95 protein-coding genes and 1 riboswitch (1 of these 96 running past the window's edge) are annotated in these 115,343 nt (G+C 66.3%); of the genes, 85 read left to right on the top strand and 10 right to left on the bottom strand.

Going from position 1 to position 115,343, the window contains the following annotated elements; genetic code table 11:
- The first annotated feature begins 152 nt into the window (after nucleotides 1–152).
- From GE073_RS14920 to GE073_RS14910, 3 genes are all read left to right on the top strand, one after another.
- Nucleotides 153–1,463: a sugar ABC transporter substrate-binding protein gene (locus GE073_RS14920; protein WP_101809277.1), complete on the top strand. Its 1,311-nt coding sequence runs from the start codon at nucleotides 153–155 to the stop codon at nucleotides 1,461–1,463.
- Between the two features lie 110 nt (nucleotides 1,464–1,573).
- Nucleotides 1,574–2,884, top strand: a complete 1,311-nt coding sequence (locus GE073_RS14915; RefSeq protein ID WP_028596873.1) for a carbohydrate ABC transporter permease — start codon at nucleotides 1,574–1,576, stop codon at nucleotides 2,882–2,884.
- Nucleotides 2,881–3,714: a sugar ABC transporter permease gene (locus GE073_RS14910; RefSeq protein ID WP_028596872.1), complete on the top strand. Its 834-nt coding sequence runs from the start codon at nucleotides 2,881–2,883 to the stop codon at nucleotides 3,712–3,714. The genes GE073_RS14915 and GE073_RS14910 overlap by 4 nt, the downstream gene beginning before the upstream one ends.
- 210 nt (nucleotides 3,715–3,924) lie before the next feature.
- Here GE073_RS14910 and GE073_RS14905 read toward each other — a convergent pair whose 3' ends face one another.
- Nucleotides 3,925–5,316 carry a MocR-like pyridoxine biosynthesis transcription factor PdxR gene (locus GE073_RS14905; RefSeq protein ID WP_153783764.1) on the bottom strand — a complete coding sequence of 464 codons (1,392 nt, stop codon included), beginning with the start codon at nucleotides 5,314–5,316 and terminating at the stop codon, nucleotides 3,925–3,927.
- 116 nt (nucleotides 5,317–5,432) lie between these two features.
- On the opposite strand from GE073_RS14905, the gene GE073_RS14900 reads away from it, so the two are divergent.
- The 17 genes from GE073_RS14900 to GE073_RS14820 all read left to right on the top strand — a co-directional run bounded on the left by GE073_RS14900 (nucleotide 5,433) and on the right by GE073_RS14820 (nucleotide 29,215).
- Nucleotides 5,433–6,818, top strand: a complete 1,386-nt coding sequence (locus tag GE073_RS14900) for a DMT family transporter (RefSeq protein WP_194843372.1) — start codon at nucleotides 5,433–5,435, stop codon at nucleotides 6,816–6,818.
- Nucleotides 6,819–6,853: 35 nt separating this feature from the next.
- Nucleotides 6,854–7,321, top strand: coding sequence for an SRPBCC family protein (locus GE073_RS14895; protein WP_101809274.1), 468 nt, complete (start codon nucleotides 6,854–6,856; stop codon nucleotides 7,319–7,321).
- 52 nt (nucleotides 7,322–7,373) lie between these two features.
- On the top strand, nucleotides 7,374–8,183 hold the full coding sequence (locus tag GE073_RS25965) for a GNAT family N-acetyltransferase (protein ID WP_101809273.1): 810 nt from the start codon (nucleotides 7,374–7,376) through the stop codon (nucleotides 8,181–8,183).
- Nucleotides 8,176–8,304: a hypothetical protein gene (locus tag GE073_RS14885; protein ID WP_101809272.1), complete on the top strand. Its 129-nt coding sequence runs from the start codon at nucleotides 8,176–8,178 to the stop codon at nucleotides 8,302–8,304. The genes GE073_RS25965 and GE073_RS14885 overlap by 8 nt, the downstream gene beginning before the upstream one ends.
- Nucleotides 8,305–8,916: 612 nt before the next feature.
- Entirely contained in the window at nucleotides 8,917–10,170 is a 1,254-nt protein-coding gene (locus GE073_RS14880; protein WP_028596868.1) for a DNA polymerase IV, read from the top strand.
- A complete protein-coding gene (locus GE073_RS14875; RefSeq protein ID WP_028596867.1) occupies nucleotides 10,167–10,667 on the top strand; it encodes a YhjD family protein in 501 nt (166 codons plus the stop codon). Before GE073_RS14880 ends, GE073_RS14875 begins: the two co-directional genes overlap by 4 nt.
- Nucleotides 10,668–10,774: 107 nt before the next feature.
- A complete protein-coding gene (locus tag GE073_RS14870; protein ID WP_028596866.1) occupies nucleotides 10,775–11,794 on the top strand; it encodes a LacI family DNA-binding transcriptional regulator in 1,020 nt (339 codons plus the stop codon).
- Between the two features lie 148 nt (nucleotides 11,795–11,942).
- Nucleotides 11,943–14,090 (top strand): amylo-alpha-1,6-glucosidase, encoded by a 2,148-nt coding sequence (locus GE073_RS14865; RefSeq protein ID WP_028596865.1) that lies wholly within the window; start codon nucleotides 11,943–11,945, stop codon nucleotides 14,088–14,090.
- A 105-nt stretch (nucleotides 14,091–14,195) separates the two neighbouring features.
- Nucleotides 14,196–15,548, top strand: coding sequence for an ABC transporter substrate-binding protein (locus tag GE073_RS14860; RefSeq protein WP_028596864.1), 1,353 nt, complete (start codon nucleotides 14,196–14,198; stop codon nucleotides 15,546–15,548).
- Nucleotides 15,549–15,653: 105 nt separating this feature from the next.
- Nucleotides 15,654–16,601 (top strand): carbohydrate ABC transporter permease, encoded by a 948-nt coding sequence (locus GE073_RS14855; RefSeq protein ID WP_052332832.1) that lies wholly within the window; start codon nucleotides 15,654–15,656, stop codon nucleotides 16,599–16,601.
- Nucleotides 16,602–16,607: 6 nt separating this feature from the next.
- Entirely contained in the window at nucleotides 16,608–17,450 is an 843-nt protein-coding gene (locus GE073_RS14850; protein WP_052332831.1) for a carbohydrate ABC transporter permease, read from the top strand.
- Nucleotides 17,451–17,458: 8 nt separating this feature from the next.
- Entirely contained in the window at nucleotides 17,459–19,780 is a 2,322-nt protein-coding gene (locus GE073_RS14845) for a class I SAM-dependent methyltransferase (protein ID WP_028596861.1), read from the top strand.
- Nucleotides 19,767–22,184: an alpha-L-rhamnosidase-related protein gene (locus GE073_RS14840; protein WP_052332830.1), complete on the top strand. Its 2,418-nt coding sequence runs from the start codon at nucleotides 19,767–19,769 to the stop codon at nucleotides 22,182–22,184. Before GE073_RS14845 ends, GE073_RS14840 begins: the two co-directional genes overlap by 14 nt.
- Before the next feature lie 146 nt (nucleotides 22,185–22,330).
- Nucleotides 22,331–24,379, top strand: coding sequence for an alpha-galactosidase (locus GE073_RS14835; protein WP_052332829.1), 2,049 nt, complete (start codon nucleotides 22,331–22,333; stop codon nucleotides 24,377–24,379).
- A gap of 702 nt (nucleotides 24,380–25,081) precedes the next feature.
- On the top strand, nucleotides 25,082–26,773 hold the full coding sequence (locus tag GE073_RS14830; protein ID WP_228551547.1) for a spore germination protein: 1,692 nt from the start codon (nucleotides 25,082–25,084) through the stop codon (nucleotides 26,771–26,773).
- Nucleotides 26,770–27,999: a Ger(x)C family spore germination protein gene (locus GE073_RS14825; RefSeq protein ID WP_052332828.1), complete on the top strand. Its 1,230-nt coding sequence runs from the start codon at nucleotides 26,770–26,772 to the stop codon at nucleotides 27,997–27,999. Before GE073_RS14830 ends, GE073_RS14825 begins: the two co-directional genes overlap by 4 nt.
- Before the next feature lie 7 nt (nucleotides 28,000–28,006).
- Complete coding sequence (locus GE073_RS14820; RefSeq protein WP_052332827.1) at nucleotides 28,007–29,215, top strand: GerAB/ArcD/ProY family transporter; 1,209 nt, start codon at nucleotides 28,007–28,009, stop codon at nucleotides 29,213–29,215.
- A gap of 175 nt (nucleotides 29,216–29,390) precedes the next feature.
- Here the strand turns inward: GE073_RS14820 and GE073_RS14815 are convergent, their stop codons facing one another.
- Entirely contained in the window at nucleotides 29,391–31,466 is a 2,076-nt protein-coding gene (locus GE073_RS14815) for a GxGYxYP domain-containing protein (RefSeq protein ID WP_028596860.1), read from the bottom strand.
- Nucleotides 31,467–31,799: 333 nt separating this feature from the next.
- On the opposite strand from GE073_RS14815, the gene GE073_RS14810 reads away from it, so the two are divergent.
- The 11 genes from GE073_RS14810 (at nucleotide 31,800) to GE073_RS14760 (ending at nucleotide 46,784) form a co-directional block, all read left to right on the top strand.
- Nucleotides 31,800–32,972: a GntR family transcriptional regulator gene (locus GE073_RS14810; protein WP_028596859.1), complete on the top strand. Its 1,173-nt coding sequence runs from the start codon at nucleotides 31,800–31,802 to the stop codon at nucleotides 32,970–32,972.
- Nucleotides 32,973–33,126: 154 nt separating this feature from the next.
- Nucleotides 33,127–36,144, top strand: coding sequence for an alpha-mannosidase (locus tag GE073_RS14805; RefSeq protein ID WP_101809263.1), 3,018 nt, complete (start codon nucleotides 33,127–33,129; stop codon nucleotides 36,142–36,144).
- A gap of 106 nt (nucleotides 36,145–36,250) precedes the next feature.
- Nucleotides 36,251–37,168, top strand: coding sequence for an ABC transporter permease (locus GE073_RS14800; protein ID WP_028596857.1), 918 nt, complete (start codon nucleotides 36,251–36,253; stop codon nucleotides 37,166–37,168).
- Nucleotides 37,169–37,186: 18 nt separating this feature from the next.
- Entirely contained in the window at nucleotides 37,187–38,083 is an 897-nt protein-coding gene (locus GE073_RS14795; RefSeq protein WP_153783762.1) for a carbohydrate ABC transporter permease, read from the top strand.
- Nucleotides 38,084–38,174: 91 nt separating this feature from the next.
- A complete protein-coding gene (locus GE073_RS14790) occupies nucleotides 38,175–39,818 on the top strand; it encodes an extracellular solute-binding protein (RefSeq protein ID WP_153783761.1) in 1,644 nt (547 codons plus the stop codon).
- A 31-nt stretch (nucleotides 39,819–39,849) separates the two neighbouring features.
- Nucleotides 39,850–42,282 (top strand): hypothetical protein, encoded by a 2,433-nt coding sequence (locus tag GE073_RS14785; protein WP_153783760.1) that lies wholly within the window; start codon nucleotides 39,850–39,852, stop codon nucleotides 42,280–42,282.
- A 78-nt stretch (nucleotides 42,283–42,360) separates the two neighbouring features.
- Nucleotides 42,361–42,468: riboswitch (TPP riboswitch) on the top strand.
- Nucleotides 42,469–42,644: 176 nt separating this feature from the next.
- On the top strand, nucleotides 42,645–43,673 hold the full coding sequence (locus GE073_RS14780) for an ABC transporter substrate-binding protein (RefSeq protein ID WP_028596853.1): 1,029 nt from the start codon (nucleotides 42,645–42,647) through the stop codon (nucleotides 43,671–43,673).
- A 31-nt stretch (nucleotides 43,674–43,704) separates the two neighbouring features.
- Nucleotides 43,705–44,007, top strand: coding sequence for a thiamine-binding protein (locus GE073_RS14775; RefSeq protein ID WP_028596852.1), 303 nt, complete (start codon nucleotides 43,705–43,707; stop codon nucleotides 44,005–44,007).
- A complete protein-coding gene (locus tag GE073_RS14770; RefSeq protein ID WP_153783759.1) occupies nucleotides 43,997–44,989 on the top strand; it encodes an ABC transporter permease in 993 nt (330 codons plus the stop codon). Before GE073_RS14775 ends, GE073_RS14770 begins: the two co-directional genes overlap by 11 nt.
- Nucleotides 44,986–45,807 (top strand): ABC transporter ATP-binding protein, encoded by an 822-nt coding sequence (locus GE073_RS14765; protein ID WP_153783758.1) that lies wholly within the window; start codon nucleotides 44,986–44,988, stop codon nucleotides 45,805–45,807. The genes GE073_RS14770 and GE073_RS14765 overlap by 4 nt, the downstream gene beginning before the upstream one ends.
- Before the next feature lie 95 nt (nucleotides 45,808–45,902).
- Complete coding sequence (locus GE073_RS14760) at nucleotides 45,903–46,784, top strand: TatD family hydrolase (RefSeq protein WP_153783757.1); 882 nt, start codon at nucleotides 45,903–45,905, stop codon at nucleotides 46,782–46,784.
- Between the two features lie 227 nt (nucleotides 46,785–47,011).
- Here GE073_RS14760 and GE073_RS14755 read toward each other — a convergent pair whose 3' ends face one another.
- Nucleotides 47,012–47,578, bottom strand: a complete 567-nt coding sequence (locus GE073_RS14755; protein ID WP_153783756.1) for a TetR-like C-terminal domain-containing protein — start codon at nucleotides 47,576–47,578, stop codon at nucleotides 47,012–47,014.
- A complete protein-coding gene (locus GE073_RS14750) occupies nucleotides 47,559–48,296 on the bottom strand; it encodes an MBL fold metallo-hydrolase (protein ID WP_153783755.1) in 738 nt (245 codons plus the stop codon). The genes GE073_RS14755 and GE073_RS14750 overlap by 20 nt, the downstream gene beginning before the upstream one ends.
- Nucleotides 48,297–48,444: 148 nt before the next feature.
- Here GE073_RS14750 and GE073_RS14745 point away from each other — a divergent pair, with 148 nt between their 5' ends.
- The 5 genes from GE073_RS14745 (at nucleotide 48,445) to GE073_RS14725 (ending at nucleotide 55,888) form a co-directional block, all read left to right on the top strand.
- Entirely contained in the window at nucleotides 48,445–49,545 is a 1,101-nt protein-coding gene (locus GE073_RS14745) for a metallophosphoesterase (RefSeq protein ID WP_153783754.1), read from the top strand.
- A 61-nt stretch (nucleotides 49,546–49,606) separates the two neighbouring features.
- The gene (gene miaB, locus GE073_RS14740; RefSeq protein ID WP_153783753.1) at nucleotides 49,607–51,190 is read left to right on the top strand and encodes a tRNA (N6-isopentenyl adenosine(37)-C2)-methylthiotransferase MiaB; all 1,584 of its coding nucleotides are present in this window, start codon (nucleotides 49,607–49,609) and stop codon (nucleotides 51,188–51,190) included.
- Nucleotides 51,191–51,844: 654 nt separating this feature from the next.
- Entirely contained in the window at nucleotides 51,845–53,179 is a 1,335-nt protein-coding gene (locus GE073_RS14735; protein WP_228551545.1) for a phosphodiester glycosidase family protein, read from the top strand.
- Nucleotides 53,180–53,715: 536 nt separating this feature from the next.
- Entirely contained in the window at nucleotides 53,716–55,167 is a 1,452-nt protein-coding gene (locus tag GE073_RS14730) for an amino acid ABC transporter substrate-binding protein/permease (protein WP_028596843.1), read from the top strand.
- Nucleotides 55,160–55,888, top strand: a complete 729-nt coding sequence (locus GE073_RS14725; protein ID WP_028596842.1) for an amino acid ABC transporter ATP-binding protein — start codon at nucleotides 55,160–55,162, stop codon at nucleotides 55,886–55,888. Before GE073_RS14730 ends, GE073_RS14725 begins: the two co-directional genes overlap by 8 nt.
- Nucleotides 55,889–56,042: 154 nt before the next feature.
- Here GE073_RS14725 and GE073_RS14720 read toward each other — a convergent pair whose 3' ends face one another.
- Nucleotides 56,043–56,495: a NucA/NucB deoxyribonuclease domain-containing protein gene (locus GE073_RS14720; RefSeq protein ID WP_043110721.1), complete on the bottom strand. Its 453-nt coding sequence runs from the start codon at nucleotides 56,493–56,495 to the stop codon at nucleotides 56,043–56,045.
- Nucleotides 56,496–56,667: 172 nt separating this feature from the next.
- Between GE073_RS14720 and GE073_RS14715 the strand changes: the two genes are divergently transcribed.
- A complete protein-coding gene (locus GE073_RS14715; protein ID WP_028596840.1) occupies nucleotides 56,668–57,471 on the top strand; it encodes a hypothetical protein in 804 nt (267 codons plus the stop codon).
- Nucleotides 57,472–57,560: 89 nt separating this feature from the next.
- Here GE073_RS14715 and GE073_RS14710 read toward each other — a convergent pair whose 3' ends face one another.
- Nucleotides 57,561–58,622, bottom strand: a complete 1,062-nt coding sequence (locus GE073_RS14710; RefSeq protein ID WP_153784746.1) for a permease — start codon at nucleotides 58,620–58,622, stop codon at nucleotides 57,561–57,563.
- A gap of 189 nt (nucleotides 58,623–58,811) precedes the next feature.
- Here GE073_RS14710 and selD point away from each other — a divergent pair, with 189 nt between their 5' ends.
- The 13 genes from selD (at nucleotide 58,812) to GE073_RS14645 (ending at nucleotide 74,370) form a co-directional block, all read left to right on the top strand.
- A complete protein-coding gene (selD, locus tag GE073_RS14705) occupies nucleotides 58,812–59,861 on the top strand; it encodes a selenide, water dikinase SelD (RefSeq protein WP_153783752.1) in 1,050 nt (349 codons plus the stop codon).
- A gap of 18 nt (nucleotides 59,862–59,879) precedes the next feature.
- Entirely contained in the window at nucleotides 59,880–60,917 is a 1,038-nt protein-coding gene (gene mnmH, locus GE073_RS14700; protein WP_153784745.1) for a tRNA 2-selenouridine(34) synthase MnmH, read from the top strand.
- Nucleotides 60,918–61,165: 248 nt separating this feature from the next.
- Nucleotides 61,166–62,125, top strand: coding sequence for a carbohydrate ABC transporter permease (locus GE073_RS14695; protein WP_028596836.1), 960 nt, complete (start codon nucleotides 61,166–61,168; stop codon nucleotides 62,123–62,125).
- Nucleotides 62,122–62,958 (top strand): carbohydrate ABC transporter permease, encoded by an 837-nt coding sequence (locus GE073_RS14690; protein WP_153783751.1) that lies wholly within the window; start codon nucleotides 62,122–62,124, stop codon nucleotides 62,956–62,958. Before GE073_RS14695 ends, GE073_RS14690 begins: the two co-directional genes overlap by 4 nt.
- A 109-nt stretch (nucleotides 62,959–63,067) precedes the next feature.
- Complete coding sequence (locus GE073_RS14685) at nucleotides 63,068–64,852, top strand: cache domain-containing sensor histidine kinase (protein WP_153783750.1); 1,785 nt, start codon at nucleotides 63,068–63,070, stop codon at nucleotides 64,850–64,852.
- Nucleotides 64,827–66,449, top strand: a complete 1,623-nt coding sequence (locus GE073_RS14680) for a response regulator transcription factor (protein WP_153783749.1) — start codon at nucleotides 64,827–64,829, stop codon at nucleotides 66,447–66,449. The genes GE073_RS14685 and GE073_RS14680 overlap by 26 nt, the downstream gene beginning before the upstream one ends.
- Nucleotides 66,450–66,568: 119 nt before the next feature.
- Entirely contained in the window at nucleotides 66,569–67,846 is a 1,278-nt protein-coding gene (locus GE073_RS14675) for an ABC transporter substrate-binding protein (RefSeq protein WP_228551543.1), read from the top strand.
- A gap of 261 nt (nucleotides 67,847–68,107) precedes the next feature.
- The gene (gene nikR, locus GE073_RS14670) at nucleotides 68,108–68,524 is read left to right on the top strand and encodes a nickel-responsive transcriptional regulator NikR (RefSeq protein ID WP_028596831.1); all 417 of its coding nucleotides are present in this window, start codon (nucleotides 68,108–68,110) and stop codon (nucleotides 68,522–68,524) included.
- Between the two features lie 274 nt (nucleotides 68,525–68,798).
- Nucleotides 68,799–70,514, top strand: a complete 1,716-nt coding sequence (locus GE073_RS14665) for an ABC transporter substrate-binding protein (protein ID WP_153783748.1) — start codon at nucleotides 68,799–68,801, stop codon at nucleotides 70,512–70,514.
- Nucleotides 70,515–70,588: 74 nt separating this feature from the next.
- Nucleotides 70,589–71,581 carry an ABC transporter permease gene (locus GE073_RS14660; protein ID WP_416362105.1) on the top strand — a complete coding sequence of 331 codons (993 nt, stop codon included), beginning with the start codon at nucleotides 70,589–70,591 and terminating at the stop codon, nucleotides 71,579–71,581.
- Complete coding sequence (locus tag GE073_RS14655; protein ID WP_228551541.1) at nucleotides 71,578–72,459, top strand: ABC transporter permease; 882 nt, start codon at nucleotides 71,578–71,580, stop codon at nucleotides 72,457–72,459. Before GE073_RS14660 ends, GE073_RS14655 begins: the two co-directional genes overlap by 4 nt.
- A gap of 53 nt (nucleotides 72,460–72,512) precedes the next feature.
- Nucleotides 72,513–73,520, top strand: a complete 1,008-nt coding sequence (locus GE073_RS14650) for an oligopeptide/dipeptide ABC transporter ATP-binding protein (protein ID WP_153783746.1) — start codon at nucleotides 72,513–72,515, stop codon at nucleotides 73,518–73,520.
- Between the two features lie 223 nt (nucleotides 73,521–73,743).
- Nucleotides 73,744–74,370 carry an ABC transporter ATP-binding protein gene (locus tag GE073_RS14645; protein WP_153783745.1) on the top strand — a complete coding sequence of 209 codons (627 nt, stop codon included), beginning with the start codon at nucleotides 73,744–73,746 and terminating at the stop codon, nucleotides 74,368–74,370.
- 1,023 nt (nucleotides 74,371–75,393) lie between these two features.
- Here GE073_RS14645 and GE073_RS14640 read toward each other — a convergent pair.
- Nucleotides 75,394–77,232, bottom strand: coding sequence for a fibronectin type III domain-containing protein (locus tag GE073_RS14640; RefSeq protein ID WP_228551539.1), 1,839 nt, complete (start codon nucleotides 77,230–77,232; stop codon nucleotides 75,394–75,396).
- Nucleotides 77,233–77,512: 280 nt separating this feature from the next.
- Here GE073_RS14640 and rsmD point away from each other — a divergent pair, with 280 nt between their 5' ends.
- On the top strand, nucleotides 77,513–78,103 hold the full coding sequence (rsmD, locus tag GE073_RS14635; protein ID WP_101809250.1) for a 16S rRNA (guanine(966)-N(2))-methyltransferase RsmD: 591 nt from the start codon (nucleotides 77,513–77,515) through the stop codon (nucleotides 78,101–78,103).
- Nucleotides 78,087–78,650 (top strand): pantetheine-phosphate adenylyltransferase, encoded by a 564-nt coding sequence (gene coaD, locus GE073_RS14630; protein ID WP_153783743.1) that lies wholly within the window; start codon nucleotides 78,087–78,089, stop codon nucleotides 78,648–78,650. Before rsmD ends, coaD begins: the two co-directional genes overlap by 17 nt.
- Before the next feature lie 109 nt (nucleotides 78,651–78,759).
- Here the strand turns inward: coaD and GE073_RS14625 are convergent, their stop codons facing one another.
- Nucleotides 78,760–80,121, bottom strand: coding sequence for a nucleoside recognition domain-containing protein (locus GE073_RS14625; protein ID WP_153783742.1), 1,362 nt, complete (start codon nucleotides 80,119–80,121; stop codon nucleotides 78,760–78,762).
- Between the two features lie 98 nt (nucleotides 80,122–80,219).
- Between GE073_RS14625 and GE073_RS14620 the strand changes: the two genes are divergently transcribed.
- A complete protein-coding gene (locus tag GE073_RS14620) occupies nucleotides 80,220–81,074 on the top strand; it encodes a S16 family serine protease (protein WP_153783741.1) in 855 nt (284 codons plus the stop codon).
- Nucleotides 81,075–81,341: 267 nt separating this feature from the next.
- Here GE073_RS14620 and GE073_RS14615 read toward each other — a convergent pair whose 3' ends face one another.
- Nucleotides 81,342–82,586, bottom strand: a complete 1,245-nt coding sequence (locus GE073_RS14615) for a nucleotidyltransferase (RefSeq protein WP_153783740.1) — start codon at nucleotides 82,584–82,586, stop codon at nucleotides 81,342–81,344.
- A gap of 137 nt (nucleotides 82,587–82,723) precedes the next feature.
- On the opposite strand from GE073_RS14615, the gene GE073_RS14610 reads away from it, so the two are divergent.
- From GE073_RS14610 to GE073_RS14490, 25 genes are all read left to right on the top strand, one after another.
- Nucleotides 82,724–83,227: a YceD family protein gene (locus GE073_RS14610; protein WP_153783739.1), complete on the top strand. Its 504-nt coding sequence runs from the start codon at nucleotides 82,724–82,726 to the stop codon at nucleotides 83,225–83,227.
- Between the two features lie 50 nt (nucleotides 83,228–83,277).
- Nucleotides 83,278–83,451 (top strand): 50S ribosomal protein L32, encoded by a 174-nt coding sequence (gene rpmF, locus GE073_RS14605; protein WP_028597468.1) that lies wholly within the window; start codon nucleotides 83,278–83,280, stop codon nucleotides 83,449–83,451.
- 144 nt (nucleotides 83,452–83,595) lie between these two features.
- Nucleotides 83,596–84,201 carry a transcription factor FapR gene (fapR, locus tag GE073_RS14600; RefSeq protein ID WP_028597467.1) on the top strand — a complete coding sequence of 202 codons (606 nt, stop codon included), beginning with the start codon at nucleotides 83,596–83,598 and terminating at the stop codon, nucleotides 84,199–84,201.
- On the top strand, nucleotides 84,198–85,199 hold the full coding sequence (plsX, locus tag GE073_RS14595) for a phosphate acyltransferase PlsX (protein ID WP_028597466.1): 1,002 nt from the start codon (nucleotides 84,198–84,200) through the stop codon (nucleotides 85,197–85,199). The genes fapR and plsX overlap by 4 nt, the downstream gene beginning before the upstream one ends.
- Nucleotides 85,196–86,182 carry a beta-ketoacyl-ACP synthase III gene (locus GE073_RS14590; RefSeq protein ID WP_028597465.1) on the top strand — a complete coding sequence of 329 codons (987 nt, stop codon included), beginning with the start codon at nucleotides 85,196–85,198 and terminating at the stop codon, nucleotides 86,180–86,182. Before plsX ends, GE073_RS14590 begins: the two co-directional genes overlap by 4 nt.
- 82 nt (nucleotides 86,183–86,264) lie before the next feature.
- The gene (gene fabD / locus GE073_RS14585) at nucleotides 86,265–87,209 is read left to right on the top strand and encodes an ACP S-malonyltransferase (protein ID WP_028597464.1); all 945 of its coding nucleotides are present in this window, start codon (nucleotides 86,265–86,267) and stop codon (nucleotides 87,207–87,209) included.
- A gap of 13 nt (nucleotides 87,210–87,222) precedes the next feature.
- Nucleotides 87,223–87,972 carry a 3-oxoacyl-[acyl-carrier-protein] reductase gene (gene fabG / locus GE073_RS14580; RefSeq protein ID WP_028597463.1) on the top strand — a complete coding sequence of 250 codons (750 nt, stop codon included), beginning with the start codon at nucleotides 87,223–87,225 and terminating at the stop codon, nucleotides 87,970–87,972.
- Between the two features lie 118 nt (nucleotides 87,973–88,090).
- Entirely contained in the window at nucleotides 88,091–88,324 is a 234-nt protein-coding gene (acpP, locus tag GE073_RS14575; protein WP_021880976.1) for an acyl carrier protein, read from the top strand.
- Between the two features lie 245 nt (nucleotides 88,325–88,569).
- Nucleotides 88,570–89,811 carry a beta-ketoacyl-ACP synthase II gene (fabF, locus tag GE073_RS14570; RefSeq protein WP_028597462.1) on the top strand — a complete coding sequence of 414 codons (1,242 nt, stop codon included), beginning with the start codon at nucleotides 88,570–88,572 and terminating at the stop codon, nucleotides 89,809–89,811.
- Nucleotides 89,801–90,499, top strand: coding sequence for a ribonuclease III (rnc, locus tag GE073_RS14565; protein WP_028597461.1), 699 nt, complete (start codon nucleotides 89,801–89,803; stop codon nucleotides 90,497–90,499). The genes fabF and rnc overlap by 11 nt, the downstream gene beginning before the upstream one ends.
- A 118-nt stretch (nucleotides 90,500–90,617) precedes the next feature.
- On the top strand, nucleotides 90,618–94,202 hold the full coding sequence (gene smc, locus GE073_RS14560; protein WP_153783738.1) for a chromosome segregation protein SMC: 3,585 nt from the start codon (nucleotides 90,618–90,620) through the stop codon (nucleotides 94,200–94,202).
- Between the two features lie 40 nt (nucleotides 94,203–94,242).
- On the top strand, nucleotides 94,243–95,250 hold the full coding sequence (gene ftsY / locus GE073_RS14555) for a signal recognition particle-docking protein FtsY (protein ID WP_028597459.1): 1,008 nt from the start codon (nucleotides 94,243–94,245) through the stop codon (nucleotides 95,248–95,250).
- Between the two features lie 84 nt (nucleotides 95,251–95,334).
- The gene (gene ylxM / locus GE073_RS14550; RefSeq protein ID WP_028597458.1) at nucleotides 95,335–95,715 is read left to right on the top strand and encodes a YlxM family DNA-binding protein; all 381 of its coding nucleotides are present in this window, start codon (nucleotides 95,335–95,337) and stop codon (nucleotides 95,713–95,715) included.
- Between the two features lie 25 nt (nucleotides 95,716–95,740).
- Nucleotides 95,741–97,153: a signal recognition particle protein gene (gene ffh / locus GE073_RS14545; RefSeq protein ID WP_028597457.1), complete on the top strand. Its 1,413-nt coding sequence runs from the start codon at nucleotides 95,741–95,743 to the stop codon at nucleotides 97,151–97,153.
- Between the two features lie 44 nt (nucleotides 97,154–97,197).
- A complete protein-coding gene (rpsP, locus tag GE073_RS14540; protein ID WP_028597456.1) occupies nucleotides 97,198–97,470 on the top strand; it encodes a 30S ribosomal protein S16 in 273 nt (90 codons plus the stop codon).
- Nucleotides 97,471–97,563: 93 nt separating this feature from the next.
- Nucleotides 97,564–98,082, top strand: coding sequence for a ribosome maturation factor RimM (rimM, locus tag GE073_RS14535; RefSeq protein ID WP_153783737.1), 519 nt, complete (start codon nucleotides 97,564–97,566; stop codon nucleotides 98,080–98,082).
- 4 nt (nucleotides 98,083–98,086) lie between these two features.
- The gene (trmD, locus tag GE073_RS14530) at nucleotides 98,087–98,857 is read left to right on the top strand and encodes a tRNA (guanosine(37)-N1)-methyltransferase TrmD (RefSeq protein ID WP_153783736.1); all 771 of its coding nucleotides are present in this window, start codon (nucleotides 98,087–98,089) and stop codon (nucleotides 98,855–98,857) included.
- A 157-nt stretch (nucleotides 98,858–99,014) separates the two neighbouring features.
- On the top strand, nucleotides 99,015–99,359 hold the full coding sequence (rplS, locus tag GE073_RS14525) for a 50S ribosomal protein L19 (protein WP_028597453.1): 345 nt from the start codon (nucleotides 99,015–99,017) through the stop codon (nucleotides 99,357–99,359).
- Between the two features lie 148 nt (nucleotides 99,360–99,507).
- Nucleotides 99,508–100,122, top strand: a complete 615-nt coding sequence (gene lepB, locus GE073_RS14520) for a signal peptidase I (RefSeq protein ID WP_043110854.1) — start codon at nucleotides 99,508–99,510, stop codon at nucleotides 100,120–100,122.
- Nucleotides 100,123–100,163: 41 nt separating this feature from the next.
- On the top strand, nucleotides 100,164–101,042 hold the full coding sequence (gene ylqF / locus GE073_RS14515; RefSeq protein WP_153783735.1) for a ribosome biogenesis GTPase YlqF: 879 nt from the start codon (nucleotides 100,164–100,166) through the stop codon (nucleotides 101,040–101,042).
- Nucleotides 101,039–101,794, top strand: a complete 756-nt coding sequence (locus GE073_RS14510; RefSeq protein WP_228551537.1) for a ribonuclease HII — start codon at nucleotides 101,039–101,041, stop codon at nucleotides 101,792–101,794. Before ylqF ends, GE073_RS14510 begins: the two co-directional genes overlap by 4 nt.
- Nucleotides 101,795–101,973: 179 nt before the next feature.
- Entirely contained in the window at nucleotides 101,974–103,374 is a 1,401-nt protein-coding gene (locus GE073_RS14505; RefSeq protein ID WP_153783734.1) for a hypothetical protein, read from the top strand.
- Nucleotides 103,371–104,108, top strand: coding sequence for a flagellar hook-length control protein FliK (locus GE073_RS14500; RefSeq protein WP_194843370.1), 738 nt, complete (start codon nucleotides 103,371–103,373; stop codon nucleotides 104,106–104,108). The genes GE073_RS14505 and GE073_RS14500 overlap by 4 nt, the downstream gene beginning before the upstream one ends.
- Nucleotides 104,109–104,155: 47 nt before the next feature.
- Complete coding sequence (locus tag GE073_RS14495) at nucleotides 104,156–104,509, top strand: EscU/YscU/HrcU family type III secretion system export apparatus switch protein (RefSeq protein ID WP_052332926.1); 354 nt, start codon at nucleotides 104,156–104,158, stop codon at nucleotides 104,507–104,509.
- Nucleotides 104,506–104,958, top strand: coding sequence for a YraN family protein (locus GE073_RS14490; protein ID WP_228551535.1), 453 nt, complete (start codon nucleotides 104,506–104,508; stop codon nucleotides 104,956–104,958). The genes GE073_RS14495 and GE073_RS14490 overlap by 4 nt, the downstream gene beginning before the upstream one ends.
- A 52-nt stretch (nucleotides 104,959–105,010) precedes the next feature.
- Here GE073_RS14490 and GE073_RS14485 read toward each other — a convergent pair whose 3' ends face one another.
- Entirely contained in the window at nucleotides 105,011–106,567 is a 1,557-nt protein-coding gene (locus tag GE073_RS14485; protein WP_153783732.1) for a YifB family Mg chelatase-like AAA ATPase, read from the bottom strand.
- A gap of 266 nt (nucleotides 106,568–106,833) precedes the next feature.
- Between GE073_RS14485 and sucC the strand changes: the two genes are divergently transcribed.
- The 7 genes from sucC to hslU form a co-directional block, all read left to right on the top strand.
- The gene (gene sucC, locus GE073_RS14480) at nucleotides 106,834–107,994 is read left to right on the top strand and encodes an ADP-forming succinate--CoA ligase subunit beta (RefSeq protein WP_028597447.1); all 1,161 of its coding nucleotides are present in this window, start codon (nucleotides 106,834–106,836) and stop codon (nucleotides 107,992–107,994) included.
- A 49-nt stretch (nucleotides 107,995–108,043) separates the two neighbouring features.
- Nucleotides 108,044–108,973: a succinate--CoA ligase subunit alpha gene (gene sucD / locus GE073_RS14475; protein WP_153783731.1), complete on the top strand. Its 930-nt coding sequence runs from the start codon at nucleotides 108,044–108,046 to the stop codon at nucleotides 108,971–108,973.
- Nucleotides 108,974–109,170: 197 nt separating this feature from the next.
- Nucleotides 109,171–110,298: a DNA-processing protein DprA gene (dprA, locus tag GE073_RS14470; protein WP_228551533.1), complete on the top strand. Its 1,128-nt coding sequence runs from the start codon at nucleotides 109,171–109,173 to the stop codon at nucleotides 110,296–110,298.
- A 26-nt stretch (nucleotides 110,299–110,324) separates the two neighbouring features.
- Complete coding sequence (gene topA / locus GE073_RS14465) at nucleotides 110,325–112,421, top strand: type I DNA topoisomerase (RefSeq protein ID WP_028597444.1); 2,097 nt, start codon at nucleotides 110,325–110,327, stop codon at nucleotides 112,419–112,421.
- A gap of 93 nt (nucleotides 112,422–112,514) precedes the next feature.
- The gene (trmFO, locus tag GE073_RS14460; protein WP_028597443.1) at nucleotides 112,515–113,843 is read left to right on the top strand and encodes an FADH(2)-oxidizing methylenetetrahydrofolate--tRNA-(uracil(54)-C(5))-methyltransferase TrmFO; all 1,329 of its coding nucleotides are present in this window, start codon (nucleotides 112,515–112,517) and stop codon (nucleotides 113,841–113,843) included.
- Nucleotides 113,844–113,869: 26 nt separating this feature from the next.
- Nucleotides 113,870–114,412 (top strand): ATP-dependent protease subunit HslV, encoded by a 543-nt coding sequence (gene hslV, locus GE073_RS14455; protein WP_028597442.1) that lies wholly within the window; start codon nucleotides 113,870–113,872, stop codon nucleotides 114,410–114,412.
- A gap of 67 nt (nucleotides 114,413–114,479) precedes the next feature.
- Nucleotides 114,480–115,343, top strand: partial view of an ATP-dependent protease ATPase subunit HslU gene (gene hslU, locus GE073_RS14450; protein ID WP_153784741.1) — the 5' portion only. It continues 516 nt past the right edge of the window; only the first 864 of its 1,380 coding nucleotides appear in the window; it begins with the start codon at nucleotides 114,480–114,482; its stop codon lies beyond the right edge, outside the window.

Genomic DNA, 115,343 nt, shown 5'->3' with positions numbered 1-115,343 from the left:
TTTCATGAAAGCGGGCAAAACGCAAGTCAGGGGAAAGAAAGATCCGTTCGACAAGTTTCGCAAATTTGGCAAACGTTTGCGCGTTTTGGCGGATTTCGGTCTTTCTTTCCCTGATCGTTAAGCTGGAACATACGAAAGGGGTCAGTACGAACATGAAAAAGGCTTATGTATGGACGATGGTCGCGGCGATGGCGCTCGTATCGGCATGCGGCAACAACGGCGGCAACGGAGGAAACTCGGCAGAGCCTGCGGCCAGCACCGCTCCGAGCCCGGCCGCGAACGCGGACGCCGGAGGCGCGGCAGCCGAGGAGCTCCAGCCGGAGGAAGGCGCTTCCCTGCTCGTCTGGGAGAGCAAGGAGGAGCGTCCGTTCGTCGAGGCGATCGCCAAGGAGTTCACCGAGAAGTACGGCGTTCAAGTGAAGTTCGAGGAGCTGGGCGCGGGCGACCAGGTCAACAAGCTGATCAACGACGGTCCGGCCGGCCTCGGCGCCGACGTCGTGCTGTTCCCGCATGACAACCTCGGCAAGGCGGTATCCGCCGGCCTCGTGCTGCCGAACGACTACTACGAGGAAGAGACCAAAGCGGCCAGCTCCGAAATCGCGCTGAACGCCGTCACGTATGACGGCACGCTGTACGGCTACCCGCGCTCGGTCGAGACGTACGCGCTGTTCTACAACAAGAAGCTCGTGCCGACGCCTCCGAAGACGTTCGAGGAAGTCGAAGCCTTCGCCAAAACCTACAATGATCCGAAAGCGAACAAATTCGCCATCATGTGGGAAGTCGGCAACCTGTACTTCAACTATCCGTTCCTGTCCACCGGCGGCTACATCTACGGCGACAACGGCCAGAACAAGGAAGACATCGGCCTGAACAACGAAGGCGCGATCCAAGGCATGACGTACTACGGCTCTCTGAAAAACAAGCTGCTGCCGCTGAACTCCGGCGACATCACCTACGACATCAAGAAGGGCCTGTTCATGAACGGCACGCTGGCGATGGACATCAACGGTCCTTGGACGACGGCCGAGTACCGCAATGCCGGCCTCGACTTCGGCGTCGCTCCGCTGCCGTCGATCAACGGCCAGCCGGCATCTTCCTTCTCCGGCGTCAAGGCTTGGTACGTCAACTCCTTCTCCAAGTACCCGAACGCGGCTCGCCTGTTCGCGCACTTCACGTCGACGAAGGAAGCCCAGCTCAAGAACTTCGAGATGACGGGCGCGCTGCCGGCCAACAAGGAAGCGGCGAACGATCCTTCCGTGCAGAGCAACGAGATCGTCAAAGGCTTCCTCGAGCAGTTCAACCAATCGACTCCGATGCCTTCCATCCCGGAAATGGGCAACGTATGGAGCCCGGTCGGCGCCGCTCTGTCCGACGTATGGAACGAGGGCAAGGACGCCAAGACGGCGCTCGACAACGCCGTGCAGCAAATCAAAGACGCCAACAACGGAGCCGCTCCGAAGTAAGCTGGCGGAACGGAACAATCGACTGAGCAAGCCCGCCGGCCAGCGCAAGCTGCCGGCGGGCCCTGTTCATTCACATGGAGCCTAGATAGACAAGGGAGGGAGCCGGCAGGATGCGCCATCGTAGCCTCGCAGCTGTGCTGTCCACGCTCTTCATGGGCCTCGGACAGCTGTACAACCGCCAATACCTCAAGGGCCTGCTGCTAGCAGCCGTTGAAGCGCTGGCTATTTTCACGTTCTTGCCGAGCCTCGGCAAGGCGATCTGGGGCGTGTACACGCTCGGAGAGAAGACGCAAGGATTCGAAAAGGTCGGCAGGGTCACGGTCCGCGTCGAAGGGGACCACTCGATCTATCTGCTGATCAGCGGACTGATCACGCTGTTCCTGTTCGCGATTTTCCTCATCATCTATATCATGAATATCCGCGACGCCTACCGGACGGGAGCTGCCCGCGAAGCGGGAGCGAAGCCGGCCTCGTTCAAGCAGACGTTCGCTTATGTGACGGATAAGAAGTTCCCGCATCTCATGCTGGCGCTGCCGGCGGCCGGGGTGCTGTTCCTGACGATCATGCCGATCGTGTTCATGATCATGCTGGCGTTCACCAACTACGCCTCGCCGAACCATATCCCGCCGAAGTCGCTCGTCGACTGGGTCGGCTTCGGCACGTTCGCCAACCTGCTCACGCTCAAGACCTGGAGCGGCACGTTCGTCGGCGTCTTCACCTGGACGATCGTCTGGGCCGTCGTCGCGACGGTCACGACGTATTTCGGCGGCATCCTCGTCGCGCTGCTCATCGAGTCCAAGGGCGTGCGCTTCAAGAAGCTGTGGCGCACGATCTTCATCCTGCCGTATGCGATCCCGCAGCTCATCTCGCTGCTCGCCATGCGCAACCTGTTCAACGGCCAGTTCGGTCCGATCAACCAGTATCTCGGCTACTTCGGCCTCGGCAAGCTGCCGTGGCTGACCGATCCGCTCTGGGCCAAGGCGACGGTCATCCTCGTCAACATGTGGATCGGCATCCCGGTGACGATGGTGCTCATCCTCGGCATCCTGACGGCGATTCCGAAGGACATGTACGAGGCGGCGGACGTGGACGGAGCGACCGGCTTCCAGAAATTCCGCATCATCACGATGCCGTTCATCCTGTTCTCGACCGCGCCGATCCTCATCACGCAGTTCGCGGGCAACATCAACAACTTCAACGTCATCTTCCTGCTCACGAACGGCGATCCGGTCAACGGCAGCTACCAGTACGCCGGCAGCACCGACCTGCTCGTCACCTGGCTGTATAAGCTGACGCTCAACAACAGCCAGTTCAACATGGCCTCGGCCATCGGCATCATCATATTCCTGATCGTGGCGTCGTTCTCCATCTGGAACTACAGACGCACGCGGTCGTTCAAAGAGGAGGACATGATCCAATGAAAACGCGCTCGACGATCTTTCTCGTGCTTAAATACTTGCTGCTGATCGCGATCGCGGTCATTGCGATCTATCCGGCGCTCTGGATCCTGCTCTCCTCGTTCCGTCCCGGCACGTCGCTGTACAGCGAGACCTTGATTCCGGAAACGTTCACGATCGCGCACTACAAGGAGCTGTTCAACAACCCGAGCTTCCAGTACGGCCGCTGGTACCTGAATACGCTCAAGATCGCGACGCTGACAATGGTCTTCTCGACGATCCTGATCACGCTGAGCATGTACGCGCTGTCCCGCTTCCGCTTCCGCGGCCGGCAGAACATCCTCACGACGATGCTCGTGCTCGGCATGTTCCCGGGCTTCATGAGCATGATCGCGATCTTCATCTTCCTGCTGCAGCTCAACCTGCTCGACACGCACGCGGCGCTCATCCTCGTCTACTCGGCGGGCTCGGTGCTCGGCGGCTTCGTCGTCAAGGGCTTCTATGACACGATTCCGCGCAGCCTCGACGAGGCGGCCCGCATCGACGGGGCGACGCATCTGCAGGTGTTCCTGAAGATCATGCTGCCGCTGTCCAAGCCGATGCTCACCTACGTCGCGCTGACGACCTTCACCGGCGCGTGGGTGGATTTCATCTTCGCCCGGCTCGTGCTGCGCACGAAAGAGAACTGGACGCTCGCCGTTGGCATGTGGGATCTCGTCAACTCCTTCCAGAACAGCAACTTCACGCTGTTCGCCGCCGGCGCGGTGCTGATCGCCGTGCCGATCACGCTGCTGTTCTTCTTCCTGCAGCGCTTCCTCGTGCAGGGCATGATGTCCGGCGCGTCCAAGGGCTGATCCGGCCTGCAGGATCGGTTTGTGAAAGCCGCAAGGGGCCTCCTCCGGGAGCCGTTTCGACGGACCCGGGGGCGACCCCTTTTTCTTGTTATCGGCCGCCGGCCGCTCCTTCGGGAGCGGCCGGCGGCTGAATCGCGGATTCCGCCTTGGGGCGCATGGGAGCGGCGAGGAGCGCGGCCGATCCCGCGGCGCAGGGCATGGCGGCGCGGATCAGCTTCCGGCTTCGTCCAGCAGCGCCTTTAGCGCCCGCATGCCCGCGGTGATCTCCTCCGGCTCGAGATGGCCGTAGCCGAACAGCAGCTTGCTCTCGTGCCGGCCTTTCTGGAGGCAATGCTGCTCCAGCGGGACGATGCGGATGCCGCGCAGCAGCGCGAGCTCGCGGAACGTCTCGCCGAAGCGGCGTCCGGGGAATTCGACGGCGAGATGCAGCCCCGCCGCGTCGCCCCAGCATCGCCAGCGGTCCCCGAACTGCTCGGACAGCGCGTCCAGCAGCGCCTGCCGGCGCTCGCGGTACAGGCGGCGCATGCGGGCGACGTGGCGGTCGAGCTTGCGGGCGGCGAGGAACTCGGCCAGCACCGCCTGGTCGAACGCCGGGTTCTGAACGTCGACATGCAGGCGGGCGTACGTCCAGCGGCTCTGGAGCGCGCGCGGCACGATCGCGTAGCCGATGCGCAGGGCGGGGAAGAGCGCCTTGCTGAACGTGCCGATGTAGACGACCCGCTCCGCGTCCATCGCGGCCAGCGGCGTCGCCGGATCGCCGTAGTAGCGGAACTCGCTGTCGTAGTCGTCCTCGAGGATGTAGCTGCCGCTCTCGCGCGCGAAGCGCAGCAGCTCCGCCCGACGCGCGGCAGGCAGGATGCCGCCGAGCGGGAACTGGTGGGACGGCGTCACGTAGATCGGGCTGCCCGGGCGCCCTCCGAGCCGCGACGTGACCATGCCGTGCTCGTCCACGGGGATGCGCTTGGCGGCGTAGCCCTTTTCCAGAAAGACGCGGATCATCTCCGCATGGCACGGATCCTCGGTGATGAGATCGAGCCCCGGCTCGTACAGCAGGTCGGCGGCCAGATGCAGCGCGTGCGTCGCTCCCGCCGTGATGAACAGGTCGGAAGGATCGGCCTGCAGCCCCTTGCTGCGCAGCAGCCAGGCGGCGATCTCCTCGCGCAGCCGCGGCAGCCCTTGCGGGCCCGTATAGCCGAGCCACGGCTCCGGCATGTCGCGCATCGCCTTGGCGGCGAGCTGCTGCCACAAGTAGCGTGGGAACGTCCGCAGATCCGGCTGCCCCGTGCGGAAGTCCGCCAGCAGCCGCGCGGGCGGAGGGGCGGGCGGACGCGGCGCTGACGCGGACCGAGGGTCCAGCCGCACGCCGTCGGCGATCCGCGTCGGCGCCCCCTGACGGCTGACTGCGTAGCCTTCCGCGAGCAGCATCTCGAACGCCTCGTTCACCGTATTGCGCGAGACGCCGAGCGCCTCCGCGAGCCGCCGCGTCGACGGCAGCTCCTCGCCGGCGGCGAGCGCTCCCGACCAGATCCGCTCCCGCAGCGCGGCGAACAGCTGGCGCTTCATCGGCATGTCGCCGTCCCGGTCCAGGCGGATTCCCCACATCGCCCTCATGCCCCCATTCCGTTCTCTTGTCACTGGTCCGGCTGATGCCGGGCCCGACTGGCTCTTTCATCATACCAGCTTCTGGACTAAGATGGCAGAAAAAGGAGGGGAAGCGCATGGATCGATCATCGAGAACAGGCCTGCTGCTGCTGCTCGCCTCGTTCAGCCTGGCCGGCAGCTCCGTCATCGCGGCGGCGCTGCTCGGCAGGCATCTGCAGCCGTTCACGCTGACGGCGGCGAGCCTGCTGCTGTCGCTGCTCTGCCTGCTGCCCGCGCTCGGACGCAGCGCGATCGCCTCGCTGCGCCGCCTGTCGCGAGGACAATGGCTGCAGCTGGCCGGACAGGCGGCGTTCGGCATCGTGCTGTTCCGCGTCTGCCTGCAGCTGGGCCTGGAGCGGACGAGTTCCGCGGAGGCGGGCATCATGATCGGCGCGACGCCCGCGCTGACCGTCGGAATCGCCTGGCTGCTGCTGCGCGAGCGCAGCGGTCCGGCGCGGCTGGGCGGCGTGCTGGCGACCGTGCTCGGCGTCATGCTCATCCAGGGAGCGGCATCGGCCGGCGGAGGCGCGCTGACGGCGGCGCATCTGGCCGGCAATCTGTGGGTGCTCGGAGCCGCCGGGAGCGAGGCGCTGTTCAGCGTGCTGTCGCGCTGGACGGCGGCCGGCCGGGCCGGGGAACGTGCGGCGGGCGGCGCGGAGGCGGCCGGCCAGGCGGCGAGCGGGCAGGCGGCGAGCGGGAGCGGGGCCGTAGGACGGCCGTCCGCAGAGACGGAGGCGAGCAGGAGCGGGGCTGCAGGACGGTCGTCTGGGGAGGCGGAGGCGAGCAGGAGCGGGGCTGCAGGACGGTCGTCTGGGGAGGCGGAGGCGAGCGGCAGCGGGGACACGGGACGGTCGTCTGCAGAGGCGGAGGCGAGCGGGAGCGGGGCCGTAGGACGGCCGTCCGCAGAGGCGGAGGCGGGCAGCAGCGGGGACGCGGGCGAGCCGTCCGGGGCGGCGCAACCGACCGAGGGCGCGGAGGCGCCGCTCCGTCCGGCGCTGCAGACGGCGCTCGTCGCCGGCATGGCGCTGCTGCTCAGCCTGCCGCTCGCGGCCTTCGAGCGGCCGCTCGGAGCGCTCGCCACGCTCGGCGCGACCGAGTGGCTGGCGCTTCTCTGGTACGGCCCGGTCGTGACGGCGGCGGCGTTCGGCCTGTGGTACGCCGGCATCCGGCGCTGCCCGGCGTCGACGGCGGCGGCCTGCTCCGGCATGATGCCGTTCAGCGCGCTGCTGCTGTCAGTGCTCGTGCTCGGCGAGCATGCCGGCTGGACGCAGTGGAGCGGCGGCCTGCTCGTCATGCTCGGCATGGCGCTGATCGGCCGCTCCCCCGGCTCTGCCGGCAAGCGAAGTCGAGGCGCGGGCAGCGCTTCGGCCGAGGCGCGCGTCGGGCAGCGCTTCCGATCCTTCCCGGCTGGAAGCGGGGATCCAGCGGAGGGGAGCATTTACAGCCGCCGGCGAACGAGGTAAGCTGGAAAAAACGTCCGATTTTAGGAGGGGAAGAGATGGATCGGAATGCAGATCAGGCCGAGGGACGGCCGGTCGGCCTCACGGCGGATGCGGGCTGGCAGATCGGCGTGCGCCGCACGCTCGGCGCTTCCGCCGAGCGCATCTGGCGGCATCTGACGGGGACAGAGGCAGGCCTCGCGCTGTGGCTCGGAGACGCGCGGCCTCGGGAGCTGGAGCCGGGAAGCGAGCTTGTCTCTTCGGAAGGCATCGAGAGCCGCTTCGTCGTCGTGAAGCCCGGCCGCCAGCTGCGGCTCCGCTGGCGGCTGCCGGAATGGGACGAGCCTGCGACGCTGCAGATCCGCTTGCTGCCCTCCGGCGAGGGCCGGACGGCGGTGAGCTTCCATCAGGAGCGGCTGGCCGGTCCCGCCGAGCGGGAGCTCATGAAGCGGCGCTGGGAGCAGGCGCTTGGCGCGCTCCGCGACGCCCTGGAGGACGGGCGGGCCGGAGACGGCGAATCGGGCTGACGGCCCGCCTGGCTCCCGCGACGGAGCCAGACATGAAAGGAGGGGATCGGCCATGCTGCAATCGTTTCTGCCGGGAGACGGCACGCTGGAGCAGAAAGCGTTCGTGCGGGAAGAGACGGCTTTCAATCTGATCCACACCATCAGCGCGGCGCCGGAATCGAGGCGGCTGCGCTCGGGCGACGGACGGCTCGTGTTCGCCCAGTCTCCAGGCCGCAACGGCTGGCTTTGGCTGTCTCCGGAGCTCGAGCCGCCGGAGCGGGAGCGCCTGCTGGGCGAGCTGGATGAAGCGCTGGCGGACGAGCTGCTGCCAGGCGTATCCGGCTCGCCGGACGCGGCGCCAAGCTTCGCGGCGCGGCACGGGGCGCGCACGGGGAGGGGAACGCGGGTCGGCATGGTCATGGAAGCCTACGCGGCGCCGGCCCTCCTTCCGCCGACCGGCGTCTCCGGACGGATGCGCCTGTTCGGGTCGGACGAGCGCGAGCTCGCGGCGGAATTCCTCGCCGGCATGGTCCGCGACGTGTACGGCGAGCTGGCTGACGCCGCTGGCCAGCTGGCCACGGCCGACACGCTCATCCGCGCGGCCAAGCTCTACCTGTGGGAAGACGGCGGCGAGCCGTCCGCGATGGCGGGCTACGGCGGCGCCTCGCCGCGGCACGGGCGCATCAACGCCGTGTACACGCCCCCGGACCGCAGGCGCAAAGGCTACGGGAGCGCGCTCGTCGCCGGCGTTGCCGGCCGCATCGCCGGCCAAGGGCTCGTGCCGATGCTCTATGCCGACTGCGCCTATCCCGACTCCAACCGCGTCTACCGCCGCCTCGGCTTCCAGCCGGCGGGCGTGATCGCGGACATCAAATTTGCATGATGTCGACTACGAGGGCTGCTTGGACCTGCCAAGTGCAATAACGCCGGTTCCAGGCAGAACAGGACCTGTCGCCAGTTCTATATTGTTGAAGCATGCGGTTGAAGCGGCTAAGGATTCATGATCGGCGGGTTAGGGCGTTTATTCAAAGCGCTGGCGCGAGCCAAGGAACCTTCGGCTCCCTCGTGGAGCCGAAGCGCCGGGTGACGTCGAATCAAGGAACATTCAGCTCCCTCATGGAGCCGCAGCGCCGGATAACGTCGAATCAAGGAACATTCGGTTCCCTCGTCGAGCCGAAGCGCCAGTGATCGTCGAATCAAGGGACCTTCGGCTCCCTCGTGGAGCCGATAGCGCCTCGCCGTTCGCCGTCCGCGGCCGTGCCTGTCCGCTCGCCGTCCGCCTTCGCTCACCCGCGCCCGGCCCGCTATCCCGCTCTCGTTCGCCGTCCGCGGCCCGTGCCCGTCCGCTCGCCGTGTCCGCCTTCGCTCGCAGCGCCCGGCCCGCTTCCCGCTCTCGTCCGCCGTCCGCTCTTCGCCCGCCGCCCTTTCAGCCCGCAAGCCTCTGCAGAGGCTTGCGGGCTGCTTGCGCTTCCTTATTTTCCCTCTTGCATAGGGAACATACATTCGGTATATAATACGTTTAGAATGAAATGCGAACATATATTCGATCAACGAGCAACAGGGCTCGCGGCCGGCTCTTCGCAGGCCCGATCCCTAGAGAGCAGGAGGTATGCCCGGTGGAGAGAGCGATCCTGCTGGCGGACTGCCAGTCGTTCTATGCCTCGGCGGAAAAGGCGGCGCATCCCGAATATCGCGACCAGCCGGTCGCCGTCGGCGATCCGTCGCGGAGGAGCGGCATCGTGCTGGCGGCGTGCCCGCTCGCCAAAGCGCGCGGCGTGACGACGGCCTCGCGGGTCGGAGAGGCGCTGACGCTTTGTCCGGAGCTGGTCGTCATCCGGCCGCGGATGCAGCGCTACATCGAGGTGTCGCTGTTCATCACGCAGATTTTCAAACGGTACACGGATCAGGTCGAGCCCTACAGCATCGACGAGCAGTTCCTCGACGTCACGGGCTCCGCGGCCTACTACGGCGGGCCGAGGCGGACGGCGCGCGACATCCAGAACCATATCCTGCTGTCGACGGGCATCAAGTCCCGGATCGGGATCGGCCCGACGAAGATTCTGGCCAAGATGGCCGCCGACAATTACGCCAAGAAGAGTCCGGAGGGCGTGTTCGAGCTGAGGCCGGAGACGCTGGACGCGACGCTGTGGACGCTGCCGGTGCATCAAATGTTCATGGTCGCCTCGCGGATGACCCGGCACTTCAACCGGATGGGGCTGACGACGATCGGCGACATCGCGCGGCTGGAGTTCCCGGAGTTCAAGCGGCGCATGCGGCTCGAGATGGGGCGGCAGAGCGACATCCAGGCCGGCTACTACTGGCAGACGGCGCGCGGCATCGACCCGAGCCCGGTCGTCTCCGGCATCCGCCACCAGCTGAAGTCCGTCGGCCACGGCAAGGCGCTGCGCTGGCGGATGTACCGCTGCCGGGCGGATATCGAGGTCGTGCTGCTCGAGCTCGTCCTCGAGGTGTGCCAGCGCATGCGGAGGCACGGCTGCATGGGAACGGTCGTCGCGGTGTCCGCGACGGAGACCGACGGCGAGCGGACGGGCGGCTTCAGCCGCCAGCTGACGCTGGGGCAGCCGACGTCGCTGACGCATGAGGTCGCCGCGGCGGCGCGCGAGCTGTTCGCGCGCCACTGGAGCGGCCTGCCGGTCGGGCGGCTGAGCGTGACCGTCTCGGGACTGACGGACGACGGCGTCATGCAGCTGACGCTGTTCGAGGACCGGGACCGGGCTTATCGCAAGGAGCAGACGATCGACCGCATCAAGGAACGGTTCGGAGCGGACGCCATCATGCGGGCGTCGTCGCTGCTGGAAGCGGGAGTGGCGCGCGAGCGCGCCGAACAGATTGGGGGGCATTACCGATGAGCAAGCTGGACGGCAACGAGCGCTGGAAGTCCAAGATGCTGCTGACCGAGCATGTGGAGCAGTATGACCGGAGCCAGGCGGGAGCGGAGGCCAAGGTGACGACGGCGGAGGAGCGCGTCATGATCCGCGACTCCATCCTCCTTCCCCATATGGCCGTCATGGTCGAGAAGAGCCTCGCCGAGCTCGAGCATTCCGGCAACATGCTGCGGCGGCTGTACGGCACCGCCGGCCAGCTCGTGCTGAACCGGATCATGCAGGACCAGTACGCGCTGCGCCGCGAGCTGAAGGCCCGCAACATCCGCATCGTCGCGGAGGAGCAGTCGTCCTCGATCGTCCATCATCGCTACTACTGCCGGGGCTACGAGGAGCACTTCGGCATGACCCGCGAGGTGATGCGCTCGGAGATCAGCTGGCGCCTGACCCGGTATGCGGCGGAGCTGGCCGAGCGGATGAAGGATGACGGCAAGAAAAAGCGAGGGACGGAGGGAGCCCCTTGACCGGGGCTGCTTGCGGCGGGGAAAAAAAGGGTTGCAAAGGCTTACATCTCCGCCTATAATGAGCTCACAGGTTTCCGAAACGTTTTGGAAAGATGAGGGGGGTACGTTTGACAACGATCAAAGACATCGCGAAGGCGGCAGGCGTATCCGTCACGACCGTATCCCGGGCGCTCAACGGCTATTACGACGTGAACGAAAAGACGAGGCAGAAAATCCAGGCGATCGCGGAGAAGCTGAGCTATCGGCCCAATGCCGTAGCCCGCAGCCTGGTGACGAAAAAGACGCGCACGATCGGCGTCATCCTGTCCGAGATCAACCGCGAGGGCGCGAAGGACTCGCTCGCATTCGAGACGCTGTGCGGCATCAACGACCGGGCGACGGAGCTGGACTACGACATCCTGCTGTTCAGCACCAGCTCCAAGAAGCAGAAGTCCAAGTCCTACGCCGACCTGTGCAAGGAGCGCAACGTAGACGGCGCGATCCTGTCGGGGCTGCGGCTGCATGATCCGTACCTGGAGGAGGTCGTGCACGATACCGACTTCCCGTGCGTGCTGATCGACATCCCGCTGGAAAGCCGCGAGGTCGGCCACGTGACGACCGACAACGTGAAGGGAGCGGCTGCGGCGGTCGGCCATCTGATCGGGCTGGGGCACCGGCGCATCGCGATGATCAACGGGCATGACGAGGCGGCGGTCAGCCGGGATCGGCTGGAGGGATACCGGCGGGCGCTGGAAGGGGCCGGCATTCCGTTCGATCCGCAGCTCGTCTACAACGGCGGCTTCCGCGAGGAGGGCGGCTTCGAGGCAATGTACGAGATCGGCTACAACCGTAAGGACGTCACCGCCGTCTTCTCGGCGAGCGACCTGATGGTGCTCGGGGCGCTGCGGGCGCTCGAGCGGATGGGACGCAAGGCGCCGGAGCAGATGTCGATCGTCGGCTACGACGACATCGCCATCGCCGCGCATTGCTCGCCGCCGCTCACGACGATCCGCCAGGACCGCTACGAGATGGGCTACCAGTCGGCGCAGCTGCTGATCGACATGCTGGAGCAGCGGGAGGTCGGCCGCAAGATCGTTCTTCATTCCGAGCTGGTCGTCCGCAAAAGCACGGCGCCTTGCAAGGAGTAACGGCTTCAAATGGAGATGCCGCCTGTGCGAGGCGGTTTCGTTTCCATCAAATCCGAAACGTTTTGGATAAAGCTGGAGCGGTACGAGCGCTCCTAGAAATGAAGGGCGGCATCATCCCGAGCGATGCGGCCGACGAAGGAGAATGAACATGAACTACCGGGTCCTGAAAGAAAACGATCTGTTCCTCCTGACGAATCTGGCGGGCGACGTCACGCCCGAGCAGACGGCGGGCGAGGAGCAGCTGACCGGATACGGCCTGTACCGGAGCGATACCCGCTTCTTGAGCCGGATGGAGCTGCTCGTCAACGGACGCAGGCCGATCGTGCTCGCCTCGGAGGCGGATCAGAACTACGCGGCGACGGTCGTGCTGACGAATCCGCATATGGAGGAGGACGGCAAGCTGATCTTGTGGCGCGAGTCGGTGGAGCTGCGGCGAGAGCGCTTCATTTACGGAGACGTGCTGTATGAGACCGTGCGGATGACGAATTTCAGCCCGCAGCCGCTGGACTTCGAGCTGGCGATCCGCTTCGAGGCCGACTTCACCGACATGTTCGTCGTGCGCGGCTTCATGGGCGGCAAGCTCGGCGTCGCGCATCCGCCGCAGGCCGCTCCCGGCGAGCTGCGCTTCGCCTATGACGGCTCCGACGGCATCGCCCGGGCGCTGCGCGTCGTCTGGGACGACGCGGCGGCCGTCGCCGGCGCGGACGGCGTCCTGCGCCGGCCGGTGTCGCTCGCTCCGGGAGCGAGCGCCGAGCTGTCGCTGCGGCTGCTGCCTTCGCTGGCGGGGGTCGAGCCGTCGCCGCTGCGGCCGGCCGAGGCGCTGGCTCGGCTGGAGGCGGAGTACGCCGACTGGAGGGACGGCAGCTGCTCCGTCCGCAGCGACCGTCCGCTGCTCGACGCGCTCTACGAGCGGGGGCTGATGGATCTGCGCGTGCTGCTGAACGACGAGGGGCTCGGCCGCTTCCCGGTCGCCGGCTTGCCGTGGTACGCCGTGCTGTTCGGCCGCGACAGCCTCATCACGGCGCTGCAGCTGCTGCCGATCCGTCCGGAAACGGCGCTGGCGACGCTGCGCATGATGGCCCGCTGGCAAGGCGACCGCCACGACGCCTGGCGCGACGAGCAGCCCGGCAAGATCATGCACGAGCTGCGGCGCGGAGAGCTGGCCGCCACCGATCAGGTGCCGTTCTCTCCGTATTACGGCACGGTCGACGCGACGCCGCTGTTCCTGCTGCTGGCCGCCGAATACGTCCGCTGGACCGGCGAGGCCGAGGCGCTGCGCGAGCTGAAGCCGCATCTGGAGCGGGCGCTGCAATGGGTCGACGACAACGCCGCCCGCTACGGAGGCTTCGTCTCCTATCACAGCGAGTCGGCCAAGGGCATCGCCAATCAAGGCTGGAAGGACTCCGCCGATTCGATCGTGCACTGCGAGGGAGAGTACGCGGCGACGCCGATCGCCCTCGTCGAGGTGCAGGGCTACGTCTACCGCGCCAAGTCGCAGCTCGCCCGGCAGTTCGCCGGACTGAGCGAGGGACCGGGCGACGGATGGGACGAATGGGCCCGGCGGCTGGAGGCGGAGGCGGAGGCGCTGCGGCAGCGGTTCGAGGCGGCATTCTGGCTCGAGGACGAGTCGTACTACGCGATCGCACTCGACCGCGACGGGCGTCCGGTGCGGTCGGTCACCTCGAACCCGGGCCATGCGCTGTCATCCGGACTGTTCGCGCCGGAGCGGGCGGCAGCCGTCGCACGGCGGCTCGTCGCGCCGGATTTGTTCAGCGGCTACGGCATCCGCACGATGGCCGCCGGGCAGACCGGCTACAATCCGATGAGCTATCACGACGGCAGCGTCTGGCCCCATGACAATTCCATGTGCCTGCTCGGCTTGGCCGAGCAAGGCTTCGCGGCAGAAGCCGCGACCGTCGTCGAGGGGCTGCTCGCCTCTGCCGCCCATTTCGAAGGCGCGCGGCTGCCGGAGCTGTTTTGCGGCTACGGCCGCGACGCCGGCAAGCCGGTGCGCTATCCGGTCGCCTGCTCGCCGCAGGCGTGGGCGGCGGGCACGCCGCTCGTCATGCTGACGGCGATGCTGGGCCTTCGCCCCGACTGCGCAGACGGCGTCGTGACGCTGTCTCCGTCGCTGCCGGACGGCATGGACCGGCTGGAGGCGAAAGGAATCCGCATCGGCAAAGGACGGCTCGACGTGGAGGTGCGCCGCGAGAGGGACGGCTTCCGCGCCGTCGTCACCGCCAACACGACCGGGCTCGCCGTCCGCTGCGAGGCGGCGGCCGCGGCCCCGGTCTGAGCTCCGCGGACCGTTTAACCGAAGGTTTTTCAGGCTCCGCCGCCCTGGGCGGCGGCAGCCTTTGAAACACATACCGACACCATCCAAAAAAGGAGTGTTTTGGGCATGAGAAAAAGGGGAACAGCATTCACCGCGCTCGGATTGGCCGCTACGGTCGCTTTGTCCGGCTGCAGCGGAGGCAACAGCATCGGAGACACGGGAGCATCGACTCCGGCGCCAAGTGCAAGCGCTTCCGAGAACGGCTCGGCCGCGCCGAAGGCCGAGAACGTAACGCTTCGCATCGGCACCTGGGATGGCGGCGACGGCTTGAAGCAGCAGCAGCAGATCGCAGACAACTATATGAAGGAGCACCCGAACGTCAAAATCGCCATCGAGTCGGTGCCGGACCAATACGGCACGAAGCTGCTGACGCAAGTAGCCGCCGGCCAGGCGCCCGACGTGTTCCAGGTCGGCGACGGCGACGTGAAGATGTTCATGCAAAAAGGCGCGCTGGAGGATCTGACGCCGTATATCGGCGGCTCCTCGGGCATCGATCTGCAGGACTATTTTGAAAGCGTGCTCGACGTCGGCAAGCTCGGCGACCAGTACTACACGCTGCCGAAGGACTATTCCGACATCGCGGTCTACTACAACAAGAAGCTGTTCGACGAGGCGGGCGTCGCTTATCCGCAGGCGGGCTGGACGTGGGACGACTTTTATGCGACGGCGAAGCAGCTGACCGTCAAAAAGGGCGAAAAGACGACGCAGTGGGGGGCCAATCTGCCCGGCACGTGGCTGCGCGCGATTCTGCCGCTGATCCACAGCTACGGCGGCAGCGTCATCAGCCCCGACGGCAAGTCGTACGACGGCTATATGAACAGCGACGGCACCGTCAAGGCGCTCGAGCTGTACCAGGACATGTACCTGAAGGATAAGATCACGCCTTCCAGCACCGATTCGGCCGCCTTCCAGGGCGTCGACCTGTTCGCCGCCGGCAAGGTCGCGATGACGGTGACGGGACGCTGGCCGGTCGCGGAATACGAGAAAAATCCGGAGCTCGACTTCGGCGTCGCGCAAATGCCGGCCGGACCTGCGGGAGCGGCGAACACGATCTGCTACTCCGGCTACGGCCTCTATTCCAAGTCGGCGAACAAGGATGCGGCCTGGGACTACCTGAAGTACCTGACCGGCCCGCAAGGCCAGGAAATCATGGCGCAGTACGCGTTCACCGCCGTCAAGTCGACGACCGAGAAGCTCGGCCAGTCGTCCAACGAGCATCTGAAGCCGTTCCTCGACGACATCCCGAACATCAAGGAATTCCCGGAAAAGACGAGCGAGCACTTCAGCGCTTCGGGAGGCAAGGCGATGCAGACGGTGCTCGACAAAATGATGCTCGGCAAGCCGCTCGACATCAAGAGCGAGCTGGACGCCGCGGCCAAGCAGGCGACCGCCGATCTGGCGACGGCGCAGCAGCAGTAACGATCCGGCGGGAAGCCTCGAAGCGGCTTCCCGCCGCATTTCTCTCCGGCAGACCCGCCAACGGGCGGTCTACCGGTCGCAGCCTAGGAAAGAAGGTGTCTGTCCATGAAAACGCAACCCGCAAGCGAAGCTGGGAGCGGCAAGCGTACGAAGCGGCGGCTGACGCGCGCGGAGCGCAAGGAGGAGCTGGCGTTCTACGCGTTGACCGGGCCTTGGCTGATCGGCCTCGCCGTCTTTTTCGCCGTGCCGATGGCGGTCTCGCTCGGCATCAGCCTGACCCGCTGGGACATGCTGACGCCGGCCGAGTTCGTCGGCCTGCGCAACTACACCCAGGCGTTCACCGGCGATCCGCTGTTTTGGCAGTCGCTCAAGGTGACGACGCTGTACGCGCTGTTCTCGGTGCCGCTAGGCCTCGTCTTCTCGCTGCTGCTGTCGCTGCTGCTCAACCAGGCCGTACGCGGCATGCGCCTGTTCCGCACGATCTTCTACCTGCCGTCGGTCGTCAGCGGCGTCTCGGTCATGGTGCTGTGGATGTGGATCTTCAACCCGCAGATCGGACTCATCAACATGGTGCTCGGCGCGTTCGGCATCGAAGGCCCGGGCTGGATCTTCGACCCCGACTGGGCGCTGCCGTCGATGGTCATCATGAGCCTTTGGTCGTCGGTCGGCGGCAGCGTCATCATCTGGCTGGCCGGGCTCAAGGGCATTCCGTCGACGCTGTACGAGGCGGCGGAGCTGGACGGCGCCGGACCGCTGCAGAAGTTTTGGTGCGTCACCGTGCCGATGCTGACGCCGACGATCTTTTTCAACCTCGTCATGGGCATCATCGGGGCGATGCAGGCGTTCGGCGAAGCGTACGTCATGACCAAGGGCGGACCGATGAACTCGACGCTGTTCTTCAACTTCTACCTGTTCGACCACGCCTTCCAGAACTTCCGCATGGGCTACGCCTCCGCGCTTGCCTGGGTGCTGTTCGTGCTGATCCTCGGCCTGACGGCGCTCGTCGTCCGCTCATCCGCCGCCTGGGTCTATTACGAAGGAGAAAGGAGCTGAGCCGCCATGGCCAAAACGAATCCCATCCGCGCGCTGCTGCGGCAAGCGCCCGTCTATTTCCTGCTGGCGCTCGGCTCCCTCGTCATGCTCGTGCCGTTCGCCTGGATGCTGTCCACCTCGCTCAAGGAATCGTACCAGGTGTTCGCCTGGCCGCCGAAGTGGGTGCCGGATCCGATCCGCTGGAGCAACTACAAAACGACGTTCACCTCGCTGCCGTTCGGCACCTGGTTCAACAACACGCTTCTCATCACGTCGCTGTCGATCGTCGGCGCCGTCGTCTCCTGCATCGTCGTCTCGTACGGCTTCGCCCGCTTCCGCGCGCGCGGACGCAACGCGCTGTTCCTGCTGACGCTGGCGACGATGATGCTGCCGGACACGGTCACGATGATTCCGAAGTTCTATCTGTTCAGCGAGTTCGGCTGGATCAACACGTTTTATCCGCTCATCGTGCCGCTGTTTTTCGGCAAGGCCTACTTCATCTTTCTGCTTAGGCAGTTTTTCCTCTCCATCCCTGCCGACCTCGAGGAAGCGGCCAAGATCGACGGCGCGTCCACGTTCGGCATCCTGCTGCGGATCATCCTCCCTCTGACCGTTCCGGCCATCGTGACGATCGCGATTTTCCAGTTCAACGATTCCTGGAAAGATTTCATGCAGCCGATTTTGTATTTGAGCAAGCCGGACCTGTATACGCTCTCGCTCGGCATCAACTTCTTCAAGAGCCAGAACGACGTGCAGTGGAACTTCCTGATGGCCGCCTCGGTCGTCACGATGCTGCCTTCGCTCGTGTTTTATTTCATCGGACAGAAATACTTCGTCGAAAGCATCACGCTGACCGGCATGAAAGGATGAGATCGATCGTGGCTCCCGCGAACGCCCGCCCTGCCTCTCTGCGCTGGATGCTCGGCATCGGCTGCCTGTCGGCGTCGGCGCTCGGGCTGGAAATCGCGCTCACCCGCGTATTCGGCGTGCTGCTGCAATATCACTACGTCTCGCTCGTCGTCTCGCTCGCGGTGCTGGGCATCGGCATCGGCGGCTACGCGGCGCGGGCGCTGCCGGAGCGGCCCGGCTCGTCCGCCGCGGGAGCGGCGCTCGCGACCGGCCTCTACGCGGCGCTGCTGAGCTTCGCGCTTGCCCGCTACCCCTATGTCGGCCAGCTGCCGCTTTATGCGCTGGCGGCGTCCGTGCCGTTCGTGCTGTTCGGCTGGTGCATGGGCAAGGCGCTGTCGTCCGGAGCCGAGCCTCGCCGCCTGTATGCGGCCGACCTGCTCGGCGCCGCGCTCGGCGTCGCCGCCGCCTACGGCTTGCTGCAGCTGCTGGGCGGGCTGGCGGCGCTGTTCGCGCTGGCCGCGCCGGCATTCGCCGCGGCGCTGCTGCTGCCCGGCGGCAGGCCGGAGCGCAGGCCGGCGCAGCGCCGCTGGACGGCGGCGCTGCTGCTCGCGGCCGTGCCGCTGGTCGCCGCGGCAGGCGGGCCCGGCCTGTGGCAGATCAACTTCGCGGGACTGTCGGGGGCCGCTCCGGACAAAACGATCGTCGCCGCGCTGCGGCAGCCGGGAGCGGAGCTGGAGCGCTCCTACTGGGACGCGTTCGCGCGCGCCGACGTCGTCGGCGGCGCGGAAGCGGACCGCAAGACGGTATTCGTCGACGGCGGAGCGGGCAGCTACATGTACCGCTACGACGGGAACCTGCGCTCGGTCGCCTCTCTGGCCGGCGACATCGAGTTCCTGCCGTTCGCCGCCGGTCCGGCCGGCAAGACGGCAATCGTCGGCTCCGGCGGCGGGCGCGACATCCTGTACGCGCTGCTCGCCGGCGCGAAGTCGGTGACCGCGGTCGAGATGAGCGGCTCGCTCGTCCAGGCGATGCGCGAGGACGAGCAGTTCGGCCGAGCCCTGCTGGCCGAGCCCGGAGTCGAGGTCGTCGTCGGCGACGGGCGCAGCGTGCTGGAGCGCTCGGACGGCGGCTTCGACCTGATCGCGCTCGATTTGGTCTACTCCCAGGTCGGAGGGACGAACGGGCACGCGCTGAGCGAAAATTACGCGTTCACGCGGGAAGCGTTTCAAGCCTATATGCAGAAGCTGAACGAAAACGGCCGCTTGATCGTCGTCTCGCATCAGGGCATCGAGGGCGTACGCGCCTTTTATACGGCGCTTGCGGCGCATATGGAGCTGACCGGAGCGAAGCCGGCGGAGGCGGTGCGCCACGCCGCGCTGCTGCTCGCTTCGCCCGAATCGAAGTCGCCGGGGCTGGCGCTGACGGTGCTGCAGCGGCAGCCGCTGCAGCAGAAGCAGCTCGATACGCTGCTCGCGGGAGCGCAGGCGCTGAAGCTGCAGACGCTGTTCCTGCCGGGGAGCAGCGAGCAGCTGCTGAAGCCGCTCATCGACGGCGCCATGCCGTTCGATCGGTTTGTCGCCGACTCGGACTACAACGTCTATCCGACGGTCGACGACCGGCCGTTCTTCTACTTGCTGACGCCGGGACTGCCGGCATCGCTGCGGACGTGGCTGGCGGCCGTCGCGCTGCTCACCGCGCTGCTCGGCGTCTGGATCTGGAGGCGCGAGCGCGCGCTGTCCCGGGCGGCCGGTCCGTCCGGAGCGCGGGCGGACCAGGCGAGCCTGCTCGTCGCCGTGCTGGCCGGAGCCGGCTATATGCTGCTGCAGGCGGCGCTGATCCAAAAGGCGCTCAAATATGCCGGCAGTCCGGCGCTGGCGGCCGCGATCGTGCTGGCGGCGATGCTGGCCGGGGGCAGCCTCGGCAGCCGGCTCGCCGGGCGCCGCCTGCCGGAATCGGCGGCGGCGATCGGGGCGGCGCTGCTGATCGCCGCGCTGACCGCCGCCGAGGCGCTGTGGGGCGGCAGCCTGACGGCGCTGCCGGCCGCGGCCCGGCTCGGGGCGCTCGGGCTGGCGGGCGCGGCGATCGGCCTGCTGGCCGGCGTGCCGCTGCCGCAGCGCCTGGCCGTCGCCGAGCGGCGCCGGCCGGGCAGCTCGCCGCTGCTGTTCGCCGTCTCCGGCATCGCGGGGCTGTGGGGCTCCTGGCTCGGCGCCGCGCTGGCGCTGACGGCGGGCTTGCGCTGGACGCTGGCGGCCGCATGCCTATGCTACTTGCTGCTGCTTCCCGCCGCGCGCTTCGGGCGCGGGGAAGCGTCGAAAGCCAAGGAAAGGGGAGGGGCCCATGTCAACCGATAGAGACAACGAGCCGTTCGCGGGAGCGGAACGGACCGCGGGAGTAGAGCGGACCGAAGGGGCGGAACGGACCGCGGGAGCGGAGCGGCTGCGCGGGCTGCAGGCGAGCCGCCGCAATCGCGAGGGAGAGCCGCTCGATCTGTTCGTCGCGGCCGGAACGCGCAGCATGCTGATCGGCGCGCAGGACGGCGGCTTTCCCGATTTCGGCCATCATATTCCGGACGAGATGGGCGGGCTGTGGGCGCATCCGATCAAGCTGCTGGACGGCTTCTGGGTGCATGTGGCCGAAGCTGGCGCTGGCGGATCGGCCGGCGGCGAATGGCTGCAAAAGGCGGAGCAGTTCCGCAACTACGCTTATTTCAACGAGCATGTCTACACGCTGCCGGCGCTGGAGCTGGAGGCTGTCCGCTCGCAGTTTTGCCCCGACGGGCTGGCGGGACTGGTCGTAGAGCTCGAGCTGCGCGATCGCAGCGGCCGGAGCCGGGAGCTGGAAGTCGTGTTTCAGGCGCGCTCCGACCTGCGTCCCGTCTGGTTCAGCGAGCAGGCCGGCGTCGAGGACGCCCCGGATGAGGCGGCGGCGGTTCCCGGCATCGGCATCGCGGCTCGCGACACGGCTCATCCGTGGACCGTCGTATTCGGCGCGGAGACGGATGAGGCGGAGGCGGCGGTCGGGGACTACGGTCCGGACGCGCCGCGCACCGCCGGACCGGGAGCGGCGGGGCATGTGAAGCGGCGGATCGAGCTTGCCGCTGGAGGGACGGCGCGGCTGCGCTATTTCGTGGCGGGCTCGTCCGTCTCCGAGGAGGAGGCGCTCGCCTCGTTCCGTACGATCCGCGAGCGGCATGCCGAGCTGCGCGGCCAGAAGCGGCTTCGCTACGAGGAATACGCGGGGCGCACGACGGTCGAGCTGCCCGACGAGCGGCTGGTCGAGGCGTTCGATTGGGCGAAGGTCCATGCCGAGTGGCTGCATGTCGACGTTCCCGGCGTCGGCCGCGGACTGGCGGCGGGCATACCGGAGTATCCGTGGTGGTTCGGCTGCGACAACAGCTACGCCTTGCCGGCGCTGCTGACGATCGGCCGCCAGTCGCTCGCGATCGAGACGTCGGAGCTGATCCGCGAAGCCTCCGCCAAGGCGAACGGCAACGGGCGCATCCTGCACGAGCTGACGACGCTCGGCGTCGCGGCCCATCCGGGCAACGCGCAGGAAACGCCGCATTTCATCTCCTGCGTCTGGGAAATCTTCTGCTGGACCGGGGACCGGGCGTATTTGCAGCGCTCTTATCCGGCCGTCCGGGACGGGCTGGAATGGCTGTTCGCCGGCAAGGAGGAGACGGACGACCTGCTGCCTCTCGGCTACGGCATCATCGAGATCGAAGGCTTGAACGTGCGGCTCGTCGATACGGCGGTCTACGCCTGGAAGGCGCTGAAGGACGGCGCGGAGATGGCGGAGCTTGTCGGCGAAGGCGAGGAGGCGCGGCGCTGGAGGCGGCTGGCGGATCGGCTGGAGCGGCAGATCGACGAGGAGCTGTGGCTCGAGGAGGAAGGGCTGTACGCCGATGCCGTCGCGTCGGTCGGCGAGGTGCGCGAGCGGCTGCCGGTACATGTCGCCCGCGCCGACGCGATGGAGGCGCCGGCGGCCGCGCGCGAGCTCGAGCGGCTGCTGGCGTCGATCGAGGAGGCGCCCGCAGACGAGCGGCGTGCCTGGCTGTTCAAGAATTGGGTCGTCAACACCCCTCTTGAGGCGGGGCTCGCTCCGCGGGAGAAGGCGCTGCGGGCGCTGGACCGGCTGGCGGGCGAGGAGTTCTCCGGCCCGGACGGCATGTATCTGTCGGGCATGTACCGCACGCAGATGATGACGATCTCGACCGCCGTGCAGGCGGTGGCGGAAGCGCGCTACGGCCGGATGGACGAGGCGCTGCGCAATATGGGCAAGATCGCCGGCACGCTGGGCCGGCGTCTGCCGGGCTCGATCAGCGAGATGTCGCCGGACTACGGCTGCTTCGTCCAGGCGTGGACGGGCTACGGCCTGCACTACCCGCTCGTGCGCCAGTTCTTCGGCGTGACGCCGCGCGCCCATGAGCGGCGGGTCGAGCTGAGGCCCCGTCTGCCCGAAGCCTGGAAGGAGGCTTCGCTGGACCGGCTCCTGCTCGGCGGCGAGCAGGACGGCATCGAGCTGGCGATGGCCATCCGGCTCGGGGAGGACGGTGACGAATACCGCATCGAGCTGAGCGCTCCGGACTGGACGATGCAGCTCTCCTTGCCTTGCGGCGAGCGGGAGGAGGTCGAGGCCGCCGGGGCGGACTGCCGCATCGTCGGCCGCGCCGACGGCGAGCTGCGGCTGGAAGCCCGGGGCGGCACGCCGCTCACGGTGCGGCGGATCCGCCGGTCGGCAACGGGCGGCGCTTGAGCCCGGGCCGGTCCGGTTAGGGCCGGGTAGGGCCGGATAGGACTGGATTTGGCTTTGACAGGTCCGGATAGGCTGGATAGGCCTGGACAGGGCCGGACGGCGGTCGAACCAATCGAAGCGAGCGAACCGGAAGGAGGAAGCGGAGGATGAAGGCAAGAGGAGCAGACAGCGAGCCGGGCCGGCTGCTGTCGCGAAGCGCGCATCGGCTCGGTACGGGCATCGGCCTGTTCGGCGCAGAGAGCGACGCGGGAGAGGGGTTTCGCCTGACGGCCGGGGGAGCCGAGCTGACCGGCCTGTCTCCCCTGCTGCAGCCTCTCGGCACGGAGACGCGGCAGGAGGAGGGTCGCTGGCGGGAGTCGGCCCGGCTTGCCGGGGCGGGCCTCGATATCGTTTGCCATACGGTATTTTATGAGGGCGAAGCGGTGGCGGAGCGCTGGCTGGACATCCGCAACGCCGGCGATCAGCCGCTCCGGATCGAGCGGATCGAGCCGATGCGGCTGAGGCTGGAGGATGGCGAGTACATCGTCCATGCGTTTGACAGCGACTGGGGAGCGGAATTCGAGCCGCGCTCGGAAAAGCTGGATGTCGAGTTTATCGCGCAGACGCGCTGGGGACGCTCGTCGAAGGGCATGCATCCCTGGCTGACGCTGGAGCGCTCGGACGGCCGCCTGGTGCATCTGTCGCCGATCTGGTCCGGCAACTGGTCGGCCTCCTGCCGGCGGACGCCGAGCGGCATCGACGCCGGAGCCGGATTGAACGAGTGGGCGTTTTTCAAGACGCTTCAGCCGGGCGAGTCGATGCGGACGCCGTCCGTCGCGGTCGTCGCCGGGGAAGGGGGAGACTGGCATGCGCTCTCGCTGCCGCTGGCGCGGGTCGGACGCCGCCACTGGTACCCGGACAACGCGGTGAGCCGCGAGCTGCCCGCCGAGTGGAACCATTGGTGGAGCTACGAAGACACGCAGATCGACGCCGCGACGTTCAAGGCGAACGCGGCGGCCGCGGCGGAGCTCGGCTTCGGCGTCTGCACGCTCGACGCGGGCTGGTTCGGAAGCGAGGATGCGGAAGGCGGCTGGCACGAGCAGCGCGGCGATTGGGACAAGGTCAACCGCATGCGGTTTCCGGGTGGAGTGCGGGAGTGCGCGGACGAGGCTCGGCGGCTCGGGATGCGCTTCGGCCTGTGGTGCGAGATCGAAGGGCTGGGCCGGCACGCGGAGCTCGCGGGGCGCAGGCCGGACTTCCCGGCGCGGCGCGAGGGCGAGCCGCTCGGCTACGTCTGCCTCGGCAATCCGCAAGCGCGCGAGTGGGCGTTCGCCGAGCTAGACCGCCTCATCCGCGAGAGCGGCTGCGAATGGGTGAAGCTCGATTTCAACGTCGATCCGCTCGGGGGCTGCGACCGTACCGATCACGGGCATGGCGAGGGAGACGGGCTGTTCGAGCATGTGCGCGGCCTGTACGAGGTGCTGGAGCGGCTGCGCGCCGTCCATCCGGAGGTGCTGCTGGAAAACTGCTCCTCGGGCGGGCTGCGGCTCGATCTCGGCATGGCCCGCGTCACGCATCTGTCGTTTCTCAGCGATCCCGACTGGCCGGAGCACAGCTTGCAGGTGTTCTGGGGCGCCAGCACGTTCCTCGCGCCCGAGCGCGCGCTGCATTGGAGCTATTCGCACTGGCTCGGCGACTTCGCCAAGCAGCGCTTCGATCCGCAGGATCCGACGCTGTCGGAAGTCCGCTTCGACTACTATACGCGCATTGGCATGCTCGGCGCGTTCGGCGTCTCGCAAAAGCTGCCCGAGCTTCCGCGGCGGCTGGCGGAAAGGTTGGCCGTCCATGTCCGCGATTACCGCGAGCAGGTCAGCCGCTTCGTGCGCGAAGCGGATCTGTACCGGCTGACGGCGCAGCCGCTGCGCGATGGACGAGGCAGCCGCTGGGCGGCGTTCCAGTACGCGCTCGGCGAGGAGCATCTGCTGGCCGTCTTCCGCCTGGAAGGCGGCGAGGCGAGCCGAGTCGTCCGGCTCCGGGGCTTGCGGCCGGACGGAGCCTACGAGCTGCGGGAGCTCGGAGGGACGTCGGAGCCGCTCCTGCGGTCCGGAGCGTCGCTGCTGCAGGACGGGCTGGCGTTCGACGGCTGGGCGGAGGAGCAGTCGGCGCTGTACCGGCTGCGGCTGCTGCCGCCGGAGCAGCCGGAGGCGTCCGGCTAGCGGCCGCTCGCCGCTGGAGATGTCCGGCTGGCGGTCGCCTGCCGGTGGAGACGTCGGTTAGCGTCCGCTCGCCGCTGAGCCGTCCAGCTGGTGTCCGCCCGCCGCTGGAGGCGTCCAGCCGGCGGTCGCCGGGAGCCGCAGTCCGGGTTCCAGCCGTTCCAATCGGTCCAGCCGTTGCAATCGTTGCAGTCGTCCCGTCTGGCCTTGCCTTCGCCTCGAGCGGCGGCAAGGTTTTTTGGCGTTAAAGCGGTCCTATCTTCGCAGGCGGGTTAGGGGATGGAACGAACAGGGGAGGCCTTGCCCCGTTTTTCGGGCTGCAGCCTTGGCATCGCGTGCCAGGGAGTCTGCAGCCCGAGTTTTTCGTCAAAGGACTTCTGCAAGCGGCCCCAGAGTCCGTCTCGCCGTCCATTCGGTTAGACGAGGCGGAGCGCTTGGGGTGGAAAAAGCGCGCATCAACGGTAAATGTACCACTGGAGGAGCCGCTGGGGCGGAGAAAGCGCGCGTCAATGGTAAATGTACCACTGGAGGAGTCGCTGGGGCGCCCTGCGCGCGGAAAAACCGCGCGAAGCCAGCGCAGCGCGCGTCCTCCATAGTTCCCCGGAAACGTTCGAAAAAGCGAGGAGCGAGCCGCAGCATGGAGCGGACATAATTTTCCTGTTCCTGGCCCAAAATAAGGACGACTTGGCAAAGGAGGGACAAGAGATGGAAAGCGGCGGCGGAAACAAGACGGCCAGATCCGGTCCGGGAGCGTCGGACGGAACCGGAGCGGGAAGCGGCGGCGCGCGGAGCGGCGCCGGCGATACAAGCGCCGCGGACCGGAGCGGCGGCGGAGCGGAGAAGCGGACGGGGGGCCCGCTGAAGGCGGCCCCTTCGCCCGGCCGGCGCAAAAGCGCGACGCCGCTCAGCGCGTCGCTGGCGGCGAACGCGCAGGCGATTCGCCGCCAATTCGGCGATTCCGCCGATCTGCGGCTGCGGATGACGGAATCGCCGGCTTTTCCGGGCGTCCGCCTCGCCGTGCTCTACCTGCAGGGCATCGTGGACGAGAACGGCATCCGCGAGAGCATTCTCGACAAGCTGCAATCGGCACCTCCGCCCGCGGAGGAAGGCCGCCGCGCAGACCGCGGCGGGCTGGCCGAGGCGACGGAGCGACTGCGCGCGGGCGTCATCACCGCCGGCCTGACCGAGCCGGTGGCGACGATCGAGAAGGCGCTCGACTCGCTGCTGCTCGGCTGCTGCCTCATCCTGATCGACGGCAGCGGCACGGCGCTCGCCGCCGACGCCGACGGGGGAGAGCGGCGCCCGGTCGGGGAGCCGATCTCGCAGACGGTCATCCGCGGGCCGCAGCAGGGCTTCACGGAGTCGATCGGCACGAATCTCGGCCAGCTGCGCCGCATCATCCGCTCGGAGCGGCTGATCGTGGAGTCGCGGCGCATCGGCCGCCAGACCTGCACGGAGGTGGCGCTCGTCTACCTCAAGGACACGGCCCGTCCGGAGCTGGTCGAGGAGGCGCGGCGCCGGCTGGCGGCGATCGACGTCGACGGCGTCATCGACAGCGGCTACCTCGAGGAGTATATCCAGGACAAGACGTTCACGTTTTTTCCGACGCTGCTCAATACGGAGCGGCCGGACCAGACGGCCGCCTACCTACTGGAGGGCCATGTGGCGATCCTCTCCGACGGAAGCCCGTTCGCGCTGCTCGCGCCGGTCACGCTGTACCGCTTCTTCCAGTCGCCGGAGGACTATTACCAGCGCTTCGACATCGCCAGCTTCCTGCGCCTCATACGCATGGGCGCCTTTCTGATTTCCCTGCACCTGCCGGCGCTGTACATTGCGATCACGACCTTCCATCAGGAAATGATGCCGACCAATCTGCTCATCAGCCTGTCCGCCCAGAGGGAGGGCGTTCCGTTCCCGGCGCTCGTGGAGGCGCTGCTGATGGAGCTGACGTTCGAGGTGCTGCGCGAGGCGGGCGTGCGCATGCCGAGGGCGATCGGACCGGCGATCTCGATCGTCGGCGCGCTCGTCATCGGCACGGCGACCGTGCAGGCGGGGCTCGTCTCCGCCGCGATGGTCATCATCGTCGCCTTCACGGCGATCTCGAGCTTCGTCGCGCCGCAGGTCAACATCGCGAACGCCGCCCGCCTGATGCGCTTCCTGTTCATGCTGAGCGCGGGCGTGCTCGGGTTCGTCGGCATCATCTCCCTGGACCTTATCCTCATCATCCACTTGGCGGGGCTGCATTCGTTCGGGATTCCGTACCTCGCGCCGATGGCGCCCTGGGTCAAAGGAAGCTGGCGGGATACGATCCTGCGCATGCCGCGCTGGAGCATGACGCTGCGTCCCGCGCTGGCCCGCAAAGGAAGCCGCAAGCGGCAGGCCGGCGGCAAGCCATGAGGCGGCTCGCGGCGCTCGCGCTGCTGCTCGCGCTGCTCCCGCTCGGCGCGGCGGGCTGCTGGGACCGGCAGGAGCTCAACGAGCTCGGCATCATCTCGGCGACCGGGGTAGACGTGACGGAGAGCGGGCGCTGGAAGCTCAGCTATCAGCTCGTCATCCCGAGCGCGATCTCGGCCCAGGGCTCGTATGTGGGCACGGGCCATGCGCCGGTCAATGTGTTCACGACCGAAGGCGACAGCTTCCGGGGCGCGGTGTCCAAGGCGACCCAGGAGATGTCGCGGCGGCTTTATTTCGCCCACAACCAGGTCGTCATCGTCGGCGAAGCGGCCGCCCGCAAGGGCATCGCCGAGCTGATCGAAGCTTACATGCGCAACGGCGACTCGCGCGAGACCGTCATGATGTTCGTCACGGAGGGCAGCGCGCGCTTGGTTCTCGAGCAGCTGCTGCCGATGGAGAAGATTTCCGGGGCGGGCATCGTCCGGCTCATCACGCAGGAGGAGAAGCAGGGAGGCAACTTCCGCCAGATGACGGTGTTCGACGTCGCGCAGGAGCTGCTCAGTCCGATCCGCACGACCGGCGTGCCGGGCATCGGACTGAGCGGATCGGACGAGCCGGTGGACACCGTGGATGCGGCCAAGATGACGCATACCGGCGCCAAGGTAAGGCTGCAGAAGCTCGGCGTCTTCAAGGAGGACCGGCTCGTCGGCTGGCTCTCCACGCATGAGACGCGCGGCCTCATGTGGGTCAAGGGAAAGGAACGGGAGACGACCGTCTCCTTCGGCTGTCCGGACGCCAGGCTGAAGCGCAACAGCATCCGCCTCAAGCAGGTCCGGACGCAGGTGATTCCGACGCGCAAGCCGGACGGGGGCTGGCTCATGCGGGTGAAGGCCGAGGCGGCCGGCACGCTGCTCGAGTACAACTGCAAGGGAGCGCTCGACAAGCCCGCCGACCTGCTGGAGCTGGAGCTGCGGATCGCGCAGGAGCTCAAGTCGGACATGGAGGACGGCATCAAGGCCTCGCAGAGGCTGGGGACGGACCTGACCGGCTTCGGCAACGAGCTGAGGCTCCGCTATCCGAAGGAATGGAAGGCGCTCGAGCAGGAATGGAACGACAGGCTGTTCCCGCAGCTCGAGACCCAGCTGGACGTCGCCGTATCGATCGTCCGGACCGGACGGAGCAACGGCTCCTATGAGCAGGCGGCCGAGGACAGCCGCGGGAAGGAGTGAGGGCGGCATGAGCAAGCCGGAAGGAATAAGCGCCGGGCAGATCGGGATCTTCCTGATCCTATTCTGCATCGGCAGCACGCCGATGTTCGAGCTCGGCATCGACGCGAGGCAGGATTCGTGGATCGCCCTCGGCGCCGCCGCGATCGCCGGCCTGGGCGTGCTGTGGGGCTACCGGACGCTGCAAAACCGGGCTCCGGAGGAAGATCTCGCCGGGCTGTTCAAGCTGCATTTCGGCCGGGCGATCGGCACGGCGCTCGGGCTGGCGATGGGCTTGCTGCTCGCCTACGAGTCGATGCGGAACGTCCGCGACTTCGGCGAGCTGACGAGCATGACGCTGCTGCCGGAAACGCCGATCTGGTGCGTCATGCTGCTTATTACGGGCATCGCGTTTTATACCGTCACCAAAGGGGTCGAGACGTTTTTCCGGATCACGCAGATTCTGCTGCCTGCGCTCGCGGGCAGCTACGTGCTGCTGCTCGTGCTGCTGCTGGCCTCCGGGCGGATCGAGCCGGACCGGCTGCGGCCGATGCTGGAGAACGGCCTCGGTCCGGTGCTGGATACGGCGTTTCCCGACCTGCTCGCCTTTCCGTTCAGCCAGACGATCGTGCTGCTCGTCTATTGGAAATACGCCGCCGCCAGCAAGCGGGCGGGCGCGGCCAGCTACGGCGCCTACGCCGTCGTGGCTCTGTTCCTGGTCGCCGTCAACGCCGTCATCATGATGGTGCTCGGCCCGGCCATCGCCTCGATCAAGGCGCTGCCGACGCTGGAGGCGGTCGAGCTGATCCGGCTGGCCAGCTTCATCGAGCGGCTCGACATCCTCGTCACGCTGCTGCTCTACATCGGCCTGTACGTCAAGATCTCGGCCCTCTATCTGGCGTCCGCGCTGCTGCTGCGCTCCGCCTGCGGCTTGCCGCTGCCGGCCGGCGCCCTGATGATCGGACCGATCATCTACGGGGCGGCGTTCCTGGAGCCGACGAACACGTTCCATCTGTGGCTCGGTCTGGAGCTGTCGCTCAAGCTGACGCCGATCTACCAGCTGCTGCTCCCGGCGCTCATGCTCGTCATGGGCATCGGCTGGGTGAAGCGCAAGGCGGAGCGGCAGCGCGCGGAGGGAGGCCGAGCCGGCGCAGGCAAGACCGGCGCAGGCAAGGCCGGCGGAGCGGACGGAGCGAAGGGCGGAAGCCGAAGCGGCGGGGAGCCGCGATCCTCGTCTTGAGCCCGGTCCTTGGTTCGCAAGCGAAAAAGCCCTTGGACGCGTCCAAGGGCTTTTTTGGCGCTGCGCCGCCTCGGCCGGCCGCGCTGCCCGCGTCCGCGCACGGAAAACGGACGCGAACGGCGGCGGGCCGGGCAGGGGCAGGGGCGCCATGCGGCGGATCACGCCATGCGGCGGATCAGCGCTTGAGGCCGTTCGCCTCGCGCACGAGCGAGAAATACGGATCGGCGAGGACCGCCTCGAATTCCGGTCCGAGGGAGCCGTTCAGGGCGGCGACGTCCGTCGGCGTCAAGCTCCAGGCGAGCAGGCCGAGCGAGACGAAGAGCGGCGACTTGCCGTCCCAGCCTGCCTTGGCCGCGGCGAGGACCCGCTTCCCGTCGTCGACCGTGCCGATGCCTTGGATCGTCGAGATCGGCAGCTTGTTTTGGGCGATCTCGACGCCGAACCGGTCCTCCCAGCTGAGGAACAGGCCGGGAGCATCGTACTCGTCGGCATAGGCGCTCGCCTTGGCGGCGCTGAGCGGCACGTTGTCGCTGTCGATGCGGTTGAGCACGTAGGGAATCGTCATGCCGGTCTTTTTCAGATACGGATACGTCTGCTTCAGGAAGGACGCGAACGTGCTGTCCGGCCAGGCTTCGGGATAGAAGTAGCCGGCTCCGGAAGGACCGGAGACGAGCTGGTCGTTCGGCGTCGCCGTCTTCAGGTAATACTGGAGCATCGCCGGCGCGCCGTCCAGCAGCAGCGGGCTTGACGTCCAGTTGATCGGCACCTGGCCGCGCGCGGGATCGTCCCAAAGGACGCGCATCCGGTGCTGGTTGTACTGGAAGTTGTCGCCTTCGCTGAACGTATAGCTGACGTAGATCTTGTTCTGGAGCTTCGGCGCCTTGGCGGGCTTGAGCGGCGCGCCGATCGGGCGCTCGCCGGAGAAGACGGTCAGGTTGCTGAACCAGTCGGCGGCGAGCACGTAGACGCTATGCCGCGAAGCGATCTCCACGCCGCTGAACTCTCCGGCCGTATCGTTGCTGAACCAGCCGAGGTAGGGCGTGCCGGGGGCGGTATCCGCGAGAATGCGCTCGAACAGCTCCCGCTCCCGGGGGAGGTTCGGGTCGAGCCAGAACACCATCGCCTTGTTGGCGACGGCATAGTCCCGCAGGTAGCCGTACGGCTCCTTCTGCTCGGACGTGGGCGGCTGCGCGCTGCCGGCGCTGACCTTGAACTGGTTCCACATCTCGACGGCGGCGGTCAGCTTTTTGGCGCCTGCGGGCGGCGTGAAGCGGTAGACGAAGTAGCGTCCGTTGTCGGCGAAGCGGTGGCCGCCGCTGCCTTCCGATGCTTGCGACTGCTGGGCGTCGTACAGATAAGGCTGCTCCTGCGGAGTGCCGGCGACGAAGCGGGCGATCTCCTGCCCGTCGGCCTGGACCGCCACCTCATGGACGGCAGGGCCCCAGCCGTCCTGCGGGAAGGCGTCGTCGAAGCGCAGGTAGACCGATTCCTGGCCGAGGAACGGCGACAAATCCAGCTCGTACACCTTGCGGTTGGCCGCGTCCCGCTCCTGCGCCGTCTCCTCGGCGACCGTCTTGAACGAGGACGGGATGCCGCTCTCCGGCAGGCGGACGGACGTATCCGGGCTCAGTCCGACGAGCATGCGCCGCGTCGTCCGGCTCCACAGCTGCTCGTACTGCCAGGCGTAGGCGTCGAGACGGTCCTTGAAGCGTCCCCGCAGATCGTCCAGCACGGGGAAGGCATACGGCGGGGCGGTCAGCTTCTCGGCCAGCTCGGGGCTGGCGACGACGGCGCTTTTGATTCCGGCGAGCGTCGTGGCGACGTTGATCGAATCGGGCAGCTGCGGATCGTAGACGATGATTCCTTTGACGTCCTGCTTGAACTTGTCGAGAATCGACCATTCGCTGTCGCGGACCTTGTAGGGGACGTCCAGCTCGTTCAGCCAGGCGAACTTGCCCTCTTCCTTGTTCTCAAGCAGGTAAATGCGCGGCTCGCTGCGGTTGACGAGGCCCTGCAGCGTAGCGAAAAGCAGCTTGACGTCGCCCGGGGCGTCGTAGATGTCCGCGACCTCGAGCTGCTTGACCTTCGCGAAGCGGGGCAGCTGCTGCTGCGCGGGCCAGGAGATGGAGCCGGACGGCGGCTTGGCGGCTCCGGCCGCGGCATCCGCAGGGCCGGGCTCGGCGGACGCGCCGAGGCCGAACGATCCGAAGCAGGCAAGCGCGAGAGCGGCGGCGGTAAGCTTGCGTTTCATTAACAAAAGCACCTCTTTTTCTCAGAATGGCGAAACAAGGGCGGGATGTCGCGGCCGGCGAGGCCGCAAGCTTGCCTTCACCTCCTCGGCGGAGAATGGAGGACTGAAATCGCTTGCATTTATATTTAATATATTTTACATATATGATTCAAGGGCTTCGACAAATTCGGAGCGCAAAATGCATCGAAGGGCGCCCGGCCAGGACCATCGTCATACGAGAAAACGGCGCGGGATGCGGCTTTGAGCCCATGTCGCCGGAGGGCGGCGGTTGCTTCTCGAGGACTCAGCCTATATCATATATACAAATCTCGAACCGAAACTGGTGATGGAACGATGAGCTCGACCGAACGAACGCCGCTGTACCAGAAAATTCAAGACTACATCCGCGAGCGGATCGAAAGCGAAGGCCTCAAGGCCGGCGACCGCATCCCGACGGAAAAAGAGCTGATGGAGCAGTTCAACGTCAGCAAGATCACGGTCGTCAACGCCCTCTCGGGCCTCGCCAACGAAAGGTGGATCACCCGCGTGCCGGGGCGGGGCAGCTTCGTGAGCGACCGGACGGCAGGGGCCGCAGCCGCCGGCGCGCCCGCCGGCCTGGCGCCGCATGACGCCTCGCCGGCCGCAGCCCCGCGCGGGCGGACCGGGCTGATCGGGCTCGTCATGCCGTCCATCGACGACTATTTTGCGATCCGGCTCATCGACGGCGCCCGCAGGGCGCTCGAGCGGCGCGGCTACCGGAGCGTCATCCTGCTGTCCGGCGGCCAGCTGGAGCAGGAGAAGGAAGCGATCAAGACGCTGAAGGAGATCGGTGCCGAGGGGCTGCTCATCTTCCCCGTGGACGAGGAGCAGTACAACGAGGAGATCCTCGCGATGAAGTTCGCGGGCTTCCCGTTCGTGCTGATGGACCGCTACCTGCCCGGCGTGGAGACGAATTACATCGCCGCCGACGGGCGGCTCGGCACCTCGCTCGCCGTCGACCATCTGTGGGAGCTCGGCCACCGCGAGATCGCCATCTGCTCCGACTCGCCGATCCAGACCGTCACCGTGCAGGAGCGGATCGAAGGGTATATCGACGGCTTGCGGCGCAAGGGCGCGCTCATCAATCCCGCGCATATGATCAGCGGGTTCCGGGTGGACAGCCTCAAGGAAGCGGAGTCGCATCCGCTGTTCCGGTATATTCGCAACCGGATGGCGACCGCCTACATTACGCTGAACGGCCGCCTCGCCGTGCAGATCTACCAGATGGCGAAGCAGGCGGGGCTGCGCGTGCCGGAGGATCTGTCGATCGTCAGCTTCGACGATCCGACCTCGATCGTGGACGAGTTCAGCCTGTTCACCCATATCCGCCAATTCGAGTCCGACATGGGCGCGCAGGCCGCCGACAAGCTGCTGGAGGTCATCCAGGCGGGCGGCGGGGCGGGCGGACGCTACGCGAAGACGCTGCTCGAGCCCGAGCTGGTCGTCCGCCAGACGTCCGGACCGCCGCCTGCGGCGGACGCCGTTTAGCTTGATCAAGCGAGAAACGCCAGCCGGCTCCTCAGGGAGCCGGTTTTTTTGTGGTTTATAAAAATATATTGAACATATACAATGCATCGATTATAGTTGGGGGGAAGAAAGTGGAGCTTGAGGGCGGGCTCGCCAAAAAGGAGACGATGAACGCATGCCATATGAAGTCATCCGGCCTGAGCAGTTGAAGGGCGTGCTGGAGCGCCTGCAGGCGGGCATTTACGAGCCGATCGCCGAGCTGAGCGTATCGGCCTGGGTCACCCCGGAGCCGGTGCCCTATGGGGAGCGGCGCTCCGGACGGCCGCTGCGGCTGCAGCCCGGCGACCGCTGGGGCGAGCTGTGGGACTGCGCCTGGTTCCATTTTTCCGGACGCGTGCCCGAGCGCGCCAAGGACGCCAAGGTCGTGCTGCTGATCGACGTGAACGGCGAGCTGTGCCTCGTCGACGAGGAAGGCTCCCCGGTCCAGGGCCTGACCAACATCAATTCCGAGTTCGACTTCTCGCTCGGGCTCCCGGGTAAGCGGGTCGTGCTCGTGAGCGAGCGCGCGAGCGGCTCGGAGACGATCGACCTGTGGGCCGACGCGGGCTGCAACGATCTGTTCGGCCGATATCGCAGCGGTACGCTCAAGGAAGCGGTCGTGGCGACATGCCGGGAGGAGCTGCGGCAGCTGTACTACGACTTCGAGGTGCTGCTGGAGACGGCCGAGCGGCTGCCGGCCGGATCCGCGCGCAAGGAGCGGATTTTCCGGACGCTGCATGACGCCTCGCATCGGCTCGCGAGCCTGACGGACGAGCGGATCGCCGAGGCGCGCCGCATGCTGGCCGAGCTGCTGGCCAAGCGAGGCGGGGATCCCGTGCTGACGATCAGCGCGATCGGCCACGCGCATATCGACCTGGCCTGGCTGTGGCCGATCCGGGAGACGATCCGCAAGGGCGCGCGCACGTTCTCCACGGCGCTGCGGATGATGGAGCGCTACCCGGACTACGTGTTCGGCGCGAGCCAGCCGCAGCTGTACGATTGGATGAAGCGCCATTATCCGAAGCTGTACCGCGAGATCAAGGAACGCGTCGCCGAGGGGCGCTGGGAGCCGCAGGGGGCGATGTGGGTCGAGTCGGATACGAACGTGCCCGGAGGCGAGTCGCTCGTCCGCCAGCTGCTTTACGGCAAGCGGTATTTCCAGCAGGAGTTCGGGCAGGAGATGAAGTCGCTGTGGATGCCGGACGTGTTCGGCTATACGGCGAGCCTGCCGCAGCTGCTCAAAAAGGCCGGCGTCGACTACATGATGACCCAGAAGCTGAGCTGGAGCGTCTACAACAAGCATCCGCACCACACGTTCCACTGGGAGGGGATCGACGGCTCGCGCGTGCTGACGCATATGCCGCCGGAGGATACCTACAATAGTCCGGCGGCGCCGCGCTCGATCGTCAAGGCGGAGCAGGACTACCTCGACAAGGGCGTCTCGGACCGCGCGCTGATGCTGTTCGGCATCGGCGACGGCGGCGGCGGTCCCGGGGAGGAGCATCTGGAGCGGCTCGCCCGGGAGAAGGACCTGCTCGGCCTCAGTCCGGTGGAGCAGGAGTCGTCGTCGCGCTTTTTCGAGCGCCTTGCGGAAGGAGCGGAACGCTACGAGACGTGGCGCGGAGAGCTGTACCTGGAGAAGCATCAGGGCACGCTGACGAGCCAAGGGCGCAGCAAGCGCTACAACCGCAAGCTGGAGAAGGCGCTGCGCGAGCTGGAGTTCGCCGCCGCGCTGGCGGAGACGGCGGCAGGACGGCCGTACCCGGCCGCGGAGCTGGAGGCGGTGTGGAAGGAGGTGCTCCTTTACCAGTTCCACGACATCCTGCCCGGCTCCTCGATCAAGCGGGTGTACGACGAGTCGCTCGAGCGGTACGAGGCGCTGCTGCGGCAGGTCGAGCGGATGCTCGGCGAAGCCTACGCCGCGGCGGCGGCCGGCGCGGCCGGCACCGCCGTGTTCAACTCGCTTCCGTGGGAGCGGGAGGAGTGGCTGCGGATCGGCGGCCGCTGGCGGCGCGTGGCGGTGCCCGCGATGGGCTTCGCCGCGGTGGATGCGGCGGCCGGCACAGACGAGCCGGAGCCGGCCTTCCCCCGCCTGAAGGTGTCGGCCGAGGAGCGGACGATCGAGAACGGCCTGCTCAAGGTCGCGCTCGGCGCAAGCGGCGGCATCGTCTCGATCTTCGACAAGGAGGCGGGCCGGGAGCTCGTGCAGGCGGGCCGCGAGGCGAATGCGCTGCGCGTCTACGCCGACGACGGAGACGCCTGGGATTTCCGCCAGGACTACCGGGCGGGAGGCGGCGCGGAGCTGTCGCTGCTGCGGCTGGAGGCGTTCGCGGACGGGCCGGTGGCCGGCCTGATGCTCACCTGGGCGACCGGCGAGTCGACGCTGACCCAGCGGGTGGCGCTGACGGACGGCAGCCGCCGGCTCGACTTCGACACCAAGGTCGACTGGCGGGAGTCCGGCAAGATGCTGCGCGCCTCGTTCCCGCTGGCGATCAGGGCCGACCACGCCAGCTGCGACATCCAGTTCGGCTACCTGCGGCGGCCGACGCATCGCAACACGATGTGGGACTACGCCAAGGACGAGATCTGCGCGCATCAGTACGCGGACCTGTCCGAGCCGGACTACGGCGCGGCGCTGCTCAACGACTGCAAGTACGGGCATCGCGCGGAGGGCGGCGAGCTCGACCTCAACCTGCTGCGCAGCCCGTCCTACCCGGATCCCGAGGCCGACCGAGCCGAGCATGAGTTCCTCTACTCCCTCTATCCGCATCCCGGCGATCATGTGCAGGCGCAGGTATGCCGGCGCGGGTACGAGCTCAACGTGCCGCTGCGCCTCGTCGATCCGGCCTCTGCCGCAGCGGGATCAGCGGCGGCCGGCTGGCGTGAGGGCGCTTCGTTCCTGGAGCTGGACCATCCCCATGTGATGGCGGAGGCGGTCAAGCGGGCGGAGGACGGCGACGAGCTGGTCGTGCGGCTGTACGAGACGGCCGGCACGAGGCTGCGGACGAAGCTGCGGCCCGGCTTCCCGGTGTCCGCGGCGCGGCTCGCCGACCTGCTGGAGCGGGACGAGGAGCCGCTCGACCTCGGCGGCGGCGCGGTGGAGCTGGAGTTCGGCCCGTTCGAGGTCAAGACGCTCAAGCTGACGCGGAGCTGAGGCCAGGCTCCGAGCCAGGCGCCATCCGGAGAAGCGGCGCTTTCTGCATGCGGGAGGGCGCCGCCGCATCCGGCTTGATTTTCATCCGACAAGGAGGTCGAAGCCTATGAGGACGAACCCGCTCCTGAAGCGGATCTGGCGGCATCGCCTGCTCTATCTGTTCCTGCTGCCGGCGGTCGTCTGGTTTTTCCTGTTCTCCTACGTTCCTTTGTACGGCATCCAGATCGCGTTCCGCGATTTCCGCTTTTCCGGCGGCTTCACCGGCAGCCCCTGGGCCGGCCTGAAGTACTTCCGCCAGTTTTTCGATTATTATCAGTCCAGCCAGCTGATCCGCAACACGATACTCATCAGCGGCTTGAAGCTGACGATCGGCTTCGCGATGCCGATCGTGCTGGCGATCCTGCTCAACGAGATCCGGAACCTCAAGTTCAAGAAAACTTTGCAAACGCTTTCGTACCTCCCGTACTTCGTCTCCTGGGTCGTCGTCGTCACCCTCATGCAGCGTCTGCTCACGCCTTACGGCGGACCGGTGAACGACCTGCTCGTCTCGTCGGGCCTGCTCAAGGACCCGATCCAGTTCCTCAACAATACGAGCTGGTTCTACCAGATCGTCATCGGCTCGGACATCTGGAAGAACATCGGCTGGAACTCCATCATCTACATGGCGGCGATCGCCGGCATCGACCAGCAGCTGTACGAGGCGGCGAAAATCGACGGAGCCGGGCGGTTCCGCCAGATGTGGCATGTGACGCTGCCGGGCGTGCGCAACATCGCCGTCATCCTGTTCATCCTCGCGGCGGGCAGCCTCATGAGCGCCGGCTACGAGCAGCTGCTGCTGCTGAACGGACCGGCGACCGCCGCGATCGGCAGCGTGCTCGACGTGCATGTCATCGGCGCCGGCATCGGCGAGGGGCGGCTCAGCTACGCGGCCGCGGTCGGCCTGTTCCAGAGCGCGATCGCGCTCGTCCTCATCCTCGCGGTCAACCGGATCGCCCGCAAGGTCAGCGACGTATCCCTTTTCTAACCCGAAAGGAGCATCCGCATGGGAAGGCGCAAGCTCTCGCTGTTCAGCGCGGCCAACTACACGCTGCTCGCGCTGTTCGGCTTCACGATGATCTATCCGTTCATCTACATCCTCGTCTACTCGCTGAACGACGGCAAGGACTCGATGCTCGGAGCGCTCTACTTCTACCCTCGGCAGTTCACGCTCGACAACTACGCCCAGATCTTCGACAACGCGAAAATCTGGCAGGCATACAAGATCACGCTGCTGCGCACGGCGCTCGGCACGGCGCTGCATGTGGCGCTATGCACGCTGACCGCCTACGCGCTGTCCAAAAAGACGCTGCCGGGGCGGACGTTCTTCACCTTCTACATCTTCCTGCCGACGATCTTCAGCGCGGGCTTCATCCCTTACTTCATCACGCTGCAGAAGCTTCAGCTCATCAACAGCTTCTGGGTGTACGTCGTTCCGATGCTGTTCAGCTTCTTTCACATCGTCATCATCCGCACGTTCCTGCAGGGCATCCCGGAGGAGCTGGAGGAGTCGGCGCGCATCGACGGCTACGGCGACTTCCAGATCTTCCTCAAGATCGTCCTGCCGCTGTCGGGGCCGGTGCTGGCGACGATCTCGCTGTTCATCGGCGTCGCCCACTGGAACGACTGGTTCACCGGAGCCTATTACGTCTCCGACAAGAGCCTCATTCCCGTGCAGACGCTGCTGCAGCAGATGCTCACCGAGGCCGAGGCGCTCTCGTCCTCGATGCAGCGGGCCGCCCAGCAGGGCGGGCAGACGATCAACACCGGCGCGGCCGGATCGACGCCGGAGTCGCTGCGGATGGCGCTGCTCGTCGTCACCGTGTTTCCGATCCTGTGCATCTATCCTTTTCTGCAGAAGTACTTCGTCAAGGGCGTCATGATGGGTTCGGTCAAAGGCTAGGATGAACGTCCGCAAGCGGCTGCGGGCGGCGGGTCCGCCGCAGCCGCCGGACTTTGTCATATACCACTTACGACGATCGGGAGGGGTTCTCATGAGGAACAAGCGGATCAAGGCCGCCGCGGCGCTGCTGGCGGCGATGGCGATGGGCGGCTCGCTCATCGGATGCAGCGACGGGGGCGGCGGAGGGAACAGCGGCGACGGCGGCGAGGTGTCGCTGAAGATTCTGCACAACTGGAACGGCTCCGGCGCGGGCGACGTGGAGGCGGACTTGACGCCGATCGCCAAGGCGATTCAGGCGAAGACCGGCGTCAAGGTGAAGATGGACTACACGAAGGGCAGCGAGGTCGAAAAGGTGAACCAGATCTTCGCGACGCAGGACCTGCCCGACATCTACACCGGACCGGCCTGGGGCGGGGAGCTGGACGGCATCGTCAAGGCGGCGCGCGAGGACCAGCTCGTCGACCTGTCGGGCAAGCTGGACGCGTATCCGAACCTGTCCCGGGCGATCGCCAAGGAAAACGTGCCGCCGGCGCTGTACGAGAAGGCGATCGGAGCCTTCGGCGACCAGAGCTACATGCTGTTCCAAAACCAGCCGCTGACGGACAAGGACGCCATGGATTGGCTGTACGGCTTTTACGTCCGCAAGGACATCGCCGATCAGGTCGGCGTCGATCCGCAGTCGGTCCGGACGAAGGACGATCTGTACGCCTTCCTCAAGAAGATCAAGGACGCGGACCTGAAGGAGAACGGCATGCCGGTGTTCCCGCTCGGCGGCTTCTCCAACGGCTGGGCCGTCGGCATCGGCAACACGATGTTCTACGGCACGGAGTATATGGACCAGGGCGGCGGCACGCTCGAGCATGTGTTCTTCACCAAGCCGTATGAGGACTACACGCTGTATTACCGCAAGCTGCTGGCCGAGGGACTGCTCGATCCGGAGGCGTTCACGCAGACCGATCCGATCGCCCAGGAAAAGATCAAGCAGGGCCGCATCGCCGTGCTGGCGGCGCATCTGCCGGCGATCATCGACGCCTCCAAGGATTATGTGAAAGCGCATCCAGGCAGCGATTACGTGCCGATCGGGCCGCTGGAGCGGGCCGGCGCCGAGCCGGATCGTCCCGTCGATCTCGGCATCCAGGGCAACAACGTCACCGTCATCACCAAGGCATGCAAAAATGTCGACGCGGCGCTCAAGCTGCTGGAGTTCCTCGCCTCGGAGGAAGGCTTCAAGCTCGTCCGCTACGGCATCGAGGGCACGCATTACGACATGGTGGACGGCAAGCCGGTCGCCAAGGCGGAGTTCTTCGACAAGTTCGCGGCCGACACGACGGGCAAGGCCAAGAAAAACGAGGGCTTCGCGACCGGCTTCGAGGACATGACCGGCCAGGACCGGACGAACACGCTCGGCGGCGACATCTGGGCGGACCAGGAGCGGATCGCCAAGATGGAAAGCGCGCGCAAAATCCTCCGTCCGAACGGCATCTCCGTCATCTCGGCCTACAACGCCGCCGACGTCATGGCCAAGTCGCCGCAGTGGGAGGAGCTCAAGCCGTCGATGGACAAAATCGGCGACGTCTGGAAGGAAGCGGTATTCGCCAAGTCCGACGAAGCGGCGCTGGACATCATCGGCGCGCTGCGCGAGCAGATCAAGAAGACCGGCTATCCGGAGGCGATCCAGTACGTGAACGAGAACCTGAAGGGCAAGGAAGTCGTGCAGCTGCAGATGCCGAACTGATCCGGGCGCTTGCCCGAAAGGAGGCCGCGACATGAAGCGGGAGGAAGCGGGCCGGCAGGAGCGGACGGGATTCCAGGAATCCCGTCCGTACGGGCCCAAGTACGATCTGCGGACCGATTTCGTCATGGTGTACGGCATTTCGGACGATCTACCCGAGCGGATCGAGGGCTGGAGGAAGGCCGGCTACACGATCCATCTCATGACCGGCGTCTCGTGGGGCGAATACCAGGATTACCTGTACGGCAGGTTCGACGGGCGGGAGCACTGGGACGAGGCGCAGACGCTGCGCTCCGGAGACCCGATGCTGCACGGCAAGGACGTGCCGTACATGGCGCCGACGATCTCGTTCGCCCGGTATTTGGCGGAGCAGATCCGCCGGGCGATCGACTGCGGCGTCGAGGCGATCCATCTGGAGGAGCCGGAGTTCTGGGCGCAGTCGGGCTACGAGGAGGCGTTCAAGCGGGAGTGGCGGAGCTATTACGGCGAGGACTGGCAGGAGCCGCATCGCTCGCCGGACGCTCAGTACCGGGCCTCGAAGCTGAAGGCGGCGATGTACGCGCGCACGCTCGAGCGCATCTGCGGCGAGATGAAGGAATACGCGCTCGTCGCCTATGATCGGGCGATCCGCTTTTACGTGCCGACGCACAGCCTGATCAACTACGCCCAGTGGCGGATCGTCAGCCCGGAGGCGCTGCTCGTCTCGATGCCGTCATGCGACGGCTATATCGCCCAGATCTGGACCGGCACGGCGCGCACGGCCAACGTCTATCGAGGCGTGCGCCGCGAGCGCACGTTCGAGACGGCCTATTTGGAATATGGCATCATGCAGGAGCTGACGCGCGGCACCGGCCGCGAGATGTGGTTCCTGCACGATCCGATCGAGGACAATCCGCGCTACAGCTGGAGCGACTACCGCCGCAACTACCGGGCGACGGTCATCGCCTCCCTGCTGCATCCGGACGTGAAGCAGTACGAGGTGTGCCCGTGGCCGTGGCGGGTGTTCGAGCTGGACTATCCGACCGAGGACGGCAGCGGCAAGGAGCCGATCCCCGAAGCCTACAAGACGCAGCTGCTGACCGTCATGAACCTGCTGCGAGACATGCATCGCCACGAGGAGGCTCCCGATCCGTCCGGCGCCGGGGCCGGACCGTCCGGCATCGGCCTCTGCCTGGCCAACTCGTCCATGTACCAGCGGGGCGACGTGCTCGGGGAGGGAGAGGACGAAGGCGAGTTCAACTACGACGGCACGAAGGCGGCGGACGGACTGACGACGCGGCAGCTGGAGCTGCTGGACTTCTCGGCCTTTTACGGGCTGGCGCTGCCGCCGGTCAAGAAGGGCATCCCGCTGCGCCCGGTCCAGCTCGACAACATCCTGACGTTCCCCGGCTATCTCGAGGGCTACCGCGTGCTGCTGCTCAGCTACGAGTTCATGAAGCCGGAGCATCCCGGCATCCATCAGGCGCTCGCCCAGTGGGTGCGGGAGGGCGGCGTGCTGATCTATGCCGGCGACGGCTCGGACCCGTTCCACGGCGTGCGCGAATGGTGGAATCGCGGGGCGGGAAGCCGCGTCTACGAGCGTCCCGAGCAGCATCTGTTCGAGGCGATGGGGCTGGGCCGGGAACCGGAGCCGGGCGAGCATGCCGTCGGGGAAGGCGCGCTGCTGCATCTGCGCTGCCATCCGGCCGAGCTGTCGCGCTCCGCGGCAGGCGCGGAGCGCGTGCTCGGCGCGATCCGGCGCGCGCTGGAGCTGCGCGGCGAGGCGGACGACTACCGCGAGAGCGGCTTGCTGCGCATCCGGCGCGGTCCTTATGTGATCGCGCATGCGCTGGACGAGAGCGAAGCGGCAGGCGGCTCGGCCGTGCTCGAGGGAGCGTTTGTCGATCTGTTCGACGCGGAGCTGACGGTGCGGAATCGGGTCGAGCTCGCGCCGGGCGAGGACGCCCTGCTGTACGATCTGGGCGAAGCGGCCGGCGGCTGGGGCGAGGAGGAGGCGGCGGAGGCGGGCTCCGCGCACGGCGGCCCGGGAGCGGGAGCGGAGGAGGCGGGGTCCGCGCACGGCGGCCCGGGAGCGGGAGAGGCGGAGGCGGGGTCCGCGCACGGCGGCCCGGGAGCGGGAGCGGCACAGGCAGGCTCTGCGCACGCCGGCCCGGGAGCGGCGGAGGCGGCGCGGCGCGCCTCCGTGCTTGTCAGCTCCTCCCGCGTCCGGGACGCGGCTCGGGAAGGCGGACGGTTCCGCTACGTGTCGGAGTCGCCGTCCGAGATGACGGTGAGCACGAGGCTGCGCGCTTGTTCCATGCCGAGCCGCATCCGCGCCTGCGCGGCGGATATCCCGCTGGCCGGGCCGGGCGCTGACGCATCCGGCGGCGATGCGGTAGAGGCGGAGTTCCATGCCGCCTCGTCCACGCTGCTGCTGCGCCACGAAGGCCGCCCTGCGGGCGTCCGCGTCGAGCTGGAGTGGCTCTGACAAAAGCGGCGTCCGGCCGCGTCCTTTTTCAATCCGGTTGCAATCGGCCCGAGCTCTGCTATAATGGCACTATTGACAACCGCATAGCTGGGGAGCTGGCGCACGCCGGCTGAGAGGGGAGAAGCATCCCGACCCGTACACCTGATCTGGATAATGCCAGCGTAGGAACCGTATGCAGCCGACTCGCCGCGGAGCAGCCCTTCGGGAGCTTCCGTACGGCAAGTCTCGATCTGCGATAACATCACGACGTCTTCCTTGGGGAGACGTCTTTTTTTGTTCGGGCGGGATCGGCTGCGCGGATCGGACGGCGGACGGCGACGAAGGCGATGCGGGCATGAGAGAGAAGAAAGCAGGGGAGAGACATGGGGAGCAAGACAAGATGGACAAGCGGCATGCTGACGGCGGCGCTGGCGCTCGCGCTGGCCGCCTGCGGCGGCAGCGCCGAGCAGGAGAACGGCGGAGCGGCGGCGACGGACGCGCCGCTGCAAAAGGTGAAGGTCGTGCTCGACTGGACGCCGAATACGAACCATACCGGCCTTTATGTGGCGCGCGACAAGGGGTACTTCAAGGAGCAAGGGCTCGACGTCGAGATCGTTCAGCCGCCCGAAGGGACGGCCGCCGATACGCTCGTCGCCAAGGGCGAGGCGGAGTTCGGCATCGGCTATCAGGAAAACCTGACGCTCGCGCGCACGCAGGAGCTGCCGCTCGTCTCGGTCGCGGCGGTCATCCAGCACAATACGTCGGGCTTCGCCTCGCCGGCGGACAAGGGCATCAAGGAGCCCAAGGACTTCGAGGGCAAGACGTACGGCGGCTGGGGAGCGCCGGTCGAGCAGGAGGTGCTCGCCTCGCTCATGCAGGAGCAGCAGGCGGATGTCGGCCAGGTCAAGATCGTCAACATGGGCAACGCCGACTTCTTCACCGCCGTCAAGCGCGACATCGACTTCGCCTGGATCTTCTACGGATGGACGGGCGTCGAGGCGGAGCTGCGCGGCGAGCAGCTGAACATGGTCTATCTGACCGACTATAGCGACAAGCTCGACTACTATACGCCGCTGCTGCAGACGAGCGAGAAGCTGATCGCCGAACGGCCGGAGCTCGTGCGCGCGTTCGTCGCCGGCGCGGCAGCCGGCTACGAGGACGCGATCCGCGATCCGGAAGGCGCGGCGGAAACGCTGATCGCGGCCGTGCCCGATCTGAACCCGGAACTCGTGCGCGCCAGCCAGAAGTGGCTGAGCCCGAAATACCAGGATGACGCCGCCCGCTGGGGCGAGCAGAAGGCCGAGGTGTGGAACGGGTACGCCGACTGGATGGTCGAGCACGGCCTGATGGACGCCAAGCCGGACCTGGCGAAGGCGTTCACGAACGAGTTCCTGCCCGCAGACGGAAATTGATCCCTGTTTCGAACGAGAGGAGAGCATCGACATGGCCAACGCGCTGGTAAGCATCCAGATTTTGCCGACGACGCCGGGAGGAGAAAGCGTCCTGCCGTACGTCGACCGGGCGATTGACATCATCAAGGAGGCCGGCGTGCCTTATCGCGTCGCTCCGCTGGAGACGACGATGGAGGGCGACCTGCAGCAGCTGCTCGCGGTCGTCGCCCGCATGAGCGAGGCGCTGGCCGAGCTCGGCTGCCCGTCCGTCATCTCCCAGGTGAAAATCTACTACAATCCGGGCAGCGGAGCCTCGATGGACCGCCTGCTCGAAAAGTATCCGGATGGCCGGTAGCGGCCATCGCGGGCCGAATCGGGACGATGCGGACGGACGCGAAGCCGTCCGGCGCGACGCGGCACCCGATGGCGCAGCGTCGGAGCGGGCTGGAGCGGCAGCCGATGGCGCGGCGTCGGAGCGGGCCGGAGCGGCAGCCGATGGCGCGGCGTCGGAGCGGGCTGGAGCGGCGGCCAATGGCGCTAAGTCGGCGCGTGCGCGGGCCGGCGGCCGAACGCGCGCGCGGCTGAAGGCGGCGTGGCCGCCGCTCGCCGTGCTCGCGGCGCTGCTGCTGCTCTGGGAGGCGGCAGTGCGGCTGTGGGGCGTCGAGGCATGGCTCATGCCTTCGCCGGGCCGCATCCTGGCCGATGCGTGGGAAGCGCGGGAGCGGCTCGCCGGCCATGCCGGCGCGACGCTGAGCCTGACGCTGCTCGGCTTCGCGGGAGGATCGGCGGCGGGCTTCGCGCTCGCCGCCTTGCTGCATCTGCTGCCGCTCGTGCGCGCCGGCGTCTACCCGCTGCTCGTGCTGTCGCAAAACGTGCCGATCATCGCGCTCGGGCCGCTGCTCGTCATCTGGTTCGGCTTCGGGCTGCTGCCCAAGCTGCTGCTCGTCATGCTCGTCTGCTTCTTCCCCGTCTGCGTCGCGATGCTCGGCGGGCTGCGCGGCGCCGATCCGGCGCTGGAGCGCTATCTGCGCATGATCGGGGCCGGCCGCTGGCGGCGCTTCGCCAGCCTCGAGCTGCCGAGCTCCGCTCCGCATCTGTTCTCCGGGCTCAAGCTGGCGGCATCGTACAGCGTGACGAGCGCGGTCGTCGCCGAATGGATCGGCTCGGACCGCGGACTCGGCTATTTCATGCTGCTGTCGTCCAAAGGCTTCAAGACGTCGCTCGTGTTCGCGGGCGTCGCCATCGTCGTCGCGCTCAGCCTGCTGCTCGTCGCCGCCGTCGCGGGGGCGGAGCGGCTCGCGCTGCGCTGGCGCTCGGAGAGAGGGGGAGCGGCATGAACAGGAAGCGACCGAACGGAGCGTCGCCGTCCGCTCCCCCCGTGCTTGAGGTCGACCGGGTCGCGCTGTCCTATCCGCAGGCCGCGGGGCGGACGCAGGTGCTCGGCGGCGTCAGCCTGAGCGTGGGCGCGGGCGAGTTCGTGTCGCTGCTCGGCCCGTCCGGCAGCGGCAAGACGACGCTGCTCGGGCTCGTCGGCGGGCTGGAGCGGCCGGATTCAGGCCGCATCCTCGTCGCCGGCGAGCCTGCCGGCAGCCGCCCGGGCCTCGCGGCCTACATGCCGCAGCAGGCGGCGCTGCTGCCCTGGCGCACCGTGCAGGGCAACATCGAGCTGGCGCTGCGCATCGCCGGGCGCAGTCGGGAGGAGGCGCGGCGGCTGGCGCGCGAGGGGCTCGAGCGGCTCGGCCTGGAGCGTCATGCGCGCAGCTATCCGCAGGTGCTGTCCGGCGGCATGCAGCAGCGCGTCTCGTTCCTGCGCGCGCTGCTGTCGCCGCAGCCGCTCATGCTGCTCGACGAGCCGTTCGGCGCGCTCGACGCGCTGACGCGGCAGGAGATGCAGGAGTGGCTGCTGTCGCTCTGGGAGCAGGACCGGCGCTCGGTGCTGCTCGTCACGCATTCGATCGAGGAGGCGCTGCTGCTGTCGGACCGCATCCTCGTGCTTTCGTCCGCACCGGCGACGATCGTGCGGGAGCTGGCCGTGCCGTTCGGGCGGCCGCGCCGGCGGCAGCTGTGGAGCGAGCCCGCGTTCGGCGAGCTCAAGGAGGAGCTGTACCAGGCGCTCCGCCGCGAGCGGGGCGGGTCCGGCGAAGGCCGGGCTTGACGGCTGACGACGAGAGGCCAGCCGTGAGGGAGTACTATTAGAAGCGCTCGGCGGAAGCCGGGCGCTTTTTGGAGCGGACGAGAGGAGCGGAATGAATGGAAGGCATCGGCAAGGAAGGACAAGCCTCCGGGCAGGCGAAGGAAGGACAAGCCGGCGGTCAGGCGGAGCGCGGAGCGGCGGCCGTCGCCCTGTACGACACGCATCTGCATCTGGAGCAATACGGCGAGCAGGAACGGGAGTCGATGCTGGAGGAGGCCAGGCGGGAGGGGGTGCGCGGCATCGTCGCCGTCTCGATGGATTTGGCGTCGAGCCGCCGCACCCGGGAGCTGGCGCTGCGCCATCCGGAGCTCGTGCTGCCGGCGTACGGCTGGCATCCGGAGCAGCCGCTGCTGCAGGATAGGGAGCTGGACGAGCTGATCGGCTGGATTCGGGAGCGGCATGCGGACGGCGAACGGTTCGCGATCGGGGAAGTCGGCCTGCCCTATTACACGCGATCCGAGGTGGAAAGCGCCGGGGGCTCGTTCGACGAGCGCGGCTATATCGGGACGCTGGACCGCTTCGCGGCGTTGGCGGCCGAGCTGGATCGGCCGCTCGTCCTGCATGCCGTCTACGAGGACGCCTTCAAGGCGGCGAAGCTGCTGCTCCGACATGGAGTACGCCGGGCGCATTTCCATTGGTACAAGGGAGATGCGGAAACGACGGGCGTTCTGGCGCAGGCCGGCTGGAGCGTGTCGGTGACGCCCGACGTGCTGTACGAGCCGGAAATCCGCGAGCTGGCGGCGAGCTATCCGCTCGGACAGCTGATGACCGAGACGGACGGCCCTTGGCCGTTCGAAGGTCCGTTCGCGGGGCAGCCGACGCATCCGCTCCTGGTGCGCGAGGCGGCGCGCGAAATCGCCCGCCTGCGCGGGCTCGGCGAGCGGGAGACGGCCGAGGCTCTGGCGGGCAATGCCCGCAGGCTGTACGGCCTGCGCTGAGCAGCGGCGGGACTGCATCAAACGGGACTGCATCAAGCGGGACCGCATACAATAGGAGGCCATCTTCAGCTCCCGCGCTGAAGATGCGGCAGAACGGCCGAATGAGGAGTAAAAACGGACTTGAACTCAGGCGCAGGAGGCCATGGGGTCAAGTCCGTTCTTTTGCAGAAAGCACAGCGGCCTGGAAATGGTTCTCCCCCGTCATCGCCGGCCTGTACTCTCCGCCTCTACTCCCCGCCGCCGCGGCTCAAGCCGTACAGGTACGCATGCAGCATGAAGCGGAAGCTGGCGTCCCGATCCTGCGGCATCCCGAAGGCGCCGATCCGCTCCAGCGAGACGAAGCCGTGCAGCAGGCTGCGGATGCCGCGCACGGCGTGGATCAACTCGTCCTCCGCCAATCCGTAGCCGGACAAGATGCGGATTATGAGCTGGACGAGCCGATCGGCGGCGGCCTGCAGGTCGGCATCGTCCGGCTCGGGAGCCCGCTGGATCGCCTCGTACTGGCCCGGATAGGCACGCGCGAACGCAAGATAGGCGAGTGAAATGGCGGATGCGGCGTCTTCGTCCGCTCTCGATGCGGCCGCTTCCAGCGTTGCCGTCAGCCGCTCGACCGCGCGGATGGCGAGCAGGCGGCGCAGCTCCGGCAGCCCGGAGACGTGATTGTACAGGGAAGGCGAGCGGACGCCAAGCTTAAGCGCGAGCGCGTTCAGCGCCAGCGCCTCGAAGCCGCGCTCGTCGGCCAGCTCCGCGGCAGCGGCGAGCAGCGTATCCCGATCAAGCCCGATGCGCGGCATCGCCTAAGCCTCCTTCGAGCGCCGCGGCGGCGGCGCGGATCGCTTTTTCGAGCGCTGCCTCCGGCCGCTCCAGCATGCGGCCGTGCCCGGCGGCCAGCAGCGACGGACCGAGCTTCGCCAGCCTGCGGGCGGATGCGAGCGCGGTCGCGGCATTCCAGGTCGCCATCCCGGGGAATGGGAAGCGCCACTGCACTTGGCCGCTGACGGCGAACCCGCCTCGCACCTGAAAAGCGTCGCCGCAGACGAGCGCTTTGCTGCGCGTATCGAAAAAGGCCATCGAGCCCGGCGTATGGCCCGGAGCCGCAACGGCGAGCAGCGATCCGATCCGGTCGCCGTCTTGCAGCAGGACATCGGGACGCGTGCGCAGCTTGCGCGGCACGTCGCCGCGGATCGGGGACGGGGGCTCGTTCGGATCGAGCGAGCGGTCGCCGTCCAGCAGGCGCGCGTCCCGCGCCGACAAGTGCACCGGAACGTCCGGCAGCGCGGCCTTGAGCGCGTCGAGCGCTCCGACATGGTCGCCGTGGGCATGCGTCAGGACGATGCGCGCGATCGGCTGGCCAATCGCGCGGGCGGCGTCCAAAATGGCTTTGGCGCTGTAGGGCAAGGCGGCGTCGATCAGCGTCAGGCCGTCCTCCTCCTCGACCAGATAGGCGTTGACAGGAAACAAGCGCGGCAGGAAAGCCAGCTGAACGATGCCGTTCGAGCGGGTCATTTTCATGGGAAAAACCTCCGTTTCGGGGTTTGCTAATCCGATTAGCTTCACTTTAACTAATTATATTAGTTTTTGCAAGCCCGTTTTTTGACCGCGCCTCCGCCGATCCTGTACGATAGATGGAGAACATGCGATCAAAGGAGAGCTGCAGCTGGTGCACATCATGCTTGGAATCGTTTTTCTGCTTCTTTACGGAGGGCTGGTCTGGTATGTCGGCTGGAGCGGCTGGCGCTGGCTGAGGCCGGCCGCGGCCGCCTGGTTCCGCGTCCTTTACATCGCCGGACTGTCGTTTCTGGCGCTGTCGTTTTTTCTCGGGCGCTTTTTCCCCGAACAAGCTCTGATCAGCCGCATCGGCTCGTACTGGCTCGCGCTGTTCGCGCTGCTGCTCATGGTGCTGCCGGTCGCGCAGCTGCTGCTGCTTCTGCTGAGGCTTACGCGGATTCCCCGCCATCGGGCGGAAAAATGGGGCGGAGCGCTCACGCTGGCCGTGCTGCTCGGCCTGCTCGCCTTCGGCTCGTACCAAGCGTACAGCCCGGTCGTCCGCACCTATGAGGTGCGCGTCGACAAGCCGGCGGGAGGGCTCGAGGAGCTGAACGTCGTCATGGCGGCGGACATGCATTTCGGCTTGCTTTCCGGTCCGGCCCACGCCGAGCGTCTCGTGCGGGAGATCGAGAAGCTGCAGCCGGATCTCGTGCTGTTCCCGGGAGACATCATCGACGACGATCTCGAGCTGTACGAGAGCAGCGGCATCGGCGAGATCCTCGCCAGGATCCAAGCTCCGTACGGCGTCTACGCGACGCTCGGCAACCATGACAAGTTCGACGGCCCGACGGAGCGCATCATCGAGTCGCTCGAAGCGAGCGGCATGCAGGTGCTGTACGACGAGGTCGTGACGATCGAGGACAAGCTGACGCTGATCGGCCGCAAGGACCGCACCGAGCAGGACCGGGCGCCGCTCGCGGAGCTGGCCGCGCAGGCCGATCCGTCGAAGCCGCTCTTCCTGCTGGATCACCAGCCGTACGAGCTGGACATCGCCGCGCGCAGCGGCATTGACCTGATGGTGTCGGGCCATACGCATCGCGGCCAGATCGCTCCGGGCCATCTGATCACGGGCGCGATCTACGAGAACGACTGGGGCGTGCTGCGCAAGGAGCAGATGACGTCCGTCGTCACCTCGGGCTTCGGCTTCTGGGGGCCGCCGATCCGCCTGGGCAGCCGCTCCGAGGTCGTGCAGCTGCGCCTCGTCTTTTCCTGATCGCCGCTCGCAGAGAAGCTCTGCCGGCGAATGCTTGATTTCCAGAAGGGAGAACTGAACCATGGAACGCGACAGCTCGAATCGATCCGGCGCGACGGCCGGAGAAGCGAAGGACTATGCCAAGTATTTTGACTTTTCGACCGCCAAGATCATCCGGGAAGAAGACGGAAAGACAGCCTATCGGATCAACGGGCGCACGATCCAGGTCAGCAGCGCCCCTTCGCATCGCGACGAGAAGAAGCGCGGCAAGCAGGAGGTCGAGGTGCATCGCGGCTTCGGCATCCCGGAAGACATGGCCGGCTTCGGCCGCGGCAAGAGCTATCATATCCGCACCTACGGCTGCCAGATGAACGAGCACGACACCGAGGTCATGCGCGGCATGTTCGAGGCGATGGGCTACGAGCAGGCGGACGAGTATGCGCAGGCGGACGTCATCCTGCTCAACACCTGCGCGATCCGCGAGAACGCCGAGGACAAAGTGTTCGGCGAGCTCGGCCACTTGAAGAAGCTCAAGACCGAGCGGCCCGGGCTGCTGCTCGGCGTCTGCGGCTGCATGTCGCAGGAGGAGACGGTCGTCAGCCGCATCCTGCAGAAGCATGCGTTCGTCGACCTCGTCTTCGGCACGCACAACATCCACCGGCTGCCCGAGCTGCTGCGGGATGCGGCGCATAGCCGCGAGCTCGTCGTGGAGGTCTGGTCCAAGGAAGGCGACATCATCGAGAACCTGCCCAAGAAGCGGGAAGGGCTGCGCGCTTGGGTGAACATCATGTACGGCTGCGACAAGTTCTGCACGTACTGCATCGTCCCCTATACCCGGGGCAAGGAGCGCAGCCGCCGGCCCGAGGACGTGCTGGCCGAGGTGCGCGAGCTGGCTCGCCAGGGCTTCCAGGAGATTACGCTGCTCGGGCAGAACGTCAACGCCTACGGCAAGGATTTCGAGGACCGGACGTACCGCTTCGGCGACCTCATGCACGACATCTCGCGGATCGCGGTGCCGCGCGTCCGCTTCACGACCTCGCATCCGCGCGATTTCGACGACCGGCTCATACAGGTGCTCGCCCAAGGCGGCAATCTGGCGGAGCATATCCATTTGCCGGTGCAGTCCGGCAGCACCGAGGTGCTGAAGCGGATGAGCCGCAAGTATACGCGCGAGTCCTACTTGGAGCTCGTGCGCAAGATCAAGGCGGCCATCCCGGGCGCGTCGCTGACGAGCGACATCATCGTCGGCTTCCCCGGCGAGACGGACGAGCAGTTCGAAGAGACGATGTCGCTCGTGCGCGAGGTCCGCTTCGATTCCGCTTATACGTTCATCTACTCTCCGCGCACCGGCACGCCGGCGGCGGGGATGGAGGACAACGTGCCGGAAGCGGTCAAAAAAGAACGTCTCCGCCGGCTCAATGACCTGCTGGCCGTCCTCGGGCGCGAGGCGAACGAGGCGATGGTCGGGCAGACGGTCGAGGTGCTCGTCGAGGGCGAGAGCAAGACCCGCTCGGACGTCCTCTCCGGCCGCACGCGCACGAACAAGCTGGTCCATCTGGACGGTCCGCGCTCGCTGATCGGCCGGCTCGTCCAGGTCAAGGTGACCGAGGCGCATAGCTGGCATGTCCGCGGCGAGCTGGTCGGCGACGCGGCGGAAGCGGTCTGATCCGCGTCCTGGAGGTCTTGCCGAGTTGGCGGCGGGGAAAAGTTGGGGCGAAGTCCTCTTCCGCGTAATTTTAATCCGCGGAAGAGGGCTTTTTTGCTCGTTGCAGCCGGCCGATGGGAGGGGGACGGCCGGCTTCGGCCGAGCGGCCGGGATTATGAGGATCCGGGGCAGGAATGTGCCTTGGATGGGGCCGAGCGGCCGGGATTTTGCGGATCCAAGGCAGAAATGTGCCTTGGATGGGGCCGAGCGGCCGGAATTTGAGGATCCAAGGCAGAAATGTGCCTTGGATTGGGCCGAGCGGCGGGGATTATGAGGATCCAAGGCAGAAATGTGCCTTGGATGGGGCCGGGCGGCCGGGATTTGAGGATCCAAGGCAGAAATGTGCCTTGGATGGGGCTGGGCGGCCCCGGGATTGGCGGAACCAAGGCAGAAATGTGCCTTGGATTCGGATGGGCGGCCGGAATTTGGGGATCCAGGGCAGAAATGTGCCTTGGATTGGGCCGAGCGGCATTCGGCTCGGCCTGCGATAAGCGAGCAGGCGAGCCGGACGCCGCCGCATCGCCGCAAGCTAACGTCGACGGAGGCAGCGGCCGATATCGTTAGGATGCATGCCATTCCACGATTTCACGATGTCGAGAAGGAGCTTGGACCGAAATGAACCGATTATCCAGTAAGGCGCATAGCGCCGCCAGTAAGGCGCATGGCGCCGCCAGTAAGGCGCATGGCGCCGCCAGTAAGGCGCATGGCGCCGCCAGTAAGGCGCATGGCGCCGCCAGCAAGGCGCATGGCGCCGCCAGCAAGGCGCATGGCGCCGCCAGCAAGGCGCATAGCGCCGCCAGCAAGGCGCATAGCGCCGCTAAAATGATCGCCGCCGCGGTCGCCGCGAGCATGTTGCCCGCCCTCGTCCTGGGCGCGGCGCCTGCCGCCGCCGCCGAAAAAACATTCGCTTACGCCGAAGAAGGCTCCAGCTATGTGCCGCTGCGCGCGGTCAAGCAGCTGCCCGGCCTGAGCGTCGCTTGGGACGCGGCGTCAAAGACGGCGTCGATCGCGGAGCAGGAGAGGAGCGCGACCGTCACGATCGGCTCGAAGACGGCCCGCTCCGGCGGTGAGAGCTTCGCGCTGGCGCGTGCGCCTTTCCTCGACGGAGGAACGGCCTATGTGCCGGTGCGGCTGCTGATCGACCGGTTCGGCGTGAGCGTGAAGCAGGAGCCGTCCTCCGGCTCGATCGTGCTCGGCAAAGGGGAAGCGCAGCTGCGCGTGCCCGTCGCTCCGCGCGGCTCGGTCAGTCTCGCCCGCAAGCCGGTTAAGGTCGAGAGCCGGACGATCCGGGCAGCCGGCCGCAGCTTCTCCGTCCAGCTGGCGACCGTGTCGCTGCTCGACCCGCGGGTCGATCTGGAGGTAGCGGCGGCCAAGGACAAAATCGGCAGCACCGAGGAGCTCGCCTCCATCGCGCGGCGCGGCGGAGCGCTGCTCGCCGTGAACGGCACGTTTTTCGACGCCTACACCGACGGCGCCGTCAAAAACCCGTACGGCTATCTGTTCAACGGCGGCAGCATGCTGTACAAGAGCAGCGGCGACAAAAAGACGGTGTTCACCTACGACGCCAACCATCTAGCCGAGCTGCTGCCGGGCCTCGACTTCGCGGAGCGGATCGGCGAGGACATTGACGGCGCGCTCCAGGCCGGTCCGCGTCTGCTCGTGAACGGCGAGACGAAGCTCGATCCGAAGACGGAAGGCTTCCGCGATCCGAAAATCCTGACGGGCGGCGGGGCGCGCAGCGCGCTCGGCCTGACGAAGGACCACGAGCTGCTGCTGCTCACCGTCGGCGGCGCGACGATTCCGCAGCTCGCCTCGATCATGAAGGCGGCGGGCGCTTGGCAGGCGATGAACCTCGACGGCGGCGCATCGAGCGGCCTTTATTACAACGGCAGCTACCTCACCCGCCCGGGACGCCTGCTCAGCAACGCGCTGCTCGTACGAGTCCGTTAGGCGGCCTCGCCTGGCTCGATCCCACACTCGCTGCACGCGCAGGTCCGCTAGGCGGCCTCGCCTGGCTCGATCCCACACTCGCTGCACGCGCAGATCCGCTAGGCGGCCTCGCCATGAACGATCCCGCACTCGCTGCACGCGCAGGTCCGCTAGGCGGCCTCGCCTGGCTCGATCCCGCACTCGCTGCACGCGCAGGTCCGCTAGGCGGCCTCGCCTGGCTCGATCCCGCACTCGCTGCACGCGCAGGTTCGCTAGGCGGCCTCGCCATGCCAGACCGCTCCTCCGCCTACTGAGCGCTGCTCGTGCGGGTCTGCCGCTAGGCGGCCTCGCCATGCCCCACTGCTCCGCCTCCTGAGCGCGGCTGGACTTGCAAGTCAGGGATTTCTGCCCGGCATCACGCCGGACGGGAATCCCTTTTTTCGATCTGGATATTCTAATCGAACAACCGCCTCCGCCATCGAATGGAGCTCGGCCTGTTACGAAAGTCCTTTTGGTGGGTAACAAACATCGGAGTTGAAACATCAAGGGAGGTCACTATGAGAACGATTCGCGCGCTTGGGCTGGCATGGCTGCTCCTGATCCTGACGGTGACGGGCGCGGCCGGATGGACCGGAACCGCTTCGGCGTCGGAGCCGGCCGCCGGCAAGGTGTATCAGATCGGAACGGACGTCACGTTCGCGCCGTTCGAGTTCCAGGATGCGAGCGGCAAGTTCGTCGGCATCGACATGGATCTGATGGAGGCGATCGCCCGCGATCAAGGCTTCCGCTACGAGATCAAGCCGCTCGGCTTCAATGCCGCCGTGCAGGCGCTGGAGTCCGGCCAGGTGGACGGCGTCATCGCCGGCATGAGCATCACGGACGAGCGCAAGCTCAAGTTCGATTTTTCGGAGCCGTACTTCGACTCCGGCGTCATCATGGCGGTGCGCGAGAACGACAGCCAGACGCGGACGTACGAGGATCTGCGGGGCAAGAAGGTCGCCGTCAAGACCGGAACCGAGGGCTACCGCTACGCGGAGTCGATCGCCGGCGAGTACGGCTTCACGATCGTGCCGTTCGACGACTCGGCGCAGATGTACGACGATGTCAAAGGCGGCAATTCGGTCGCGTGCTTCGACGATTTTCCGGTCATCGCCTACGGCATCCAGCAGGGCAACGGGCTGCAGCTGACTGACGAGGAGAAGGTGGCCGGAGCTTCCTACGGCTTCGCCGTGCGCAAGGGGCAGAACGCCGAGCTGCTGCGCATGTTCAACGACGGCCTCGCCAACCTGAAAAACAGCGGCGAGCATGCCCGCATTCAGGAAGCCTATCTGGGCGAGGGCGCGCAGCAGGCGAGCGGAGGCGGCTGGAACCTGATCACCGAGTCGCTGCCGTACTTACTTGAAGGGCTGGGCAAAACGCTCCTGTATACGATCGTCTCGCTGTTTTTCGCCTTCCTGCTCGGCTTGCTGTTCGCCTTCATGAAGGTCGGCGGCAGCCGCTTCCTGCGAGGCGTGGCGACGGTGTACGTCGACGTGTTCCGCGGCATCCCGCTCATCGTGCTGGCCTTCTTCATCTACTTCGGCATCCCGCAGGCGTTCGGCTTCACGATGCCGCTGTTCCTGGCGGCGATCCTGACGCTCAGCCTCAACGCCGGCGCGTACGTGACCGAGATCATCCGCGGCGGCATCCAGTCGATCGACCGCGGCCAGATGGAGGCGGCGCGCTCGCTCGGCCTGCCTTACGGCAAGGCGATGCGCAAGATCATCCTGCCGCAGGCGATCCGCGTCATGGTGCCGTCTTTCATCAACCAGATGGTCATCACGCTCAAGGATACGTCGATCCTGTCGGTCATCGGCCTCGTCGAGCTGACCCAGTCCGGCAAGATCATCATCGCCCGCACGTTCGAGTCGTTCACGATCTGGACGACGGTCATGGTGCTCTACCTGATCGTCATCATCGCGCTGACGAAGCTGGCGGAGCGCATGGAAAGGAAGGTGCGCCATGGGTAAGATCCGCGTCGAGGGGCTGAAGAAGAGCTTCGGCTCGAACGAGGTGCTGAAAGGAATCGACCTGCAAGTGCAGCCCGGCGAGGTCGTCTGCGTCATCGGACCGTCCGGCTCCGGCAAAAGCACGCTGCTGCGCTGCATGAACCGGCTGGAGGACATCACCGCCGGCAGCGTCGTCGTCGACGACGTCGACATCAACGCCAAGGATACGGACATCAACAAGGTGCGCGAAAACATCGGCATGGTGTTCCAGCATTTCAACCTGTTCCCACACTTCAACGTCCTTCGCAACATCGCCTTCGCTCCGACGGAGCTCGGCAAGCTGGACGAGGCGGCGGCCCGGCAGACCGCGCTGCGGCTGCTCGAGCGGGTCGGGCTCTCCGACAAGGCGGACGCTTACCCGGCGCAGCTGTCCGGCGGCCAGAAGCAGCGCGTGGCGATCGCCCGGGCGCTGGCGATGAACCCCGACATCATGCTGTTCGACGAGCCGACGTCGGCGCTCGATCCGGAGATGGTCGGCGAGGTGCTCGGCGTCATGAAGAGCCTGGCGAGCGAGGGCATGACGATGATGGTCGTGACGCATGAGATGGGCTTCGCCCGCGAGGTCGCCGACCGGGTCATCTTCATGGACGGCGGCTACATCGTCGAGGAAGGCCCGCCGGAGGAGCTGTTCGGACGGCCGCGCCAGGAGCGGACGATCAGCTTCCTTGAAAAGGTGCTGTAAAACGAGGCTTCAGCGGCAAAAAGCCCGCTTCATCCGACTAGTCGGACGGAGCGGGCTTTTTGCATTTGGACCGGCGGAAGCAGATCGCTCGAGCTGCGCCGGAGCGTCGCGGCCGGCGCCGGATGCGGCTCGATCCGGGCCGCGGCGCCATGGGTCAAGGCACGACGAAGCGGATGCGCGTCCCGTCCTCGTAGCCCCGCAGCTGGTTGCCGATCCAGGAGCCGGCGCCGCGGTTGTCGGAGGACTTGACGTAGGCGACATCCGCGCCGGCTCCGCCTTCGCGGCACATCGCCATCGGCCACTCGTCCCGGTCGTATTTCTTGCGCGTCGGGATGCCCTGGAGCGACTCGCGGCGGTTGGCGTCCGCTCCGTCCCGGTCGATCGTGCAGATGGCCGAGGCGCCGGCGGCGATCGCGGCTCGGATATGCTCGGCCGTATCGGGATACCGCTCGGACGGGAAATAAATCGTCGCGTCATGGCCGGAGGGCGCGGCGGATGGCTGCGGCAGCTTGAGCTCGAACGAGCAGCCGCCGAGCAGCGCCGCCAGCAGCAGCGCGGCGAGCAGGGAGAAGAGCAGGCGAAGCGGTCGTCTGTCGGTGCGGGTCATGGTCGTCCTCCTGGTCGGTTCTCTCCTGTACGGAGCTTGTCTCCAGTATAACAGGGAACGTACGTTTGGGAAGACCAGGAACTGGAAAGGACGCCGGCCGCTTCTAGCCCCGCCTCAAGGTTCATACAGATGAGAGATGGACTTCGCTCACCGGGCCAGAGGAGGGAATGGGATGCGAAAAAGGATTGCCGCCCCGAGACGGACAGCCGCCGACGCGGGACAAGCCGCAGACGGACGGCTGCCGGAGCATCGGCGCGGCATGGCTGTCCGCGCTGCCGCAAAAGGGCTGATCGCCGCCGCGGCGGGCTTGCTGCTTTGGCTCGCCCTCGGCTGCGGATCGGCCGGGATGGCGGGGACGGCGAAAGCGGCCGGCGCCGATCCGATCCGGCAGACGACCCAGGTTGTAGCCGTGCAGCAAGCGCCGGCTCCGGATTCGGCTCCCGCCAGCCATGGCATGAGTCACGGCGGTGGAACGGCGGGCGGCGGGCTGCAGGCGCCGCTGCAGGGCTGGCCGCTCGCTGCGGCCGTGTTCGAAATCTTGGCGCTGCTGCTGATCGGCGCCTTGACGATCCGCCAGATGCTGCGGCTGCGATACATGGAGCGGCCGGCCGAGATGCCGCTCATGATGTGCTGCATGGGCTTTTCGATGGCGGCCGGACTGGCCGGCGGCACGATCCTGTCGGTGCTGCTCGGCCAGTTCACGCTTCCTGCGATCGGCGCGGGAGCCGCCGCAGCCTGGGCCGGCTATGCGGCGGGCAGCCGCCACGGAGCCGCGCCGGCGCTGGAAGGTCTGCTCGGCGGCGCGATGGGCGGCCTGATGGGGCCGATGTTCGGCTATATGGCGTTGCCGGAGCATCCTTTTGCATCAGTGCTGTTCGCCCTCGCGCTGTTCATCGTCGTCGTACGGCTGCTCGGCCGCCTCGCTCGGGAAAAGCGCAGCGAAGCGGCCGCCTGCCTGGAGCCGGACGGCGGCTGAGCGTCGGGATGGCCTGATCCCTACTCGAAATAAAAAAGACGGAAGCTTCCGGCCGCAGCCGGGCTTCCGTCTTTTTTACATGCAGCCGATTAGAACAGGAACGCGCCGATCAGCCCGCTCAAGAGGCCGGACGCGACGACGGAGCCGAACACGAGCCAGAGCACGCGCGCCGGGAAGGCGCGGCGCAGCATGAGCAGCGAGGGCAGGCTGACCGTCGGCAGCGTGACGAGCAGGGCGCCGGCGGCCGCGCCGCCGTAGCCGAGCGACAGGAACGACTGCACGATCGGAATTTCCGCCGCCGTCGGAATGACGAACAGCGTGCCCGCGATCGCGAACAGGATCAGCGCCAGCACCGTCGTGCCGGCTCCTTCGCCGAGCGTCGGGAACAGCCAGGCGCGCGCGGCGCCGAGCAGCAGCACGGCGAGGATGTACGCCGGGATGACGTTCAGCAGCATCGTGCCGAGGCTGCGTCCCCAGCGGACGAGGAACGGCCGGTCGTCCGCCTGGGCTGGAGCGAGCGCCTCGGCCGGCAGCTTGTCCTCGGAGACGGACGCGTCTCCCGCGAAGCGGTTCGCCAAGTAGCTGACGCCGAACGTGATCGCCAGGCCGAAGGCGAGGCGCAGCAGCGTGAAGTCCCAGCCGAGCACGAAGAACATGAAGATCAGCGTCGCCGGATTGAGCAGCGGATTGCCGAGCCAGAACGCGAGCGCGGCTCCGACGGAGACGTTTTTCTTGCGCAGGCCGGCGGCGATCGGCGCGGCGCAGCAGGAGCACATCATGCCGGGCAGCGAGGCGACGCCGCCCCATACGGTGCTGCGGAACGTGCGCTGGCCGAGCACGCGCATAAGCCAGTTCGCGGGCAGCAGCACCTGCACGAGCGAGCCGAGCAGGATGCCGAATACGGCGGCTTTCCATACGGCTTTATAGTAGACGACGGCATAGTCCCATGCGGACTGCCAGGAAGGATTCGGAATCGCTTCCTGGCCGCCGGTCAGGATCGAGCTGCCGATCGTATGCTCGGTGATCGCCTTGATCGCCTTGCCGTAGTAGGGCCACCACTTGATGTAGGTCAGGCCGGTGGCGGCGATGAGGATGAACAGGACGGCGAGCCACAGCGCTTTGCGGCCGTCGTTCTGCTGCCCGGAGGGCATGGGGGAAGAAGGGCTCAAGACGGAATAACCTCCTAGAATGGTGTCAGATGCTCGACTATTATAGCACAGCGCTCCGAAAGCGGAAGCGGAAGCGAAGCGCCAGGCGGCGGCCGGCCGGAGTTGGAGCCGGACCGAGCTTGTCGTATAATGGATGGGTTGAACGATAGCTCACGGAAAAGAGGGAAACCGATGTCGATAACTCCAAGCGTCAAACTGACGTCCTTGTCCAGCAAGGGCGGCTGCGGCTGCAAGATCGGACCGGCCGACCTGTCGCAGGTGCTGCGCCAGCTCCCTCCGTCGGTGCCCAATCCCGACCTGCTCGTCGGGCTCGATACGAGCGACGACGCCGGCGTCTACCGGCTGAGCGCCGACATGGCGCTCGTGCAGACGGTCGATTTCTTCACGCCGATCGTCGACGACCCGTATGCGTTCGGGCAGATCGCCGCGGCCAATGCGATCAGCGACATCTATGCGATGGGCGGCAAGCCGCTGACGGCGCTCAACATCGTCGCGTTCCCGATCCAGACGCTGGACAAGGCCATTTTGGCCGACATCCTGCGCGGAGCGGGCGACAAGCTGGCCGAGTCCGGCGCGACTCTGCTCGGCGGCCACTCGATCGACGACAAGGAGCCGAAGTTCGGCATGGCCGTCACCGGCCTCGTGCATCCGGACCGGGTGCGGACCAACGCCGGGGCGAAGCCGGGCGACGCGCTGCTGCTGACGAAGCCGATCGGCGTCGGCATCTACACGACCTCGATCAAGAAGGACCAGCTTTCGCCGGACGAGGTCGAGCAAGTGACGCGCGTCATGTCGACGCTGAACCGCCGCGCCGCCGAGATCATGGACGGCTACGACGTGCATGCGTGCACGGACGTGACCGGCTTCGGCCTGCTCGGCCACGCGATGGAGATGGCCAAGGGCAGCGGCGTCGGCCTGACGATCGTCAAGGACGCCGTGCCGGTGCTGCCGCGCGCCCGCGAGCTGGCCGAAGCCGGCTTCATCCCCGGCGGCACGCGCAACAACCATGCGCATGTGAGCCCTTCGGTCGATTTTGCCGACCAGCATGACGAGATCGACCGCTTCATCCTGTGCGACGCGGTCACGTCGGGCGGCCTGCTGATCGCCGTCGCTCCGGAGCAGGCGCAGGCGCTGCTCGGTGAGCTGCGCGAGGGCGGCGTCGACGCCGCCATCATCGGCGAGGCGTCGGCCGAGCAGGCCGGACGCATCCGGACCGTATAAGAGAGAGAAGGAATGGCGATGTTTCAAGACTTGACCGTACCCGAGCTGCGGGACATGAGGGACCGCAAGGAGCTGACGATCGTCGACGTCCGCTCGCCCTCGGAATTCGCGGACGCGACGATTCCCGGCAGCGTCAACATCCCGTTCTTCGACGACGCCGAACGGGCGGAGATCGGCACGCTCTACAAGCAGCGCGGCATGGCCGAGGCCAAGCGGCGCGGGCTCGAGCTCATGAGCGCCAAGCTGCCGGCGTTCATCGCCGAATTCGCGGCGCTGCCGGGCAAGATCGCGCTGTTCTGCTGGCGCGGCGGCGGCCGCAGCCGCACGACGGCGACGCTGCTCGGCCTCATGGACATCCACTGCTACCGGGTGGCCGGCGGCTACCGCGAGTACCGCCGCTGGGTCGTGGAGACGCTGGAGACGTACCGGCTGGACAAGCCGGCCTACGTGCTGCACGGCAATACCGGCACCGGCAAGACGGCCATCCTCCGCCAGCTTGCCGAGGAAGGCTATCCGGTGCTCGATCTCGAGGGCTTCGCGTGCCATCGGGGCTCGATCTTCGGCGACGTCGGCCTGCGGGGGAGCAACCAGAAGACGTTCGACGCCGAGCTGCTGGAGACGCTGCTGCGCTTCGAGCGGGCTCCTTATGTCATCATGGAGGCGGAGAGCCGGCGCATCGGCAAATGCACGATGCCGCAGTTCCTCATGGACGCCAAGGAGAGCGGCGTGCCGATCCGGCTCGAGCTGCCGATGCCGGCGCGCGTGCGGCATATCGTGCACGACTATCGGCCCGCGGAGCATAAGGACGCCTGCCTGCATGCGTTCAAGATCATCAAGCCGCGCATGCACACTCCCGTGGCGAAGGAGATCCAGCAGAGCATCGAGCAGGACCGCTTCGACGTCGCGGCCGAGCTGCTGCTGGAGCATTATTATGATCCGCGCTACGAGCATGGAGCGGACCGCTACGACCAGGAGCGGGAGCGGCTCGTGCGGGCGCGCACGGAGCAGGAGGCTTTGGACGGCGTAAGGGCGGCTTTGCCGGACGTGCAGGCATGACCGACGAGTCTGCCGGACGGCTGCGGCCGATGAACCCGGCGAACGGGACGAAGCGGAGATCCACTCCGTTTCGTCCCGTTTTTGCGTTCCATGCCGGGCCGGAGCGCCGATCTCGCGTCCGGGCATCGACGAGGACGGGCTCGTCCGGCCCCGATCGGTCAATCGTGAAAGAATTCGTACGATCGCCGCCTACAGCCCCGAGTCCTCATCCACTATACTAGCCTCATCCACTAGCGAGAGGTGAATTCATGGACTTGCCTTCCCTTCAACCTGCCGATCCAGCCCGCGCGCGACCCGATGTGAAAGCGATTACCAAAAAGGCCGGGCAGCGCTGGAACGCGCCAGTCGTCGGCTATCTGTTCATCGCGCCTTGGCTGCTCGGCTTCCTCATCCTGCAGCTATGGCCGATCATCCAGTCCTTCTATCTGTCGATGACCGAGTTCTCGCTGCTGGAGCCGGCCCGCTGGATCGGCCTCGACAACTACCGGGACATCTCGCAGGACCGCTTGTTCTTCAATTCGCTGCGGGTCACCTTCGTCTATGTCGCCGCCTCGGTGCCGCTCAAGCTGATCGCCGCCCTGCTGATCGCCATGCTGCTGAACCGGCAGATCCGGGGCATCTCGTTCTACCGCACCCTCGTCTATCTGCCTTCCCTGATCGGAGGCAGCCTGGCCGTGGCCGTGCTGTGGCGCAATATTTTCGGCCTCAACGGCTTCGTCAACCAGCTGGCCGTCCTGGTCGGCATCGATCCCAAGAACTGGATCGGCACGCCATCCACCGCGCTCGGCACGCTGGTGCTTCTGACCGCCTGGCAGTTCGGCTCCGCGATGATCATCTTCCTCGCCGGACTCAAGCAGATTCCGTCCGAGCTGTACGAGGCCGCCTCGGTCGACGGCGCGTCGAGGCTGCGCAAGTTCGCGCGGATCACGCTGCCGATGCTGTCGCCGGTCATCCTGTTCAACCTCGTCATGGGCATCATCAACGCCTTCCAGATGTTCACGTCCGCCTACATCGTCACGAATGGCGGCCCGGTCAACTCCACGGAGATGTTCGCGCTGTTCCTGTACAACAAGGCGTTCGGCTCGCTGCAGATGGGATACGCCTCGGCGCTGGCCTGGATTCTGCTCGTCATCATCGGTGTCGTGACGGCGCTCAACTTCGTCGCGTCGAAGTATTGGGTGTTCTATGAAACGGAGGGACGAAAATGAACGGCAAGCCTCGCAAAAGCAACCTGCTCGTCCATCTGGTCATGATCGCCGCTTGCCTGGTCATGTCCTATCCTCTGCTGTGGTGGATCGGCGCGTCGTTCAAATCGGCGGCGGAGCTCGGCAATCCCGGCTTGTTCCCCGAGCAGTGGCTGTGGCGAAACTACTCCGACGGCTGGGTCGCCCTGCCGCAATACACCTTCACGCGGTTTTTCGAGAACAGCCTCCTGCTGAACGCCTCGACGACGCTGCTGCATGTCGTCTCGGCCAGCCTCGTCGCCTTCGGCTTCGCGAGGCTGACCTTTCCGCTCAAGGGCATGTGGTTCTCGATCCTGCTACTCACCTTGATGCTGCCGGGCCAAGTGACGCTGATTCCGCAGTATACGATGTTCCACGCCTTCGATTGGATCAACACATATCTGCCGCTGATCGTGCCGTCCGCGATGGGCGGAGCGTTCTTCATCTTCCTCCTCGTGCAGTTCATCCGCGGCATCCCGCGCGAGCTCGACGAGTCGGCGAAGATCGACGGCTGCTCCTGGTTCGGCATCTACGCGCGGATCGTCATGCCGCTGACCGTGCCGGCGCTGATTACGGTCATGATCTTCTCGTTCATCTGGGGATGGGACGACTACTTCGGCCCGCTGATCTACCTCAATACCGTGGACAAGTACACCGTTCCGCTCGCTCTGCGCATGTTCATCGACACGCAGTCCGCCGTCGCCTGGGGCCAGCTGCTGGCGATGTCGCTCTTGTCCGTGCTTCCGCCGGTGCTCATTTTCTTCCTGGCGCAGAAGCATTTCGTCGAGGGCATCGCCACCTCCGGCCTAAAAGGATAGGCGCCTGCGCTCTGGCGCAGCTCCGCGGACACGGATAAAATGGGAGCCCTGGGGAGAGCGGGCGACAGCCGCCTTTCCCGGCACTCAGACGAGAAAAGGGCTGATCCTCATGAACCCGTTTCGCAAGCATCGCGTGGACAAGGTGTTTTTGCTGAGCTTCGCGGCCTTCATCGGCTTGCTGGTCACGGTCATCATGGCTGTCAGCTACCAGCTGTCGGCCCGCGAGCAGGCGACGAGCGCCTCCGCCTATCAGCAGGCCATGCTGCAGCAGCTCAACAAGCAGCTGACCGATCAGATGGATGCGGTCGAGCAGACGGCGCTGTTCATCTCGCTCAACGCCCAGCTGGCGAGCTACCTGACGAGCAAGGGGGATTACTTCGCGCTCAAAAAGGCGAGGGACGAGCTGAACCGAGACTACCTGGCGCCGATTCTGAACAGCTCGCGATCGATCTTCACCTTCCAGGTGTACATGAACGAACCGCTGCAGGTCGATCCGAACGCCGCGATCCAGTACTTGCCGCTATCCCAAGCCAGATCGGAGAGCTGGCATGCCGCGGTCGAAAAGGCGGACTCCGTCTGGGTCGGGCAGCGCGCTGTCGGCTCCCCTCAAGGGGAGCAGCAGGCGGTCAGCTTCATCCGCCGGATCAATACGCCGGAGGGCGTCAATCTCGGCCTCCTCGTCCTCAACGTGCGCATGCGGTTCCTGCAGTCGATCCTGACCGAGGACAACTCTTCGGCCAGCCGTCTGCTGCTCGATTCCGGAGGTCGCATGATCATGCATGCGAATCGAGCTCTGCCGCCGGGCGAGATCGAGGCGCTGCAGCAGCAGGTGCGGGGAGATGCCGGACATGCGCGCCAGCGCTTGGCCGCAGCCGGCTCGCAGCCGGCCAAGGACATGCTCACCGTATGGTCCCGCACGACGCCCAACAGCTGGATGCTGGTGGAGCTGACGCCCTGGAAGGAGATCACGGGCGGCAGCGTCCGCCTCGCCTGGACGCTGGCTGGAGTCGGCGCGGCCGCGATCCTGCTGGCGCTCGTTTTCACGCTTTATTTGTCCCGCAGCTTCACCCGTCCGATCCGGCAGCTCGTGCAGCTGATGAAGTCGTACGCGCCGGGCCGGCCGGCGCGGCCGCCGCAGACGGAATACCGCAATGAATTCGGCAGCCTGTTCGGAGGCTACCGCAAGCTCACCGAGCGGATCGAGGGGCTGTACCAGTCGCTCGAGCAGCAGCATCGCGCCCAGCGCCGGGCGGAGATCCGGGCGCTGCAGGCGGCGATCAATCCCCATTTCCTCTACAACACGCTGGACCAGCTCAACTGGATGGCGATCGAGGCGGGACAGGAGAAGATCAGCCATGTGGTGGAGCTGATGGGGCGGATGTTCCGCATCAGCCTGTCCGGCGGAGAGACGATGATCCCGCTGCAGGAGGAGCTGCTGCTCGTGGAGAGCTACCTGGGGATCCAGCAGGCGAAGTGGCGGAGCGGACTGGAGTACCGGATCGAGATCGCGGGCGAGCTGCGGGAGCTGCTCGTGCCGAAGCTGACGCTGCAGCCCTTCGTCGAGAACGCGATCGTGCACGGATTCCATGGCAGCAGCAGAGGGCTGGTCACGATATCGGGCGAGCAGCACGGGAGCGGCATGCGGCTCGTCGTCCAGGACGACGGCATCGGGCTGCGGGACGACTGGCAAGCCCGCAAGCGGACGCGGACCGGCGGGTACGGCGTCCGCAACGTGAAGGAAAGAATCGAGGTGCTGTTCGGAAGGCCTTACGGGGTCGAGCTTCGTTCCCTGCCGGAGCGGAAGGGGACGCGGGTAGAGATCTATCTGCCGAGCCGTGAGGATCATGGAGCCGAAAGGGGCGAGCCGCATGTGGACGATCGCGATCGTGGATGACGACCGGCAGGCTCTGGACGGCATGTCCCGGCTCATCCCGTGGGACCAGCTGGATGCCAGCCTGGTCGGGGAGGCGTCGGACGGCGAGCAAGGGCTGCGCCTGATCGAGGAGAAGAACCCGGACATCGTCATTACGGACATCTATATGCCGGTGATGAACGGCCTCGACATGATCGAGGAGCTGCGCAAGCAGAAGTACGGAGGCAAGATCATCATCCTGAGCGGCTATTCGGATTTCGACTACGCGCGCAAGGCGCTCCGGCTCTCGGTGGACGATTATTTGCCCAAGCCGGCCTCGCTGCCTACGATCCGCGAAGTGCTGGGGCGGGTGGCGGCGGAGCTGTCCCGGCAAAAGGCCGTGGAAAGCGAGGAGCGGAAAATCCGCGAGAAGCTGCTGCAATACGAGCCTTATTGGGAGCGGGAATGGGCGAAGTCGGTGCTTACGGGAGGCGTGCCGTCGCCGTCGGGAACGGCGGCCGAGCTGCCGGCGAAGCTGGGCTGGAGCCGAGCGCAGGTGATGACGCTCGCTGTGGAGCTGAAAAGGCAGGGCCGGATGGAGGGCATGTCTCTGCGCGACTGGAGCCTGTTCCGCTTCGCCATCGGCAATATGGTGGAGGAGCTGGCCGCAGCCGCCGGCATGCGAAGCTTGTTTCTGGAGCTGCACAGCCATCAGATGGCGATCCTGCTCAGCAAGCCGCTGTCCTGGCCGGAGCCTGTCTTCCGTCAGGAGGCGCTAGAGCTGGCGGGACGGATCGTCGACGCCGCCGGCAGCTGCCTTCACGTCAAGCTCCGCATCGGAGCGGGCTCGCGCAAGTCCGATTGGCGGCTCGCCGCCGACTCGACGGAGGAGGCGTTCCGGGCGCTTGGCTCCAGGCGCCAGCCTCATCCGCTCCATCCGTGCGTCTACCTGCACGAGGAGGGAAGCGGCTCTCCCGGCAGCAGCCGGGAGCTGCGGCCGGTCCGGTTTTTCCAGGAGATGGCGGACGCCATCCGCAGCTTCGACGAGCGGCGCGCGCTGCTGGCGCTGGAGCAGTTTTGCCGGGAGGGGGGAGGAGCGGCGTCCAGTCTCGACGAGGCGATGCTGGAGGAGATCGGAGCGCAGCTGTTCGCCATCCTGTCGTTCACGCTGTACGAATCCGGCATCCGGCTGGACGACGCGCTTGCGCCGTCGGAGCTGTCCCGCGAGCTCGCCTTGGTCGAAGGCGTCTCGTCGTGGAAGGACTGGGTCGCGGAGAAGATCCGCCTCGTCTGCTCGCGGTATGCGCCCAACGAGAACCTGAAGCACAAGGAAACGGTCGATTTCATCATTCAGTACATCCACGAGCATTATGCCGAGAATATCCATCTGCAGCAGCTGGCGGACCGCGTGTACATCTCCAAGAACCATCTCAGCACGATTTTCCGCCAGGCGACAGGAGAGACGTTCGGCGACTACTTGACGCGGGTGCGCATGGAGCGGGCCAAGAGCATGGTGCTGGAGAAGCGGCTGCTCGTCGCGGAGATCGCCGAGAGGGTCGGCTACCGCAACGTGCCTTATTTCACGACGCTGTTCAAGCGCCATACCGGAAAAAGCCCGACGGAATTCTACAAGGCGTGAGCCATGCGGTCCAGGCCGCCCGCCTCCGGAAAGCGGCTGGACGCGCGCGAGGCGCTCGGTCCGGCCGCGCAAGCAGAGCAAGGCAAATCGGATAAACTCGTTGAGGGAGGCTGACCAGGTTGAGAAAACGGATGACGGCAAGCTTGCTGATCCTGCTCATGATGGGAGGGACGCTGAGCGCATGCAGCGGCGTCAAGGAGGAAGAGGCGGGGACGGCGGACGGAGGCGGCGCTACAGTCAAGCTGCGGATCATGTGGTGGGGCTCCCAGGCCCGGCACGATGCGACGCTGAAAGCACTGGACGCGTATGCGAGCGCCAATCCGGGCGTCGCCTTCGAGCCGGAATATCAATCCTTCGACGGCTATCAGGACAAGCTGTCCACGATGTCGGCGGGCAAAAATACGCCGGATCTGTTCCAGATGGACGCGGCTTGGTTCAATGACTGGGCGTCGAGCGGGAGGCTCGAGGACCTCTCCTCGATCCCGGCGGCGGACATCGACACGTCGCTGCTCGAGACCGGCACCTATGAGGGCAAGCTGTACGCGATGCCGCTCGGCAACAACGCCTGGGGCATGATCTACAACAAGACGATGATGGACAGCCTCGGCGTCGCGCCGCCGACGACATGGGACGAGTTTTTCCAGCTGGCCCGTGACATCAAGCCCAAGCTGGCGAAGGACCAGTACCTGAGCAAGGATCTGACGGCGGACGGCGCCATGTACATGAGCTATCAGCTGAGCATGGGCAAGGGCTACAGCCTCAGCAAGGACGGCAAGTTCCATTATGACGAAGCGACCTGGAAGGATTGGATGAACAAGTGGGCCGTCCTGCGGCAGGACAAGCTCGCGGCCCCTCCGGACGTGACCGTGTCCGACAAGGGACAGGACGCGCAGATGGACCTGCTCGTGCAGAAGAAGATTCTGCTCAAGGGAGCTCATGCGGCGGAATTCGGCGGATTCGACGCGCTCATGCCCGGCGATCTGGCGCTGACGGCGCTTCCGCGCGGCGCCCAGGCGAGCGGCTGGCTCAAGGCGTCCATGTACTGGAGCGTCAGCCCGAACAGCAAGCATAAGGAAGAGGCGAAAAAGTTCATCGACTGGTTCGTGAACAGCGAGGAAGCGGCAGCGATACTGGGCACCTCGCGCGGCATCCCGGTGTCCAGGACGGTCGTCGAGGCCATCCAGCAGAACTTCACCGCCGTCGATAAAAACGCCCTCGGCCTGATCGAGACCGTGTCCAAGGACGGATCCGCCTTCGACCCCGGACCAGGCAACAAGGGCGGCTGGGCGAACTTCACCAAGGAATATGACAACATCGTGCAGTCCATCCTGTTCGGCAAGATCGGCATCGACGAAGGATGGGAGCAGGTCGTCGGACTGAGCCGTAATCTAGGATGACCCGGCTCTGGCGGCGCAAGGTCCTGCGCTGTCTCCAGGCGGCCGGACATAAAAAAAGCGAGGCCCCCTTGCGGGGGCCTCTTTCATGGGAGAGGAGAAACCGGACGAAGAGCTTATGGGGAAACGTAAGCCTTCTCCGCGGTGTCTACGGCATCTCTCGACGCCGGTAGTACAAGGATGTCCGCCCGGCGCGCCGCTTATACATGCGTTCGCTTAAAAATCTCCCGCTATGCTAAAATCGAAGGCAAGAGGAGGGAGAGCATGGCGGAAAAAGAAGAGCTCGTCCGGTTCGGCGTCGCATTTCCGGCGCCGCTGATCGAGCGGTTCGACGGCTATATCGAGGCGAAGGGCTATACGAACCGCTCGGAGGCGATCCGGGACATGGCCCGCAAGGCCATGCTGGAGGACGAGGGGATCGCGCCGGAGACGGCGGTCGCGGGCACGATCTCGCTCGTGTACGACCATCATGTGCGGGAGCTGCCGCTGCTGCTGACCGAGCTGCAGCATGACTACCATGAAGAGATCATCAGCACGATGCATGTCCATCTGACGCATCATCAGTGCATGGAGATCATCCTCATCCGCGGTCGCGTGGAGAGGCTGCGCAGGCTCCATGGGGCGATCCAGGCGCAGAAAGGCGTGCAGGTCGCGGAAATGTCGGTCACGTTTTTAGAATAGGAGATCGAGCGCGGGGAGATTCGGCTGGCTGCGCTTCGTTCTCGTTCGGTCCCGCGCGGCGAGCGTTCCGCGTTGGCGCCAGGACAACTCACGGCTGCTCCAGGTCGCGTCGGCGGACCTGCGGGCAGTCTTTTTCGTTTTTATCTACCTGTCTAAATGTCAGGTAATATGACGTGAAGAGGCAGTTTTTCATAGGCAGATCCGGCATCGTGTGCTACAATCGGGAGGAATCGTAACACACAGGAGCCGTACAGCGGAAAATGGGGGAGAGAACATGAGGCATGATCGGGGAAGGCAGGACGTCAGGAACGGGAGCGGAGCCGGCTTCCGTCGGGAAAAGCGCCGAAAGCTGAGGCCGGCTGTCGCGGCCGCGCTCATCGCCGTCGCGCTCGCAGGCTGCGCCGGAGCGGAAGGAACGCCGGCGCCTTCGGCCAAGCCGGCAGGGGCCGGCGCGGAGGCGGACGGCAACGCCGGGCAAGCCGCAGCCCAGGCGAAGGACAGCCTTATCCTGGCTGTCGGCTCGGAGCCGGAGACGGGGTTCGACCCGGTCACCGGCTGGGGCCGCTACGGCTCGCCGCTTTTCCAGAGCACCTTGCTGAAGCGCGACGACGACTTGAACATCGTGAACGATTTGGCGACCGGCTACGAGGTGAGCGGCGACGGACTGGAGTGGACCGTCAAGCTGCGGGGAGACGCTGTCTTCACGGACGGCGTGCCGGTGACGGCCGAAGACGTGGCGTTCACGTTCGAGCAGACGGCGAAGAGCGGGGCGGCCGTCGATCTGACGAATTTCGAGGCCGTGGAAGCGCCGGCCGTGGATGTGGTCGTATTCCGCCTCCATTCGCCGCAGTCGACGTTCGTCAGCCTGCTCGTCTCCACCGGCATCGTGCCGAAGCATGCGTATGGCCCGAGCTACGCCGAGCAGCCGATCGGCTCGGGGCCGTTCCAGCTTGTCCAGTGGGACAAGGGCCAGCAGCTGATCGTGGAGGCCAACCCCGATTATTACGGACGCAAGCCGTCCTTCAAGCGCTTGACGTTCCTGTTTCTCGGCGAGGACGCGGCGTTCGCGGCCGCCAAGGCCGGGGAGGCGGACGTCGCCTACATCCCGTCGTCGTTCAGCCGTCAGCCGGTGGCGGGCATGACGCTCGTCGACGTGAAGTCGGTGGACAATCGCGGCATCCAATTCCCCTACAAGCCCGCCGGCGGCAAGACGTCAGGCGGCGATCCGATCGGCAACGACGTGACGTCCGACCCGGCGATCCGCAAAGCGGTGAACGCGGCGATCGACCGGCAGGCGCTCGTCGACGGCGTGCTGGACGGCTACGGCTCTCCCGCCTATTCTCCGAGCGACGGCCTGCCTTGGTGGAACCCGGATACGACGGTGCCGGACGGAGATCCCGCCGCAGCGCGGCAGCTGCTGGAGCAGGGCGGCTGGAGCGATCCCGACGGCGACGGCATTTTGGACAAGGACGGCCAGCGGGCTGAATTCACGCTGCTCTATCCCGCCGGAGACGTGACCCGCCAGTCGCTCGCGCTGGCCGCGGCGGACATGGTGCGGGCGGCAGGCATCGAGATCCGCCCGGACGGCAAGAGCTGGGAGGAGATCGAGAAGCGCATGCATGCGGATGCGACGCTGTTCGGCTGGGGGAGCCACGATCCGCTGGAGATGGACCATCTGTTCCGCGGCGCGTCCGGCGGCGTCGGCTACTACAACGCCGGCTATTACGCCAACAAGACCGTCGATGCCTGGATGGACAAAGCTCTTGCCGCGCCGTCCGAGACCGAAGCGCTGGAGTTCTGGAAGAAGGCGCAGTGGGACGGCGAGACGGGCTTCAGCGCGCTCGGCGACGCGCCATGGGCTTGGCTCGTCAACCTCGACCATCTGTATCTCGTGAGCGACAAGCTGGACGTCGGCAAGCAGCGCATCCAGCCGCATGGACACGGCTGGCCGATCACCGACAACATCGCGGACTGGACATGGAAAAGCTGAGCGCGGACATCCAAGACGGGCGGAGGCGCGGGGCCGGAGCAGAGGCGGCGCAGTCCGCTTCGGGAGGCGAAGGCATCAAGGGCGGCTGGGGCTTGTACCTCCTTGGAAAGGCGCTCCGGCTCGTCCTGCTGCTCGCGGCGGTGAGCGCCGTCACGTTCACGCTCGTCAGCCATTCGCCGGTCGATCCGGTGCGGGCGTACATCGGCGCCGACATCCTCCGCGTCGGACCGGAGCAGCAGGCGCAGATCGCCTCCTACTGGGGGCTGGACGAGCCTCCGCTCGAGCGGTTTTTCCGCTGGGTCGGGGCGCTGCTGAGCGGCGACCTCGGCACATCGATGATCTACCGCGAGCCGGTGGCGGACGTGATCGCGGAGCGCTTCGCGAGCTCGGCGCTGCTGATGGCCGCGGCGTGGCTGCTGTCTGGCGCGCTCGGCTTCTCCGCCGGCATCGCGGCCGCGATGGCGCATGGCCGCTGGCCGGATCGGCTCATCCGCCGCTGCTGCTATCTGCTCGCCTCGACGCCGCCGTTCTGGCTGGCGCTGCTGCTGCTCACGGTGTTCGGCGTCGCGCTCGGCTGGTTCCCGATCGGCCTGGCCGCTCCGGCCGGAATGGCGGCGGAGGAAGTCGGCTGGCTGGACCGGCTGCGCCACATGGCGCTGCCGGCGCTGACGCTGAGCGTCGTCGGCATCGCGCCGGTCGTGCTCCATACGCGCCAGAAGCTGCTCGAGGTGCTGGCCAGCGACCATGTGCTGTACGCCCGCTCCCGCGGCGAGCGCGGCTGGGCGCTGCTGCGCAGGCATGGACTGCGGGCAGTCGCCCTGCCGGCGCTCACGCTGCAGCTGGCCGGCTTCAGCGAGCTGTTCGGCGGCGCCGTGCTGGCGGAGCAGGTGTTTTCGTATCCGGGGCTCGGCCAGGCGACGGTACAAGCGGGACTTCGCGGCGACGTGCCGCTGCTCATGGGGCTCGTGCTCGGCAGCGCGCTGTTCGTCTTTGCCGGCAACCTGCTCGCCGATCTGAGCTATCGGCTGGTCGATCCGAGGCTGCGCGAAAGGAGCCGTACATCATGATGGAGCGCCCTGAAATGCAGGCTGCGAGCCAACGGAAGGCCGTCCCGGCGGCAAGCCTGCCGTCGGGACGGCTCCGGCTGCTCGTCGGAGCCGCGCTGCTCGTCGCCGCTCTGCTGGGGCTCGGCCTGTGGGCGTCGCTCTCCGGCGGCGGAGAGGGATTGCGCACGAATCTGGCCGAGCGCAGCCTGCCGCCGTCCTGGGGTCATCCGCTCGGCACGGACTGGCTCGGACGCGACATGCTGGTCCGCACTGTGCAAGGGCTGTGGCTCAGCCTGCAGGTCGGCCTGCTCGCATCGTTGGCCGGAGCGGCGATCGCCGCCGCCGCCGGGCTCTCGGCCGCGCTGCTCGGCCGCACGGCGGACCGGATCGTCTCCTGGCTGATGGATCTGTTCCTCAGCCTTCCGCATCTGGTGACGCTGATCCTGATCGCTTTCGTTTGCGGAGGCGGCTTGCGCGGCGTCCTCATCGGTGTCGCCCTGACCCACTGGCCTTCGCTCGCCAGGCTCATCCGCGCGGAGGCGATGCAGCTGCGGTCGGCCGATTATGTCGCCGTGTCGCGGTCGCTCGGAAAGTCCCGCGTCTGGATCATGACGCGGCATCTGCTGCCCCATCTGCTGCCGCATCTGCTGACCGGCTGCCTGCTTCTATTCCCTCATGCGATCCTGCATGAAGCGGCGATCACCTTCATCGGGCTCGGCCTGCCTCCCGACCAGCCGGCGATCGGCGTCATCTTGTCCGAGTCGATGCGGTATCTCAATGCCGGACTGTGGTGGCTGGCGGTATTCCCGGGTGTGGCGCTGCTGCTGCTCGTCGGCGCCTTCGACCGGCTCGGCCATGCGGCGTCGGCGCTGCTCGATCCGGGGCGGTCGCAGCAGTGAGGCCGGCATCCGGACGGAAGGCAAGCATGAGGAGGCACGAGGAGGAGAAGACGATGGCGATTGGGGCAAAGCGTGTTCCGGCGCAGGAGGCGTCCCTGCGCGGAGCAAGCTCGGAGGAAGCCGCGCTCGGCGCGGCGGCTCCGCTTCTGGAGATCGAAGGGCTGCGCGTATCGTTCCTGCAGTATGGTCGCGGGCTGCAAAGAAGGACCGTGCAGGCGCTCGCCGGCGTCGACCTGAGCGTAGGAGCGGGCGAGCTCGTCGCGCTCGTCGGCTCCAGCGGATCGGGCAAAAGCCTGCTCGCCCATGCCGTCATGGGGCTGCTGCCGGACAATGCCCGCTCATCCGGCTCGATCCGGTATGCCGGCGAGCCTCTTGACGGCGAGAGGCTGCTGCGCCTGCGCGGCAAGGAGCTGGCGCTCGTGCCGCAGGGCGTCACGTATCTGGACCCGCTGTTGCGGGCGGGGGAGCAGGCGCTCGGCCGGCAGCGTGGACCGCAGGCGCGGAGCCGGCTGCGCGCGGTTTTCTCCCGATTCGGCTTGCCGGAGCGGGCCGAGCGGCTGTATCCGCATCAGCTGTCCGGCGGCATGGCACGCAAGGTGCTCGTCTCCGCCGCGGCGCTCGGCGGCGCGCGCCTCGTCGTCGCGGACGAGCCGACGCCCGGCATGGAGGCGGGCAAGGCGGCAGAAGCGCTGCAGGCGCTGCGCGAGCTGGCGGACGGCGGCTGCGGCGTGCTGCTGCTGACGCATGACATCGAGGCGGCGCTGCGCGTCGCGGACCGGGTCGCGGTGCTGTACGCCGGCGAGGCGGTCGAGCTGGCCGCCGCGTCCGATTTTGCCGGAGCCGGCGAGCGGCTGCGCCATCCGTATACGCGGGCGCTGTGGCAGGCGCTGCCGGCGAACGGCTTCCGGCCTCTGCCGGGCGTGCAGCCGGCGCCCGAGGAAGCCGCGGCCAGCTGCGCCTTCGCCGCCCGCTGCGGGCAGGCCGCGCCGGAGTGCCGCGCCGCCAAGCCGGCGATGCGGGCGTGGAGAGGCGGCCAGGTGCGATGCTTCAAGCCGGACTGAGGACGCTCGGATGGACGCGCGATGTGGCGGCGGAACGGCATGGCTTGGAGGGGATCTCGGATTGAGGGCGGTGGGATGGACGCGTGAGTTAGCGGAGGAGCGGTTTGGCTTGGAAGAGATCTGGGACGTGTCGAGGCGGAATGAGGGCAGAGTGATGGTCATGGATCGGTCCGGAAAAGGCGCCGGTCGTGTCGAGGCGAATGAGCCGGGCAGGAGGCTAGATATGCTGGAAGTGGACAAAGTGGGGATTCATCTAGGCGGACGCTGGCTGTTCCGCGACATGAGCCTGACGCTGGAGGCGGGCGAAGTGGTCGGCATCAGCGGCGACAGCGGCGTCGGAAAGTCGACGCTGGCACGGATGCTCGCGGGCCATCTGGCTCCGGACGAAGGGGAGGTCCGGTACGGCGGCCGGCCGGCCGCGCGGCGCGGACCGCATCCGGCGCAGCTCGTGCTGCAGCATCCCGAGCGCGCGGTCAATCCGCGCTGGCGCATCCGCCGCATCCTCGCCGAAGCGGGAGCGCCGGAGCCGAGCCTGCTGGAGGCGCTGCAGATCGCGCCTTCCTGGCTGGACCGCTGGCCTTCGGAGCTGTCGGGCGGCGAGCTGCAGCGCGTCTGCATCGCCCGGGCGCTCGGCCCGGCGACGCGCGTCCTGATCGCCGACGAGATGACCGCGATGCTCGACGCGCTCACGCAGGCCGGCATTTGGCGCGCGGCGCTCGGCGTCGCGCAGGAGCGGGGGCTCGGCGTGCTGGCGATCAGCCACGACGAGGCGCTGCTCGAGCGCATCTGCACGCGCCGTCTTCGCTGGGAGGAGCTGCGCGGGGACGCGACGACAGTAATGATGCCTTGACGTCGGGCTTTAGGGCGACTTGAACACCGCGCGCGGGCAGCAAAGGCGGGGGAGACGAGCCCAATCTCGAATCCAGGGCACCCAAAGTGCCTTGAATCAGCGGGAACGAGCCCAATCTCGAATCCAGGGCACCGAAAGTGCCTTGGATCTGCGAAGACGTGCTCAATCTCGAATCCAGGGCACCCAAAGTGCCTTGAATCAGGCGAAACCCAAACCAATCTCGAATCCAGGGCACTCAAAGTGCCTTGAATCATCGAAGACGAGCCCGATCTCGAATTCAGGGCACCCAAAGTGCCTTGAACCATCAAAGACGAGCCCAATCTCGAATCTAGGGCACTCAAAGTGCCTTGAATCATCGAAGACGAGCCCGATCTCGAATCCAGGGCACTCAAAGTGCCTTGAAACAGCGAAACCCAAACCAATCTCGAATCCAGGGCACTCAAAGTGCCTTGAAACAGCGAAACCCAAACCAATCTCGAATCCAGGGCACTCAAAGTGCCTTGAATCAGCGAAACCCAGACGAATCTCGAATCCAAGGCACTCAAAGTGCCTTGGATCAGTGGGAACGTGCCCAATCTCGATTCCAGGGCACCCAAAGTGCCTTGAATCAGCGAAACCCAGACGAATCTCGAATTCAGGGCACCCAAAGTGCCTTGAACCAGCGAAACCTAGACCAATCTCGAATCCAAGGCACTCAAAGTGCCTTGAACCAGCGAAACCCAAACCAATCTCGAATCCAAGGCACTCAGAGTGCCTTGAATCAGGCGAAACCCAATCAAATCTCGAATCCAGGGCACTCAAAGTGCCTTGAATCAGCGAGAACCAATCCAATCTCGAATCCAAGGCACCCAGAGTGCCTTGAATTCAAAAAAAGGCGAAGCCGGGAGCATGCTCCCGGCTTCGCCTTTTTGGCATTTGAGCGGCAACCCGCGTCGGCGACGGCATCCTTACGTTGCCGCGTCAGCCCGCATCACGCGCTGGCCGGGCCGGTTTCCGCCGCGTCCGTCCGGTTCAGCTCAGCTCTTACTTCAGCAGCCACAAAGCCGGCACGTTCGGCGGCTCCCAGCCTTGCAGCGATGTGTGCGGCTGGCGGCAGGAGTACGTCTTGCCGCCGTACGTGACGAGGTCGCCGGTCTTGTAGCTGACGCCGGCCGCCCACGCCTGGGCGCCGGAAGCGGCGTCCGTCGTCACGGTCAGCGAGGCGGCGGCGGACAGGTTGCCGGCGGCGTCCTTGGCTTTGACCGCAAACGTGTAGGCGGTCGACGGCGACAAGCCCGTGACGGCGAGGCTCGTCACAGCCGTTTCCACCGACGTCGTTCCATAGGTCACGACGTAGCCCGTAACGCCGACGTTGTCGGTCGAAGCGCTCCAGCCGAGCGTGACGCTTGAAGCCGTCTTGGCGGTCGCGGCGAGCGAGCCCGGAGCGGTCGGCGGCGTCGTATCGGCGGAAGGCGCGCTCGTCGTGACGGAGAGCGGAGCGCTGGCGGCGGACAGGTTGCCGGCGGCGTCCTTCGCCTTGACCGTGAACGTGTAGGCGGTATTGGCCGTGAGGCCGGCGACGGTCGCCGACGTGCCGGACGTCTGCAGCGAGCTGCCGCCATAATAGACGACATACCCCGTTACGCCGCGGTTGTCGGTCGATGCGCCCCAGGAGAGCGACACGCTCGAAGCCGTTTTGGCGGTCGAGACGACGTTCGCCGGCGCGGTCGGCGGCTGCGTGTCCGGCGCGCTAGGCGCGATGGCGTTCAGGTAGGCGCGATGCTGCCTGGAAAATTCGAAGCCGTTGAATTTATCCCAGTTGACCGACCAGGTCATGAGGCCGCCGAAGTTCGGATAGCCAGTCGAGCTGCCGCGCGTCTTGTACGTGCTCAGCTGCTGGCCCTTGATGAGCGCGTCGAGCGCCTTCTGCACCTCCGCGACGGAGGTGAAGCCGCCGCCCGCGTTGCCGTTCGCCGGCAGGCCGAGCAGAACCTGCTCCTGACGCAGCGGCGGGAAGAAGCTGGCGGCGTTTTTGGCCACGGGGAAGCCGGTCAGCAGCATGTCGGCCATGGCGACGTGGAAGTCGGCATTGCCCATCGTATGGTACTGGTCGTCCAGGCCGGTGATCGGACCGGAGTTGTAGTTCTGCACCTGCAGCCAGTCGAGGATGTCGCGGGTCGCGTGGATGACCGGCAGGTAGGCGCCGGCGCGGCTGTCGCAGCTGATGCAGCTGCCGCCGTAGAACGAATAGCCGAGCTGGACGAAAAACGTCTCCGGAGCCATCGTCAGCACGAACTTGTCGCTGCCGTAACGGGCGTCGATCGTCTTGAGCGCGCTGATCAGGTTGACGATGACCGGCGTGGTCGGGTTCTTGAAGTCGGAGTCGCCGGCGTTCAGGTAGAGCGAATGGCCTTCGAAATCGACATCGAGGCCATCGAAGCCGTACTTGTCGATGATGCCGGAGACGCTGCTGACGAACGCGTCGCGGGCGGCTGTCGAGGCGAGCTGCACCTGGCCGTTCGCGCCGCCGATCGAGATGAGCACCTTTTTGCCTTGGCTTTTCAAATAAGCGACGTCGGCCTTGAAATCCGCTTCCGTATAATTGTAGGGAGCGAAGCCGATGTTGCCGGTCGAGCTGCCGCCGACGGGCTCAGCGAAGCTGACGTTCACCACGTCGAAGTCGGGCGAGACGTCGCGCAGCCGGATGAAGCCGGAGCCGTTGTCGAAGTTGTGCCAGTAGCCGACGATCTTGTAGCCGCCAGCCGGAGCGGCCTCGGCGGCTTTTGGCGCGGACAGGGCGGCGGCGCTCAGGCCGGCCGCGAGCGCGAGGGACAGGCAGGCGGCCGCGAGGCGGCGCGGCAGCTTGAACCGGGTTGGGGTCAAATGATTTTCCTCCTTCGGATAGGGAAATGAGTTCCCTTCCATTATCCGGCGGTCCAGGAGGGCCGGTAAGGGGAAAATCAAGCGGACGGAGGGACAAATTCCGCCGGTCGCCCGCCCGCAAGCGGCCGGTGACAAGCGTTTCGCAGCCAGAGCGGACCTCTGGCCCGGAGCCTCCCGCCGCGGCTTTGGCCAGCGCTTTCATCGCGCGCCGCGGTTGTGGTACGATAGGAAGGCCATTTTGGCGGCGACTCGCCGCAAGCAACAGGAGGAGCGGACCACGATGAGAGTGATCGCGGGCGAAGCGAAAGGGCGCGCGCTCAAGGCTGTGCCCGGCATGAATACGAGGCCGACGACCGACAAGGTCAAGGAAGCGATCTTCAGCATGATCGGTCCTTACTTCGACGGCGGCTGGGCGCTCGATCTGTTCGCCGGCACGGGAGGCCTCGGCATCGAGGCGCTGAGCCGGGGGATGGACAAGGCGGTGTTCGTCGACATGGACCGCGCGAGCGTGGCGGTCGTGCGCGCGAACGTCGCGGCGGCCGGCATGGCCGCGCGGGCGGAGATCTATACCAATGAAGCGGGACGTGCCGTCAAGGCGCTGCAGAAGCGGGGACAGCGGTTTTCGGCCGTTTTTCTCGATCCGCCCTACCGGCTGACGCATATGGACGAGCTGATCGCCGAGCTCCAGGAGCGGGAGCTGCTGGCGGACGATGCGGTCATCGTCGTGGAGCATGACGCTTCCCGCGCCTATCCGGAGCGGATCGGCGCATGGGAGCGGAGCAAGCGGGCGGAGTACGGCGAGACGGCGGTCACGGTGTACCGCCGTCGCGAAGACGGGAATACGGAGGCTGCAGATGGACAAGAAGGATAGGCATCTAGAAGGAACGACCGGCGCGGAGGCGGAGCCCGCTGCGGGCACGGCGGGAAAGGGGCGCATCGCGGTCTATCCGGGCAGCTTCGATCCGGTCACCTGCGGCCACCTGGACATCATCCAGCGGGCGGCCCGGCAGTTCGACACGGTCATCGTCGCCGTGCTCAACAATACGAGCAAAAACCCGCTGTTCTCCGTGGAGGAAAGGAAGCGGCTGCTCGTCGAAATTACGAAGGATATCCCCAACGTGGAGGTCGACAGCTTCCGCGACCTGACCGTTCGGTTCATGCGCTCGCGCGGCGCGAGCACGATCGTGCGCGGCATCCGCACGGTGACGGACTTCGAGTACGAGCTGCAGCTCGCCTCGATGAACCATCGGCTCGACGAGGAGATCGAGACGATCTTCATGATGACCAATCCGAAATATTCCTACTTGAGCTCCAGCATGGTCAAAGAAATCGCCCGGTTCCAAGGCAGCGTCAAGGACCTGGTGCCGCCGGCGGTCGAAAGGGAGCTGCTGCTCAAATATCCGGACCGGCCTGAGTAAGGCCGGTTTTTGTTCGTGCCGGGGAAGCTTGCGCGCGTCAAAACGGGCAGGCGGAACGAACGAGACGCCACGTCGTCGAGCCGCCGCATCGCCCGGGCCGCTCCGGCGCTCACGCCTCGGTGCGGGCGGAGCGCCGCAGGCGCAGAGCCAGCGCGGCAGCGGCCGACAGCAGCAGCAGCGCCGAGACGAGCGCTGCGGCGAGCGGCAGCTGCAGCAGCAGCGCTCCGCGCAGCACGCCGCTCCAGGCGCCGGGCTCCTGGAGCAGCCGCTGGGCGCCGGCCGCCCAGCCCGTAGGCGGCGCCCAGCCGGCGTCGGCAAAGGCGGGAGCGGCCGAGCCGGCCAGCGACGACAGCGGCCGCCACAGCAGCAGCGCGAGCCCGCCGGAATAAGCGGCGGCGAGCAGGCGCGAGCCGGCCAGCGGCAGCAGGCGCAGGCCGCTGCCGCTCGCCGCTCCGCCCGCCTGCAGCAGGGCGCACAGCCCGCCCCAGCCGAGCGCGGCGGCGAGCGCGGCCGCCTGCAGCAGCGAGGCGGGCTCCGGCGCATGCCAGCTGGCCAGCGCCGCCGCGCCAAGATGCGCCTCGGCGGCGGCGGTCAGTCCAGGGCCGGCGATGGCGGCAGGCAGCAGCGGCTGCAGCAGGCGCAGCAGCACGGAGGCGAGGATGATCAGTCCGCCGGCCGCCATGAGCTGCTGGACGGCGCCGTTCACGCCGTCGCCGAGCGCTTTGCCGAAGCTGCGGCCGTCGCGCGCGCGGCCTTCCTCGACCGCTTGCAGGGCGCGGGCCGCGAGGCTGGCGCGGGTCGCGGCCGGGCGCATCGCGACTGGCGCGGGCGGGCCTTCCGCTGCCGGCGCCCCTTCGCGGTCGGAGCCGGACGCGTCCCGCGATCCGGCGCCTGTCAAGCCGCTCGGCTCGGCGGCTGCGGCCGACGCGCTCGCGCCGTCCGCGCTTGTCGTCTTCGTCTCTGCGGCCGAGAGCGGCGCGAGTCGGCTCATCGTCCAGGCGGCGAGCAGCGAGCCGGCCCAGAGCAGCGGCAGCAGCAGCAGACCGAACAGCGGCTGATGGAGGAAGCCCGCGCCGAGCACGACGATGACGAACAGCGGGTTGGGCGAATGGACGAGCGCGAGCAGCCGTTGTCCTTGCGCGGGAGTGAGGCGTTGCGAGCGGACGAGCCGCGCCGCCGCGCTCGAGCCGGCCGGATAGCCGCTCGTCCAGCCTTGGACGAGCGCCCAGCCGGCAGAGCCGGGCAGGCGGAGCTGCCGCATGAGCGGCGCCAGCAGCACGCCGAGGCCGTCGACGAGGCCGAAGGCGAGCATGAGCTCGGCGAGCACGAGAAAGGGAAGCACGGCAGGGAAGACGAAATTCCACCACAGCGACAGTCCGGACAGCGACGCCTGGAACGCCTCGGACGTGCCGCCGACGATGGCGGCGACGACGAGGATGGCGGCGCAGGCGGTCAAGAGGGTACGGAGCATGGATCGGTCCTCCTTCGATCTGGGACGGGCAGGCTCCTGTATGTATACGCATCGGCGGACGGGCTTAGAAGAACGGGGAGAGCGGAGGAGGGGGAGGCATGCGGGAAAAAAGGACGGGCCTTGCGCCGCGGGCGTCGATCCGCCGCTGGCTGCCCGCGCTGGCGCTGGCCGGATTCGTCGCAGCGGCGGCGCTGCCGCGGCCGTATTACGTGCAGACGGCTGGATTCGCGCGGAATGCCGCGCCGCTGATCCAGTTCGGAGCGGCCATGGAGGGGCGCGAGGCCGAAGCGGCTGCCGCCGCGACGGGTCCGGCGTGGCTGTATACGGCGGTCAAGCTGGAGCGGGCGAGCTTGCTGGAGGCGGCGTACGCCGAGCTGACGGGGCGCGGAGACGCGCTGAGCGTGCGTTCGGTGCTCGGCGGGGCGTCGGAGGAGGCTTACCGGATACGGATGGAAGAAGCGATGCGGCAAGCGCTGCTCTTGGCGGCGAGAGCGGCGGCCGACGAGGCGAAGCGGGAGGTGGTCGAGGCGGAGGGTGAGGCCGGGACGTCGGAGCGAGAGGCGGAAAAAGCCGGCTCCCAGCCGTCCGGCCTGCGGCTCGCGGACGGAGGCCGGGAGCCGCTATGGCTCGGCGCGGCCGCAGCGGGCGGACCGTCCGCCGGGCTGATGGCGGCGCTGTCGCTGTACGATCGGCTGACGCCCGATGCGGAGCTGCTCGGCGGCCGCCGCATCGCGGGCACCGGCACGATCGACGCCGCCGGCCGCATCGGAGCGGTCGGCGGCGTCGCCCGCAAGGCCCAGGCGGCCGCGGAAGCGGGAGCCGGCCTGTTCGTCGCGCCGAAGTCGGAGGCGGGCGAGGCGGAAAAAGCGGCGCGGCGCGCCGGCGGGCGGATGCGCGTCGTCGGCGCGGACACGCTCGCCGAGGCGGTCGCCCTGCTGCAGCCGCGGCCGTAGGGAACGCCGGCTGCTTCCGGTCCGCTCGCGGCAGGCAGCAGCCGGACGGCGATCAGCGGACGATCCGGAGCCGCCGCTGAATCCCGCCGCCGCGGCCGGACGGCTGGGAAGGCAGCCGTCCGGCCGCGGCGAATCTTCGAGCGCCAGCGGCTGCAGGCGGATCGGCGGCGGATCTTTCGGCGCCAGCGGCTACGGACGGATCGGCGGCGAATCTTCGAGCGCCAGCGGCTACGGACGGATCGGCGGCGGATCTTCGTGCGCCAGCGGCTACAGGCGGATCGGCGGCTCGTAATAGTCGCGCAGCAGCCGCCTCGGGTCGCGGCTGCCGCCGCCTGCGGCATGCACCGCCGTGCCGCGGACGTCCAGCTCCAGCAGCGGCAGCCCGTCCGCCCGCGCGGCGCTGGTCAGCACAGGCGCCGACGCCTCGCGCCGCATGCGCGCGAGCAGCTGCTGGCCGCGCGGCGTGAAGCCGAGCACGCGGATGTAGCCGGGGCCGGCCGCCAGGCGCTCGCGGCCAAGCTCCGCGGCGCGCAGGTTCAGCAGCACGCCGAGCAGCGCGCGCTGCAGCCGTGTGCGCGTATAGCGCTTCGTCTTGACGGCGGCGAGCAGCGGCTCGAAGCCGAGCTCCGGCAGCGCCGCGAGCTGGGCGGCGATCCGCCGCTCCAGTCCTTCGCCGAAGCCGAGCGTGCCTGCAAGCGAGGCGGGCGGCTCGACGAGCAGCCGGTGCAGCAGCTGCGGAAAGTAGTCGTCCCAGCGGCGCGGCGCCTCGCCGGCGGCGAGCTGCTCCTCCACGACGCGCAGCGTGGACGCCGGCACGTAGCGCGCGATGCCGGCCGCGCCGCCGCCCTGCTCCAGCATGCGGCGGATCGCGGTCGCGCTGGCGATCGAGCCGCTGCCGGCCTCGTCATGGTAGCCGGCCCCTTCGCGGCGGATCGTAAGCGGCTCCATGCGGCCGCCGAGCCGCTCGAGCGCAAGCAGATAATGCAGGCCGAGCGTCATGTTCGGCTGCGCGAGCTGCTCCGCCGCGAGCGGCGGGAACTCCGCGCCGCCGTCCCGGCGCAGCAGTTCGGCGGCCGCGGCAGAGTACGCGGACGGATACGGGAGCCCTCGCTCCAGGCCGGACGCCAGCGCCGCGCGAAACGATTCCGGCTCCTCCGCGAGCAAGCGGGCGGCAGCGCGCAGCGGCGCCAGCTCGCCGGTCTCGCTGCCGAAGCAGAACGCGTCGACGACGCCTGTCGCCTCGAGCGTCCAGACGGCGCCGTAGGCGAACCATTCGGCCGGCTGCACCGCATAGGCGAGCGGCAGCTCGAGCACGAGGTCGATGCCGCCTTCGAGGGCGGTGCGGGTCCGGGCCCACTTGTCCATGAGCGCGGGCTCGCCGCGCTGCAGGAAGCTGCCGCTCATGACGGCGACGGACGCTTCGGCGACGGCGGCTTCCTTCGATTTTTGAAGATGATAGGCATGGCCATGGTGAAACGGGTTATACTCGACGATAAGGCCTACGGTCCGCATCCTTGCACCTCGCTTCGGTCAGCGTTTTCATTCCTACTATAGCACGGGCGGAACGAAGCGGTGAATGACAAGGAGATTTGGTTGACAAAAGGCTTCCAAGCTCGATATAATAAATTTTGTTTGTTTGGAGTGATCTTATGGAATTTCGTGTCATGGAAGTCGTGTCCAAAGGACAGGAGCCCAGCTTCCGCGAGAAGCTGGATGTAACCGAGCTGCTGCAGGATCGCAAGGACGTCGTTGCGGCCAAGCCTATGTCCGTGGAGCTTGACGTCCGGCCCTACGAGGGCACGGCGCAGGTGGCCGGAGAGCTTCGCGCCGATCTGACGATGGTCTGCTCGCGCTGCCTGGAGCCGGTGGAGGAGCATCTGAGCATTCCGATCGAGGAGCGTTTCGCGCTCGCCTCGATGGTGAAGGATCCGGAGGCGGACGAGGACCTCATCCTCGTCGCAGAGGACAAGGTCGACCTTCAGCCTTACGTGGAGGGCACCCTGCTCATCTACCTGCCGATGGCGCCGCTCTGCAGCGACGACTGCAAGGGGCTTTGCCCGGATTGCGGAACCAACCTGAACGAGCAATCATGCGGCTGTTCCAGGGATGTCATCGATCCCCGGTTCGAGGCGCTTAAAAAGCTGCTGGAGTAGAAGCGGCTCATGATTGAGGCAACGCCGATCTTTGAAGGAGGTGTTAGACAATGGCAGTACCACAACGCAGAACGTCCAAGACCCGCCGCGACAAACGCCGCACGCACTTCAAGCTGACTGTGCCGGGCATGGTGAAGTGCGAGCAGTGCGGAGAGCTCAAGCTGGCTCACCATGTTTGCAAAGTTTGCGGATACTACAAAACCAAAGAGGTTATTTCCCAATAGTCCTCTTCCGTCCCTTCGGGGGAACCGAAGCGCCCGCCATTCCGGCGGGCGTTTTTTTTGGGTTTGCGGGCCGGGGGCAATTCTACTATACTGAATTGGTACCAGGTGTTAAACTTCGGAATCGTGCATAGGTTAAGGTTAAAGGTGGTGCAGGTCATCGAACGCCTTCCGAAAAAGCAGCGGCATCAGCAGCTACTGAAGCATATGGAGGACAATCCCTTCATGACGGACCGCGAGCTGACCCGCCTGCTCAAAGTAAGCATCCAGACGGTCCGCCTGGATCGGATGGAGCTCGGCATACCCGAGCTTCGCGAGCGGCTCAAGCTGATGGCGGAGCGCTCGTACGATCCGATCCGCTCGCTGCAGGCCGACGAGGTGATCGGCGAGATCGTCGATCTGCAGCTTGACCGCAGCGGCATCTCGATTTTCGAGATCGGGGAGGAGCATGCCTTCTCCCGCAGCGGCATCGCGCGGGGACATCATCTGTTCGCGCAGGCGAACTCGCTTGCCGTCGCCGTCATCAACGACGAGGTCGCGCTGACCGCGACGGCGGACATCCGCTTCCTGCGGCCGGTCCGCCTCGGAGAGAAGTGCATCGCCAAGGCGTACGTGCGCCGGGCCGGGCAGCGCAGCAAGGCCAAGGTCGAGGTGTTTTCCTACGTCGGGGACGAGCTGGTGTTCGAAGGCCAGTTCATGATCCACCGTTCCGGCGGCGAAGCGGCAAGCATAGAAGGAGGAGACGAGCATTGAAGATCGCGATTGACGCGATGGGCGGAGACCGCGCGCCTGCGGAGATCGTCAAGGGGGCGCTGGCGGCGGCCCGCGAATGGCCCGACACGCAGCTCGTGCTGGTCGGCGCCCCCGAGGCGATCGAAGCGCATCTGGACGGCGCTCCGCCGTCCAATCTGACGATCCATCCCGCCAGCGAGAAGATCGAGGCGGACGACGAGCCGGTGCGCGCCGTGCGCCGCAAGAAGGACGCCTCGATGGTCGTGGCCGGACGGCTCGTCCGCGAAGGCGCGGCGGACGCGATGCTGTCCGCAGGCAATACCGGCGCGCTCATGACGGCCGGCCTGCTCGTCGTCGGCCGCATGGACGGCATCGAGCGACCGGCGCTCGCGCCGGTGCTGCCGACGCTCGACAACGTCGGCGTGCTGGCGCTCGACCTTGGCGCCAACATGGACGCCAAGCCGGAGCATCTCGCGCAGTACGCGGTCATGGGCAGCATCTACCGCGAGAAGGTGCACGGCATCGCGCGTCCGCGCGTCGGCCTGCTCAACGTCGGCACCGAGCCGGGCAAAGGCAGCGAGCTGACGAAGGCGGCGTTCGAGCTGCTGGAGAAGGCTCCGATCGAATTTGTCGGCAACGTCGAGTCGCGCGACGTCATGCAGCGCAATTGCGACGTGCTCGTATGCGACGGCTTCGCCGGCAACATTTTGCTCAAGACGATGGAGGGCACGGCCGGAGCGATCATGAAGGAGCTGAAGTCCGCCTTCACGAGCAGCCTGCTGACCAAGCTGGCCGCCGCCGTGCTCATGCCCGGGCTCAAAGGGCTGAAGAGCAAGATGGACTACGCCCAGTACGGCGGAGCGCCGCTGCTCGGGCTGAACGGACTCGTCGTCAAATGCCACGGCTCCTCGGATGCCGAGTCGGTCAAAAACGCCGTCCGCCAGGCGCGGATCGCGCTGCAGGCCCGGCTCATCCCGACGGTGGCCGCAGAGATAAAAGGAAAAGAGGTCCTGTCATGAAGTCCATATCGGTCGGCATCATCGGCACCGGCAAGTACGTCCCCGAGAAGGTTCTTACGAACCAAGACCTGGAGCGGATGGTCGAGACGAACGACGAATGGATCGTCACCCGTACCGGCATCCGCGAGCGGCGCATCGCCGCCGAAGGGCAGGCGACGTCCGACCTCGCCTTCGAGGCGAGCTTGAAGGCGCTCGAGAGCGCCGGCATCACGGCCGAGCAGCTCGATCTGATCATCGTCGCGACGATCACGCCCGATATGTTCTTCCCATCCACGGCGAGCCTGCTGCAGGATCGGCTCGGCGCCTCCCGCGCCGCGGCATTCGACCTGTCGGCGGCTTGCTCGGGCTTCATTTACGGCCTGGCGACGGCGTCGAGCATGATCCAGGCAGGCCTGTACAAGCATGTGCTGCTCGTCGGCGCGGAATGCCTCTCGCGCATCACCGACTACACGGATCGCAACACCTGCATCCTGTTCGGCGACGGCGCGGGCGCGGTCGTGCTCGGCGAGGTGCCGGAGGGACGGGGCTTCCAGTCGTTCGAGCTCGGCTCCGACGGCAGCGGCGGCCAGCTGCTCAAGATTCCGGGCGGCGGCTCGCGCCTGCCGTCGACGGCGGACAGCGTCGAGGCCAAGCAGCATTACCTCAAGATGGCCGGCAACGACGTGTTCAAGTTCGCGGTGCGCGTCATGGGCGCCTCGGCGGAGCAGGCGCTGTCCAAGGCCGGCTTCGGCAAAGGCGACATCGACCTGCTCATCCCGCATCAGGCGAACATCCGCATCATCCAGTCCGCTCTGAACCGGCTGGAGCTGCCGGAGGACAAGGCGATGGTCAATCTCGACCGCTACGGCAACGTATCGGCCGCCTCGATCCCGCTGGCGCTCGCCGAAGCCGTCGAGCAGGGCAAGGTGAGCGAAGGCGACAAGCTGCTGCTCGTCGGCTTCGGCGGCGGCCTCACCTGGGGGGCATCCGTCCTCGTCTGGTGACAGGACTCGGCGTCCTCCGAACGGGAGGACGCCGCCGCCTCGGGCGGCAACAACCGACAAGCTACGAAAGGCGGCTTTCAGCATGGGCAAAATCGCATTTGTATTTCCGGGCCAGGGCGCCCAGGCGGTCGGCATGGGCAAGGACCTGTACGACGCCAGCCCGGCGGCGCGCGCCGTATTCGAGGAGGCGGACGCCGCGCTCGGCTTCGCGCTGAGCGAGCTGATCTTCCAAGGTCCGGATGAAGCGCTCAAGCAGACGGCCAACACGCAGCCGGCGCTGCTGACGGTGAGCGCGGCCTTCCTCGAGGCGTTCCGCGAGACGGGCATCAAGCCGGATTACGTCGCAGGCCACAGCCTCGGCGAGTACAGCGCGCTGACGGCGGCGGGAGCGCTCGGCTTCGCCGACGCCGTGCGCACGGTGCGCCGCCGCGGCGAGTTCATGGAGCAGGCGGTGCCGGGCGGGCAAGGCGCGATGAGCGCCGTGCTCGGCGCCGAGCGCGAGGCGCTTGCCGCGCTTTGCGCCTCGATCGCGGCCGAGGGCCATCCCGTCGAGCTGGCCAACGTCAACTGCCCGGGGCAGATCGTCATCTCCGGCAGCGCCGAGGGCGTCGCCCGGGCGGGCGAGCGCATCAAGGAAGCGGGCGCGAAGCGCGCGATTCCGCTCGAGGTGAGCGGGCCGTTCCACTCCTCGCTCATGAAGCCGGCGGCGGACAAGCTGGCCGCCGTGCTGAGCGAGGTCGCGATCCGGGACGCGTCGGTGCCGGTCGTCGCCAACGTGACGGCGGCTCCGGCGACGGCCGCGGAGGAGATCCGCCGCCTGCTCGTGGAGCAGGTGTACTCGCCGGTGCTGTGGGAGGACACGGTGCGCCGCCTGATCGACGAAGGCGTCGATACGTTCGTGGAGCTCGGCTCGGGCTCCGTCCTCGCCGGCCTCATCAAAAAGACGGACCGCGGCGTGCGCGTGCTGTCCGTCAACAGCGTGGAGTCGCTGCAGGCGGCAGCCGCCGAGCTGAACAACGAAGCATAGGGAGGAACCGGATATGTTTGCAGATCTGACGGGCAAGACGGCTCTCGTGACGGGCGCCTCGCGCGGCATCGGCCGCGCGATCGCCGTCGCGCTCGCCGAGGCGGGCGCCGACGTGGCGGTGAACTACGCCGGCAGCGAGGCCGCTGCCGCCGAGACGGCGGCAGCGGTAGAGGCGCTCGGCCGCAAGGCGCTCGTGCTCAAGGGCGACGTCGGCAAGGCCGCCGATTTCGACGGCCTCGTCAAAAGCGTGCTCGACGCCTGGGGCAGGATCGACATCCTCGTCAACAACGCCGGCATCACGCGCGACAATCTGATCATGCGGATGAAGGAAGAAGAGTTCGACCAGGTCATCGAGACGAACCTGAAGGGCGTGTTCAACGGCATCAAGGCCGTCAGCCGCCCGATGATGAAGCAGCGCTCCGGCCGCATCATCAACATCTCCTCGGTCGTCGGCGCGCTCGGCAATCCGGGCCAGGCCAACTATGTCGCGGCCAAGGCCGGCGTCATCGGCCTCACCAAGTCGTCGGCGCGGGAGCTCAGCTCGCGCGGCATCACCGTCAACTGCGTCGCGCCCGGCTTCATCGAGACGGACATGACGGACAAGCTGCCTGCGGAGGCCCGCGAGTCGATGCTCGGCGGCATTCCGCTCGCCCGTCTCGGCCGGCCGGAGGACATCGCCGCCGCGGTGCGCTTCCTGGCGTCCGATGCGGCCGCCTACATGACCGGTCAGACGGTGCATGTGGACGGCGGCATGTACATGTAATGGACGCGGCGCGGCCATCCTATAGCGGCCGCCTGCTTTCGTTCCGTCTCCGAGGAACCGTTTGCGTATGGCATTTTGAATAGGATTCTCGTATAATACGATGGAGGAGGTGAACCGGATGTCCGAAGTAGTGGATCGCGTCAAACGCATCGTAGTCGATCGCCTTGGCGTTGACGAAGCGGAAGTGACCCTCGAAGCTTCCTTCAAGGATGACCTCGGCGCTGACTCGCTAGATGTAGTCGAGCTGGTCATGGAGCTTGAGGATGAATTCGACCTGGAGATCTCTGATGAAGATGCAGAGAAGATTACAACGGTGGGAGAAGTAGTCAATTACATACAATCTCATACGTAATTGTCCAAGCAGAGTCCCGTTTCACGACGGGACTTCTCTCTTACGCCAGGCGGTTTTCCGCATGTCCCATCCCGCCGGATTCATTCCGCTTCATCCGCATGCGCGCTGCGCATCCGAACTGACCACGAAGATCTTTTCCTGCCTCCAGCAGGCGGGGAATTCCATACACCGCATGACAAGACGCTTCAAGACGGTCCGGCATCCGGCCGTCCAACCTGCCGTTTCCCGAGGTGAACCTTTTACCAATGACAAATAGAGTCGTAGTAACCGGCCTGGGCGTGCTGACAAGCCTGGGCGACAGCAAGGACCAGTTCTGGGGCAGCCTGCTCGAGGGCAGATCGGGCGTCTCGACCATCGAGTCGTTCGACGCGAGCGAGTATACGACCCGCATCGCGGCCGAGATCAAGGGCTTCGAGCCCGAGGCCTACGGCCTGGACAAAAAGGAAGCCCGCCGCATGGACCGCTTCGTGCAGCTGGCCGTCGTCGCCAGCCTGAAGGCGGTCGAGGACGCGGGCCTGCGCATCGGCGAGAACTCCGACGCGGAGCGCACCGGCGTTATGGTCGGCTCCGGCATCGGCGGCCTCGGCACCTGGGAGGATCAGCACAGCGTCCTTCTCGAAAAGGGGCCGAAGCGCGTCAGCCCGTTTTTCATCCCGATGATGATCGCCAACATGGCCTCCGGCCAGGTGTCGATGGCGACCGGCGCGAAAGGCCCGAACACGACCGTCGTGACGGCCTGCGCGACCGGCACGCATACGATCGGCGACTCGTTCAAGATGATCCAGCGCGGCGACGCCGACGTCATGATCTGCGGCGGCGCCGAGTCGACGATCCGCCCGATGGCGATGGCCGGCTTCTGCAGCATGCGCGCGATGAGCGTGCGCAACGACGAGCCGCATAAGGCGAGCCGTCCGTTCGACGTCGACCGCGACGGCTTCGTCATGGGCGAGGGAGCCGGCGTGCTCATTCTCGAGTCGCTCGAGCATGCGCAGGCGCGCGGCGCCCATATCTATGCCGAGGTGATCGGCTACGGCATGAGCGGCGACGCCCACCACATGACGGAGCCGGACCCGGACGGAGCGACGCGCTGCATGCGCATGGCGATCCGCGACGCCGGCATCGAGCCGGAGGCGGTGGACTACATCAACGCGCACGGCACGTCGACTCCAGTCGGCGACAAGTCGGAGACGACAGCGATCAAGAACACGTTCGGCGACCATGCGTACAAGCTGGCGGTCAGCTCGACCAAGTCGATGACGGGCCATCTGCTCGGCGCGGCCGGCGGAGTCGAAGCCGTCATCCTGGCGATGACGCTCGAAAACGGCGTCATCGCGCCGACGATCAATCTCGACAACCAGGATCCGGAGCTGGATCTCGATTACGTGCCGAACGAGCCCCGCAAGGCGGACGTGCGGGTGGCGCTGTCGAACTCGTTCGGCTTCGGCGGCCATAACGCCACGATCATCATGAAGAAGCATGAAGCGTGATCGGATTCAGGAGCTTCAGCGGCAGCTTGGCCTCACGTTCCGCAAGCCGCAGCTGCTGAGGCTCGCCTTCACGCACACCTCGTACGTCAACGAGCATCGCAGCAGCGTCTCGGAGGACAACGAGCGGCTCGAATTCCTCGGCGACGCGGTGCTCCAGCTGCTCGTCTCGGAGCATCTGTTCGCCACGCATCCCGATCGGCCGGAAGGCGAGCTGACCCGCATGCGGGCCGCCATCGTCTGCGAGCCCTCGCTCGCCCGCTTCGCGGAGCTGCTCGACTTCGGCTCCTACGTCCGCTTGGGCAAAGGAGAGGAGCAGCTCGGCGGGCGCCAGCGCCCGGCGCTGCTCGCCGATCTGTTCGAGGCGTTCATCGGAGCCCTTTATCTCGATGCGGGCGTCGATTCGGTCCGCGCCTTTCTGCGGCAGGAGATGTTCCCCAGGCTGGAGGACACGCCGGGCTTGTCCGGCAAGGACTACAAGTCCAAGCTCCAGGAACGGGCGCAGAACCTGGCGCTCGGCACGGTGGAATACCGCGTCGCCGAGGAGCGCGGGCCGGCTCATGACCGCGAGTTCGTCGTGGAGGTGCTCGTCGGGGAGCAAGTGCTCGGCGTAGGCTCCGGCCGCACCAAAAAAGAAGCCGAGCAGCGCGCCGCCGAGGAAGCTTGGGAAAAGACGCGCGAGGAAGTGTAGGAAGGACGGGCGCCTGTCGCCCGGACCGCATGGCCGAAAGCCCCGGCAGCCTGAACCGCTTCAGGTGCTGGGGCTTTTGTCCGTATGGTACAATAGCCGCAAGAGGTGACATCGACCGATGTTGTTGAAACGCATTGAGCTGTCCGGCTTCAAGTCGTTCGCCGACAAGACCGAGATGGAGTTCGTAAGGGGCATCACCGCCGTCGTCGGCCCGAACGGCAGCGGCAAAAGCAACATATCCGACGGCATCCGCTGGGTGCTCGGCGAGCAGAGCGCCAAAAGCCTGCGCGGCGGCAAGATGGAGGACATCATCTTCGCCGGCAGCGACGCGCGCAAGGCCGTCAACTTCGGGGAAGTCTCGCTCACGCTGGACAACTCCGACGGCGCGCTGTCCGTCGAGCATCACGAGGTGACGGTGACGCGGCGGGTCCATCGCAGCGGCGACAGCGAATACATGATCAACCGCCAGCCGTGCCGGCTCAAGGACATCACCGAGCTGTTCATGGATACCGGCATCGGCAAGGAGGCGTACTCCATCATCGGCCAAGGCCGGATCGAGGAGATTCTGAGCACGCGCTCGGAGGACCGCCGCGGCATTTTCGAGGAAGCGTCCGGCATCGTCAAGTACAAGTCGCGCAAGCGCGAGGCGCAGCGCAAGCTCGACGACGCCGAGGGCAATCTGCTCCGCATCCATGACCTCGTCTCCGAGCTCGAGGACCAGGTCGAGCCGCTGCGTGAGCAGTCCGAGCGCGCCCTGCTGTACAAGTCGCTCAAGGAGGAGCTCAAGCACCGCGAGATCGCGCTCTACGTGCATCAGATCGAGGGCGTGCACAAAAGCTGGAACGAGAACAATGCGCGCATGGAAGGGCTGAAGAAGGAGGAGCTGGAGCTGTCGGCGGTCGTCAGCCGCCACGACGCGTCGCTCGAGCAGGACCGGCTGCAGCTGCGCCGGCTCGAGGAGCGGCTCGAGGAGCTGCACGGGCAGATGCTCGCCTACAGCGAGGAGTTCGAAAAATGCGAAGGCCAGGGCGAGGTGCTCAAGGAGCGCCGCCGCTACCTTGCGGACAGCCGCGAGCAGCTGGCGCAGGCGCTGGAGACGGCTGCCGCGCGCCAGGCGGAGCTCGCCGCGGAGGAGGAGCAGGCGCGGGCGAAGGCCGGCGCGCTCGAGGCGGAGCTGATCGACCTGCGCAGCCGCATGGGCAGCGAGGAGAACCGGCTGCGCGGCGTCGCCGGCGGCACGTCCTTGGAGGCCGGCGAATCGCTCAAAGGCGAGCTGCTCGAGGTGCTCGGCACGATGGCGCAGCTGCGCAACGAGATCCGCTACGCGGAGCAGCAGCGCGAGGCGCTGCAGCGGCGCAAGGAGCGGCTCGGCGGCGAGGAGGGCAAGTGGCAGGAGCAGTCCGGCCGCCTGCAGACTCGCCGCTCGGAGCTGATCGAGGCGCTCGCCGCCTCGTCGGCGGAGCTGGAGCGGATCCGCAGCAAGTACATAGAAGAGTCGCAAAGGACGCAGCAGCTGCAGAAGCGGCAGGAGGAGGCTTCGGCCGCCCTGCGGACTTGGGAGCAGCGCAAGGAGGCGCTCGTCTCCCGGCGCGATACGATGAAGGAGATGCAGGACGCGCTGGACGGCTTCATGCACGGCGTGCGCGAGGTGCTCAAGGCGGCGCGCCGCAGCTCCGGCGGCTTGTCCGGCGTGCACGGCGCGGTCGCGGAGCTCGTGCGGGTGCCGCAGCGCATCGAGGTCGCCGTCGAGACGGCGCTCGGCGGAGCGATGCAGCATGTCGTCATGGAGGACGAGCGCTCCGCGCGCGCGGCGATCTCCTTCCTCAAGCAGCGGCAGCTCGGACGGGCGACGTTCCTGCCGCTCGACGTTATCAAGAGCCGCAGTGTCCCGGAGCAGGAGAAGCGGCAGGTCGCCGCGATGGAGGGCTACGTCGGCATCGCCGCGGAGCTCGTGACCAGCGAGCCGCGCTACCAGGCGATCGTCGGCAATCTGCTCGGCAACGTGCTGCTCGCCGAGAACCTGGAGGCGGCCAACCGGATCGCCGCCCGCTGCGGCTATCGCTTCCGCGTCGTGACGCTGGAAGGCGATGTCGTCAACGCCGGCGGCTCGATGACCGGGGGCAGCCTGCAGAAAAAAGGCGCCAGCCTGCTCGGCCGCCAGCGGCAGATCGAGCAGCTCGACGAGGAGTCGGCCGAGCTGCAGCGGCAGCTCGCCCGCGTGCGGGCGGAGCTGGACGATCTGCGCAAGGAAGGCTCCATCGCCGCGCAGAACCGCGACGAGCTGCGCGAGCAGGCGGAGCGTCTGAAGCTGCAGGAGCAGCAGCAGCGGGCCGAGCTGCAGCATGCGGAGAGCGAGCTGGCCGGACTGCAGGAGCAGGGAGCGGTATTCTCCGCTGACCGCTCGGGCTTTGAGGAGGAGGAGCGGCAGCTCGTCCAGGCGGCCGCCGATGCGGCCGAGCGCCTGGACGAGCTCGGCATCCGCGAGGCCGGGCTGCAGGAGGCGATCCGCATCGCCGAGGAGCGGCGCAAGGCGAGCGAGTCGGAGAAGGAGGAGCTGCAGGTGCAGCTCACCGACCTCAAGATCCACGTCGCCAAGGCGGACCAGGAGCGGCTCGCGCTGCAGGATATGCTGTCGCGACTCCGCTCGGAGAGCGCCCGCGCCCGTACCGAGGCGTCGTCGCTGGAGGCGCAGCAGCGGCAGCGCAGCGCCGAGCAGGAGGAGCTGGAGGCGGCGTCGGTCGCGCAGATCGAGGAGCTCAACCGGCTGCGCCTGCGCAAGCAGGAGACGGCCGAGCAGACCGAGCTCGCCCGCTCCGCGCGCGCGGACAAGAGCCGCGAGCTCGAGCAGATGGAAAGCGAGACGCGCGAGCAGCGCAGCGGCCTGAAGCGGGTGGAGGAGCAGCTGCGGCAGACGGAGATCGCCGTAAACCGGCTCGACGTCGAGCTCGACAACCTGCTGCGCAAGCTAAGCGAGGAATACGGACTCAGCTACGAGCTGGCCAAAGCCCGCTACGCGCTCGAAGGCGATCCCGCCGAGGCGCAAGGCGCGGTGCGCGAGCTGAAGCGCCGCGTCGCCGGCCTCGGCGAGGTCAATCTCGGCGCGATCGAGGAGTATCAGCGGGTGCGCGAGCGCTTCGAGTTCCTCGACAGCCAGCGCCAGGATCTGGTGGAGGCCAAGGCGACGCTGTACGAGGTCATCCGCGAGATGGAGGACGAGATGTCGAAGCGCTTCCGGCAGACGTTCGAGGAGATCCGCAGGCATTTTGTCGTCGTCTTTGCCAAGCTGTTCGGCGGCGGCCGCGCCGATCTGACGCTGGCCGATCCCGAGCGGATCCTCGATACGGGCATCGACATCCTCGCCCAGCCGCCGGGCAAGAAGCTGCAGAACCTGCAGCTGCTCTCGGGCGGCGAGCGGGCGCTGACGGCGATCGCGCTGCTGTTCGCGATCCTGCAGGTCAAGCCGGTGCCGTTCTGCGTGCTCGACGAGGTCGAGGCGGCGCTCGACGAGGCCAACGTCTCCCGCTTCGCACAGTATTTGCGCGAGTTTTCGGAGCTGACGCAGTTCATCGTCGTCACTCACCGCAAAGGAACGATGGAAGAAGCCGACGTGCTGTACGGCGTCACGATGGAGGAAGGCGGCGTGTCCAAGCTCGTCTCCGTCCGCCTCGAGGACGAGTTCGGCGGCGAGTCGGCGTCGGCTTGATAGAGGAATGAAGGGATAAGCTAGCTTCGGAGGGATAGCCATGGGCTTTTTCAAAAAGCTGAAGGAAAGCATCGCGAGCAAGACGGAATCGGTGACGAACGTCTTCAAGGAAGGACTCGCCAAGACGCGCACCGCGCTCGTCGAGCGCGTCGAGGAGCTGATCACGCGGCGCAAGAAGATCGACGAGGAGTTCTATGAGGAGCTCGAGGAGATCCTCATCAGCGCCGATGTCGGCGTCAATACGGTCATGGACCTGATCGACGACCTGCGCGCCGAGGTGAAGAAGCGGAAGATCGAGGACGCGGGGCAGCTGCAGCCGGTGCTGTCGGAGAAGCTCGTCGGGCTGCTCGGCGGCGATCAGGACAACGGACTGCGCATGGCGGAGGAGGGCATCACGGTCATCCTGTTCGTCGGCGTCAACGGCGTCGGCAAGACGACGACGATCGGCAAGCTGGCCCACCGCTTCAAGAGCGAGGGCAAGACGGTGCTGATGGCGGCGGGGGATACGTTCCGCGCAGGCGCGATCGAGCAGCTCGAGGTATGGGGGCAGCGCGTCGGCGTCGACGTCATCCGCCAGCAGTCCGGCTCCGATCCGGCGGCCGTCATGTTCGACGCGGTGCAGGCGGCCAAGCAGCGCAAGGTCGACGTGCTGCTGTGCGATACGGCGGGCCGGCTGCAGAACAAGAACAATCTGATGGAGGAGCTGAACAAGATCTTCCGCGTCATCCAGCGGGAGATTCCGGGCGCGCCGCATGAGGTGCTGCTCGTGCTCGACGCCAATACCGGCCAGAACGCGCTCAGCCAGGCGAAGCTGTTCGGCGAGAAGAGCGGCGTGACCGGGCTCGTGCTGACGAAGCTCGACAGCACGGCCAAGGGCGGCATCGTCATCGCGATCCGCCACGAGCTGAGCCTGCCGGTCAAGTTCGTCGGCCTCGGCGAGAAGATGGAAGATCTGCAGCAGTTCGACAGCGAGCAGTTCGTGCATGCTCTGTTCGCCGGCTTGATCCGCGATCAGGATGCGCAGGACGGATCCGATTCGTCCAGGTGACAAGGTTCATCCCTTGACACCTGCCGCGCCCCTGGGTTATGATAGGTCTCGCGAAGAAAAGCCTCGGATGAAGGAGTTGCTCGGATGGCGACGGAAAGCCGCGACGCGCTGGAGAAGACGACGCGGATCAACCTGCTGTTCGACCTGTACGGAGCGCTGCTCACGGACAAGCAGGTCGAGATCCTGACGTTTTACTTTCGGGAGGACTTTTCGCTCGGAGAGATCGCGGCGGAGCTCGGCGTCAGCCGGCAGGCCGTGTACGAGCATGTGAAGCGCGGCGGCCTGCTGCTGGAGGATTACGAGAGCAAGCTCGGCCTGCTCGCCCGGCTGGCGTCCGCGGGACGCCTGCTGGATGAGCTGGACGCCGCAGCGTCCGGCCTGGACGATCCGTCCGGACCCGGGGAGCGCATCCGCTCTCTGGGGCGGGAGCTGCGGGAGACGCTGCTGGACATAGACAAGCGATAGACATGAGGACGGGAGGTGGCGGCATATGGCATTTGAAGGATTGTCGAGCCGGCTGCAGAACGTGTTCGGCAAGCTGCGCGGCAAAGGCAAGGTGACCGAGGACGATCTGAACGACGCCATGCGCGAGGTCAGGCTGGCCCTGCTCGAAGCGGACGTCAACTTCAAGGTCGTCAAGGAGTTCATCGCCAAGGTCAAGGAAAAGGCGCTCGGCCAGGAGCTGCAGAAAAGCTTCACGCCGGGCATGGTCATCATCGACATCGTCAACAAAGAGCTGACGGAGCTGATGGGCGGGACGCAGAGCAAGCTGGCCAAGGCCGGCAAGCCTCCGACCGTCATCATGATGGCCGGCCTGCAAGGCGCGGGCAAGACGACGACGTCGGGCAAGCTCGCCCTCATGCTCAAGAAGTCGAGCCACAAGCCGCTGCTCGTCGCGGGCGACATCTATCGTCCTGCCGCGATCAAGCAGCTGCAGGTCGTCGGCAGCGGCATCGACGTGCCGGTATTCACGCTGGGCGACCAGACGTCGCCGGTCGAGATCGCCCGCCAAGGCGTGCAGCATGCCAAGGACAACGGCCTCGACTACGTCATCATCGATACGGCCGGACGGCTGCATATCGACGAGGCGCTCATGGAGGAGCTCAAGCAGATCCATGAAGTGACGCGGCCGGACGAGGTGCTGCTCGTCGTCGATGCGATGACCGGCCAGGAAGCGGTCAACGTCGCCCAGAGCTTCCACGACCAGCTGGCGCTGACCGGCGTCGTGCTCACCAAGCTCGACGGCGATACGCGCGGCGGCGCGGCGCTGTCCGTCAAGGCGGTCACCGGCTGTCCGATCAAGTTCGCCGCGACCGGCGAGAAGATCGAGCCGCTCGAGCCGTTCCATCCGGAGCGGATGGCCTCGCGGATTCTCGGCATGGGCGACATGCTGTCGCTCATCGAAAAGGCGCAGGCCGGCATCGACGCCGACAAAGCGGCCGAGATGGAGCGCAAGATGCGCAACGCGGAGTTCACGTTCGAGGATTTCCTGGAGCAGATGGAGCAGGTCCGGAACATGGGGCCGCTCGATCAGATCCTGGAGATGATGCCCGGCATGAACAAGATGAAGGGCTTGAAGGACATGAAGGTCGACGACAAGCAGGTCGGCCGGATCGAGGCGATCGTGAAGTCGATGACGACCGAGGAGAAGCGCAAGCCGGAGCTGCTCAACCACAGCCGCCGGAGGCGCATCGCGGCCGGCAGCGGCACGTCGGTCGCAGAGGTCAACCGTCTGGTCAAGCAGTTCGACGACATGCGCAAGATGATGAAGCAGTTCAGCTCGATGATGGGCGGTCCCGGCGGCAAAGGGCCGAAGATGCCCAAGGGCGGCCTCAACATGAACAGCCTGAAGGGCATGTTCGGCGGAGGCGGCGGCAAGAAAGGCAAGTTCCCGTTCGGCTGAGCGCCGCGGGCACGGCCCTGATTCTTTCAAGGAGGTGAAGTATAATGGCAGTACGTATCCGTCTGAAACGCATCGGTGCGCACAAGGCTCCGTTCTACCGCGTCGTAGTATCGGATTCCCGTTCCCCGCGCGATGGCCGTTTCATCGAAGAAATCGGTACTTATAACCCGGTTGCTCAACCGGCTCAAGTGAATATCGACGAAGAAAAAGCCCTCAAGTGGCTGCAAACGGGAGCGCAAGCTTCCGACACCGTCCGCAACCTGCTTTCCAAAGCAGGCGTGCTCACGAAGTTCCACGAGCAAAAGCACCAGAAGTAAGGTTCTCCCGTTCGGGACGACCCGAATATAAGCATCGCAAAAGGGTTAGGATGATATCCTAGCCCCTTTTGCATCCAAGGCGAGGTGAGATGGATGGCGGATCAATGGTTCACGGTCGGCGAGATCGCCAACACGCACGGCATTCGCGGCGAGCTCAAGATCGTGCCGCATACGGACTTCGCGGAGCGCCGGTTCGCTCCCGGCAGCAAGCTCTCGATCCAAAAGGACGGGCAGCAAGGCGCCGTGCTGGTCGAGGTGCAGAATGCGCGATCCCATAAAAACGTGTATATCGTCAAGCTGAAGGGCTACGAGCACATCAATGACGTCGAGAAGTTCAAGGGCAGCCTGCTCAAGATCTCGGCGGAGCAGCGCGACGCGCTGGACGAGGGCGAGTTCTACTACTCGGACATCATCGGCAGCGAGGTCGTCACCGAGGACGGCGAGCGGCTCGGCGTCGTGACCGAGATTTTGCGTCCCGGAGCGAACGACGTCTGGGTCGTCGAGCTCGAGAGCGGCAAGGAGCTGCTGCTGCCGTATATCGACGATGTCGTGCGCAAGGTGAACGTCCGCGCCAAGCAGATCACGGTACGGCTGCTGGAAGGGCTGTTGTAGCGCCATGCGGATCGACGTGCTGACGCTGTTTCCCGAGATGTTCGACGGCGTCTTCGGCGCGAGCATCCTCGGCAAGGCGAGGGACAAGGGCATCGTCTCGCTGCAGGCGGTGAACTTCCGGGCCTACTCGGGCAACAAGCATAATACGGTGGACGACTATCCGTACGGCGGCGGGGGCGGCATGGTGCTCAAGGCCGAGCCGGTGTTCGCGGCGGTCGAGGACCTGCTTGGGAGCGGCGAGGAAGCCGGTTCCCCCCGCGTCATCCTGATGTGCCCGCAAGGACAGCCCTTCACCCAGGCCAAGGCGGAGGAGCTGTCGCAGGAAAAGCGCCTCGTCTTCATCTGCGGCCATTACGAAGGCTATGACGAGCGCATCCGCGAGCATCTCGTCACGGACGAGCTGTCGATCGGCGATTACGTCCTGACCGGCGGAGAGCTGCCCGCGATGGTCATGATCGACAGCATCGTCCGGCTGCTGCCGGGCGTGCTCGGCAACGAGTCGTCGGCGGTGACGGACTCCTACAGCACCGGGCTGCTGGAGCATCCGCACTACACGCGTCCGGCGAGCTTCCGGGGCTGGGAAGTACCGGAGGTGCTGCTGTCCGGCCATCACAGCCGGATCGAGCAATGGCGCCGCGAGCAGTCGATGCTGCGCACGCTGCAGCGGCGTCCGGATCTGCTGGAGGAGGCGCCGCTGAGCGACAAGGAGCGCCGCTGGCTGGAGCAGCAGCGGCTTGAGGAGCAGGCAAGCGCCGAGGATGGCGGAAAAAAATAGCCGATCTGCGCCGAGGCGCTTGTCAATCGGCCTAGAGTATGGTACGATTTGAAATGTTGTTTGCAGACTCGGACGGTCCTCTATCGGCGACGATCCGGCTCATAAGGCGAGCCCGGGTAGCTTATATGAACGTCTATGGTGGAAGGAGGCACTACTCATGAACATTGTACAAGCGATTACGCAAGAGCAGCTGCGCAAGGACATCCCGAGCTTCCGTCCAGGCGACACGCTTAAAGTGTACGTAAAGGTTATCGAGGGATCCCGCGAGCGGGTTCAGCTGTTCGAAGGCGTTGTCATCAAACGTCGCGGCGGCGGAATCAGCGAGACGTTCACCGTCCGCAAGATTTCTTACGGTGTTGGCGTGGAGCGTACGTTCCCGATCAACTCGCCGAAGATCGATCGCATCGAGGTTACCCGCCGCGGTAAAGTGCGCCGCGCGAAACTGTACTACCTGCGTGAACTGCGCGGCAAGGCAGCACGGATCAAAGAGATCCGCCGCTAGTCCGCCACATGATGAAATGCAAAGAGGGGCTTGCCGCAAACAAGCCCCTTTTCGTGTACAGATGAAGCCCGCTCTGCTTGCGGCGGGAGCCGAGAGCGCAGATAGAGAACGCACCCCTCGCGGGTCCGAGAAAGAAGGCGGAGCACAGATGGTGGACGAGCAGCTCCAGGAGCAGCAGCCGGAATCCGGCGGCAACAAAGCTCGGAAAGAGATATTTGAGTGGGTCAAGGCGCTTGCGATCGCGGCCCTGCTCGTGTGGATCATCCGCTGGTTCCTGTTCGCGCCGTTCGCGGTGGACGGTCCGTCCATGCAGCCGAACTTCCATACGGGAGAAAGGCTTATCGTCAACAAGATCCTGTACGAAATTCGCGAGCCGAAGCGCGGCGAGGTGGTCGTGTTCCACGTCCCGCAGGAGAATCGCGACTTCATCAAGCGGGTCATCGCGCTGCCGGGCGACACGGTCAGGGTCGAAGGCGACGAGGTGTACGTCAATGACGAGAAGCAGGACGAGCCCTATCTGAAGCAAGCGATCGCCGAGGCGCAAGCTAGAGGCGAGCTATGGAACCAGACCGGACCGAACTTCCCGAACGAGCTCGTCACGGAAGGCACGGTGCCGGCCGACTCGTTCCTGGCGATGGGCGACAACCGCAGCAATAGCGAGGACAGCCGCCGGATCGGCTACATTCCGTACGATCAGCTGATCGGACGGGCCGACGTCATTTTCTGGCCGCTGACCGATATCCAGATCATCAAGCATGGGTAGGCGAAAGCCTGCCCTACATTATTTTATAAAGAGGTGTCTGTATGACGATTCAGTGGTTCCCGGGACATATGACAAGAGCGCGCAGGCAGATCGAGGACAAGCTCAAGCTGATCGACATCGCGATCGAGCTGCTGGACGCGCGCGTGCCGATGTCCAGCCGCAACCCGATGGTCGACGACATCCTGAAAGGAAAGCCGCGGCTCATCCTGCTGAACAAGGCGGATCTGGCGGATCCGAAGGAGACCGAGCGCTGGATGGCCTACTTCGCCTCGCGCGGTTTTGCCAGCATCGCCGTCGATTCGTCCACGGGCTCGAGGGTGAACGAGATCCCTCATCGGGTGAGGGAGATCCTGCACGAAAAGATCCAGCGCATGCTTGACCGCGGCATGAATCCGCGCGCCATGAGGGCGCTCATCGTCGGCATCCCGAACGTCGGCAAGTCGACGCTGACGAACCGGCTCGCCGGGCGGCACATCGCCGCGACGGGCGACCGTCCGGGCGTGACCAAGGGCCAGCAATGGATCAAGGTCGGCAGCGAGATGGAGCTGCTCGATACGCCGGGCATCCTTTGGCCCAAGTTCGAGGATCAGCTCGTCGGCTACAAGCTGGCGATGACCGGAGCGATCAAGGAGCAGGTGCTCAACATCGAGGATGTCGCTTACTTCGCCGTTCGGGTGCTCGCGGAACGCTATTGGCCGGAGATGCGCGAGCGGTTCGGCCTCGATGAGCCGCCGACCGATCTCGACGACAACATGCAGATCGTGGCGGTCATGGAGCAGATCGGACGCAGCCGCGGCTGTCTCGTCAGCGGCGGGCGCGTCGATCTCGAAAAGGCGTCGGGCATCATCCTGCGCGAGCTGCGCGCCGGCAAGCTCGGCCGGCTCACGCTGGAGGCGGCTCCGCCGGCCGGCCGCGCATGAGCCGCCGCAAGCCTCGCGGCGGAGAGGCGCGAGAAGCGCAGCTGCCGTTTGAGCCGATGGCGGATGCCAGGCCGGAGGCTGTTCTCGACGGGCAAGCGGATCGGCTGCCGCAGCAGCAGCTCGCGGAGGCGGACGATCGGCTTGCTTTTGAAAAGGCGCTATGGGGGCAAGGGGCCGGACTCGTCTGCGGCGTCGACGAGGTCGGCCGCGGCTGCTTGTTCGGCGATGTCGTCGCCGCTGCGGTCGTGCTGCCGGCCGGCCTTGTGCTGGACGGCGTCCACGACTCCAAAAAGCTGAGCGAGAAGAAGCGCGAGCAGCTGTACGACGTCATCGCGGAGTCGGCCGTCGCCTGGGCGGTCGCCCGCATCGACGCGGCGGAGATCGACCGGATCAACATCCGTCAGGCCTCGCGCCTCGCGATGAAAAAAGCGGTCGAAGCGCTGGGAGTCACGCCGGACCATCTGCTCGTCGATGCGGAGACGGTCGAGATCGACCTGCCGCAGACGCGGATCATCCACGGCGATGCGCTCAGCCAGTCGATCGGGGCCGCCTCGATCATGGCCAAGGTGACGCGGGACCGGCTTTGCAAGGAGATCTGGGACCTGCACTACCCCGAGTACGGCATCGCGGTACATAAAGGCTACGCCACAGCCCGCCATCGCGAAGCGCTGGCGCGTTACGGACCGACAACGCTGCATCGCCGCTCCTTTCTCGGCAAGATATTGCCGGAAGAGCAGCTGCAGCTTTTCTAAAAAAGCTTCGAAGTCCCGCCCGCATCCCATGCAGGCGGGACTTTTTTTGGACGGCAAAAGGGCAGCGGCTCACAAACGGGAGCGGCGCGGTCGATATAACGGGATAGAGTTAGCCGCCTCATCGGCGCAGGCAAGCGAACGAGGCGGCAGTGAAGCTTAGAGCAGCGAGGAGGCAGCGGATGAATATCGGATCGTTTCTGAAAGCGATCGGCGACCTCCAGCCTGCCGCAAGCCGGGCGCTGGAGCTGCGGCCGGGACAGACCGTGCGGGCGACGGTGCTGGAGGCGCATGGGAAGGACGGAGCGCTGCTGCAGATCGGCGACAGCCAGCTGCTCGCCAAGCTGGAGACGCCGCTCGAGCCGGGACAGACGGCCGTGCTACAGGTGAAGGGCGAGACGGACGAGGGCGTGATCGTGCTGCAGCTGGCGGCGAGAGGGGCGAAGTCGGCGGCGGAGGCGGAAGCGCCAAAATGGAAGGAGCTCGCGGGCCAGCTCGGATTCGGGTCAGGTGACAAAGGCGCCGCCGAGCTCGTCAAGGCGATCCGCGCGGCCGGCCTGCCGCTCTCCGCAGAGACGGCAGAGGGATTGCGGACGGCTGCGGCGCTGAAGCCGGCCGGCGTCGATGCCGGGGAGTGGCTGCGAGCGGCGGCGAGCGCCATGCAGCGAGGCATGCCGCTGACGAGCGAGACGCTGCTCGGGCTGCGGCAAGCGCTGTCCGGTCCGCCGGTGCATGAGCTGCTGGCGCGGCTCGAGCAGGAGCTGGCGGCGATGGGCTCGGCTCGGCCCAGCGATGCCGCCGAAGGAGACGGCTCTTTGGCGAAGCGGGCTGCGGGGGTCGGCGAAGCGGCGGCTCCGGCCGCTCCGGCCGCGGCGGTCGGACAAGACGCGAAGCAGCGGCCGGCTGGGCCGACCGCCTCGCTCGGAGCGGGGGCCGGCGAAGCGGCTCCGCTGGACGGGGCGGCAGAGGCGGCGAAGGCCGGTCCTGCGCCGCTGAAGGCGGCCGATGCTGCGGCGAGGCTGCTTTCGCTGCTGCAGGGCGGGCCATGGCTGGAGCCGGCAGCGGACGCGGCGGCGGAATCGCTGCCGGGGCGCGGCGTTCCGGCGGATGGCGGCGGCGCCTCCGGCAAAGGCGTCCTGGCCGGCGCCGACGGCAGGCATGCAGCCGGCGCAGCGAAGGGCGGCGCGGCGCTCAGCGCCGCTGCGGCGCAAGCTGCGGCCGCGGCCGTGCCTGCGCCGCAGGGAGGCGAGCCTCCGGCCGCGCGAGCAGCGGCAGAAGCCGCAGCGGCCGCCTCCGCGGCCGGAGCGGAGGGCGAGGAGCGAAGCTGCCGCCGCAAGGGGCGGTCAAAGCATGGCTGCAATGGCTGGGAGCCGGTCACGAGCATCAATTGGCCCGTGCCGCCTCCACGGTTCCTTCCGCAGCCGTCGTCGCAGCGCCGCAGCAGGAGGCCGGCCCCCATGATGCGGCGGCCGGAGGCGCTCGCCCAGGCGGCATGTCGTCGGCCGATCCGGGAGCGGCGGCGGGATCGGGGGAAGCGGGGCGAACCGCTGCGGCTGGACGCGGCGACGCCTCGGCGGCCATGAACGCGCCTGCCGCTGCCGCTCGGAGCGGTCCGGAAGCGGCAGCGTCGGCCCAGGCGGCGCCGCCTCGCTCGGAGGAAACGGATGGCGTCGCCTCGCGCGGCTCCCGACCGGAGGCGCCTGCGTCCGCGACGATCCGATCCGGCTTGCCGCTGCCGGCGTTCGCGGCGCCGGATCGCGCGGATGCGGCGACGCTCAAGCCGGCGCTGCTGCAGCTGCTTGCGGCGACGGACGTGCCGCAGAGCGCGCGCGACGCGGCGACCCAGCTGCTGCAGCAGATCACCGGCCAGCAGCTGCTGCTGACGCCGGAGCGCAGCGGCGCGTTCTTTTCCCAGCTGACGCTGCAGCTGCCGGTGCGCACGCCGGACGGCACGACGACCGCCTCCGTCCATGTGCAGACGCGTCGCGGAGCGCGGGGCGAAGTGGACGCGTCGAACTGCCGCCTGCTGTTCGACCTCGAGCTCGACAAGCTCGGCACGACGCTCATTGACGCGGCGATTGTCGACAAGGTCGTCTCGTTGACGGTATTCGCCGATCATCCCGCCGTGCCGGCGCTGCTGGAAGCGGGACGTCAAAGCCTGGCCGACCAGGTTCATCAAGCGGGCTACCGGCTGCTCGGGCTGCGGGCGGCGGAGAGCCGTCCGTCGTCCGAGGGCGGGGGCGCAGACTCGGGAGCCGCAGCGGCCAAGCCGGAATTCGGGCAGGAGCGCTATCGGGGAGTGGATATCAAAGTATGAGCGGGAATGCACAGCCGGGGACAGAAGCAGCGTCCGAGACGGGGCGCATGCGGCAGGAAGGCGAAGGCAAGGGGCGACGCAGCGCCGAAGAAGCGCCGCGCGCGGCAGTCGCGCTCCGCTACGACCCGGCAGAAGGAGCGCCTTCGGTCGTCGCCAAGGGAAAGGGGCAGCTCGCCGACGAGATCGTCCAGCGGGCACGAGAGAACGGAGTGCCTGTCCAGGAGGACCGCTCGCTGGTCGAGGTGCTTTCAAAGCTTGATTTGAACCAGCAGATTCCGGCCGAGCTGTACGAGCTCGTCGCGGAGCTGCTGAGCTTCATCTATCAGACGGACCGCAAGGCCGGCGCTCTTTCGGGAGCGCTGGACGCTCCTGGCGGGCAAGAAGGAGGCGGGCGCGGGTGAAAAAGCGGCCGATCGGCAAGGAAACCCGAGGCGCAGCGCATGCAGCCGGCTCCGGCGCGGGCCAGCCGGTGCGGTCGCCCCGAAGCGACCGCCGCAAAGAGTCCGGACGGATCGGCGAGGACGCGGCCGCCGCTTGGCTGGAACGAGGCGGCTTGCGGCTGTTGGAGCGGAACTGGCGCTGCCGGCTGGGCGAGCTCGACTTGATCGCGGAGGACGGCGGCACACTCGTATTTATCGAGGTCCGCTCCGCCAGGACCGGAAGCCGGTTCGGTTCCGCCGCCGAAGCGCTGCATGGACGCAAGCAGCTCAAGGTGCGCCAAGTCGCCGGCGTCTACCTGCAGCAGAAGGGATGGGACGGCAGGCCGATTCGCTTCGATGCGGCGGCCGTGACGCTGGATGCGTCCGGCCTTCGGGCGCTGGAGGTGCTGCATGTCAAAAACGCCTTTTGAAGAAGCGGTCGCCGCTTCTCCAAAAGGCGTTTTTTCGAAAATCCGGCCTGCTTCAGCTCCAGCCGGGCAGGCGGCGGTATTGGATCGCCTCGGCGACATGAGCGGCCTCGATCCGCTCGAAGCCTTCCATGTCGGCGATCGTCCGCGCCAGCTTGAGGATCCGGTCGTGAGCGCGGACGCTGATGCCGAGCCGGTCGAACGCCTGCTGCAGCAGGCGGGCGGCCTCGGGCCGAAGCGATGCGGCCCGGCGCAAGGCCGATCCGGCCAGCTCGCCGTTCCAGGCGGTGCCGGCGGAGGACGAGCGGGCTTCCTGCGCCGCGACCGCGCGAGCGACGAGCTCTCTCATCTGCGCGCTGTCCATGCCGGTCTGGCTGCTGTCCAGATCCGGCGGCCGCTGCACTTCGACGAGCAGGTCAAGACGGTCGAGCAAAGGCCCGGAGATGCGGGAGCGGTATCGGTCGATCGCCGTCTGCGAGCAGCTGCACTCCGGCTGGCCGGGAGCAGCGGCCGTAGCGCCGAGGTAGCCGCATGGACATGGATTCATCGAGGCCGCGAGCTGGAAAGAGGCCGGAAAGCGAAAGACGGCTCTGGCTCTGGCCAGCGTCACCTCGCGATCCTCGAGCGGCTGGCGCAGCGCCTCCAGCGCGCTGCGCGGGAATTCCGGCAGCTCGTCGAGAAAAAGCACGCCGCGATGCGCGAGCGTCGCCTCGCCGGGACGCGGAATCGAGCCGCCGCCGATCAGGCCGGCGGCCGAGATCGTATGATGCGGCGCGCGGAACGGACGCTCCTCGATCAGCGACCCTTGCCGAGGCAGCTTGCCGGCGACGCTGCATATTTTCGTCACCTCGAGCGCTTCCTCGCGGCTCATCGCCGGCAGGATGCCGGGCAGCCGGCGGATGAGCATCGTCTTGCCCGTGCCGGGCGGTCCCGACAGCAGCAAATTATGCCTGCCGGCGGCCGCGATCGCCAGCGCGCGCTTGGCGCCGTGCTGGCCGATCACATCCGCGTAATCGAGCCCGGCGCTCGGGCCGCCCGCCGCGCAGGAGGGCGCCGCCGCCTCCGCGCCTGCCTCCCACAGCAGCGAGCGCCACTCCTCTCCGCTGCGGCAGGCGGCGGCAAGCTCGGTCAGGCTGCGCGCCGAATAGACGTCGAGATCGCCGACCAGCGCCGCCTCGGCCGCGTTGGCGGCGGGGACGAGCACGCGCCGCAGGCCGAGCCGCCGCGCCTCCGCCGCCATCGGCAGCACGCCGGGCACGGAGCGCAGCTCGCCGCTGAGCGCGAGCTCGCCGATGACGAGGGTATGCTCGAACATCCGCCCGTCCAGCTGGCCGCTTGCCGACAGGATCGCGGCCGCGATCGCCAGATCGTAGGCGGTGCCTTCCTTGCGCATGTCGGCAGGCGCGAGATTGACGGTGATGCGCTGCATCGGAAACTGAAAGCCGCAGTTGCGCAGGGCGGCGCGGACGCGCTCGACCGACTCGCGTACGGCCGGATCGGGCAGGCCGACGACGGCGATTTGCGGCAAGCCGCTGGCGAGATCGACCTCGACGGCGACGAGCCGTCCGTCGACGCCCTGCACGCTGGCGCTGGAGAACGAACTGTAGGACATGACAAAAAGCACCCTCCCCGAATAACGGGCGAAGGTGCTTCCTTACTTCCCTGAAAAGTATATGGATACATTAAGATTAGATCAGTCCAGCCGCGGTGTCAACCGCGCTTCCATTCCGTTCCACTTTTACCGAAACGCAAAAAAATTTTTACGGTCGGAGCGTGATTTTGCGCGAAGCGAGTCGCGGGTTGTGATATAATGACAGATGTTTGTTTGATTTGATCTAGCTGTTTCCACCCGAGTCAGAGGATTGGAGGATGTCGTGAATGAACATTCATGAGTATCAAGGCAAAGAAGTCTTGAAACAATACGGGGTCGCAGTCCCGGAAGGCAAGGTCGCCTTCACGGTGGACGAGGCTGTTGAGGCAGCCAAGGAACTGGGAACTTCCGTCGTTGTGGTCAAGGCGCAGATCCATGCGGGCGGCCGCGGCAAGGCCGGCGGCGTCAAGGTAGCGAAGAGCCTGGACGAGGTGCGCCAGTACGCATCCGAAATTCTGGGCAAGACGCTCGTCACGCATCAGACGGGTCCGGAGGGCAAGGAAGTCAAGCGCCTGCTGATCGAGCAAGGCTGCGACATCAAGAAGGAATACTATGTCGGCGTCGTCGTCGACCGCGCGACCGGCCGCGTCGTCATGATGGCGTCCGAAGAGGGCGGCACGGAGATTGAAGAAGTCGCCGAGCATTCCCCGGAGAAGATCATCAAGGAAGTCATCGATCCGGCGGTCGGCCTGCTGCCGTTCCAAGCCCAGCGTCTTGCATACGCTATCAATATCCCGAAAGAGCTCGTCCGCAAGGCGGTCCAGTTCATGACGGCCCTTTATGCGGCGTTCGTGGACAAGGACTGCTCGATCGCCGAGATCAACCCGCTCGTCGTCACCGGCGACGGCAATGTCATGGCGCTCGACGCCAAGCTGAACTTCGACTCCAACGCCCTGTTCCGCCACAAGGACATCCTGGCGCTGCGCGACCTCGAGGAAGAGGACGCCAAGGAAATCGAAGCCTCCAAGTATGACCTCAGCTACATCGCGCTCGACGGCAACATCGGCTGCATGGTCAACGGCGCCGGCCTCGCGATGGCGACGATGGACATCATCAAGCATTACGGCGGCGACCCGGCCAACTTCCTCGACGTAGGGGGCGGCGCGACGAAGGAGAAGGTGACGGAAGCCTTCAAGATCCTGCTGTCGGACGCCAACGTCAAGGGCATCTTCGTCAACATCTTCGGCGGCATCATGCGCTGCGACGTCATCGCGGAAGGCGTTGTCGCGGCTGCTCGCGAGCTTGGCCTGGAGCGTCCGCTCGTCGTGCGCCTCGAAGGCACGAACGTCGAGCTTGGCAAGAAGATCCTGAATGAATCGGGCCTGAACCTGGTCGCGGCGGACAGCATGTCCGACGGCGCTCAAAAAATCGTTGCGCTCGTAAAATAACGCCCTTGGGGCTGCAGAGACGAATTCTGTTAGGGGATGTGAATGTGCGATGAGCATTTTGATCAACAAAGATACCAAAGTGATCACCCAGGGCATTACCGGCCAGACCGGCCTCTTCCATACGAAGGGCGCCCTTGAGTACGGAACCCAGATGGTCGGCGGCGTGACGCCGGGCAAAGGCGGCACGACGGTCGACATCGAGCTGGAGAACGGCGAGACGAAGTCGCTGCCGGTATTCAACTCCGTGCGCGAAGCGATCGCAGAAACCGGCGCGACCGTATCCGTCATCTACGTTCCGCCGGCCTTCGCGGCCGACTCCATCCTGGAAGCGGTGGAAGCGGAGCTGGAGCTGGTCATCTGCATTACGGAAGGCATTCCGGTGCTCGACATGGTGCGCGTGAAGCGCTACATGGAAGGCAAGAAGACCCGCCTGATCGGACCGAACTGCCCGGGCGTCATTACGCCGGACGAGATCAAGATCGGCATCATGCCGGGCTACATCCATCGCAAAGGCCATGTCGGCGTCGTTTCCCGCTCCGGAACGCTCACTTATGAAGCGGTCCATCAGCTGACGACCCGCGGCATCGGCCAATCGACTGCGGTCGGCATCGGCGGCGACCCGGTCAAAGGCTCCGAGTTCATCGATATCCTGAATCTCTTCAACGAGGATCCGGATACGTACGCGGTCATCATGATCGGCGAGATCGGCGGCACGGCTGAGGAAGAAGCGGCCGAGTGGGTCAAGGCGAACATGAAGAAGCCGGTTGTCGGCTTCATCGGCGGCGCTACGGCTCCTCCAGGAAAGCGCATGGGCCATGCCGGCGCCATCATTTCCGGTGGCAAAGGCACGGCGAAGGAAAAAATCTCTACGCTTGAGGCTTGCGGCATCAAGGTCGCTCCGACTCCATCCGACATGGGCTCCACGCTCGTGAGCGTGCTGGAAGAGCAGGGCCTGCTCGAGAAATGCAAGACTCACTGATTTCAATCGCTTGATCTTGGAAGGCAGGCAGCCTTCTTCTCCCGTTTCGGGGAAGAAGGCTGCCTTTTTTTATTGCCGCTCGTCAAGCTCCTGCGGCATTGGCGGCGCCTGCGCGCTTGCAATCTGGATTCTTGTGCCCCACAATAGGGATTGGCGCAGGTGCCGTCCTTTATAATAGAAGAAAAGGACGGTAGCCGATGATGGATGAATGGTTGGAACAGCAATGGACTGCGCCGGAGCGTGCACGCGTGCGCGAATTTATAATCGCCATGCATGAAACGCCGGGAATCGGATGGCAATCGCTGTATCGCGCGATGAAGGCGGAGCTGTGGCGCGATCCGGAGCTGGACGCCGCCCGGCTGGAAAGGCTGGGCATCCGGCAGGCGCCGGCCGTGGAAGCGGCGCGGCGCTGGAGGGAGCGTCAGGAACCCGCTTGGGAAGGGGCATTTCTGGCGCTGGCCGGGCGCAGGCTGGCGATCTTCGATGACGGGTATCCCGAGCTGCTCCGGCGGATTCCGCAGCCGCCCTGGCTGCTGTACGCGGTCGGGCGTCTGGAGCTGCTGGAGCGGCCATGCCTGGCGATCGTAGGGACGCGAGGGCCGACCGCCTATGGCAAGCAGGCGGCATCCAGGCTGAGCAAGGAGCTGGCAGCAGCGGGCTTCGGCATCGTCAGCGGCATGGCCCGCGGGATCGACGGCTTGTCTCATGAAGCCGCGCTCGAAGCGGGAGGGGCGACGATCGCCGTGCTCGGCACTCCGGTCGACACCGCTTACCCGCCCGACAACCGGGCGTTGTACCGACGGCTGTGCCGAGAGGGGCTCGTGCTGTCCGAGTTTCCGATCGGCACTCCCGTCAAGCCGGGCATGTTCCCGCAGCGCAACCGGATCATCGCCGGCTTGTCTCACGGTACGATCGTGATCGAGGCTGCCGCGGCGAGCGGCTCGCTCATTACGGCCGACCAGGCGCTGGACATGAACCGCGAGGTGTATGCGGTGCCGGGGCCGATCCATTCGCCCAAGAGCGTCGGCTGCAACGCTTTGATCCGAGACGGCAGGGCGAAGCTGGCGGACGGCTCGGAGACGATCATCCGCGATTTTCACTTTTTGCGGCCGTCGCAGCCGAGCGCGCCTTCTCTTTTGGAGGAGCCTCGGCTCGACGAGAATGAGCGGCTTGTGTACGGGCTGCTGCAGAACGAGCCGCGCTCGGCGGACGAGCTGTTTGAGGCTTCGGGGCTCGCTTTTGGACTTTTGCAAACAGTTCTGATAAATTTATGTTTAAAACGTAAGATTGAACTGCATAACGGTTCCATATATATGGCATTGTAAGCAGCTTGCGAAAGGAGGACGCCAACATGGCCGATTCACTTGTCATTGTCGAATCACCGGCAAAAGCGAAGACGATTGGCAAATATCTGGGAAGCAAATTTATCGTGAAAGCCTCGATGGGCCATATCCGCGATTTGCCGAAAAGCCAGATCGGCGTCGAAGTCGAGAACGATTTCAATCCCAAATACATTACGATCCGCGGCAAAGGCTCCGTCCTCAAGGAATTGAAGGACGCCAGCAAAAAGGTCAAGCGCGTTTATCTCGCGGCTGACCCGGATCGCGAAGGCGAGGCGATCGCCTGGCATTTGGCGCATTATCTGGACTTGGACGAGACCGACGATTGCCGCGTCGTCTTCAACGAAATTACGAAGCAGGCCGTCAAGGACGCGTTCAAGACGCCGCGCAAGATCGACATGGATCTTGTCAACGCGCAGCAGGCGCGGCGCATCCTGGATCGCCTCGTCGGCTACAAGATCAGCCCGCTGTTATGGAAGAAGGTCAAGAAGGGCCTGTCTGCAGGCCGCGTCCAGTCGGTCGCGGTCAAGCTGATCAGCGACCGCGAGAACGAGATCGAGGCGTTCGAGCCGGTGGAATACTGGTCCATCACCGCTGGGCTGCATAAGGGCAAGTCGGCGTTCGAAGCCAAGTTCCATTCCTATCAAGGCGACAAGTCGGAGCTCGGCAGCCAGGCGGAGGTCGACGTCGTGCTCGCAGCGATCAAGGGCCGCGACTTCACGGTCGCCGAGGTGAAGGAAAAGGAGCGGCTGCGCAATCCCGCTCCGCCGTTCATTACGAGCTCGCTGCAGCAGGAAGCGGCGCGCAAGCTGAGCTTCCGCGCTTCCAAGACGATGTCCGTTGCCCAGCAGCTGTATGAGGGCGTCGACCTCGGCAAGCAGGGCACGGCCGGCCTCATCACCTACATGCGTACGGATTCGACGCGGATCTCGCCGGTCGCTCAAGAAGAAGCGAAGGGCTACATCGTCGAGAAGTACGGACCGGAGTTCTATCCGGAGCAGCCGCGCGTCTACCTGAAGAAAAACGCCAACGCCCAGGACGCGCATGAGGCGATTCGCCCGACGTCGATGGAATGGGAGCCGGATGCGGTCAAGGAATACCTGAGCCGCGATCAGTACCGGCTGTATAAGCTCGTCTGGGAGCGCTTCGTCGCCAGCCAGATGAGCTCGGCGGTGCTCGATACGATGACGGTCGATCTGAACGCAGGCGAGGCGGTGTTCCGCGCGTCCGGCTCCAAGGTCAAGTTTGCCGGCTTCATGAAGGTTTATGTCGAAGGCAATGACGACGGCACCGCCGCGGACGAGGACAAATTCCTGCCCGCATTGGCCGAGGGGGAGAGCCTCAAGGCCGAGTCGATCGAGCCGAAGCAGCACTTCACCCAGCCGCCGCCCCGCTTCACCGAAGCGCGGCTCGTGCGCACGCTCGAGGAACTCGGCATCGGCCGTCCGAGCACGTATGCGCCGACGCTGGAAACGATCCAGAAACGCGGCTATGTCGCGATCGAGGAGAAGAAGTTTTTCCCGACCGAGCTCGGCGAGCTGGTCATCCAGCTGATGGAGGAGTTTTTCCCCGAGATTCTCGATGCGGAATTCACCGCCCATATGGAAGGCGATCTCGACCATGTCGAGGAGGGCAAGGAGGACTGGGTCCGGGTGCTTGCCCAATTCTACGAGTCGTTCGAAAAGCGGCTTGAGGTTGCCGAGGAAGAAATGAAGGAAGTCGAGCTTCAAGACGAGGTGTCGGACGAGGTATGCGAGAAATGCGGCAGCCCGATGGTGTACAAGATGGGCCGCTTCGGCAAATTCCTCGCCTGCTCCGGATTCCCGGACTGCCGCAATACGAAGCCGATCGTCAAGAACATCGGCGTGGCCTGCCCGAAATGCGCGGAAGGCCAGATCATCGAGCGCCGCAGCAAGAAGGGCCGCATCTTCTACGGCTGCGACCAGTATCCGGGCTGCGACTACGTTTCCTGGGACCGTCCGGCCGGCAAGCCGTGCCCGGAATGCGGCAGCATGCTCGTCATCAAGCGCAATAAGAGCGGAGCCAGGTATCAGTGTCCTTCCTGCGACTTCAACGAGGAGCTGCCGGAGGATCAGGAGCTCGGATAACCCATCAGCGGGAAGCGGAAAGCGGACACCCGCCTTCCGCTTCCCTGCGGTTGTTCGGGCCGTTTTGGACTTAAAGAAAGAGAGGAATCGCACTTGTCATCCATTCCCCCAGTAACCGTCATCGGAGCCGGGCTCGCAGGCAGCGAGGCCGCCTGGCAGATCGCTTCCCAAGGCGTCGAGGTCAAGCTCTACGAAATGCGGCCGGTGAAGCAGACGCCGGCCCATCATACCGATAAATTCGCCGAGCTCGTCTGCAGCAACAGCTTGCGGGCGAACGGCCTGGCCAACGCCGTCGGCGTCCTCAAAGAAGAAATGCGCCGCATGGACTCGCTCGTCCTGGCGGCGGCCGACCGCAATGCTGTGCCGGCCGGCGGCGCGCTCGCAGTCGACCGCGACGGATTTTCCGGCGACATCACCGGCACGCTGCGCGAGCATCCGCTCGTCACGGTCCACAATGAAGAGATCGCCGAGATTCCGCAGGACGGCATTACCGTCATCGCGACGGGCCCGCTGACCGCGCCGAGCCTTTCGGCCGAGATCAAGGAGCTCATGGGCGAAGAATATTTTTATTTTTATGACGCTGCCGCTCCTATCGTCGAGAAGGATTCCATAGATATGGAGAAGGTGTTCCTCGCTTCCCGCTACGACAAGGGCGAAGCGGCCTACCTGAACTGCCCGATGAACGAAGAGGAATTCGAACGCTTCCACGAAGCGCTCGTCACGGCGGAGACGGCCGCGCTCAAGGACTTCGAGAAGGAAGTGTACTTCGAAGGCTGCATGCCGATCGAGGTGATGGCCCAGCGCGGCAAGCAGACCGTGCTGTTCGGTCCGATGAAGCCGGTCGGGCTCGTCGATCCCCGTACGGGCAAGCAGCCGCATGCGGTCATCCAGCTGCGCCAGGACAACGCCGCGGGCACGCTCTACAATCTGGTCGGCTTCCAGACGCATCTCAAATGGGGCGAGCAGAAGCGGGTGTTCTCGCTCATCCCGGGCCTGGAAAACGCCGAGTTCGTGCGCTATGGCGTCATGCACCGCAATACGTTCATCAACTCGCCCAAGCTGCTCGAGGCGACCTATCAGTTCAAGGGACGGGATAACCTGTTCTTCGCCGGCCAGATGACCGGAGTCGAAGGATACGTCGAATCGGCCGCTTCGGGCATGCTGGCCGGCCTCAACGCCGGCCGCCTCGCGCGCGGCCTCGAGCCGCTCGTGCTGCCGAAGGAGACGGCGCTCGGCAGCATGGCCCATTACATCACGACGGCGGACTTCCGCCATTTTCAGCCGATGAATGCGAACTTCGGGCTGTTCCCGCCGCCGGAGCAGCGCATCCGCAATAAAAAGGAAAAGAACGAACATATCGCGAACCGGGCTTTGTCCTCGCTGGAGCAATTCAAGCTGGAGCGGCTCGGCGGGGGCCGCTAGACCGCAAGGCCAAAGGAGGAATGGACGTGGAAATGCAATTTCATGCAACGACGATCTGCGCGGTGCGGCATGACGGCAAAGGCGCGATCGCGGGCGACGGACAGGTCACTTTCGGCAACAGCATGATCATGAAGGGCTCGGCCAAAAAAGTAAGGCGCCTGTACCGGGGCAAGGTGGCGGCTGGCTTCGCCGGATCGGTCGCGGACGCGATCACGCTGTTCGAGAAGTTCGAAGGCAAGCTGGAGGAGCATCACGGGAATTTGCAGCGGGCAGCGGTCGAGCTGGCCAAGGAGTGGCGGTCGGACCGCGTGCTGCGTCGCCTGGAGGCGATGCTGCTCGTCATGGACGAGACCGGCCTGCTGCTCATCTCCGGCAACGGCGAGGTCATCGAGCCGGATGACGGCATCCTGGCGATCGGCTCGGGCGGCAGCTTCGCCTTGGCCGCGGCCAGAGCCCTCAAGAAGCATGCGCCGAACCTGAGCGCGCGCGAGATGGCGCAAGCGGCGCTCGAGACCGCCGCGGAAATTTGCGTTTTCACGAACCATAGCATTATCGTCGAGGAAGTATAAGGTTGATCGGTCGTGCCGGAGCAGCCGTCCCCTACACGAAAAGGAGTGATTTCGGGTGAAGGAAGCCATGACCCCGCGTCAGATCGTCGCCGAGCTGGACAAATATATCGTCGGACAGAAGCAGGCCAAGCGCTCCGTCGCCGTAGCGCTGCGCAACCGCTATCGCCGCAGCCGCCTCGAGGAAAGCCTGAGGGACGAGATCGTGCCGAAGAACATTCTCATGATCGGGCCGACCGGCGTCGGCAAGACGGAGATCGCGCGTCGGCTGGCCAAGCTGGTCGGAGCCCCGTTCGTCAAGGTCGAAGCGACGAAGTTTACGGAAGTCGGCTATGTCGGCCGCGACGTCGAGGCGATGATCCGCGATCTGGTCGAGGTCGCCATCCGCATGGTGAAGTCGGAGCGGATGGAAAAGGTCAAGGACAAGGCGGAGGAGCTGGCGAACGAGCGGCTCGTGGAGCTGCTCGAGCCGTCACGCTCCAAGCCGAAGGGCGGCAAGAACCCGCTCGAGATGCTGTTCGGCGGCGCTCGCGAGCCTGAGCCGGAGGACCGCTCGTCCGAGCCGGAGCTGGCGGCGAAGCGGCAGGCGGTCCGCGTCAAGCTGCTGGCCGGCGAGCTCGAGAAGGAAATGCTGGAGCTGGACGTGGAGGACACGTCGCCGAACATGCTGGATATGCTGGGCGGCCAAGGCAACGAGATGATGGGCATGAACATGCAGGAGATCATGGGGCAGTTCATGCCGAAGCGGACGAAGCGCCGCAAGCTGTCCGTGAAGGACGCGCGCAAGGTGCTGACGCAAGAGGAAGCGGCGAAGCTGATCGACATGGACGATGTGATCGCCGAATCGGTGAGCCGCGCGGAGCAGTCCGGCATCGTGTTCCTGGACGAGATCGACAAGATCGCCAGTCCGTCCAAAGGCTCCGGTCCGGACGTA

This window comes from Paenibacillus sp. B01 (assembly GCF_009649995.1).
Taxonomy (GTDB): Bacteria; Bacillota; Bacilli; order Paenibacillales; family Paenibacillaceae; genus Paenibacillus_O; species Paenibacillus_O pasadenensis.
Note: the sequence above shows the minus strand (reverse complement) of the source record. Positions and strands in the feature narration are given on the sequence as shown.

What these genes read in the sequence shown, in the direction of transcription:
- GE073_RS14920 (WP_101809277.1), top strand. Translation starts at nt 153, where the DNA reads ATGAAAAAGGCTTATGTATGGACGATGGTCGCGGCGATGGCGCTCGTA.
- GE073_RS14915 (WP_028596873.1), top strand. Translation starts at nt 1,574, where the DNA reads ATGCGCCATCGTAGCCTCGCAGCTGTGCTGTCCACGCTCTTCATGGGC.
- GE073_RS14910 (WP_028596872.1), top strand. Translation starts at nt 2,881, where the DNA reads ATGAAAACGCGCTCGACGATCTTTCTCGTGCTTAAATACTTGCTGCTG.
- GE073_RS14905 (WP_153783764.1), bottom strand. Translation starts at nt 5,316, where the DNA reads ATGTGGGGAATCCGCCTGGACCGGGACGGCGACATGCCGATGAAGCGC.
- GE073_RS14900 (WP_194843372.1), top strand. Translation starts at nt 5,433, where the DNA reads ATGGATCGATCATCGAGAACAGGCCTGCTGCTGCTGCTCGCCTCGTTC.
- GE073_RS14895 (WP_101809274.1), top strand. Translation starts at nt 6,854, where the DNA reads ATGGATCGGAATGCAGATCAGGCCGAGGGACGGCCGGTCGGCCTCACG.
- GE073_RS25965 (WP_101809273.1), top strand. Translation starts at nt 7,374, where the DNA reads ATGCTGCAATCGTTTCTGCCGGGAGACGGCACGCTGGAGCAGAAAGCG.
- GE073_RS14875 (WP_028596867.1), top strand. Translation starts at nt 10,167, where the DNA reads ATGAGCAAGCTGGACGGCAACGAGCGCTGGAAGTCCAAGATGCTGCTG.
- GE073_RS14865 (WP_028596865.1), top strand. Translation starts at nt 11,943, where the DNA reads ATGAACTACCGGGTCCTGAAAGAAAACGATCTGTTCCTCCTGACGAAT.
- GE073_RS14860 (WP_028596864.1), top strand. Translation starts at nt 14,196, where the DNA reads ATGAGAAAAAGGGGAACAGCATTCACCGCGCTCGGATTGGCCGCTACG.
- GE073_RS14855 (WP_052332832.1), top strand. Translation starts at nt 15,654, where the DNA reads ATGAAAACGCAACCCGCAAGCGAAGCTGGGAGCGGCAAGCGTACGAAG.
- GE073_RS14850 (WP_052332831.1), top strand. Translation starts at nt 16,608, where the DNA reads ATGGCCAAAACGAATCCCATCCGCGCGCTGCTGCGGCAAGCGCCCGTC.
- GE073_RS14840 (WP_052332830.1), top strand. Translation starts at nt 19,767, where the DNA reads ATGTCAACCGATAGAGACAACGAGCCGTTCGCGGGAGCGGAACGGACC.
- GE073_RS14835 (WP_052332829.1), top strand. Translation starts at nt 22,331, where the DNA reads ATGAAGGCAAGAGGAGCAGACAGCGAGCCGGGCCGGCTGCTGTCGCGA.
- GE073_RS14830 (WP_228551547.1), top strand. Translation starts at nt 25,082, where the DNA reads ATGGAAAGCGGCGGCGGAAACAAGACGGCCAGATCCGGTCCGGGAGCG.
- GE073_RS14825 (WP_052332828.1), top strand. Translation starts at nt 26,770, where the DNA reads ATGAGGCGGCTCGCGGCGCTCGCGCTGCTGCTCGCGCTGCTCCCGCTC.
- GE073_RS14820 (WP_052332827.1), top strand. Translation starts at nt 28,007, where the DNA reads ATGAGCAAGCCGGAAGGAATAAGCGCCGGGCAGATCGGGATCTTCCTG.
- GE073_RS14815 (WP_028596860.1), bottom strand. Translation starts at nt 31,466, where the DNA reads ATGAAACGCAAGCTTACCGCCGCCGCTCTCGCGCTTGCCTGCTTCGGA.
- GE073_RS14810 (WP_028596859.1), top strand. Translation starts at nt 31,800, where the DNA reads ATGAGCTCGACCGAACGAACGCCGCTGTACCAGAAAATTCAAGACTAC.
- GE073_RS14805 (WP_101809263.1), top strand. Translation starts at nt 33,127, where the DNA reads ATGCCATATGAAGTCATCCGGCCTGAGCAGTTGAAGGGCGTGCTGGAG.
- GE073_RS14800 (WP_028596857.1), top strand. Translation starts at nt 36,251, where the DNA reads ATGAGGACGAACCCGCTCCTGAAGCGGATCTGGCGGCATCGCCTGCTC.
- GE073_RS14795 (WP_153783762.1), top strand. Translation starts at nt 37,187, where the DNA reads ATGGGAAGGCGCAAGCTCTCGCTGTTCAGCGCGGCCAACTACACGCTG.
- GE073_RS14790 (WP_153783761.1), top strand. Translation starts at nt 38,175, where the DNA reads ATGAGGAACAAGCGGATCAAGGCCGCCGCGGCGCTGCTGGCGGCGATG.
- GE073_RS14785 (WP_153783760.1), top strand. Translation starts at nt 39,850, where the DNA reads ATGAAGCGGGAGGAAGCGGGCCGGCAGGAGCGGACGGGATTCCAGGAA.
- GE073_RS14780 (WP_028596853.1), top strand. Translation starts at nt 42,645, where the DNA reads ATGGGGAGCAAGACAAGATGGACAAGCGGCATGCTGACGGCGGCGCTG.
- GE073_RS14775 (WP_028596852.1), top strand. Translation starts at nt 43,705, where the DNA reads ATGGCCAACGCGCTGGTAAGCATCCAGATTTTGCCGACGACGCCGGGA.
- GE073_RS14770 (WP_153783759.1), top strand. Translation starts at nt 43,997, where the DNA reads ATGGCCGGTAGCGGCCATCGCGGGCCGAATCGGGACGATGCGGACGGA.
- GE073_RS14765 (WP_153783758.1), top strand. Translation starts at nt 44,986, where the DNA reads ATGAACAGGAAGCGACCGAACGGAGCGTCGCCGTCCGCTCCCCCCGTG.
- GE073_RS14760 (WP_153783757.1), top strand. Translation starts at nt 45,903, where the DNA reads ATGGAAGGCATCGGCAAGGAAGGACAAGCCTCCGGGCAGGCGAAGGAA.
- GE073_RS14755 (WP_153783756.1), bottom strand. Translation starts at nt 47,578, where the DNA reads ATGCCGCGCATCGGGCTTGATCGGGATACGCTGCTCGCCGCTGCCGCG.
- GE073_RS14750 (WP_153783755.1), bottom strand. Translation starts at nt 48,296, where the DNA reads ATGAAAATGACCCGCTCGAACGGCATCGTTCAGCTGGCTTTCCTGCCG.
- miaB (WP_153783753.1), top strand. Translation starts at nt 49,607, where the DNA reads ATGGAACGCGACAGCTCGAATCGATCCGGCGCGACGGCCGGAGAAGCG.
- GE073_RS14735 (WP_228551545.1), top strand. Translation starts at nt 51,845, where the DNA reads ATGAACCGATTATCCAGTAAGGCGCATAGCGCCGCCAGTAAGGCGCAT.
- GE073_RS14730 (WP_028596843.1), top strand. Translation starts at nt 53,716, where the DNA reads ATGAGAACGATTCGCGCGCTTGGGCTGGCATGGCTGCTCCTGATCCTG.
- GE073_RS14725 (WP_028596842.1), top strand. Translation starts at nt 55,160, where the DNA reads ATGGGTAAGATCCGCGTCGAGGGGCTGAAGAAGAGCTTCGGCTCGAAC.
- GE073_RS14720 (WP_043110721.1), bottom strand. Translation starts at nt 56,495, where the DNA reads ATGACCCGCACCGACAGACGACCGCTTCGCCTGCTCTTCTCCCTGCTC.
- GE073_RS14715 (WP_028596840.1), top strand. Translation starts at nt 56,668, where the DNA reads ATGCGAAAAAGGATTGCCGCCCCGAGACGGACAGCCGCCGACGCGGGA.
- GE073_RS14710 (WP_153784746.1), bottom strand. Translation starts at nt 58,622, where the DNA reads ATGCCCTCCGGGCAGCAGAACGACGGCCGCAAAGCGCTGTGGCTCGCC.
- selD (WP_153783752.1), top strand. Translation starts at nt 58,812, where the DNA reads ATGTCGATAACTCCAAGCGTCAAACTGACGTCCTTGTCCAGCAAGGGC.
- mnmH (WP_153784745.1), top strand. Translation starts at nt 59,880, where the DNA reads ATGTTTCAAGACTTGACCGTACCCGAGCTGCGGGACATGAGGGACCGC.
- GE073_RS14695 (WP_028596836.1), top strand. Translation starts at nt 61,166, where the DNA reads ATGGACTTGCCTTCCCTTCAACCTGCCGATCCAGCCCGCGCGCGACCC.
- GE073_RS14690 (WP_153783751.1), top strand. Translation starts at nt 62,122, where the DNA reads ATGAACGGCAAGCCTCGCAAAAGCAACCTGCTCGTCCATCTGGTCATG.
- GE073_RS14685 (WP_153783750.1), top strand. Translation starts at nt 63,068, where the DNA reads ATGAACCCGTTTCGCAAGCATCGCGTGGACAAGGTGTTTTTGCTGAGC.
- GE073_RS14680 (WP_153783749.1), top strand. Translation starts at nt 64,827, where the DNA reads ATGTGGACGATCGCGATCGTGGATGACGACCGGCAGGCTCTGGACGGC.
- nikR (WP_028596831.1), top strand. Translation starts at nt 68,108, where the DNA reads ATGGCGGAAAAAGAAGAGCTCGTCCGGTTCGGCGTCGCATTTCCGGCG.
- GE073_RS14665 (WP_153783748.1), top strand. Translation starts at nt 68,799, where the DNA reads ATGAGGCATGATCGGGGAAGGCAGGACGTCAGGAACGGGAGCGGAGCC.
- GE073_RS14655 (WP_228551541.1), top strand. Translation starts at nt 71,578, where the DNA reads ATGATGGAGCGCCCTGAAATGCAGGCTGCGAGCCAACGGAAGGCCGTC.
- GE073_RS14650 (WP_153783746.1), top strand. Translation starts at nt 72,513, where the DNA reads ATGGCGATTGGGGCAAAGCGTGTTCCGGCGCAGGAGGCGTCCCTGCGC.
- GE073_RS14645 (WP_153783745.1), top strand. Translation starts at nt 73,744, where the DNA reads ATGCTGGAAGTGGACAAAGTGGGGATTCATCTAGGCGGACGCTGGCTG.
- rsmD (WP_101809250.1), top strand. Translation starts at nt 77,513, where the DNA reads ATGAGAGTGATCGCGGGCGAAGCGAAAGGGCGCGCGCTCAAGGCTGTG.
- coaD (WP_153783743.1), top strand. Translation starts at nt 78,087, where the DNA reads ATGGACAAGAAGGATAGGCATCTAGAAGGAACGACCGGCGCGGAGGCG.
- GE073_RS14625 (WP_153783742.1), bottom strand. Translation starts at nt 80,121, where the DNA reads ATGCTCCGTACCCTCTTGACCGCCTGCGCCGCCATCCTCGTCGTCGCC.
- GE073_RS14620 (WP_153783741.1), top strand. Translation starts at nt 80,220, where the DNA reads ATGCGGGAAAAAAGGACGGGCCTTGCGCCGCGGGCGTCGATCCGCCGC.
- GE073_RS14615 (WP_153783740.1), bottom strand. Translation starts at nt 82,586, where the DNA reads ATGCGGACCGTAGGCCTTATCGTCGAGTATAACCCGTTTCACCATGGC.
- GE073_RS14610 (WP_153783739.1), top strand. Translation starts at nt 82,724, where the DNA reads ATGGAATTTCGTGTCATGGAAGTCGTGTCCAAAGGACAGGAGCCCAGC.
- rpmF (WP_028597468.1), top strand. Translation starts at nt 83,278, where the DNA reads ATGGCAGTACCACAACGCAGAACGTCCAAGACCCGCCGCGACAAACGC.
- GE073_RS14590 (WP_028597465.1), top strand. Translation starts at nt 85,196, where the DNA reads ATGAAGTCCATATCGGTCGGCATCATCGGCACCGGCAAGTACGTCCCC.
- fabD (WP_028597464.1), top strand. Translation starts at nt 86,265, where the DNA reads ATGGGCAAAATCGCATTTGTATTTCCGGGCCAGGGCGCCCAGGCGGTC.
- fabG (WP_028597463.1), top strand. Translation starts at nt 87,223, where the DNA reads ATGTTTGCAGATCTGACGGGCAAGACGGCTCTCGTGACGGGCGCCTCG.
- acpP (WP_021880976.1), top strand. Translation starts at nt 88,091, where the DNA reads ATGTCCGAAGTAGTGGATCGCGTCAAACGCATCGTAGTCGATCGCCTT.
- fabF (WP_028597462.1), top strand. Translation starts at nt 88,570, where the DNA reads ATGACAAATAGAGTCGTAGTAACCGGCCTGGGCGTGCTGACAAGCCTG.
- rnc (WP_028597461.1), top strand. Translation starts at nt 89,801, where the DNA reads ATGAAGCGTGATCGGATTCAGGAGCTTCAGCGGCAGCTTGGCCTCACG.
- smc (WP_153783738.1), top strand. Translation starts at nt 90,618, where the DNA reads ATGTTGTTGAAACGCATTGAGCTGTCCGGCTTCAAGTCGTTCGCCGAC.
- ftsY (WP_028597459.1), top strand. Translation starts at nt 94,243, where the DNA reads ATGGGCTTTTTCAAAAAGCTGAAGGAAAGCATCGCGAGCAAGACGGAA.
- ylxM (WP_028597458.1), top strand. Translation starts at nt 95,335, where the DNA reads ATGGCGACGGAAAGCCGCGACGCGCTGGAGAAGACGACGCGGATCAAC.
- ffh (WP_028597457.1), top strand. Translation starts at nt 95,741, where the DNA reads ATGGCATTTGAAGGATTGTCGAGCCGGCTGCAGAACGTGTTCGGCAAG.
- rpsP (WP_028597456.1), top strand. Translation starts at nt 97,198, where the DNA reads ATGGCAGTACGTATCCGTCTGAAACGCATCGGTGCGCACAAGGCTCCG.
- rimM (WP_153783737.1), top strand. Translation starts at nt 97,564, where the DNA reads ATGGCGGATCAATGGTTCACGGTCGGCGAGATCGCCAACACGCACGGC.
- trmD (WP_153783736.1), top strand. Translation starts at nt 98,087, where the DNA reads ATGCGGATCGACGTGCTGACGCTGTTTCCCGAGATGTTCGACGGCGTC.
- rplS (WP_028597453.1), top strand. Translation starts at nt 99,015, where the DNA reads ATGAACATTGTACAAGCGATTACGCAAGAGCAGCTGCGCAAGGACATC.
- lepB (WP_043110854.1), top strand. Translation starts at nt 99,508, where the DNA reads ATGGTGGACGAGCAGCTCCAGGAGCAGCAGCCGGAATCCGGCGGCAAC.
- ylqF (WP_153783735.1), top strand. Translation starts at nt 100,164, where the DNA reads ATGACGATTCAGTGGTTCCCGGGACATATGACAAGAGCGCGCAGGCAG.
- GE073_RS14510 (WP_228551537.1), top strand. Translation starts at nt 101,039, where the DNA reads ATGAGCCGCCGCAAGCCTCGCGGCGGAGAGGCGCGAGAAGCGCAGCTG.
- GE073_RS14505 (WP_153783734.1), top strand. Translation starts at nt 101,974, where the DNA reads ATGAATATCGGATCGTTTCTGAAAGCGATCGGCGACCTCCAGCCTGCC.
- GE073_RS14500 (WP_194843370.1), top strand. Translation starts at nt 103,371, where the DNA reads ATGAACGCGCCTGCCGCTGCCGCTCGGAGCGGTCCGGAAGCGGCAGCG.
- GE073_RS14495 (WP_052332926.1), top strand. Translation starts at nt 104,156, where the DNA reads ATGCGGCAGGAAGGCGAAGGCAAGGGGCGACGCAGCGCCGAAGAAGCG.
- GE073_RS14485 (WP_153783732.1), bottom strand. Translation starts at nt 106,567, where the DNA reads ATGTCCTACAGTTCGTTCTCCAGCGCCAGCGTGCAGGGCGTCGACGGA.
- sucC (WP_028597447.1), top strand. Translation starts at nt 106,834, where the DNA reads ATGAACATTCATGAGTATCAAGGCAAAGAAGTCTTGAAACAATACGGG.
- sucD (WP_153783731.1), top strand. Translation starts at nt 108,044, where the DNA reads ATGAGCATTTTGATCAACAAAGATACCAAAGTGATCACCCAGGGCATT.
- dprA (WP_228551533.1), top strand. Translation starts at nt 109,171, where the DNA reads ATGATGGATGAATGGTTGGAACAGCAATGGACTGCGCCGGAGCGTGCA.
- topA (WP_028597444.1), top strand. Translation starts at nt 110,325, where the DNA reads ATGGCCGATTCACTTGTCATTGTCGAATCACCGGCAAAAGCGAAGACG.